This is a genomic window from Burkholderia sp. AU6039 (assembly GCF_002223365.1).
Classification (GTDB): Bacteria; Pseudomonadota; Gammaproteobacteria; order Burkholderiales; family Burkholderiaceae; genus Burkholderia.
This window is the reverse complement of sequence record NZ_NKFK01000001.1, coordinates 55474-170816: the sequence shown is the minus strand read 5'-3', so window position 1 is coordinate 170816 and position 115343 is coordinate 55474. Positions and strand designations below refer to the sequence as shown.

General features: G+C 67.1%; 99 protein-coding genes, 1 tRNA gene and 2 riboswitches (1 of these 102 running past the window's edge). Of the genes, 43 read left to right on the top strand and 57 right to left on the bottom strand.

Translation table 11 applies throughout. The annotated features are described in order from the left end of the window. The 9 genes from CFB39_RS00795 to CFB39_RS00755 form a co-directional block, all read left to right on the top strand. Positions 1-1653, top strand: partial view of a phage tail protein gene (locus CFB39_RS00795; RefSeq protein ID WP_089471919.1) — the 3' portion only. The gene continues 978 nt to the left of window position 1, outside the view; only the last 1653 of its 2631 coding nucleotides appear in the window; its start codon lies off the left edge, out of view; the stop codon is at positions 1651-1653. Positions 1654-1668: 15 nt separating this feature from the next. Beyond that, the gene (locus CFB39_RS00790; protein ID WP_089471918.1) at positions 1669-2343 is read left to right on the top strand and encodes a tail fiber assembly protein; all 675 of its coding nucleotides are present in this window, start codon (positions 1669-1671) and stop codon (positions 2341-2343) included. Between the two features lie 60 nt (positions 2344-2403). Then, a complete protein-coding gene (locus CFB39_RS00785) occupies positions 2404-3576 on the top strand; it encodes a phage tail sheath protein (RefSeq protein WP_089471917.1) in 1173 nt (390 codons plus the stop codon). Positions 3577-3604: 28 nt separating this feature from the next. Beyond that, positions 3605-4114: a phage major tail tube protein gene (locus CFB39_RS00780; RefSeq protein ID WP_048251463.1), complete on the top strand. Its 510-nt coding sequence runs from the start codon at positions 3605-3607 to the stop codon at positions 4112-4114. Between the two features lie 73 nt (positions 4115-4187). Next, the gene (locus tag CFB39_RS00775) at positions 4188-4559 is read left to right on the top strand and encodes a phage tail assembly protein (protein WP_089471916.1); all 372 of its coding nucleotides are present in this window, start codon (positions 4188-4190) and stop codon (positions 4557-4559) included. Between the two features lie 8 nt (positions 4560-4567). Further along, positions 4568-4681 (top strand): GpE family phage tail protein, encoded by a 114-nt coding sequence (locus CFB39_RS00770; protein WP_006484104.1) that lies wholly within the window; start codon positions 4568-4570, stop codon positions 4679-4681. Positions 4682-4696: 15 nt separating this feature from the next. Continuing rightward, on the top strand, positions 4697-7258 hold the full coding sequence (locus CFB39_RS00765) for a phage tail tape measure protein (RefSeq protein WP_089471915.1): 2562 nt from the start codon (positions 4697-4699) through the stop codon (positions 7256-7258). 24 nt (positions 7259-7282) lie between these two features. Then, positions 7283-7714: a phage tail protein gene (locus CFB39_RS00760; protein WP_069246823.1), complete on the top strand. Its 432-nt coding sequence runs from the start codon at positions 7283-7285 to the stop codon at positions 7712-7714. Then, positions 7711-8781, top strand: coding sequence for a phage late control D family protein (locus CFB39_RS00755; RefSeq protein WP_089471914.1), 1071 nt, complete (start codon positions 7711-7713; stop codon positions 8779-8781). Before CFB39_RS00760 ends, CFB39_RS00755 begins: the two co-directional genes overlap by 4 nt. Positions 8782-8954: 173 nt before the next feature. Here CFB39_RS00755 and CFB39_RS00750 read toward each other — a convergent pair whose 3' ends face one another. Together CFB39_RS00750 and CFB39_RS00740 are read right to left on the bottom strand one after the other, a co-directional pair. After that, a complete protein-coding gene (locus tag CFB39_RS00750) occupies positions 8955-9251 on the bottom strand; it encodes a hypothetical protein (protein WP_089430434.1) in 297 nt (98 codons plus the stop codon). Positions 9252-9566: 315 nt separating this feature from the next. Further along, positions 9567-9986, bottom strand: a complete 420-nt coding sequence (locus CFB39_RS00740; RefSeq protein WP_069249199.1) for an XRE family transcriptional regulator — start codon at positions 9984-9986, stop codon at positions 9567-9569. Between the two features lie 162 nt (positions 9987-10148). Here CFB39_RS00740 and CFB39_RS00735 point away from each other — a divergent pair, with 162 nt between their 5' ends. The 7 genes from CFB39_RS00735 (at position 10149) to CFB39_RS00705 (ending at position 15859) form a co-directional block, all read left to right on the top strand. Then, complete coding sequence (locus tag CFB39_RS00735) at positions 10149-10364, top strand: hypothetical protein (RefSeq protein WP_089471912.1); 216 nt, start codon at positions 10149-10151, stop codon at positions 10362-10364. 180 nt (positions 10365-10544) lie between these two features. Then, the gene (locus tag CFB39_RS00730; protein ID WP_048251455.1) at positions 10545-10793 is read left to right on the top strand and encodes an ogr/Delta-like zinc finger family protein; all 249 of its coding nucleotides are present in this window, start codon (positions 10545-10547) and stop codon (positions 10791-10793) included. A 189-nt stretch (positions 10794-10982) separates the two neighbouring features. Next, positions 10983-11249, top strand: a complete 267-nt coding sequence (locus CFB39_RS00725; protein WP_089471911.1) for a hypothetical protein — start codon at positions 10983-10985, stop codon at positions 11247-11249. 7 nt (positions 11250-11256) lie between these two features. Further along, positions 11257-14049, top strand: coding sequence for a toprim domain-containing protein (locus CFB39_RS00720; RefSeq protein WP_089471910.1), 2793 nt, complete (start codon positions 11257-11259; stop codon positions 14047-14049). Then, positions 14046-14417 carry a hypothetical protein gene (locus tag CFB39_RS00715; protein WP_089471909.1) on the top strand — a complete coding sequence of 124 codons (372 nt, stop codon included), beginning with the start codon at positions 14046-14048 and terminating at the stop codon, positions 14415-14417. Before CFB39_RS00720 ends, CFB39_RS00715 begins: the two co-directional genes overlap by 4 nt. Before the next feature lie 186 nt (positions 14418-14603). After that, positions 14604-14876, top strand: a complete 273-nt coding sequence (locus tag CFB39_RS40670) for a DNA-binding protein (RefSeq protein WP_254610222.1) — start codon at positions 14604-14606, stop codon at positions 14874-14876. Then, positions 14789-15859 (top strand): site-specific integrase, encoded by a 1071-nt coding sequence (locus CFB39_RS00705; protein WP_244115267.1) that lies wholly within the window; start codon positions 14789-14791, stop codon positions 15857-15859. The genes CFB39_RS40670 and CFB39_RS00705 overlap by 88 nt, the downstream gene beginning before the upstream one ends. Before the next feature lie 15 nt (positions 15860-15874). On the opposite strand, the gene CFB39_RS00700 is transcribed toward CFB39_RS00705, so the two are convergent. After that, a tRNA-Arg gene (locus CFB39_RS00700) sits at positions 15875-15950 on the bottom strand. Positions 15951-16201: 251 nt separating this feature from the next. On the opposite strand from CFB39_RS00700, the gene CFB39_RS00695 reads away from it, so the two are divergent. Next, positions 16202-17092 (top strand): cytochrome c5 family protein, encoded by an 891-nt coding sequence (locus CFB39_RS00695; RefSeq protein WP_089471908.1) that lies wholly within the window; start codon positions 16202-16204, stop codon positions 17090-17092. Between the two features lie 112 nt (positions 17093-17204). Here the strand turns inward: CFB39_RS00695 and CFB39_RS00690 are convergent, their stop codons facing one another. Further along, positions 17205-19292 (bottom strand): UvrD-helicase domain-containing protein, encoded by a 2088-nt coding sequence (locus tag CFB39_RS00690; RefSeq protein ID WP_046547468.1) that lies wholly within the window; start codon positions 19290-19292, stop codon positions 17205-17207. A gap of 287 nt (positions 19293-19579) precedes the next feature. Between CFB39_RS00690 and CFB39_RS00685 the strand changes: the two genes are divergently transcribed. The 8 genes from CFB39_RS00685 to CFB39_RS00650 all read left to right on the top strand — a co-directional run bounded on the left by CFB39_RS00685 (position 19580) and on the right by CFB39_RS00650 (position 29957). After that, positions 19580-20287, top strand: a complete 708-nt coding sequence (locus CFB39_RS00685; protein ID WP_089471907.1) for an SGNH/GDSL hydrolase family protein — start codon at positions 19580-19582, stop codon at positions 20285-20287. 237 nt (positions 20288-20524) lie between these two features. Next, complete coding sequence (locus tag CFB39_RS00680; protein ID WP_089438954.1) at positions 20525-21577, top strand: oxidoreductase; 1053 nt, start codon at positions 20525-20527, stop codon at positions 21575-21577. Positions 21578-21735: 158 nt separating this feature from the next. After that, complete coding sequence (locus CFB39_RS00675) at positions 21736-22098, top strand: hypothetical protein (RefSeq protein WP_011350564.1); 363 nt, start codon at positions 21736-21738, stop codon at positions 22096-22098. Between the two features lie 112 nt (positions 22099-22210). Continuing rightward, positions 22211-22312: riboswitch (glycine riboswitch) on the top strand. A 33-nt stretch (positions 22313-22345) separates the two neighbouring features. Further along, positions 22346-22479, top strand: a riboswitch (glycine riboswitch). Positions 22480-22563: 84 nt separating this feature from the next. Beyond that, complete coding sequence (gene gcvT, locus CFB39_RS00670; protein ID WP_089471906.1) at positions 22564-23682, top strand: glycine cleavage system aminomethyltransferase GcvT; 1119 nt, start codon at positions 22564-22566, stop codon at positions 23680-23682. Between the two features lie 117 nt (positions 23683-23799). Next, a complete protein-coding gene (gene gcvH / locus CFB39_RS00665; RefSeq protein WP_089430428.1) occupies positions 23800-24180 on the top strand; it encodes a glycine cleavage system protein GcvH in 381 nt (126 codons plus the stop codon). Positions 24181-24323: 143 nt separating this feature from the next. Beyond that, the gene (gene gcvP, locus CFB39_RS00660) at positions 24324-27251 is read left to right on the top strand and encodes an aminomethyl-transferring glycine dehydrogenase (RefSeq protein ID WP_089471905.1); all 2928 of its coding nucleotides are present in this window, start codon (positions 24324-24326) and stop codon (positions 27249-27251) included. A gap of 150 nt (positions 27252-27401) precedes the next feature. Continuing rightward, on the top strand, positions 27402-28538 hold the full coding sequence (locus CFB39_RS00655; RefSeq protein ID WP_089471904.1) for an alginate lyase family protein: 1137 nt from the start codon (positions 27402-27404) through the stop codon (positions 28536-28538). A 30-nt stretch (positions 28539-28568) separates the two neighbouring features. Next, a complete protein-coding gene (locus CFB39_RS00650) occupies positions 28569-29957 on the top strand; it encodes an L-serine ammonia-lyase (RefSeq protein WP_089424185.1) in 1389 nt (462 codons plus the stop codon). Positions 29958-29967: 10 nt separating this feature from the next. On the opposite strand, the gene CFB39_RS00645 is transcribed toward CFB39_RS00650, so the two are convergent. Both CFB39_RS00645 and CFB39_RS00640 read right to left on the bottom strand, forming a co-directional pair. Further along, positions 29968-30252, bottom strand: coding sequence for a type II toxin-antitoxin system RelE/ParE family toxin (locus CFB39_RS00645; RefSeq protein WP_089471903.1), 285 nt, complete (start codon positions 30250-30252; stop codon positions 29968-29970). Beyond that, positions 30249-30710: a hypothetical protein gene (locus tag CFB39_RS00640; RefSeq protein ID WP_089430424.1), complete on the bottom strand. Its 462-nt coding sequence runs from the start codon at positions 30708-30710 to the stop codon at positions 30249-30251. The genes CFB39_RS00645 and CFB39_RS00640 overlap by 4 nt, the downstream gene beginning before the upstream one ends. A 325-nt stretch (positions 30711-31035) precedes the next feature. On the opposite strand from CFB39_RS00640, the gene CFB39_RS00635 reads away from it, so the two are divergent. Both CFB39_RS00635 and CFB39_RS00630 read left to right on the top strand, forming a co-directional pair. Next, on the top strand, positions 31036-32739 hold the full coding sequence (locus tag CFB39_RS00635; protein WP_089471902.1) for a thiamine pyrophosphate-binding protein: 1704 nt from the start codon (positions 31036-31038) through the stop codon (positions 32737-32739). Next, positions 32736-33833: an ADP-heptose--LPS heptosyltransferase gene (locus CFB39_RS00630; protein WP_089471901.1), complete on the top strand. Its 1098-nt coding sequence runs from the start codon at positions 32736-32738 to the stop codon at positions 33831-33833. Before CFB39_RS00635 ends, CFB39_RS00630 begins: the two co-directional genes overlap by 4 nt. Before the next feature lie 141 nt (positions 33834-33974). Here the strand turns inward: CFB39_RS00630 and CFB39_RS00625 are convergent, their stop codons facing one another. The 3 genes from CFB39_RS00625 to CFB39_RS00615 all read right to left on the bottom strand — a co-directional run bounded on the left by CFB39_RS00625 (position 33975) and on the right by CFB39_RS00615 (position 37623). Beyond that, positions 33975-35009 (bottom strand): helix-turn-helix domain-containing protein, encoded by a 1035-nt coding sequence (locus tag CFB39_RS00625; RefSeq protein WP_089471900.1) that lies wholly within the window; start codon positions 35007-35009, stop codon positions 33975-33977. Positions 35010-35225: 216 nt separating this feature from the next. Further along, complete coding sequence (locus CFB39_RS00620) at positions 35226-35780, bottom strand: hypothetical protein (RefSeq protein ID WP_089471899.1); 555 nt, start codon at positions 35778-35780, stop codon at positions 35226-35228. A 316-nt stretch (positions 35781-36096) separates the two neighbouring features. Beyond that, a complete protein-coding gene (locus CFB39_RS00615) occupies positions 36097-37623 on the bottom strand; it encodes an aldehyde dehydrogenase family protein (RefSeq protein ID WP_089424179.1) in 1527 nt (508 codons plus the stop codon). Between the two features lie 322 nt (positions 37624-37945). Here CFB39_RS00615 and CFB39_RS00610 point away from each other — a divergent pair, with 322 nt between their 5' ends. Beyond that, a complete protein-coding gene (locus CFB39_RS00610) occupies positions 37946-38374 on the top strand; it encodes a pyridoxamine 5'-phosphate oxidase family protein (RefSeq protein ID WP_089471898.1) in 429 nt (142 codons plus the stop codon). 87 nt (positions 38375-38461) lie between these two features. Here CFB39_RS00610 and CFB39_RS00605 read toward each other — a convergent pair whose 3' ends face one another. Further along, a complete protein-coding gene (locus CFB39_RS00605) occupies positions 38462-40075 on the bottom strand; it encodes an MFS transporter (protein WP_089471897.1) in 1614 nt (537 codons plus the stop codon). A gap of 154 nt (positions 40076-40229) precedes the next feature. Here CFB39_RS00605 and CFB39_RS00600 point away from each other — a divergent pair, with 154 nt between their 5' ends. After that, on the top strand, positions 40230-41114 hold the full coding sequence (locus CFB39_RS00600) for a LysR family transcriptional regulator (RefSeq protein ID WP_089471896.1): 885 nt from the start codon (positions 40230-40232) through the stop codon (positions 41112-41114). A 788-nt stretch (positions 41115-41902) separates the two neighbouring features. Here the strand turns inward: CFB39_RS00600 and eutC are convergent. The 4 genes from eutC to CFB39_RS00580 form a co-directional block, all read right to left on the bottom strand. Next, positions 41903-42697 (bottom strand): ethanolamine ammonia-lyase subunit EutC, encoded by a 795-nt coding sequence (eutC, locus tag CFB39_RS00595; RefSeq protein WP_089471895.1) that lies wholly within the window; start codon positions 42695-42697, stop codon positions 41903-41905. Continuing rightward, the gene (locus tag CFB39_RS00590; protein WP_089471894.1) at positions 42694-44091 is read right to left on the bottom strand and encodes an ethanolamine ammonia-lyase subunit EutB; all 1398 of its coding nucleotides are present in this window, start codon (positions 44089-44091) and stop codon (positions 42694-42696) included. The genes eutC and CFB39_RS00590 overlap by 4 nt, the downstream gene beginning before the upstream one ends. A gap of 89 nt (positions 44092-44180) precedes the next feature. Further along, positions 44181-45593: an ethanolamine permease gene (eat, locus tag CFB39_RS00585; RefSeq protein WP_089430418.1), complete on the bottom strand. Its 1413-nt coding sequence runs from the start codon at positions 45591-45593 to the stop codon at positions 44181-44183. 324 nt (positions 45594-45917) lie between these two features. Then, the gene (locus CFB39_RS00580; RefSeq protein ID WP_089471893.1) at positions 45918-47381 is read right to left on the bottom strand and encodes a mechanosensitive ion channel; all 1464 of its coding nucleotides are present in this window, start codon (positions 47379-47381) and stop codon (positions 45918-45920) included. Positions 47382-47657: 276 nt separating this feature from the next. On the opposite strand from CFB39_RS00580, the gene CFB39_RS00575 reads away from it, so the two are divergent. Next, positions 47658-48536, top strand: coding sequence for a GyrI-like domain-containing protein (locus CFB39_RS00575; RefSeq protein WP_089471892.1), 879 nt, complete (start codon positions 47658-47660; stop codon positions 48534-48536). An 85-nt stretch (positions 48537-48621) separates the two neighbouring features. Here the strand turns inward: CFB39_RS00575 and CFB39_RS00570 are convergent, their stop codons facing one another. Together CFB39_RS00570 and CFB39_RS00565 are read right to left on the bottom strand one after the other, a co-directional pair. After that, positions 48622-48993, bottom strand: a complete 372-nt coding sequence (locus CFB39_RS00570; protein ID WP_089471891.1) for a zinc ribbon domain-containing protein — start codon at positions 48991-48993, stop codon at positions 48622-48624. 10 nt (positions 48994-49003) lie between these two features. Next, a complete protein-coding gene (locus CFB39_RS00565) occupies positions 49004-51112 on the bottom strand; it encodes a heavy metal translocating P-type ATPase (RefSeq protein ID WP_256991344.1) in 2109 nt (702 codons plus the stop codon). A gap of 27 nt (positions 51113-51139) precedes the next feature. Between CFB39_RS00565 and CFB39_RS41220 the strand changes: the two genes are divergently transcribed. The 3 genes from CFB39_RS41220 (at position 51140) to CFB39_RS00555 (ending at position 52808) form a co-directional block, all read left to right on the top strand. After that, positions 51140-51676 carry a hypothetical protein gene (locus CFB39_RS41220; protein WP_256991343.1) on the top strand — a complete coding sequence of 179 codons (537 nt, stop codon included), beginning with the start codon at positions 51140-51142 and terminating at the stop codon, positions 51674-51676. A 59-nt stretch (positions 51677-51735) separates the two neighbouring features. Then, positions 51736-52167 (top strand): Cd(II)/Pb(II)-responsive transcriptional regulator, encoded by a 432-nt coding sequence (cadR, locus tag CFB39_RS00560; protein ID WP_011350541.1) that lies wholly within the window; start codon positions 51736-51738, stop codon positions 52165-52167. A gap of 68 nt (positions 52168-52235) precedes the next feature. Then, positions 52236-52808 (top strand): PadR family transcriptional regulator, encoded by a 573-nt coding sequence (locus CFB39_RS00555; RefSeq protein WP_089424169.1) that lies wholly within the window; start codon positions 52236-52238, stop codon positions 52806-52808. A gap of 45 nt (positions 52809-52853) precedes the next feature. Here CFB39_RS00555 and CFB39_RS00550 read toward each other — a convergent pair whose 3' ends face one another. From CFB39_RS00550 to CFB39_RS00535, 4 genes are all read right to left on the bottom strand, one after another. Beyond that, a complete protein-coding gene (locus tag CFB39_RS00550; RefSeq protein ID WP_089471889.1) occupies positions 52854-54284 on the bottom strand; it encodes an FAD-binding oxidoreductase in 1431 nt (476 codons plus the stop codon). 15 nt (positions 54285-54299) lie between these two features. Then, entirely contained in the window at positions 54300-55088 is a 789-nt protein-coding gene (locus CFB39_RS00545; protein ID WP_089430414.1) for an ABC transporter substrate-binding protein, read from the bottom strand. Between the two features lie 57 nt (positions 55089-55145). Continuing rightward, entirely contained in the window at positions 55146-56300 is a 1155-nt protein-coding gene (locus CFB39_RS00540) for a pyridoxal phosphate-dependent aminotransferase (RefSeq protein ID WP_089471888.1), read from the bottom strand. A 210-nt stretch (positions 56301-56510) separates the two neighbouring features. Further along, positions 56511-57179, bottom strand: a complete 669-nt coding sequence (locus CFB39_RS00535; protein WP_089471887.1) for a TetR/AcrR family transcriptional regulator — start codon at positions 57177-57179, stop codon at positions 56511-56513. 120 nt (positions 57180-57299) lie between these two features. Here CFB39_RS00535 and CFB39_RS00530 point away from each other — a divergent pair, with 120 nt between their 5' ends. The 3 genes from CFB39_RS00530 (at position 57300) to CFB39_RS00520 (ending at position 61153) form a co-directional block, all read left to right on the top strand. After that, positions 57300-58952, top strand: coding sequence for an acyl-CoA dehydrogenase family protein (locus CFB39_RS00530; RefSeq protein WP_089471886.1), 1653 nt, complete (start codon positions 57300-57302; stop codon positions 58950-58952). A gap of 59 nt (positions 58953-59011) precedes the next feature. Then, complete coding sequence (locus CFB39_RS00525; protein ID WP_089471885.1) at positions 59012-60523, top strand: class I adenylate-forming enzyme family protein; 1512 nt, start codon at positions 59012-59014, stop codon at positions 60521-60523. A gap of 219 nt (positions 60524-60742) precedes the next feature. Next, the gene (locus tag CFB39_RS00520) at positions 60743-61153 is read left to right on the top strand and encodes a hypothetical protein (RefSeq protein ID WP_089471884.1); all 411 of its coding nucleotides are present in this window, start codon (positions 60743-60745) and stop codon (positions 61151-61153) included. 186 nt (positions 61154-61339) lie between these two features. Here the strand turns inward: CFB39_RS00520 and CFB39_RS00515 are convergent, their stop codons facing one another. The 4 genes from CFB39_RS00515 to hemE form a co-directional block, all read right to left on the bottom strand. Further along, positions 61340-62479, bottom strand: a complete 1140-nt coding sequence (locus tag CFB39_RS00515) for a branched-chain amino acid ABC transporter substrate-binding protein (protein WP_089424158.1) — start codon at positions 62477-62479, stop codon at positions 61340-61342. A gap of 84 nt (positions 62480-62563) precedes the next feature. Next, the gene (gene putA / locus CFB39_RS00510) at positions 62564-66496 is read right to left on the bottom strand and encodes a trifunctional transcriptional regulator/proline dehydrogenase/L-glutamate gamma-semialdehyde dehydrogenase (RefSeq protein WP_089471883.1); all 3933 of its coding nucleotides are present in this window, start codon (positions 66494-66496) and stop codon (positions 62564-62566) included. 385 nt (positions 66497-66881) lie between these two features. Then, entirely contained in the window at positions 66882-69143 is a 2262-nt protein-coding gene (locus tag CFB39_RS00505) for a primosomal protein N' (RefSeq protein ID WP_089471882.1), read from the bottom strand. Positions 69144-69597: 454 nt separating this feature from the next. Continuing rightward, complete coding sequence (gene hemE / locus CFB39_RS00500; RefSeq protein WP_279608683.1) at positions 69598-70692, bottom strand: uroporphyrinogen decarboxylase; 1095 nt, start codon at positions 70690-70692, stop codon at positions 69598-69600. 149 nt (positions 70693-70841) lie between these two features. On the opposite strand from hemE, the gene CFB39_RS00495 reads away from it, so the two are divergent. Then, positions 70842-71642, top strand: coding sequence for a transporter substrate-binding domain-containing protein (locus tag CFB39_RS00495; protein WP_089471880.1), 801 nt, complete (start codon positions 70842-70844; stop codon positions 71640-71642). Between the two features lie 722 nt (positions 71643-72364). Here CFB39_RS00495 and CFB39_RS00485 read toward each other — a convergent pair. The 25 genes from CFB39_RS00485 to CFB39_RS00360 form a co-directional block, all read right to left on the bottom strand. Beyond that, on the bottom strand, positions 72365-74092 hold the full coding sequence (locus tag CFB39_RS00485; protein ID WP_089471879.1) for an AMP-binding protein: 1728 nt from the start codon (positions 74090-74092) through the stop codon (positions 72365-72367). 253 nt (positions 74093-74345) lie between these two features. Further along, positions 74346-74771 (bottom strand): F0F1 ATP synthase subunit epsilon, encoded by a 426-nt coding sequence (locus tag CFB39_RS00480; RefSeq protein ID WP_006477288.1) that lies wholly within the window; start codon positions 74769-74771, stop codon positions 74346-74348. A 151-nt stretch (positions 74772-74922) separates the two neighbouring features. Then, positions 74923-76317 carry a F0F1 ATP synthase subunit beta gene (gene atpD, locus CFB39_RS00475; RefSeq protein WP_039322510.1) on the bottom strand — a complete coding sequence of 465 codons (1395 nt, stop codon included), beginning with the start codon at positions 76315-76317 and terminating at the stop codon, positions 74923-74925. Between the two features lie 66 nt (positions 76318-76383). Next, complete coding sequence (gene atpG, locus CFB39_RS00470) at positions 76384-77259, bottom strand: F0F1 ATP synthase subunit gamma (protein WP_039351431.1); 876 nt, start codon at positions 77257-77259, stop codon at positions 76384-76386. A gap of 69 nt (positions 77260-77328) precedes the next feature. Further along, positions 77329-78870 carry a F0F1 ATP synthase subunit alpha gene (gene atpA, locus CFB39_RS00465; RefSeq protein ID WP_021160444.1) on the bottom strand — a complete coding sequence of 514 codons (1542 nt, stop codon included), beginning with the start codon at positions 78868-78870 and terminating at the stop codon, positions 77329-77331. Between the two features lie 44 nt (positions 78871-78914). Continuing rightward, on the bottom strand, positions 78915-79454 hold the full coding sequence (locus CFB39_RS00460) for a F0F1 ATP synthase subunit delta (protein WP_089471878.1): 540 nt from the start codon (positions 79452-79454) through the stop codon (positions 78915-78917). A 2-nt stretch (positions 79455-79456) separates the two neighbouring features. Next, positions 79457-79927: a F0F1 ATP synthase subunit B gene (locus tag CFB39_RS00455; RefSeq protein WP_039351436.1), complete on the bottom strand. Its 471-nt coding sequence runs from the start codon at positions 79925-79927 to the stop codon at positions 79457-79459. 129 nt (positions 79928-80056) lie between these two features. Then, complete coding sequence (atpE, locus tag CFB39_RS00450) at positions 80057-80326, bottom strand: F0F1 ATP synthase subunit C (protein WP_006482730.1); 270 nt, start codon at positions 80324-80326, stop codon at positions 80057-80059. Positions 80327-80401: 75 nt separating this feature from the next. Then, positions 80402-81253, bottom strand: a complete 852-nt coding sequence (gene atpB / locus CFB39_RS00445; protein ID WP_039351439.1) for a F0F1 ATP synthase subunit A — start codon at positions 81251-81253, stop codon at positions 80402-80404. 109 nt (positions 81254-81362) lie between these two features. Continuing rightward, positions 81363-81887 (bottom strand): ATP synthase subunit I, encoded by a 525-nt coding sequence (locus CFB39_RS00440; RefSeq protein WP_089424151.1) that lies wholly within the window; start codon positions 81885-81887, stop codon positions 81363-81365. A gap of 568 nt (positions 81888-82455) precedes the next feature. Beyond that, complete coding sequence (locus tag CFB39_RS00435) at positions 82456-83586, bottom strand: SLC13 family permease (protein ID WP_089471877.1); 1131 nt, start codon at positions 83584-83586, stop codon at positions 82456-82458. Positions 83587-83596: 10 nt separating this feature from the next. Further along, on the bottom strand, positions 83597-84490 hold the full coding sequence (locus CFB39_RS00430; RefSeq protein WP_027788713.1) for a ParB/RepB/Spo0J family partition protein: 894 nt from the start codon (positions 84488-84490) through the stop codon (positions 83597-83599). Positions 84491-84521: 31 nt separating this feature from the next. Continuing rightward, the gene (locus tag CFB39_RS00425; RefSeq protein ID WP_089424149.1) at positions 84522-85301 is read right to left on the bottom strand and encodes a ParA family protein; all 780 of its coding nucleotides are present in this window, start codon (positions 85299-85301) and stop codon (positions 84522-84524) included. A gap of 56 nt (positions 85302-85357) precedes the next feature. Next, positions 85358-86044 carry a 16S rRNA (guanine(527)-N(7))-methyltransferase RsmG gene (gene rsmG, locus CFB39_RS00420; protein ID WP_089424148.1) on the bottom strand — a complete coding sequence of 229 codons (687 nt, stop codon included), beginning with the start codon at positions 86042-86044 and terminating at the stop codon, positions 85358-85360. Continuing rightward, a complete protein-coding gene (gene mnmG, locus CFB39_RS00415; RefSeq protein ID WP_089471876.1) occupies positions 86041-88011 on the bottom strand; it encodes a tRNA uridine-5-carboxymethylaminomethyl(34) synthesis enzyme MnmG in 1971 nt (656 codons plus the stop codon). The genes rsmG and mnmG overlap by 4 nt, the downstream gene beginning before the upstream one ends. 590 nt (positions 88012-88601) lie before the next feature. Beyond that, on the bottom strand, positions 88602-89357 hold the full coding sequence (locus tag CFB39_RS00410; protein ID WP_089471875.1) for an ABC transporter ATP-binding protein: 756 nt from the start codon (positions 89355-89357) through the stop codon (positions 88602-88604). Beyond that, positions 89357-91141, bottom strand: coding sequence for an ATP-binding cassette domain-containing protein (locus CFB39_RS00405; RefSeq protein WP_089471874.1), 1785 nt, complete (start codon positions 91139-91141; stop codon positions 89357-89359). Before CFB39_RS00405 ends, CFB39_RS00410 begins: the two co-directional genes overlap by 1 nt. 4 nt (positions 91142-91145) lie before the next feature. Continuing rightward, the gene (locus tag CFB39_RS00400; protein WP_089471873.1) at positions 91146-92201 is read right to left on the bottom strand and encodes a branched-chain amino acid ABC transporter permease; all 1056 of its coding nucleotides are present in this window, start codon (positions 92199-92201) and stop codon (positions 91146-91148) included. Between the two features lie 205 nt (positions 92202-92406). Further along, positions 92407-93564, bottom strand: a complete 1158-nt coding sequence (locus tag CFB39_RS00395) for an ABC transporter substrate-binding protein (RefSeq protein WP_089471872.1) — start codon at positions 93562-93564, stop codon at positions 92407-92409. A 1126-nt stretch (positions 93565-94690) separates the two neighbouring features. Then, a complete protein-coding gene (locus CFB39_RS00385; RefSeq protein WP_175237700.1) occupies positions 94691-95665 on the bottom strand; it encodes a branched-chain amino acid ABC transporter permease in 975 nt (324 codons plus the stop codon). Beyond that, positions 95665-96549 (bottom strand): branched-chain amino acid ABC transporter permease, encoded by an 885-nt coding sequence (locus CFB39_RS00380; protein ID WP_089424140.1) that lies wholly within the window; start codon positions 96547-96549, stop codon positions 95665-95667. Before CFB39_RS00380 ends, CFB39_RS00385 begins: the two co-directional genes overlap by 1 nt. A 128-nt stretch (positions 96550-96677) precedes the next feature. Continuing rightward, complete coding sequence (locus CFB39_RS00375; RefSeq protein ID WP_089424139.1) at positions 96678-97877, bottom strand: ABC transporter substrate-binding protein; 1200 nt, start codon at positions 97875-97877, stop codon at positions 96678-96680. A 77-nt stretch (positions 97878-97954) separates the two neighbouring features. Then, the gene (locus tag CFB39_RS00370; RefSeq protein WP_039351472.1) at positions 97955-98710 is read right to left on the bottom strand and encodes an ABC transporter ATP-binding protein; all 756 of its coding nucleotides are present in this window, start codon (positions 98708-98710) and stop codon (positions 97955-97957) included. Further along, the gene (locus CFB39_RS00365; protein ID WP_021160426.1) at positions 98707-99486 is read right to left on the bottom strand and encodes an ABC transporter ATP-binding protein; all 780 of its coding nucleotides are present in this window, start codon (positions 99484-99486) and stop codon (positions 98707-98709) included. Before CFB39_RS00365 ends, CFB39_RS00370 begins: the two co-directional genes overlap by 4 nt. A 469-nt stretch (positions 99487-99955) precedes the next feature. Further along, complete coding sequence (locus tag CFB39_RS00360; RefSeq protein WP_089471869.1) at positions 99956-101641, bottom strand: GMC family oxidoreductase; 1686 nt, start codon at positions 101639-101641, stop codon at positions 99956-99958. A 169-nt stretch (positions 101642-101810) separates the two neighbouring features. Here CFB39_RS00360 and CFB39_RS00355 point away from each other — a divergent pair, with 169 nt between their 5' ends. Next, positions 101811-102710 (top strand): LysR family transcriptional regulator, encoded by a 900-nt coding sequence (locus CFB39_RS00355; protein WP_089471868.1) that lies wholly within the window; start codon positions 101811-101813, stop codon positions 102708-102710. 236 nt (positions 102711-102946) lie between these two features. Further along, positions 102947-103480: a class IV adenylate cyclase gene (locus CFB39_RS00350; protein WP_069246759.1), complete on the top strand. Its 534-nt coding sequence runs from the start codon at positions 102947-102949 to the stop codon at positions 103478-103480. A 66-nt stretch (positions 103481-103546) separates the two neighbouring features. Here the strand turns inward: CFB39_RS00350 and CFB39_RS00345 are convergent, their stop codons facing one another. Next, entirely contained in the window at positions 103547-104032 is a 486-nt protein-coding gene (locus CFB39_RS00345; protein ID WP_006408082.1) for an Lrp/AsnC family transcriptional regulator, read from the bottom strand. A gap of 139 nt (positions 104033-104171) precedes the next feature. Here CFB39_RS00345 and phhA point away from each other — a divergent pair, with 139 nt between their 5' ends. Then, entirely contained in the window at positions 104172-105065 is an 894-nt protein-coding gene (phhA, locus tag CFB39_RS00340) for a phenylalanine 4-monooxygenase (RefSeq protein ID WP_089471996.1), read from the top strand. A 189-nt stretch (positions 105066-105254) separates the two neighbouring features. Then, on the top strand, positions 105255-105563 hold the full coding sequence (locus CFB39_RS00335; protein WP_089424290.1) for a 4a-hydroxytetrahydrobiopterin dehydratase: 309 nt from the start codon (positions 105255-105257) through the stop codon (positions 105561-105563). 92 nt (positions 105564-105655) lie between these two features. Here the strand turns inward: CFB39_RS00335 and CFB39_RS00330 are convergent, their stop codons facing one another. Further along, positions 105656-105886: a DUF3717 domain-containing protein gene (locus tag CFB39_RS00330; RefSeq protein WP_039351485.1), complete on the bottom strand. Its 231-nt coding sequence runs from the start codon at positions 105884-105886 to the stop codon at positions 105656-105658. Positions 105887-106008: 122 nt separating this feature from the next. On the opposite strand from CFB39_RS00330, the gene CFB39_RS00325 reads away from it, so the two are divergent. Both CFB39_RS00325 and CFB39_RS00320 read left to right on the top strand, forming a co-directional pair. Then, positions 106009-106701 (top strand): response regulator transcription factor, encoded by a 693-nt coding sequence (locus tag CFB39_RS00325; protein ID WP_006401494.1) that lies wholly within the window; start codon positions 106009-106011, stop codon positions 106699-106701. Positions 106702-106819: 118 nt separating this feature from the next. Next, on the top strand, positions 106820-108304 hold the full coding sequence (locus CFB39_RS00320; RefSeq protein ID WP_089424135.1) for a sensor histidine kinase: 1485 nt from the start codon (positions 106820-106822) through the stop codon (positions 108302-108304). A 142-nt stretch (positions 108305-108446) separates the two neighbouring features. On the opposite strand, the gene CFB39_RS00315 is transcribed toward CFB39_RS00320, so the two are convergent. The 6 genes from CFB39_RS00315 to CFB39_RS00290 form a co-directional block, all read right to left on the bottom strand. Continuing rightward, positions 108447-108977 carry an SET domain-containing protein gene (locus CFB39_RS00315; RefSeq protein WP_089444736.1) on the bottom strand — a complete coding sequence of 177 codons (531 nt, stop codon included), beginning with the start codon at positions 108975-108977 and terminating at the stop codon, positions 108447-108449. A 180-nt stretch (positions 108978-109157) separates the two neighbouring features. Continuing rightward, positions 109158-110270: an NADH:flavin oxidoreductase/NADH oxidase gene (locus CFB39_RS00310; RefSeq protein ID WP_089471867.1), complete on the bottom strand. Its 1113-nt coding sequence runs from the start codon at positions 110268-110270 to the stop codon at positions 109158-109160. Positions 110271-110485: 215 nt separating this feature from the next. Further along, complete coding sequence (locus tag CFB39_RS00305; RefSeq protein WP_089471995.1) at positions 110486-111196, bottom strand: glutamine amidotransferase; 711 nt, start codon at positions 111194-111196, stop codon at positions 110486-110488. A 28-nt stretch (positions 111197-111224) separates the two neighbouring features. Continuing rightward, positions 111225-111863, bottom strand: coding sequence for a MarR family winged helix-turn-helix transcriptional regulator (locus tag CFB39_RS00300; protein WP_027788730.1), 639 nt, complete (start codon positions 111861-111863; stop codon positions 111225-111227). Between the two features lie 508 nt (positions 111864-112371). After that, entirely contained in the window at positions 112372-113487 is a 1116-nt protein-coding gene (locus CFB39_RS00295) for a YbdK family carboxylate-amine ligase (RefSeq protein WP_006490006.1), read from the bottom strand. A gap of 14 nt (positions 113488-113501) precedes the next feature. After that, positions 113502-114716 carry a cation:proton antiporter gene (locus CFB39_RS00290; RefSeq protein ID WP_089424132.1) on the bottom strand — a complete coding sequence of 405 codons (1215 nt, stop codon included), beginning with the start codon at positions 114714-114716 and terminating at the stop codon, positions 113502-113504. Positions 114717-115343: the final 627 nt, after the last annotated feature.

Here is a 115343-nt window from a genome sequence, read left to right as displayed (position 1 = left end):
AACGCGAGCCCGCTTGTACTCAACTCGACCACGGATGCGTCGAATGCCGGTGTGACCGGCGGCAGCGTCGGGATCAATTTCCAGGTCCTGGGCGAGACCAAGGCCTCCATCAGCCAGAACGGCAACGTATTGATCGGTCAGCCGAAGGACGCCGGCACGCACTTGCTGCAGGTCGGCGGAAACGCCACTTTCAAGGGCAGCTTAACCTCCCGCGAAATGGACGCCAACGGTGCGCATTTCCGCGCGATCTCCAACGACTACGGTGCCTTGCTGCGCAACGACGGCACGAACATGTATCTGCTGTCGACGAACAAGGGCACCCCGGAAGGGCAGTGGAACGATTTCCGCCCGTTCGCATGGAATCTCGCGACCGGCCTCGTCACGATCGACGGCCAGGGCGCCGGTACGACGATCGGCGGCAATGCAAACGTCCGCGGCGAGCTTTCGGTTGGTACCAGTCAGGCTCAAGGCTCGATTCGTGTCGGTCCTGTCGACGGCTTCCTCTATTCGAACAGCGATGGCTATGGCTGGTGGACGCCGACAAAAGGCGCATTCCAGTATTACATCGCCGATCGCACTTTCCGCATTGACGGTAACCCCGTGTGGCACTCGGCCAACCTCACACCGCTCGACCGCATGAAGGGCGGCACGATGTCGGGGGATCTCTGGTTCGATCCGGGCAAGCGGATTTTCCTGTCGGAAGGCAGCGCGAAAGCACCGTCCCTCACGTTCATCAACGACGGCGCGCCGGACACGGGCCTATACCACATCAACGACGGCTCGTTCGGCGTGACGTGCAACTCGATCCCGCAGGTTTCGTTCACGCCGGGCGGCACCGTCTTCCAGACCCCCGTGCAAGGCCCGACACCCGCAACGGGCGATCGCTCGAAGGCGCTCGCCACGACCGAATGGGTGCTGGCCGCCCTCTCGACGGCGACGGTCGGCCAGATCGTATTCGAGCCGCGCACGCTGCCGCGCGCCGGGTTCCTGAAAGCGAACGGCGTCCTCGTCAATCGTGCCGACTACCCCGCTCTTTGGACCTATGCGCAGGCCAGCGGCACGCTCGTCTCGGACGACGAATGGCGCAACGGACGCTGGGGCTGCTTCTCCACTGGCGACGGATCGACGACGTTCCGCCTCCCGGAGCTGCGCGGCGAGTTCATCCGGTGCTGGGACGACGCCCGCAGTATCGACAAAGATCGCACGATCGGCTCCTGGCAGGACAGCACGAACCGATTGCACGGCCACGGCGCGAGCGCGAGCGAAGTCGGGGATCACGTGCACTCGGCATGGACCGACGCGCAGGGCTGGCACGGTCACGGCGTCAACGATCCCGGGCATAGCCACGGCGTCAACGACCCAGGGCACTCGCACGGTACGGACGTGCCCCACGGCGGTGGCGGGGGAAATCAACGCTCAGTAGTTGGCCCCTTTGGTATTGACGGCTTCTACAACACATACGGCTCGGGAACAGGAATTTGGCTGAGCGGCTCCGGAACCGGAATTGGCATCAACGGCGACGGCAACCACGGCCACAACGTCGGTATCGGCGGCGCCGGCCGCCACAGCCACGCCATCACCGTCAACGGTGACGGCGGCAACGAAGCGCGGCCGCGCAACGTCGCGCTACTCGCCATGATCCGCGCCTACTAACCTGGATAACGAAACATGCTGATCCATCACTACAGCCAATCAAACGGCGAATACCTGAGCAGCGGCCAGCCCGACGCCGATCCGCGCAACCCCGAACGCTGGCTCGTGCCGTCATGGGCGACGTTCGACGAGCCGCCGGCGCGCACGCCGACGACCTGGCCGTTCTACCGCGACAACGCGTGGACGCTGCTGCCGGACTTCCGCGGCCGCCTCTGCTATCGCACCGACACGGGCGAACCGGTCGAAATCGCGACTGCCGGCAAGACGCCTGACGAACTCGGCCTCACGACCGAACCGCAACCGTCGCCGCGCCATGCGTGGATCAACGGCGCGTGGACCGTTCCGGCTGCGCTGCTCGAGCGCGAGAAACGCGACGCCGCGATGGCCGAGTTCGAGCGACGACTCGAAGCCGCGCGCAAGGCGAACGCCGGCAAGGCCGATGCCTACGCCGCGGGCCTGCTCGACGACGAAGGCGTCTATTACTTCAAGGCCTGGTCGGCCTACCAGATGGCACTCGTTTCGGTCGTCCAGGCCGACACGTTCCCCGATGCGGTGACGTGGCCGACTACGCCGGCGCCATACGTACCGCCTCCGCCTTCGCAACCGGAACCGCAGCCGGAACCGGAATCGAAGCCCCAGCCCGACGAACCCAGCGCACCTGCAGCTCCGGTCGCGGACCCCGCGGCCTGATCCGCACGGGATTTCTCCCGTTCTCTTTCATCTGATCTGCACACACAGGAGCCACACACCATGCCGCAGGATTACCACCACGGCGTACGCGTCATCGAAATCAACGAGGGCTCGCGCCCGATCCGCACCGTGTCGACGGCCGTCGTCGGCATCGTCTGCACCGCGTCCGACGCCGATGCCACCGCCTTCCCGCTCGACACGCCCGTCCTGCTGACCAACGTCGTCGCCGCGCTCGGCAAGGCCGGCACCAAGGGCACGCTGCGCCGCACGCTCGACGCGATCGGCCGACAGACCAAGCCCGTCACGATCGTCGTGCGCGTCGCGGAAGGCAAGGACGCCGCCGAGACGGCGACCAACGTGATCGGCACCGTCACCGCCGACGGCAAGTACACCGGCATGAAGGCACTGCTCGGCGCGCAGGCGCGCTTCGGCGTGAAGCCGCGCATCCTCGCGACGCCGGGCCTCGACACGCAACCCGTCGCCGCGGCGCTCGCGTCGATCGCGCAGTCGCTGCGCGCGTTCGCCTACGTGTCGGCCAACGGCTGCAAGACGAAGGAAGAAGCCGTCACGTATCGCAAGCAGTTCAGCCAGCGCGAACTGATGGTCGTCTGGCCGGACTTCCTCGCGTGGGACGACACGACCAGCAAGACGATCGTCGTGCCGGCCACCGCGTACGCGGCCGGCCTGCGCGCGAAGATCGACAACGACACGGGCTGGCACAAGACGCTGTCGAACGTCGGCGTGAACGGCGTCACCGGCATCAGCGCCGACGTGTCGTGGGACCTGCAGGATCCGGCGACGGACGCGGGCTTCCTCAACGAGCAGGACGTGACGACGCTCGTGAACCGCAACGGCTTCCGCTTCTGGGGTTCGCGCACGTGCTCGGACGATCCGCTGTTCGCGTTCGAGAACTACACGCGCACCGCGCAGGTCATCGCCGATTCGATCGCCGAAGCGCAGATGGCCATCATCGACGGCCCGCTCAACCCGTCGCTGCCGCGCGACATCATCGAAACGATCAACGCCAAGTTCCGCGAATGGATCTCGCAGGGCTACCTGATCGGCGGCTCGGCCTGGTACGACCCGGAGCCGAACACGACCGACGTGCTGAAGTCCGGCAAGGCGTATCTCGACTACGAATACACGCCGGTTCCGCCGCTCGAAAACCTGATGCTGCGCCAGCGCATCACCGACCGTTACCTCGCCGATTTCGCCGCGCGCGTCAGCGCGTAACGACCGGCCTCACCAGGAGTCAAACACGATGGGTATGCCTCGCAAACTCAAGGGATTCAACCTGTTCCAGAACGGCGAGAACTTCGTCGGCCAGGTTGTCGAAGTCACGCTGCCGAAGCTCACGCGCAAGATGGAGGACTACCAGGGCGGCGGCATGAGCGGCCCGATCAAGGTCGACTTCGGGCAGGAAGGGATCCAGCTCGAATGGACCTGCGGCGGCTTCATGCGCTCCGTGCTCGGCCAATACGCGATCACCAAGCACGACGGCGTGCTGCTGCGCTTCGCCGGCGGCTACCAGTCCGAGGATTCGACCAACGTCGACGCGATCGAGATCGTGATCCGCGGCCGCCACAGCGAAATCGACCCGGGCACCGCGAAGTCGAAGGAAGACACCGCGTTCAAGGTCACGACCGTCGCCAGCTACTACAAGCTGTCCGTGAACGGCCAGGACGTGATCGAGATCGACTTCGTCAACATGATCGAGAAGGTCAACGGCAACGACCTGTTCGCGGCGCTGCGCAACGCGATCGGCCTGTAATCCGCCGCCCGGCCGGTCACCCGGCCGGGCCCTTCCTCGCCCTTCCCCCCGCTTGATCACCGACAGGACCACCATGAATCCGATGCAACCCGACCCGGCCGCGAACGACTTGCAGGCCGATGCGTCCACCGTCGCCGCGCCCGACCAGGACGATCCGGCCACCCACACGCTCGACACGCCGCTCGTGCGCGGCAACCAGACGATCACGTCGATCACGCTGCGCAAGCCGAAATCGGGCGAACTGCGCGGCGTATCGCTGTCCGACCTTGTCAGCCTCGACGTCGTCGCGCTGTCGAAGGTGCTGCCGCGCATCAGCTCGCCGATGCTGACCGAAGCCGACGTCGCCGGCCTCGACCCCGCCGACCTCGTGCAGCTGGGAGGCATCTTCGCCGGTTTTTTGATGCCGAAGGCCGTGAAATCCCGACTGGCCTCCCAGACCGCGTAGAAGACCCGATGGCGGACATCGCGACGGTGTTCGGCTGGACACCGCCCGTGATGGATGCCTTCAGCCTGGCCGAGCTGATGGACTGGCGCGAGCGCGCACGAGTACGCGCCGGCGCCCAATGAGCGAAACGATCGACGATGGACAACACCACGAAACTGCGCGTCATGTTCGACATGGTCGACAACATGACGAAGCCCCTGCAAATGATGCTGACCGGCAACAAGGGGCTGGCCGATTCGCTGCGGGCCACCCGCCGCGAGCTGGATGACATGGCGAAGACGCAGAAGCGCATCGGCGAGTTTCGCGAGATGCGCAAGGGCCTCGCCAATACGGCATCGGAGCTCTCGGCGGCACGCGCACGCGTCGACACGCTCGCCCAGTCGCTGCGCGCGACCCGCTCGCCGTCGCAACAGATGATCAGCGACTTCAACAAGGCGCAACGCGCGGCCGAGAACCTGGCGTCCGCGCACCACTACCAGGCCGGTCGCGTACAAGCCATGCGCACGCAGCTCGCCGGCGCGGGTATCGACACGCGCAACCTGTCGCGGGACGAGCGCAACCTCCGCGCGACGATGGCGTCGCGTGCGTCGATGATCGACGCGGGGGTGCGCGGGTACGACACCCGGCGCCAGCAGCAGGCCGACGCCCGGCGCGCCAGGATCGACGCACTGCGCGGCGTCGGCGAGAAGTGGGCGAAGCGCGGCGAGACGGTCAAGGGCGTCGGCAAGAACATGCTCGGCATGCTGTCCGATCCGCTCGACGCCGCGAAGCAGGCCGAAAGCGAAACGCTGCGCATGCGTGCGGCGGGTGCGTCGGCCGACGCGGTGAAGTTCGCGCGCGCGCAGCAGGCCCCGGGGCTGTCGACCATCGACAACCTGGCGCTGATGCGCGAATCGCTGACCGAGTTCGGCGGCGACGAACAGCATGCGCGGGTCGCGCTGCCGCTGCTGTCCTCGATGAAATTCGCGAACGAGGCGCTGTACGGCAAGGAAGATGCGAAGAAGAGCGTCGACCAGTTCATGAGCATGCTGAAGGTGATCGACCTGCGCGGCGGCACGAAGAGCGAAGCGGCGTTCGGCGCCGAAGCGAACATCGTGCAGAAGATGCAGACCGCGACCGGCGGCAAGGTCAGCGGCGACGAGTGGAACAACTTCGCCGAATCGGGCGGCAACGCGGCCAAGAAGTTGCGCACCGACGCGTTCTATTACCAGATGCAGCCGCTCATCGAAAAGCTGGGCGGCAAGTCGGCCGGCGCAGGCCTGGCCGCCCTGTCCGGCAGCGCGCTCGAGGGCAAGGCGTCCGCACTCGCCGCGCAACGGCTGGCGGCGCTCGGCCTCGTCGATCCGAAAGGGCTCACGCACCGGAAGAACGGTGCGATCGCCGGGCTCAAGCCGGGCGCGCTGGCGGGCAGCGACATGCTGCAGGCGTCGCCGTTCGAATGGCTCGAAAAGGTGCTGCTGCCGAAGCTCGCCGCCAAGGGCATCACGAGCCCCGACAAGGTCAAGGCCGAGCTGGCGAAACTGTTCCCCGACAAGGCCGCGGGGAACCTGCTCACCACGATGTATGACCAGCGCGAGCAGATCCACGACACCGAGCGGCAGAGCGCCGCCGCCGACGGCGTCACCGGCATGCGGGCGAAAGCCGCGGATTCGACCGCGGGCCGCGAGCTCGTCGTCCTCGCTCAGTTGCGCGACCTGAAGCTCGAGATCGGCGAGAAGATCACGCCGATGTACAACACGGCACTGGACGTCACGGCCACCGTGCTCGAGAAGATCGTCAAGTTCGTGCGCGAACACGGCACGGCCACCCGCATCCTCGCCACGACTTTCGCCGGGCTGGGCGGCGTACTCACGGTCGTCGGCACGCTGGCGAGCGTCTTCGGCAACGTGCTCGGATCGGTGAACGTGCTCCGCTTCGCGACGTCGATGGTCAGCGCGTTCAGGCTCGTCGGGCAGGCGTTCATGGTGCTTGGCCGGCTCGCGCTGGCGAATCCGGTGATCGCCGTGATCAGCCTGATTGCAGCGGCCGCCATCTACGTCTGGCAGAACTGGGACACGCTCGGCCCGAAGTTCATCGCGCTGTGGGAAACCATCAAGGGCGCGTTCGGCGCGGCCGGCGACTGGATCACCGCGAAATGGGACGCCACCGTCGAGTGGGTGAAGACCGCGATCGGCGGCATCGGCGACTGGTTCGGCGACATCGGCACGCGCTTCCAGGAAATCGGCGCCAGCCTGGTGTCGGGGCTCGTCGACGGCATCAAGAGCCGCTTCGTCGCGGTGAAGGAGACGGTCGGCGGCCTGGGCAGTTCGATGCGCGACTGGGCCAAGGAAAAACTCGGCATAAAGGCTTCGACCGCGCCCGACGACGCCACGGCCGGCGCCCCGTCGCTCATGGCCCGCACCGCCGCCGCCCTCACGACCACCGCCGCGCTGGTCGGTCCGCCCGCGTTCGCCGCGAGCCCCGCGATCGCCGCCGCCGCCCCGCTCGAGCGCTACAACCTGTCGCTCGACTACCGCGCGCCGCTCACGGCACCGGCCGTCGCTGCCGCCAGCGCCGCGCCCGCGAGCGGCCCCGTCACCATCAACATCGCACCGCCGCCCTGCGCCGATGCGGCCGAGATCGCCCGCATGGTGCGCGCCGAGCTCGAACGGGCCGAACGCGCGAAGGCGTCGCGCGCCGGCTCGCGCCTGTCCGATTGATCGTTCGTTGAAGGAAACCCGCCCATGATGATGTCGCTCGACCAGTTCGTTTTCAGCCTGGCGACCACGCCGTACCAGGAGCTCCAGCGCCAGCGCAACTGGAAGCACCGCACCAGCTCGCGCATCGGCGTGCGCGATGCGAGCCAGTTCACCGGCGCCGGCGACGACACGATCACCCTGTCCGGCATCGTCGCCCCCGACAACGGCATCGGCGAGATCGCGTCGATCGAGGCGCTCGCCCGGATGGGCGACGCCGGCGATGCCTACGTGCTCGTCGACGGGAACGGCAACGTGTACGGCGCGTACGTGATCGACAGCCTCAACGAGACGGCCACGTATCACACGAAGGAAGGCATCGCGCGCAAGATCGCGTTCACGCTGACGCTCAAGCGCGTGGACGACGGCGTGCTGGCCGAACCGCAGCAGGACGACGAAAGCGGAGCGGACGAGCAATGAGCACGCTGGAACGCAAGCCGGGCGATGCGCAGGCCCGCGCGGGCCGCGTGCAGCCGCAGGCCGACTATCGGATCACGCTCGACGGCCGCGACCTGTCGCGCCTGATCGCGCCCAACCTCATCAGCCTGTCGCTGTCGGAGTCGCGCGCGGACGAGGCCGACATGCTCGACCTGGTGCTCGACGACGCGCGCGGCACGTTCGCGATTCCGAAGCGCGGCGCGAGCATCAAGCTGTCGATCGGCTGGGTCGGCGAGCCGCTCGTCGACAAGGGCGCGTTCACGGTCGACGAAGTCGAGCACGGCGGCGCACCGGACGTCATCACGATCCGCGCGCGCTCGGCATCGATGACGAAGGGCATGCACGAGCGCCGCGAGAAAAGCTGGCACCGGCAGACGATCGGCGCGATCGTGCGCACCATCGCGACGCGCCACGGGCTCACGGCCGCCGTCGACGCCACGCTCGCCGCGACGCGGATCGACCATGTCGACCAGACGCAGGAATCCGACATGTCGTTCCTGACGCGCCTCGCCAGGCGCTACGACGCGGTGATGACCGTGAAGGACAAGCGCCTGCTGTTCACGCCGATCGGCAGCGGCAAGACCGTCAGCGGCAAGCCGCTCGACGTGCTGGCCCTCACCCGCGCGAGCGGCGACCAGCATCGCTACCACATCGCGCAGCGCGACGATTACACGTCGGTGCGCGCGCACTATCACTCGAACGGCAGCGCGCGGCGGCTGTCGGTGGTCGTCGGCGACGCAAAAGGCAAGAACGTCAAGGTGCTGCCCGAGGATTACGCGACGGAAGCCGAGGCCCGGGCGGCCGCGCAAGCCGACTATGCGCGCACGCAGCGCGGCCAGTCGACGCTGAGCTACACGCTCGCACTGGGCCGGCCCGAACTGTTTCCCGAAATGCCCGTCACCGTGACGGGGTTCAAGCCGGAAATCGACGAGACGCCGTGGCTCGTGAAGAAGGCGACGCATACGATCGGCGACGGCGGGTTCACGACCGCGCTCGAGCTCGAGGTACGCGATGCGCCTAAGCAGTCGGGCCGAACCGGCAAGCGCTGACGGGTGAAGTAACGGCCAGGGCCGCGATGCCCGGCACGCGATCGCGTGCCGGCGATCGCGGTGGCGAACTCAGGATCCCGGTGGGCGGGGCGAGGCAATGCGCGGGGTGCGCGGCTCGGATTCGATGCAGCGGCCGGAGCGAATGCCGGCCGGCGGGAAGGCGTGGTGGCGGTTCAGCTCGATTGCTGACGCCCGCCGAGCGTCATGCGCGTGTCCCGCGCGTCGCCGCATTGCTGCAACGTGGCACGCGCATCGCGCAAATTGGCCATCGCCTGCAGCGCGGCCTCGAGCACCTGCCCGACCGACAGCATCGCGCTGTCGATCTTTGCGTGCGCGTCGGCCCGTTCGTCTTCGGTCAGGTCCGGACGATATCGCGGCGGGCCCATCGTCGATCCGCGCGGGTCCGCGCGATGGTCGGCGCGCGCCGACGCGCCGATCGTCCCGATGTCGTGCTTCCTGTTGGTGTCCATTTTTCCGGTCTCCGCAAACTCAGTCATCCACCGGGGGCCGCCTGACACGACGGGTCGCCTCGGAACGCCCCGCCGCCAGCTCACCGGCTTTCAGAATGCTAAACCAATACTGTATGGATATACAGTGATTCGTCCGATTTTATCCGATGCGCGTGCGCGGCGCGCTCGGCGCACCGCAGTGGAATCGGGGAAACGGAAAGGTGATGGGCCGCCCGCGCCGCCGCATGCGCTGCGGGCCCGGATCGGGCAGCGCGTGGCCGCATGCGGCGCGCTGCCGGCATGCGCGGCAGCGCGTGCGCCGGGCCGCGCGGCCGCTCATTTCTTCGGTTGCTTCGCCGCGCGCTCGGACTTCAGCCGTTCGACCTCGGCCATCGCCCGTTCGACGTTTTCCGCCGTGCGCTGATCGAGTGCCGCACGGCGATTCTCCGGCAAGCGCTTCGCGCGTCGCGCCGGCGCCGCCTGCACCATCGCGCCCGTGCTGATGCAACTGGCGAGAAACGCGTGCAGCGATGCCTTGCCTGCGTCGTTGAGCTGCCGGTACATCGCCAGCACGTCGGCTTCGTCCGCGTCGCGGCCGCCGGCCTCCGACGCCGGTTCGCCTGCGGCGGACCGTTCGCCGGTCAACACGTAGCCGATATCGACACCGATCTCGCGAACGGCCAGCAGATAGGACGCGTCGGGAGAGCGCTCATCCGACTCGTACGCCGACTGCGAGCGCCTCGCGACACCGCCCACGGTCGCAAACTCATCCTGGCTGAGCCCGATCCGCAAGCGCTCGTCCCGCAAGCGACTCCCGATTTGTGTCATAAATTACCCATTAACAATTGACGCGCTGTTTTTTGCTCATTACACTGGCCTTACCGTAACGCAAGACTATCTCGACAAAGTATACCGACCATGACTACTCCCCAAGGCCCGCGCCGTTCGCCGCGCGGCACGATGTCGGACAAACCCGTCTATGTCGGGCTGACGCCGGTCGAGCGCGGCGAGCTCGAGCAGCTCGCCGCGCAGCGCAACCGCTCGATCTCCAGCATGGCACGCGAACTGATCCGCATCGGCGCGAGCCACCTGCGCGCGATCGCGGCGCCGCGCTCGCGCCCCACCGGCCGTTGAACCGGGCGCTCTCATGTTCCGCACCGTCGAACGCGCCCGACCGTCCGTGCCCGCAACGTCGATTGTGAACTGCGCGCGCGCCCGCAACCATCCGCCGATCGGCCAGCGATGCAGCCGGATCGCCCGCGCAGCCCACCGTCCGACCGGCCATGCGCAGACTCTCGCCCGGAGCACGCCCCCATGCGAATCCTGAACCGTTGCCCGCACTGCCGCACCCGCGCCACCGCGCGCAGCAGCCGCGAAATGTCGCTGACGTTCCGCGAAATCACGTTCCAGTGCGCGAATCCGGAGTGCGGCCACACGTACGTCGTCAACATGGAATTCGCCCGCACGCTGTCGCCGTCCGCCGTCCCGAACCTCGCGTTGCAGCTGCCGCTTTCGCCGCACGTCCGCGAACGCCTGGCCGCGCAACTCGAGCTGCCGGTCTGACGCCCTAACCCCTCGTTCCCGCGTTTCCCTCGCATCGTGCCTGAACGGCGCGAGGGATCGCCTTTGCCATTGAAAAGGACACCTCATGATCCCGATCCAAGCGGGCCGCGCCGTTCGATGCCCCGCCAGCGCGGCGCTGGTCCGTCACCCCGCGCAATGCGTACGGGTCTATCACCAGGAGGCGCGCCCATGAACCGCTACGCCACCGAACCCGCACCGCACGACGCCGCGCTGCGCGCCACGATCGCGGCGGCCGCCGACACGCTGAGCTTCGACGCCCCGCCGGACAGCCCCGAGCGGCAACGCACGCTCGGCCGCTTCGTGGCGGCGCTCGCCGATCGCCTCGCGCTCGGTTTCCCGCAATCCGCCGCCGCGCTGCGCGCGCTCGCCCATTCACCGGCCACGACGGGCCATCCCGCATCGCCCGCATCACCGCAACCCGAACGGCAGCAATGACGAAGATATGGCCTCGATCGACGAACTGAAACGACACATCGACCTGCATGACCTCGCCGGCCGCCTCGGCCTGAAGCGCGGCCGCGGCGGCGACCGCGCGCTCTATCACTCGCCGCAGCACGCGGACCGGAGCCCGTCGCTGTCGATCTATGCGAATCACCCGAAGTACGGCACCGGCTGGCGCGATCACAGCGCCGACGCCGGCGGCTCGTGCATCGACCTCGTGATCCACGCGCGCGGCGGCACGGTGGCCGACGCCGTCCGCTATCTCCACGACGCGTATGGCCTCCCGTCCGAGCGCCCGGCGCCCGCCGAGCGCCGCGAGAAATCCACTGTCGAATACATCGCCGACCGCTGCACGGCCGAGCGCGATCGCGTGCGCGACTACCTCGGCGGCCGCGGCATTTCCGCCGCGGCGCTCGACGCGGCGTTCGCGGCGCGCACGCTCGGCTTCAATTCGTGGACGAGCCCGAAGATCGCCGCCGGCGACGTCGGCCACGGCGGCCCCGCCGCCGCGTTCGTGGTGCGCGCGCCGGGCGATGCGCGCGTCGTCGCGGTCGACATGCGCTACGTCGACCCCGCGCTCAACGGCGGCGTCAAGACGCAGACCCAGGGCGACAAGGCCGGCTACGGCTGGACCGCCGATGCACGCCGGCTCGAGCGCGCGAAACGCGTGATCATCGTCGAAAGCGCGATCAACGCGCTGTCGATCGACACCTGCGCGCTGCCCGGCACGGCCGCGCTGGCGCTGCGCGGCCTCGCGAACGTCGAGCGCATCGACTTCGCGTTCCTGCGCGGCAAGCAGGTCACGATCTGCCTGGACAACGACGAGCCGTTCGCGGAAGGCCACCCGCGCGCCGGGCAGCGCCCCGGCCCCGAGGCCACGTGGGCGCTCCATGAACGGCTGACCGCGCTCGACATCAGCGCGGTGCTGGTCGACCAGTCGGACTGGCTGGCGGATCTGGCGGACGGCGACGCCAAGCGCACGCCGATCAACGACGTGAACGACTACCTGCAGCTGCGCGGCCCGGCCGACCTCGCACGCGCGCTCGACCAGCTCGAGCCGTGGCTCGTCGCCGGCCTGCCGGGCGACGCCTCGCGCCGCGGCCGGCCGCGCATCTTCCTGCCGGCGCACGATTTCGCGCAGTACTGGCGGTTTCGCGTGCGGCCCGACTTCACGAACTACATCACCAAGATGGATCGCAACGAGGAATCCGGCGTCGAGACGCCCGTGATGACCGACCTGTGCGGCTTCCGCATCGCCGGCATCAGCCGCGTGGCCGTCGCGAGCGCGACGTCGACGATGACGGGCGACGCCGACCAGGCGCCCACCGTCTACTTCGCCGTGTCGGTGCAGGCGCCGCGGCACGGTGCGCAGCTGATCCGCCGCGTGATGCTCGACGACCAGCTGCACAACGTCGACCAGTGGAGCAAGTTCGGCCCGATCTGGGCGCCGGCGCCGTTCAAGCGGATGGTGAACATCCTCGAGCGCGGCGCCGACCTCGGCGCGCGCCGGGCCGCGAACTTCGTCGGGCTCGCGTGGCGCGACGGGCGGCTGATCGTCAACGAAGGCCCCGACTGCTACTTCACCGAAGCGGACAAGCAGTGCCCGTATCACAACCTCACGTTCCCGGGCGGCCCGGTGAGCGACGCACGCCGCGTGATCGCCGCCTACCAGACGACGTTCCGGCAGAACGCCGCGACGATCCCGCTCGTGTGGGCGCTCGGCGGCCACCTGAAGGCGCTGCTCGGCTTCTGGCCGCATCTGACGGTCCAGGCGAACAAGGGCGCGGGCAAGTCGACGCTCATCAAGCGGCTCGAGCGCTCGCTCGCGTTCACGATGTTCTCGGGGCAGTCGCTGCAGACCGAATTCCGCCTGCTGACCAGCATCAGTCACACGAGCCACCCGGTCGGCTGGGAAGAGCTGTCGGCGCGGCGGCAGGACGTGATCGACAAGGCGGTCGGGCTGCTGCAGGAGAACTACCAGTACACGGTGACGCGACGCGGCACCGACATGACCGAATACCTGCTGTGCGCGCCGGTGATGCTCGCCGGCGAGGACGTGCCGGTGCGCAGCCTGCTCGGCAAGCTCGTGCGCACGACGCTGACCGGCAAGCGCGGGCCGCTGCTGCCCGACGACCTGCCGCGTTTCCCGGTCCGCCAATGGCTCGAGTTCCTGACCGGCCTCGACCGGCGCACCACGCTCGACCAGTACGCGACGCTGCGCGACCAGGCGCTCGCCGGCTGCCGCGCGAGCGGCGAGGACGACGGCGCGCGGCGCATGGCCGGCAACTACGCGGCGATCGGGCTCGCATGGCGCTACCTGTGCGAATTCGCCGGCATGGACCCGAGCGAAGGCGAGTTCCCGCGCGACCTGATCGCCGAGATGAACGGCCATGTCGCCGAAACCAGCGCCGACCGCGAGCCGTGGGTCTGGATCATGGAAACGGTGCTGTCGGAAATCGACGGCGGCAACTACAAGCATCCGTACACGTTCGACACCGTCGACGGCGAATTCTGCCTGCTGCTGCGCACCGGGCACGTGATGGATCACCTCGCGCACACGAGCGCGCTGCGCGACAAGTGGAACGGCCTGCCGGTGAAGTCCGACCGCGTGTTCAAGGCGCAGCTCAAGCACGCCGGCGTCGTGGTCGGCGAGAAGGAGGTCGAGCGCCGCATCTACATGCGCCGCGTGCCGTACCTGACGCCGGTGTCGCTCGAGCGTCTGGCCGCATTCGGCCTGCACGTGTCGGTGCGGGAGGATCTGGCGACCGACGCGCTGCAAGGCGGCCGAGCATGAGCCGCGCCCTGTCCAGCCAACCACCGCACGGCGGAACCCGCCGGGAGTGGGCAAGCAGTGCACGCGAGTCGTGGTTGTCGCGGGTGACGGCTCGCAAGTCCTTGATTCCTGAGGAAACTGCCGCCCTGCCTCACGCCGGGTTCGCCACGTGTCATGCCGCTTTTGCCATGAGTCCGGCCGGCGCGCCGGCGGCGGTCCCTTCTTCTTTCTCTCTCTTCAACTCATTGAAGAAAAAGAAGAAAGAGAACCAGGAAGCCACGGCGACGAGCCGCCATCGCGCGCCACGAGTCGGCGCCGCATTGCCATCGGTCGCCGGCGATGCAGCGATTTCGCGCCATGGGTTCCACGCGCTCGCCACGCCTGAATGATGGCAACCGATGGCCAACAAAACGCTTGAACATCAACGTGTTATGCACTCTTCACACGCGAACCATCCTTCCACGAGTTGCGCTGCGTGCCCGCCCGGCGCGCGGCCTGCCGACAGCGCGCATCCGGCCACCGTCGACCTGGCCGGCGCCGCTGCGCTGCTCGGCGCCCATCCCGAGACGGTGCGCCTGAAGGCCCGGGCCGGCGCGCTGCCCGGCCGCAAGGTCGGCAAGCGCTGGATCTTTTCCGTCGCCGCCCTGCAGCGCTACCTCGCCGGCGAATGGCTCCCGCCCGTCGCCCATCACGATCAGCAAGAGGAAACCCGCCCATGTCGCTCTACAAGCGCAAGACCAGCCCGAACTGGCAATACAAGCTGTACCCCCCTGGCGGCGGACCGCCGGTACAGGGAAGCACTGGCACCCGCGACAAAGCGCAGGCCCAGGAATTCCACGACCGGCTGAAGGTCGACCTGTGGAACCAGGCGCGGCTCGGCACGAAGCCGCGCCATTCGTGGAACGACGCGGTCGTGCGCTACGTCGGCGAACGCGCGGGCCTCGCCAGCCTGGAAACGTCGAAGATTCACCTGCGCTGGCTCGACCGGCACCTGTCCGGCGTCGCGCTCGCCGATATCGACCGCAACCGCGTCGACGCGATCGCGCTCGCGAAGCGCCAGGAGCCGCGCACGGTGCGCACCCGGCACGGCATCGTCGAGACCGACCGGGCCGTCAGCGACGGCACCGTGCGTCGCGTGATCGGCGTGCTGAAGTCGGTGTTGAATGCGGCGGTCGAATGGGAATGGCTGGAGCGCGCGCCGGTCACGAAACGCGCGAAGATCGTCTCGAAACGCATCCGCTGGCTGACCCCGGCCGAAGCGGAGCGGCTGCTCGCCGAACTGCCCGCGCATCTCGCCGACATGGCGCGTTTCAGTCTGGAGACCGGCCTGCGCCGCGCCAACGTGACGGGGCTGCGGTGGTCGCAAGTCGACCTCGCGCGGCGCGTCGCGTGGATCCACCCGGACCAGGCGAAGGCACGCAAGGCCATCACGGTGCCGCTTTCGGAAACCGCGATCGCGGTACTGCGCCGCCAGCATGCGAACCCGCGGGCGCCGGAGTGCGCGGACAGCGTGTTCACCTATCGCGGCAGGCCGGTCTACCAGACGGCGACGGCCGCCTGGGCCAAGGCGCTGCAGCGTGCCGGCCTAAGCGATTTCCGCTGGCACGACCTGCGTCATACGTGGGCGAGCTGGCACGTGCAGCGCGGCACGCCGCTGCAGGTGCTCAAGGAGCTGGGCGGATGGGAGACGATGGAAATGGTGCAGCGGTACGCGCACCTGTCGGCCGACCACCTCGCGCAATGGGTCACGCCGCTGACGGCCGAGCCCGTGCCGGTGCCAGCTGCAATTCAGCTGCAACGAGACAGTGCGACGAACGGAGAAAACCGCTGAGAACCTGACTAGGCTTGGCGCGCCCGGCTGGGATCGAACCAGCAACCCCTGCCTTCGGAGGGCAGTACTCTATCCATTGAGCTACGGGCGCCTGTGACAGTGAAGCGACCCCAATATACAGGCCGCCCACGATTGGCAAGACGGCAAGGATACCCGGTTTCCCATGACGCGTCCACCTTGCCCGACGAATCCCCGCCGGGCCGGGCCGCGTGCGGGTAAACACGCGCCATCGCACCGCTCGCCGTGATGTAAACGTTCCGTCTATAATCGACCGGGCTTCATTGGACTGCCATTTGCCGTTGCACCGCGCTCACAATTCCTAATCATGGAGACGAGGCAAGCATGAGCGAAGCACCCCACGAATCTCCCGTCAAAACCCCCGGGCAGCTGATTGCCGTCATCATCGCGTCGTTCGCGATTCCGATCATCCTGATCGTCCTGTTCGCCAACTATGCGAACCATGCGTTCCGTGCCGGCGCCGGCACGGACGCGCTATCCGACGAACAGGTCGCCGCACGTGTCGCCCCGCTCGCGAAGGTCGACGTGAAGGACGCCAACGCGCCCCGCACGTACAAGACCGGCGAGGAAGTCTACAAGGCCGTCTGCGTGACCTGCCACGGCACGGGCGCCGCCGGCGCGCCGAAGTTCGGCAACAAGGACGACTGGGCGCCGCGCATCTCGCAAGGCTTCGACACGTTGCTGAAGACGGCGCTGGCCGGCAAGGGCGCGATGCCGCCGCGCGGCGGCACGAGCCCCGACGACGTCAGCGACTATGAAATCGCCCGTGCGATCGTCTACATGGCGAACAACGACGGCGCGAACTTCCCCGAACCGGCCGCGCCGGCCGCCAACGCGGCGCAACCGGCCAGCGGCGCCGCAGCCGCGTCGGGCACGGCGGACGCCGCCAGCGCGCAAATCGCCGCGGCCCAGGCGGCGATCGCCGCGCTCCCGAAGGCCGGCGAAGCGCCCGCGGCAGCGGCCGCCCCGGCCGGCGCCGACGCCGGCAAGGCGCTGTACACGTCGACCTGCCAGGCCTGCCACGCGGCGGGCGTGCTCGGCGCGCCGAAGTTCGGCAGCAAGGAAGACTGGGCGCCGCGCCTGAAGGACTCGATGGACACGGTCTACAACTACGCGCTGCACGGCAAGGGCGCGATGCCGCCGAAGGGCGGGTCGAACGCGTCGGACGCCGACGTGAAGGCCGCCGTCGACTACATGGTCAACGCGTCGAAGTAACCCCACCCGGCCGTCAGTAAAAACCCCCCGCGACGCACACGCATCGCGGGGGTTTTGTTTTTGCGGGCGAACCACTGGAGCGCCGGAGCGCCATGCGCCCGCCGCCGCCGCGTCACTTCTGCAGCAACGCCTTCAGGCTTGCGAGCCGGTCCTTCGGCGACATCGGCGCCTCTTCCGGCGTCGGCGGCGGCGCGTCGTCGAGCCCCATCTCCGGGATGAAGCGCGACGGTTCGCACACGACCGTCTCGCGCGCCCGCTTGCGCTTCTTGCACCAGTTCAGGTGCAGGCTGCGCTGCGCGCGCGTGATCGCGACGTACATCAGCCGGCGCTCCTCCTCGATCCGCTCGTTGTCGATCGGGCCGTCGTCCTCGGAGCCGCCGCGGTGCGGCATGATGCCTTCCTCGACGCCAACCAGGAACACGTGCGGATACTCGAGCCCCTTCGACGCATGGACCGTCGACAGCCGAACCGCGTCCGGATCCTCGTCCTTGCCCTCGAGCATCGACATCAGCGCGACGGTCTGGATCAGGCCGAGCAGGTTCTTGCCGGTATCGGCGAGCCCGTCCGCGTTGTGGAAACCTTCCGCCTCGCCGTCGACCGCTTCCGTCTCGGGCTTGGTGCCCTTGCGCTTCAGCCATTCGAGGAATTCGAGCACGTTCTGCCACTTCGACTGCGCCTGCCGTTCGTCGAACGCGTCGTACAGGTACGCCTCGTAGTGGATCGCCTCCATCATGTCGTCGAGCACGGCGGTGGCGGGATCCTTGTCCGCACGCTCGGTCAGGCGCTGGATGAAGTCGCAGAACATCCGCAGTGGCTCGACCTGGCGCGCGGACAGCCGCGCCTCGATCCCGCCCATGTACACGGCCTCGAACAGCGACACCTTCGCCTGGCCCGCGAACGAGCCGAGCGCTTCGAGCGTCGTGTTGCCGATCCCGCGGCGCGGCGTGGTGACCGCGCGGATGAACGCGGGATCGTCGTCGGCGTTCGCGATCAGCCGCAGGTACGCGCACAGATCCTTGATCTCGGCCTTGTCGAAGAACGACTGGCCGCCCGACAGCACGTACGGAATCCGCTCGCGGCGCAGCACCTGCTCGAAGATCCGCGCCTGGAAGTTGCCGCGATACAGGATCGCGTAGTCGCGAAACTGCGCGCGCCGCTCGAACTTGTGCGCGGACAGCCGGAACACGACCGATTCGGCTTCATGCTCCTCGTCGTTGCACGGCGTGACGGTGATCGAATCGCCCATCCCGTGCTCGGACCACAGCTTCTTCTCGAACAGTTTCGGGTTGTTCGCGATCACGTTGTTCGCGGCGGTGAGGATGCGCACCGTCGACCGGTAATTCTGCTCGAGCTTGACCAGGTGCAGCTTCGGGAAATCCTTGCCGAGCTGCGCGAGGTTCTCGAGCGTCGCGCCGCGCCAGCCGTAGATCGCCTGGTCGTCGTCGCCCACCGCCGTGAACGCCGCGCGCGGGCCGGCGAGCAGCTTCAGCAGCTCGTACTGGCACGCGTTGGTGTCCTGGTATTCGTCGATCAGCAGGTAGCGCAGCTTGTTCTGCCAGCGGTCGCGCACTTGCTCGTTCTTCGCGAACAGTTCGGCGGGCAGGCGGATCAGGTCGTCGAAGTCGACCGCCTGGTACGCATGCAGCGTCGCGACGTAGTTGCGGTAGACCAGCGCGGCCTGGTGCTCGTCCTCGTTGGCCGCGATCGTCATCGCTTCCTCGGGCATGATCAGGCCGTTCTTCCACAGCGAGATGGTGCTCTGGATCTTGCGGATCAGGCCCTTGTCGGTCGTGCCGATCTGCTCCTGGATCATCCCGAAGCAGTCGTCCGAATCCATGATCGAGAACTGCGGCTTCAGGCCGACGTGCTCGGCCTCCTGGCGCAGGATCTGCACGCCCAGCGAGTGGAACGTGCAGACGGTGAGCTGGTTGACGGGCACCTTGCGGCCTTCCTTGCCGGGCGTGGTGAGCGTCTTGCCCTCGAGCAGCTTCGACACGCGCTCGCGCATTTCGGCGGCCGCCTTGTTCGTGAACGTGACGGCGGCGATGTGGCGCGGCTCGAAGCCTTTCGCTTCGATCAGGTGCGCGATCTTCTGCGTGATCACGCGGGTCTTGCCGCTGCCCGCGCCGGCGAGCACGAGACAGGGACCGTCGAGGTAGCGCACCGCTTCGTTCTGGGCGGGATTCAGGCCTGCGGACATGATGGCGGATGGTGTTGCGGTTGACGGCGGAACGCCGGGAGGATGCCGTGCGCGGCGGGCTAGCGAAGCAGGCGGACACGCGGGCAGGACGCGCATGTTAACACGTCGGCGGCGCGCTTTTCGGGAGCGCCGCCGGGCGGGGCTGCGCGAGCCGACCGGCCGGGCATCCCCTGTCCGTTCGGCCAATCCGGCCCCTTTCGCGCACCGATCGGCCACAATATGGCCACTTCGGCGCCGCCCCCGGGCCGGCCCGTTTGCGTCACCTTTACCGCCACCGGATCGACATCATGGGATACCCGTTCGCCACCGCCGCCCTCGGCCCGCTGCTGTTCGCGCAGGGGCGCTACGTGCGCCGCGTCACGCCGCGGCTGCCCGAGGCCGCCGGCCCGCGCGACGGCGTGGCGGGCGACGGCCCGCCGCTGCGCGTGCTGGTGGTCGGCGATTCGGCCGCCGCGGGCGTCGGCGTCGCGACGCAGCGCGACGCGCTGTCCGGGCAACTGGCGAGCGCGCTCGCGGCCACCCATCGCGTGAGGTGGAAACTGCTCGCGCGCACCGGCCTGACCACGCGGGAGCTGGTCGACTGGCTCGCCGCCGAGCCGGCCGAGCCGTTCGACGTGGCCGTCACGTCGCTCGGCGTCAACGACGTGACGGGCGGCGTGCCGCCGGCCCGCTGGCTGGCGCAGCAGGCCGAGCTCGTCCGGTTGCTCGCCGCGCGCTTCCGGGTCGGGCACGCGATCCTGTCGGCGGTGCCGCCGATGGAGCGCTTTCCGGCGCTGCCGCAGCCGCTCGCGTGGTATCTCGGGCTGCGCGCGAAGCGGCTCAACACGGCGCTCGCCGGGTGGGCCGCCACGCAGCCGCACTGCACGTTCCTGCGCGTCGAGCTGCCGCTCGAGCGCCACCTGATGGCCACCGACGGCTTCCACCCCGGCGCAACCGCCTGCGCGGTGTGGGCCGCGCAGGTCGCCGCCGCCGTGCTGCGGCGGACAACCGTATGACGCCGGGCGGCGCCCCGGCGGCAGCCGTTCATTGCACGGGCGTAGGCGGGCAAACCCCGCTCGCGCGGCTCCCCGGCCCGCGCAAAATGCCGGCTTTCCTTGCGCAAGCGCCGCATCGCATCGCGCATTTCGCCCGAACGCGCCGGTGCAAGCGGCGGCGCCGTGCCAAAATAGCCGGTCGTCTTCGCGCCGTCCCGGCGCGCCATCCTTTAGTTTCCTTCGCAGCCAGGAATTGCCATGTCGTCATTGCTCAGGATTGGTTTGATGGGTTTCGGTTTCGCCGGCGCGACGTTCCACGCGCCCGTGATCGCCACGAGCGGCCGCACTGAAGTCGCCGCGATCGCGACGGGTCAGCCCGATCGCGCGCAGGCGGCGTATCCGGGCGCGCGCGTCGTCCCCGATCTCGACACGCTGCTCGGCCTCGACGACATCGAGTGCGTGGTGATCGCCACGCCGAACGACACGCACTTCGCGCTCGCGCGCCAGGTGCTCGAAGCGGGCCGCCACGTAGTCGTCGACAAGCCCGTCACGCTCACCGCCGACGAGGCGCTCGCGCTCGCGCGGCTCGCGAACGCGCGCAGCCGGCTGTTCGCGCCGTTCCACAACCGCCGCTGGGACGGCGATTTCCTCACCGTGCGCGACATCGTCAAATCGGGCGAGCTCGGCCGCATCACCCGTTTCGAGTCGCACTTCGACCGCTTCCGCCCGACGCCGCGCACGCGCTGGCGCGAGGAGCCGGCTCGCGGCGGCGGCCTGCTGCTCGACCTCGGCCCGCACCTGATCGACCAGGCGCTCGCGCTGTTCGGCCTGCCGGAAACGGTGAGCGCGACCGTCAAGACGCGCCGCGACAACGGCACGGCGCCCGATTTCGTGCACCTGCAGCTCGGCTATCCGGACAAGGACGTCGCGCTGCATGCGAGCGCGCTGTCGGCGATCGAACCCGCGCGCTTCACGCTGCACGGCACGCGCGGCAGCTACCAGAAGTTCGGGCTCGACACGCAGGAAGACCAGCTCAAGGCCGGCCTCACCGCCGACGACGTCGAATTCGGCGGCGGCAACCCGCCCGGCCTGCTGCGCGTGCTCGACGGCGAAGTCGAGGTCGAGCGCCCGGTGCCGACGCTCGATGGCCAGTACGCGGAGTTCTACCGCGCGCTCGCCGCGTCGATCCGCGACGGCGCGCCGTTCCCCGTCACCGCGCAGGACGCCGTCGACGTGATGACGATCATCGAGCTCGCCGCGCAGAGCGAGCACGACGGCCGCCGGCTGCCGTTCGTGCGCCGCACGATCTGACACCGCGCGCCGGCCGGTGGCGGCCGGCCGGCGCCGGTGCAGCGGGATCAGCCGGAACATTCGGTTACAAATGCCGGGGGAACGAAAGTCAGCGGCAGACTGGTCTGATGCGTTTCTCGAAAAAGTCGATCCGACACCAATCCGTCAGGAGAATGTTGATGCAACGGTTGATTCGCGCAGCAGCGTGCTGCGTCCTGGTTTCCTCGCTTGCGGCCTGTATCGTGCAGCCGCAGCAGCCGGTCCGCCCGGCGCCCCCGCCGCGGCCGAATCCGCAGGTCGTCGCGAACGAGCGGATGCAGCAGATCCAGGGCCGGATCGACAATCTGCACCGCCGCATCGATGCGCGCGTGAACGGCGGCTACTACCCGCCGCCGTACGGCGCGCAGCTTCATCATCGCCTCGACGTGATCCGCCAGGAATCGAACGACATGTCCGCGCAGCACAGCGGCGGCCTGTCCGGCGACGAGCAGCGCGTGCTGAACCAGGAACTCGACACGGCCGCGCGCGCGATCGGCGAGTAACGCACCGGCGCCCGCCGGAGCGGAAAAAGCGGCGGCACCGTTGCCGCCGCTTGTCGCGAAGCGACATTCTTTTGCTCAAATTGACAAGGCCCACCCGCTCGCGTACAGTCGCCCGCACGCGTCGGGAGAGCGTGTAACCGGGCTGTTTCAGCCGGTTGCGCCGCCGAAGGGGCACACCCGCAAACTCTCAGGCAAAAGGACCGACCGCGTCGGGGAATCCCGTCCGCGCATTGCGCGGGCCACACTCTCCCCGCACTCTGGAGAGCGGCAGTAGCCCGCAGCGCATCCGCTGCGCGGGCAAGCTGCCCACCGAAGGGGCGCGCGTTCGCCAGGCCAGGCCGGCAGCGCAATCTCTCAGGTATCGAGGACAGAGGGGCATGTACCGGATCGCTCGCAGGCCATCGGCCGCGGTGGTCGGCACATGGCCGTTCTGATCCGCGCGCAAGCGCCTTGCCTGAGGCCTCGATGACTGCACTGAATCACACCCCGCTCAACGCCGCGCACCGCGCGCTCAATGCCCGCATGGTCGATTTCGGCGGCTGGGACATGCCCGTCAACTACGGCTCGCAGATCGAAGAACATGAAGCCGTGCGCACCGACGCCGGCATGTTCGACGTGTCGCACATGTGCGTCGTCGATTTCACCGGCAGCCGCGTGCGCGCGTTCTTCGAGCATGCGATCGCGAACAACGTCGGCAAGCTCAAGACGCCCGGCAAGGCCCTCTACTCGTGCCTGCTCAATCCGCAGGGCGGCGTCATCGACGACCTGATCGTCTACTACTTCACCGAAGAATTCTTCCGCGTCGTCGTCAACGCCGGCACGGCCGAGAAAGACATCGCGTGGTTCAACCAGCTGAACGAGCAAGGCGGCTTCGGCGTCACGATCACGCCGCGCCGCGATTTCGCGATCATCGCCGTTCAGGGCCCGAACGCCCGCGAAAAGACCTGGACGACCGTGCCCGCCGCGCGCGCCGCCACCAGCGAACTGAAGCCGTTCAACGCCGCGCAGGTCGCCGGCACGCCGTTCGGCGACCTCACCGTCGCGCGCACCGGCTACACCGGTGAAGACGGTTTCGAAGTGATCGTCCCGGCCGTGCACGTCGAAGCGCTGTGGAACGCGCTGCAGCAAAACGGCGTGCGCCCGTGCGGGCTCGGCGCGCGCGACACGCTGCGCCTCGAGGCCGGCATGAACCTGTACGGCCAGGACATGGACGACACCGTGTCGCCGCTCGACGCGGGCCTCGCGTGGACGGTCGATCTCTCCGCGCCGCGCGACTTCGTCGGCCGCGCCGCACTGGAAGCCAACGGCACCCGCGCCGCGTTCGTCGGCCTGATCCTGCAGAAGGAAAACGGCAACGCCGGCGGCGTGCTGCGCGCGCACCAGAAGGTCGTCACGCCGCACGGCGAAGGCGAGATCACGAGCGGCACGTTCTCGCCGTCGATGCAGGAATCGATCGCGTTCGCGCGCGTGCCGGCGGCCGTCCAGATCGGCGACCTCGTCCAGGTGCAAATTCGCGACAAGAATCTTCCCGCGCGCGTGGTAAAACTGCCGTTCGTGCGCAACGGCAAGGTCCTCGCTGCGTAACGGCCGGGAGGCCCGCCTCCCGGGAAGCCGGGAGATGGCGCCCGGCGCAACACCACACCCGGCGCGCCCCGGCGGCGCGCCAGCAAAACGAACACACCCTTTTACCAGGAGCATCCGATGAGCAACGTCCCGGCCGATCTGAAATACACCGACGAACACGAATGGATCCGCACCGAGGCGGACGGCACGCTGACGGTCGGCATCACCGATCACGCGCAGAGCACGCTCGGCGACATCGTCTTCCTCGAACTGCCGCAAGTCGGCAAGTCGGTGACGGCGGGCGACGCCGTCGGCGTCGTCGAATCGGTGAAGGCCGCATCCGACATCTACTCGCCGGTATCCGGCGAGGTCGTCGCGATCAACGAAGATGCCGCCAATTCGCCGGAAGAAGTGAACAGCGACGCGTACGGCGTGTGGCTGTTCAAGATCAAGCTCGCGGCCGGCGCGTCGACCGACAAGCTGATCGACGCTGACGCGTACAGCAAGCTGATCGACTAATTTCCCTGAATCGCGCGGGACGGGTCAGCCACCCTGCCCCGCGCGGAACCCGGGCCGGCGTCAAGGCGCCGCCCCGGGTCGACCGCAAAGCATGGGGCCCGAGTCGGCGCTGCAGCGCTCGCCCGGGCCGACCAAGGAACGCCATGAAGCTCGAACACCCGGACCGCCTGATGAACCGCACGCCCCTCTCGCTCGCCGCGCTCGAAACGCACGACGCGTTCGCCGAACGCCACATCGGCCCCGACGCCGCCAGCCAGCAGGCCATGCTCGACACGCTCGGCTTCCCGTCGCGCGCCGCCCTGATCGACGCCGTGATCCCGGCCTCGATCCGCCGCGCCGAAACGCTGCCGCTCGGCCCGTTCGCGCAGCCGAAGAGCGAGGCCGAAGCCCTCGCCGCGCTGCGGGTTCTCGCGGACAAGAACCAGGTGTTCCGCTCGTATATCGGTCAGGGTTACCACGACACGCACACGCCGGCCGTCATCCTGCGCAACGTGCTCGAAAACCCGGCGTGGTACACGGCCTACACGCCGTACCAGCCCGAAATTTCCCAGGGTCGCCTCGAGGCGCTCCTGAACTTCCAGCAGATGGTCGCCGACCTGACCGGCCTCGCGATCTCGAACGCGTCGCTGCTCGACGAAGCCACCGCCGCCGCCGAAGCGATGACGCTGCTGCAGCGCACCGGCAAGCCGGCGTCGAACGTGTTCTACGTCGCCGACGACGTGCTGCCGCAAACGCTCGAAGTAATCCGCACGCGCGCGCTGCCGGTCGGCATCGAGGTCAAGACCGGCCCGGCCGCCGACGCCGCGCAAGCGAATGCGTTCGGCGTACTGCTGCAGTACCCGGGCGTGAACGGCGACGTGCGCGACTACCGCGCGCTCACCGAAGCGATCCACGCGGCCGGCGGCCACGTGGTCGTCGCGGCCGACCTGCTCGCGCTGACCGTGCTCACGCCGCCGGGCGACTGGGGCGCGGACGTCGCGATCGGCAACACGCAGCGCTTCGGCGTGCCGATGGGCTTCGGCGGCCCGCACGCCGCGTATCTCGCGGTGCGTGACGAATTCAAGCGCCAGATGCCGGGCCGCCTCGTCGGCGTGACGGTCGACGCGCAGGGCAAGCCCGCGCTGCGCCTCGCGCTGCAGACGCGCGAACAGCACATCCGCCGCGAGAAGGCGACGTCGAACGTGTGTACCGCGCAGGCGCTGCTCGCGATCATGGCCAGCATGTACGCGGTCTACCACGGCCCGCACGGCCTGAAGACGATCGCGCTGCGCGTGAACCGCATCGCGGCGCTGCTCGCCGCGGGCGTGAAGCAGCTCGGCTTCGCGACCGTCAACGACACGTTCTTCGACACGCTGACGATCGACACCGGCGCGCGCACCGCGCAGGTCCACGAATTCGCGAAGGCGAAGCGCATCAACCTGCGCCGCGTGAGCGACACGCAAGTCGGCGTATCGGTCGACGAAACGACGACGCGTGACGACCTCGCCGATCTCCTCGCCGTGTTCGCGCAAGCCGCGGGCGGCACCGCACCGGCCGTCGACGCGCTGGACGCGGGCCTCGCCGGCGTCCCCGCGCTGCCGGCCGGCCTCGAGCGCACGAGCGCGTACCTGACGCACCACGTATTCAACCGCCACCATTCCGAAACCGAAATGCTGCGCTACCTGCGCAGCCTGTCGGACAAGGATCTCGCGCTCGACCGCTCGATGATCCCGCTCGGCTCGTGCACGATGAAGCTGAACGCGACCTCGGAAATGCTGCCCGTCACGTGGCCCGAGTTCGGCCGGATCCACCCGTTCGCGCCGGCCGACCAGACCGTCGGCTACCGCGAGATGATCGACCAGCTCGAGCAGATGCTCGTGGCGGCCACCGGCTACGCGGCCGTGTCGCTGCAGCCGAACGCGGGCTCGCAGGGCGAGTACGCGGGCCTGCTGATCATTCACGCTTACCACGCATCGCGCGGCGAAGCCCATCGCGACGTGTGCCTGATCCCGGCGTCCGCCCACGGCACGAACCCGGCATCCGCGCACATGGCCGGCATGAAGGTCGTGGTCGTTGCATGCGACGCGCAGGGCAACGTCGACATCGCCGATCTGAAGGCGAAGGCCGACGCGCACGCGAAGGACCTCGCGGCAATCATGATCACGTACCCGTCGACGCACGGCGTGTTCGAGCAGAACGTCCGCGAGATCTGCGAGATCGTCCATGCGCACGGCGGCCAGGTGTACGTCGACGGCGCGAACATGAACGCGATGGTCGGCCTGACCGCGCCGGGCCAGTTCGGCGGCGACGTGTCGCACCTGAACCTGCACAAGACCTTCTGCATCCCGCACGGCGGTGGCGGCCCGGGCGTCGGTCCGGTCGCGGTCGGCGCGCACCTCGCGAAGTTCCTGCCGAATCAGCGTTCGACCGGCTACACGCGTGAGGAAGACGGCATCGGCGCGGTATCGGCCGCGCCGTACGGCTCGGCGTCGATCCTGCCGATCTCGTGGATGTACATCGCGATGATGGGCGCGAAGAACCTGACCGCCGCGACGGAAACCGCGATCCTCAACGCGAACTACATCGCGAAGCGCCTCGCGCCGCACTACCCGGTGCTGTATTCGGGCCCGGGCGGGCTGGTCGCGCACGAGTGCATTCTCGACCTGCGTCCGATCAAGGAATCGAGCGGCATCACCGTCGACGACGTCGCGAAGCGCCTGATGGACTACGGCTTCCACGCGCCGACGATGAGCTTCCCGGTGCCGGGCACGCTGATGGTCGAGCCGACCGAATCGGAATCGCAGGAAGAACTCGACCGCTTCATCGCCGCGATGATCGCGATCCGCGACGAAATCCGCGCCGTCGAGGAAGGCCGCGCCGACCGCGAGGACAACCCGCTGCGTCACGCACCGCACACCGCGGCCGTCGTCACCGCGAACGAATGGCCGCACGCGTACTCGCGCGAGCAGGCTGCGTACCCGGTGGCGTCGCTGGGCACGAACAAGTACTGGCCGCCGGTCGGCCGCGCGGACAACGTCTACGGCGACCGCAACCTGTTCTGCTCGTGCGTGCCGATGTCGGAATACGCATAACGCACGCCAGGCCGGGAGCCGCCCGATGGTGACCGCACCGCACGCAACCCGGAGTTGCGTGCGGTTTTTTGTTCGCCGCTCGAACCGGTTCACGTTCGTCCGCCAATCCGGCTAACATCACACGCGATCCAGCCAAAGAAGGAGTTCCGCATGGTGCGTCCGATGTTTCCGGGCCATGGTGCAATGCAAGGGCGGCCGCGCGCGCGCCGCGTCGTGCCGATGCTCGTCGCGTCGCTGTCGTTTGCCGCCGCCGGCCTCGGCACGTCCGGCAGCGCGCGCGCGGCGATGAATTTCTGCGCGGCGCCGGCACTGCAGGCGAGCGAGACGACACAGGCCGAGCCGGGCATCCAGGCGCTGATCCGCAGCGTCGACGCGCGCATCGGCGAGCAGCCGAAGGCGATGGCGCGCGTGCACACCGAGGGCACGCTGCCGCATGAAGGCATCTACGACCAGAGTGCCGCCGCGCTGAAGGATCTCGACCTGATGCGCGATGCCGCGCTCGCGTGGCGCGTGACGAACGCGCCGCGCTACCTGCAGCTCGTCGACCGCTTCCTGTCCGCGTGGGTCGCGACCTACCAGCCGAGCTTCAACCCGATCGACGAGACGCGCTTCGAAAGCCTGATCGTCGCGTACGACATGACCGCGAGCGCGCTGCCGGTGAAGACCCGCAACGCGACGGCCGCGTTCATCGCGAAGCTCGGCGCCGGCTACGTCGCGCAGATCGACGCGCAGAAGCGTCCGCTCACGGGCACCTGGCGCAACAACTGGCAGAGCCACCGGATCAAGCTGATCGCGCTGTCCGCGTTCACGCTCGGCGACCGCAAGATGATGAACGCCGCGCAGCGGCTGTTCGTCGAGCATCTCGCCGACAACATCGGCCCGGACGGCAAGACCTGGGATTTCGAGGAACGCGATGCGCTGCATTACGCGGTCTACGACCTGCAGCCGCTGGTGACGGCCGCGCTCGCCGCGCGCCGCTTCAACCGCAACTGGCTGCGCGAACGGGGCGCGAACGGCGCGACGCTCGCGGCCGCGCTCGACTGGCTCGTGCCGTACGCGCTCGGCGAAAAAACGCACGAGGAATTCGTGAATTCGCCGGTGCCGTTCGATGCGAAGCGCCGCGAGGCCGGCCTGCCGGGCTACACGGGGCAGTGGGACCCGAAAAACGCCACCGAACTCTTTCATCTGGCCGCGCGGCTCGACGGGCGCTACGCCCGCGTCGCGCAGCAGCTCTCCCCAACGCCGCCCGCATGGCTCGCCGCGTGCCTGCCATTGCAGGCGCGCTAGCATTATTCTTAAAGCAAGGCAGAAATCACTATGGCAGTCAGCGTCTTTGACCTCTTCAAGATCGGCATCGGTCCGTCCAGCTCGCATACGGTCGGGCCGATGCGCGCGGCGCTGATGTTCGTCCAGGGACTCGAGCGTGACGGGCAACTCGCGGCGACGGCCCACGTGAAGGTCGAGCTGTACGGCTCACTCGGCGCAACCGGCAAGGGCCACGGCACCGATCGCGGCGTGATGCTCGGCCTGCTCGGCGACGCGCCCGACACCGTCGATCCCGACACGATCGACGCGCGGCTGGAAGACATCCGACAATCGAAGCAGCTCGCGCTGCTCGGCACGCATCCGGTGCCGTTCGTGCTGAAGGAGAACATCGCGTTCTACCGTCAGGCGCTGCCCGAGCACCCGAACGGGATGAAACTGCGCGCGTCCGACGCGAGCGGCAACGTGCTGGTCGAGCGCACCTACCTGTCGGTCGGCGGCGGCTTCGTCGTGACGGCCGGCGCACCGAACACGAAGGTGCTGAGCGCGGCCGAGCAGATGACCCACCCGTTCCGCACCGGCGCCGAGCTGCTCGCGCTGACCGAGTCGACCGGCAAGTCGATCGCGCAGCTGATGTGGGAAAACGAGCGCGCATGGCACACCGAGGAAGAGACGCGCGACGGCCTGCTGAAGATCTGGGCCGTGATGCAGTCGTGCGTGTCGCGCGGCTGCGGGATCGGCAACCCGGAAGCCGACGGCAACCTGCCCGGCCCGTTCCAGGTCAAGCGCCGCGCGCCGCAGCTGTACCGCACGCTGACGGGCAGCCCCGAGCGCGCGCTGCAGGATCCGCTGTCGATGATCGACTGGATCAACCTGTACGCGATCGCGGTCAACGAGGAAAACGCGGCCGGCGGCCGCGTCGTCACCGCGCCGACCAACGGCGCGGCCGGCATCATCCCGGCCGTGCTGCACTACTACACGCGCTTCACGCCCGGCGCGAACGAACAGGGCGTGATCGACTTCCTGCTGACGGCCGCCGCGATCGGTATTCTTTACAAGCTGAATGCGTCGATCTCCGGCGCGGAAGTCGGTTGCCAGGGCGAAGTGGGCGTCGCGTGCTCGATGGCGGCCGGCGCGCTCGCGGCCGTGCTCGGCGGCACGCCGCAGCAGGTCGAGAACGCGGCCGAGATCGGGATGGAACACAACCTCGGCCTCACCTGCGACCCGGTCGGCGGGATGGTGCAGATCCCGTGCATCGAGCGCAACGCGATGGCGTCGGTGAAGGCGGTCAACGCGGCACGCATGGCGCTGCGCGGCGACGGCTCGCACTACGTGTCGCTCGACTCCGTGATCAAGACGATGCGCGAGACGGGTGCCGACATGAAGACGAAGTACAAGGAAACGTCACGCGGCGGGCTGGCGGTGAATATCGTCGAGTGCTGAGCGCGGCGCGTCACGGCCACTGCCGGCGCGCATGCAGTACACGGAGAATCTCCACGATGCCGCCGGCTGGCCGAATGCGATACACCAGTACATAATTCGGCGCGATCACCAGTTCGCGCGTGTCCGGCACGCGCCCCAGTCGATACAGCTCCGCGCGCGCCGGCAGCGACGCGGCCTTTGCCTCCAGCAGTTCGTCCAGTTCCAGCGCGGCCAGTGGATTGTCCTGACCGATATAGTCGAGGATCGCAACACGATCCTCGTACGCCTTCGGATGCCAGTGCAGTGCGAGGGTCAAGAAGCATCACCCTGCTTGCCGGCAATCCTCCGACGCAGCGCATCACGACGTGCCTCAAACCCGGCCCTGACTTCTGCGTCGGGAATCGAGGGGCGCGGGTCGTCCAGCGCCTGCTGCACCTGCTCGCGAAACCAGCGATCGTGAGCGGCCGCTTCGTGGGCCACTTTCAGCGCCTCGGCACGATCGGGCCGGGTCGTCCGGCCGGGCGCCTCCGGGTCGAAGCCGGCCGCATCGACATCGAACCGGCTGATGCCGATGTCGCGCAAAAAGCCGACCAGCGTTTCAAAGCGACGGAACACGCGCACATCGCCGCGTTTGGCCGACAGGAAGCGTTCGTTCGCACCACAGCGGGCCGACAGCGCCCAGCCGTTGCCGCAGCCGACCACTCGCGCCGCACGTACGGCGCCCGCTTCGACGAGCTGGGTGAGCGTCTTCTGGTCGATCGTCTCGGTTGTCATGCCGTTCCTTGATTTCGTCAGTCGTTTCGACGCAAATTTTACTATTGAATGAGTTCCCATTTTATTGTTAATTGGGCGACATATTCGCGGAGGGTGAAACGGAAATTTGGCTGGATCCTTGTTGCCCCTACTTTCCATCATCGGGCTATCGCCCACAAGCCGGCCTTTTGGCCATCGCGCACCACCGGCGATCCAGCATGCCTTCCCTTCTCCACGGCCGTCCGATCTATTCCCCCTCGTTCCGACACTTTTCAGCAGCCGGCGTACCGGCGCCCCGCCAACCGGCGTAAGCTGTACGTCCCGCTACCCAGGGAGACGGCAGCCCATGTCGCATTCCAAGGATCTCGAGCAGCCCGCCACCACCGGCGCGCGACTGCTCGTCGATGCGTTGCTCGCCAATCACGTCGAACGCGTGTTCTGCGTGCCGGGCGAGAGTTTCCTCGCCGTACTCGATGCGCTGGCGGACGACACCGTGCGCATCCAGACGGTCGTCTGCCGCCACGAGGCGGCCGCCGCGAACATGGCCGAGGCCGTCGGCAAGCTCACCGGCCGCCCCGGCATCGCGTTCGTCACACGCGGCCCCGGCGCGACCCATGCGTCGATCGGCGTGCACACCGCGTTCCAGGATTCGACGCCGATGATCCTGTTCGTCGGCCAGTGCGCACGCGAGCACCTCGACCGCGAAGCCTTCCAGGAAATCGACTACCGGCGGATGTTCGGCCAGATGGCGAAATGGGTCGCGCAGATCGACGACCCGCGTCGTATCCCCGAATACCTGAGCCATGCGTTCCACGTCGCGACGTCCGGCCGCCCCGGCCCGGTCGTGCTCGCGCTGCCGGAAGACGTGCTGTCCGAAGCGTGCGCGCCGCAGCCGGTCGTGCCGGCTGCAAAACGCGTCGCGGCCGCGCCGTCGGCCGCGCAGCTCGACGAGCTGCGCGAGCGGCTCGCGCGCGCCGAGCGGCCGTTCGCGATCGTCGGCGGCAGCGGCTGGACACCCGACGCGTGCGCGAACCTGCGCACCTTCGTCGAGCGCTGGCAGCTGCCGGTGGCCTGTGCGTTCCGCTACCAGGACACGATCGACAACGCGCACCCGAATTACGCCGGCGACGTCGGGCTCGGGATCAACCCCGCGCTCGCGAAGCGCATCCGCGACGCCGACCTGCTGCTCGTGATCGGGCCACGCCTCGGCGAAGCGACGACCGGCGGCTACACGCTGCTCGACATCCCGAAGACGCGCCAGACGCTGATCCACGTACATCAGGGCGCGGACGAGCTTGGCCGCGTGTATGCGGCCGACCTGCCGATCGTGTCGGGCATGCCCGAAATCGCCGCGCCGCTCGCCGCGCTCGAGCCGCCCGAACACCCCGCATGGGCCGGCACCGCTGCCGACGCGCATCGCGCGTATCGCGAATGGCATGCGCCGCTGCCGATGCCCGGCGACGTCCAGCTCGGCGACGTGATGGTGCAACTGCGCGAGCGCCTGCCGCATGACGCGATCCTCACCAACGGCGCCGGCAACTATGCGATCTGGCTGCATCGCCACTTCGCGTACCGGCACTTCCGCTCGCAGCTCGCGCCGACCAGCGGCGCGATGGGCTACGGCGTGCCGGCCGCGCTTGCCGCGAAGTCGCTGTACCCGTCACGCGCCGTCGTCGCGCTCGCGGGCGACGGCTGCTTCATGATGGCCGGCAACGAGCTCGCAACTGCGATGCAGTACGGGCTGAACATCGTCGTGATCGTCGTCAACAACGGGCATTTCGGCACGATCCGCATGCATCAGGAGCGTAACTACCCGGGGCGCGTGCATGGCACGGGGCTCACGAATCCCGATTTCGCCGCGTATGCGCGTGCGTTCGGCGCACATGGCGAGACCGTCGAGCGCACCGCCGATTTCGCGCCCGCGCTCGAGCGCGCACTGACCTGCGGGCTGCCCGCGCTGATCGAGATCCGCATCCCGCAGGACGCCAGCACGCCGGCCGCGACACTCGAGCAGATCCGCGAACAGGGCCGCCGCGCACGCGGTGGGTGACGGTGGACACGCACGCCGCGCCACACGCCGTCGCGCTGTCGCACGACGCCGCGCTCACGTACCCCGGCACGCTGCTCGCGCCGGACGGCACGCTCGTCGCGCCTTACGACCTGGAGCACGGCGGCGCGCGTGCTGTCGGCCACGTGCCGGCCGCGCCCGCACGTGGCCTGCTGCACGCCGCGCACCAGCCGTTCAGGCTCGACTACGACCGTGCACGGCACGTACACGTGATCAACGGGATGGGTGTCACGCTCGGCGATTCGGTGATCGGGCTCACGGCACTCGCCGCGTTGCGCGCCGCGCACCCGGGCCTGCACTTCACGCTGTATCGACCGGCCTGCGCGCCGGGTTATGTCGAGGCGCTGTATGCGCTCGCTGCCGACAGCGTCGCGCCGTCGCGCGCACTGCCGTACCCCGCCGGCGCGCTGCCGGCGGACGCGCCGTGCATCGACGTCGGCAATCACCTGTACTGGCCCGCGTTCGCGCGGCTGCCGATGATCGACTTCTTCCTCGACGCGCTCGGCGTGGAGCCCGCGTCGGTGCCGGCGTCGGCCAAGCGCAACCGCTGGCTCGCGCAGTTGCCGCTGCCTGCGTTGCCTGCGCAATGGCAACGCCCGTACGTGCTGTTCTGCGCGACCGCGAGCACCGCGTTGCGCAGCGTGCCGCCGGCACTGCAGGCGACGATCGTCGAGCAGCTCGTGCAGCGCTACGGGTTGCCGGTAGCCGGGTTCTGGCCCGTCGCGCATCCCGCCTATGTCGACGTGAGCGCCGATGCGGCCGGCGGTACGGCCCGGTTCATGGCATGGATCAAGGGTGCCAGCGTGCTGTTCGCGCCCGACACGGCAGCGCTGCATCTCGCCGACGGTTTCGACGTGCCGACGCTCGCGTGCTTCACGACGATCGGGCCGACGCTGCGCGTGCGCGACTATCCGCATTGCGTGCCGGTCGCGCTCGACGTGCCCGCTGAATTGCGCGGGATGCATCGCAGCGAACGGCCGGCCGATCTCGCGGCGGTCGAGGCCGCCTATCGCGCGATCGACTGGGATGCGCTGGCGTGGCCCGCGCCGCGCGAAACGGCGGCTACGGCCGAATAGGGAAACCGGGAGCGGCGGCCGGTTGCGAGGCTGAAAGCGTCGCTGCGTGGACGTGTCGCCTGAGCCTGAGCCTGAGCCGGTGCCTGAGCAGGTGTCGAAGGCGGCGTCTAAACCAGAACCACTTCGACTACCGCCCCGCGCTCACCCCACCGCCACCATCACCGCGCGCTCGCGCAGCGTCTCCGACGGCCGCTTGCCGAACAGCCGCCGGTAATCCGTCGCGAACTGGCTGAGATGCCAGAAGCCCCACGCCTCCGCCACGTCCTGCACCGAGCCGGCCGCACGGCCGCACAGGTCGCGCCGCGCGCCGTTCAGCCGCAACGTGCGCAGATAGGTCGCGGGCGCCATGCCGAGCACGTCCTGGAAGCAGTACTGCAGCGTGCGCCGGCTCACGTGCAACTGCTCGCACAGCTCGGGCACGCCGACCGGGCGCGTGCGGTGCGCGAGCACGTAGTCGCGCGCCTGTTCGACGATCCAGCGGCGCATCGACGGCGCACGGCCCGAATCGTCGTCGGCCGGCTGCGCGCACACGTCGAACAGCGCGGCCAGCACCTCGGCCTGCAGGTCGTCGCGCTGCGCATCGGCCAGCGGGCCGGCCATCGCCATCGCGCCGTCGAGCCGTCGGCCGAGCAGCGCGCAAAGGCGCGCGAGCCGCGCATCGCCAACCTGCATCACGCGCTGCGTGAACAGCCGCTCGTCGAGCGCACAGTGCTCGACCTCTTCCGCGTAGCGGCGCAGCACGTCGCCGCGCACGACGACACCGTAGATCGAGAACTGCGCGGGCGTCACCAGTTCGAATTCGACGTTGCCGGGCCGGAACGCGAGCGCACCCGGCCCGATGCGGCACGCATCGACGCGCGCGGTGCCGTCGCTCACGAGCGGAATGCCGAACCAGTACGCGTCGCCGCGCACCTCGCATGCCTGGCGCAGCAGGTGGCTCGTCGATTCGCGAAACAGCTTCATCGTGTCGAGCGGCAGCTCGGTCAATGTGCCAACGAAGCGGCCGGCCGCGAGCTGGTCGTAGGTCTGCCGCCAGCCGATCAGGTTGCGCGCCTGCTCGTCGGCGTCATGCGCGACGCTGACGACCGCCTGCCCGGCCAGCGCGTCGTCGCCCTGCGCGTTGCGCCGCGTGTCTTCGGCCGTCGGTTCTTCGCTGCACGCCACGTATTGGTCCATCGTGTCCTCCCTCACCTGCCCGGAACCACACCTGCCACGCAAGTCCCGTGCCGAACAGCGCACGACCCGCGCAAAGTCCGTCATTCGACGCTGCGCGGCACGGACGCGCCATGCGGGCATGCCCGAACGCCTTGTCGCACGCACCCCGTCGGTGCGGCACGCGCCGCGCCGGCGCATCCGGTACGCGCCGCCCGCCCGGCCATGCGCGACGGCCGGCTAGCCACCGTTCGCGGGCCGCAACCGCACGACGCGCGTGCCGCAATTGCCGTACGCCTGCGCGACCGCCAGCTCGACGATCGCGCTGCCGGCCGGCCAGGGCGCCGCGTCCGCCTCGGACAGATCCGTCCGCAGCGTCGCGCGCCCGTTGATCCGGTAACGGATACCGCGCACGAAGTCGACGAACAGCAAACCGACGCCGCTGCCGTTACACCGCGCCGCGTCAATCCGGCCACCGTCGCTCTCGCCGTACACCGGCAACACGAAGCGCAGCGTCTTCGTATCGATCACGCGCACGACCGGCAGCAGGTCGCCGTTCGCGTCGCGCCGGCTCTGCACGATGTCGCAGGTCACGCCCGCCTGCCCGCCGCACGCCGTGCCGACGAACATGAATGGCTGCGTCTCGATGAACTGGCGCACGCCCATGCTCAGCCGCGTCGTCACGACGTCGCTCATCCGCTCGGCCTCGTCGGCGACGCCGAAACGGTGTTGCGCGTCGAGTTCACCCGCGTGGAACACGGGATGGCGCGGATAGGATCGGGGCGGTTCTGACATGGAGTTTTACGTCCGGCGCGCCGGCTCGACTTGCCGCCGCGAGCAAACGACCATCGGTATCGTTTCCGGCGAAGACCGCGACAATCCGCGGCCGGAACCAGATTGCAAATGCGAATGGGCGGAAACGGTCAATCTCCGGATCGCCGGTCGGTCGCGCGGCACGCATCCGCGCACCGGTCGTCGGCCAGGCAGCCACCGCCGCCCGGCGCGATACGCGTTCGACGACCCTCCGGTATCCGAAGCTTTACCGCTCGAGACAGCGCCCCGACCGGCCGACGCATACCACCGCCGGCCGGCCAGGACGCCCGCGCACGGATCAGAAGAACCCGAGCGCCTCGGCCTGATAGCTCACCAGCAGGCACTTCGTCTGCTGATAGTTCGACAGCGCCATCTTGTGCGTCTCGCGGCCGATCCCCGACTGCTTGTAGCCACCGAACGCCGCATGCGCGGGATACAGGTGGTAGCAGTTGGTCCATACGCGGCCGGCTTCGACCTCGCGGCCCATCCGGTACGCGCGCGTGCCGTTGCGCGTCCACACGCCCGCGCCGAGCCCGTAGAACGTGTCGTTCGCGAGTTCGATCGCGTCCTGCTCGTCCTTGAACGTCATCACCGACGCGACCGGCCCGAAGATCTCTTCCTGGAACACGCGCATCTTGTTGTTGCCGAGCAGCATCGTCGGCTTCACGTAGTAGCCCGTGCCGAGTTCCGCCGCCGGCGCCGTGCGCTCGCCGCCGGTCAGGCATTGCGCGCCTTCGCCGCGACCGATGTCGATGTACGACAGGATCTTGTCGAGCTGCTGCTGCGAGGCCTGCGCGCCGATCATCGTCTGCAGGTCGAGCGGATGGCCGGCCTTGATGCGCTCGACCCGCGCGACCGCCTTCTCGATGAACTTCTCGTAGATCGATTCCTGGATCAGGATCCGCGACGGGCACGTGCACACTTCGCCCTGGTTCAGCGCGAACATCGCGAGCCCTTCGAGCGCCTTGTCGAGGAACGCGTCGTCCTGGTCGAGCACGTCGGCGAAGAAGATGTTCGGGCTCTTGCCGCCCAGTTCGACCGTCGACGGGATCAGGCTGTCGGCCGCCGCGCGCAGGATGTGCTTGCCGACCGGCGTCGAGCCGGTGAACGCGATCTTCGCGATGCGCTTGCTGGTCGCGAGCGCTTCGCCCGCTTCCTTGCCGAAGCCGTTCACGATGTTGATCGTGCCGGCCGGGAACAGGTCGCCGATCAGCTCCATCAGCACCAGCACCGACGCGGGCGTCTGCTCGGCCGGCTTCATCACCACGCAGCAGCCGGCCGCGAGCGCCGGCGCGAGCTTCCATGCGGCCATCAGCAGCGGGAAGTTCCACGGGATGATCTGGCCGACGACGCCGAGCGGCTCGTGGAAGTGGTACGCGACGGTGTTGTCGTCGATTTCGGAGATGCCGCCTTCCTGCGCGCGGATGCAGCCCGCGAAATAGCGGAAGTGGTCGATCGCGAGCGGCAGGTCGGCCGCCATCGTCTCGCGCAGCGGCTTGCCGTTGTCGATGGTCTCGGCCACGGCCAGCAGCTTCAGGTTCTTTTCCATCCGGTCGGCGGCGGCGAGCAGCAGGTTCGCGCGCTCGGCGACCGACGTCTTGCCCCACTTGCGGCGTGCGGCATGCGCGGCGTCGAGCGCGAGCTCGATGTCGTCGGCGCCCGAGCGCGGTATGCGACAGAACGGCTGGCCGTTGATCGGCGACACGTTCTCGAAGTACTCACCTTTCACCGGCGGAACCCACTTGCCGCCGATGTAGTTGTCGTATTGCTGACGGTACGGGTATTCGACGTCGAGGCCCAGTTGCTTCAGGTCAAACGGGTTCATACATGTCTCCTGTTCATCGTGCTTGTGTGAGTACAGCGCCGGTTGGAATTGCGCTGCCCTCGTTTACGCAACATGCGTGCCAAACAGGACGGAAGCACGGCAACCACGGCCGGCCCGCGTGCGCACCGTGCCGTGTTCACCGACGCAGCATGGCGGGTGTGCCGATTCTGAACAGCCTGGTTGCGCAGCACGCCGGGACGGTGTTCGAAATCTCCACAGTGCGCAGGCGCACCCGCGCGCGGAGGCAGGCCGTGCCGCGTGGCATGTCGCTTGCGTGCGCCGTTCGCATTCCCATGCAGCGGCGTGTGCGCCGACCGACACCATGAACGACCGCGGCCCCCTGACCGACGACGCCATCGCGTTCATCCGCGAGCAGGCGTTCCTGATCGTCGCGACCGCCGACGCGGCCGGCAACAGCGACTGCTCGTACCGCGGCCGCCAGCCGCGCGCGGACGGCTCGTTCGAGCCGCTCGTCGACCTGCCCGACCGCCGCACGCTCGTGCTGCCCGACTTCGCGGGCAACCACCTGTTCAACACGATCGGCAACCTGCTGGTGAATCCGGCCATCGCGCTGCTGTTCGTCGACTTCGTGCGGCAGACGACCTGGCTCGTGCAGGGCCGCGCGACGATCGACGAGGAGGCGGGAAGCCGTGCGCATCTGTGGCCCGATGCGCGGCGTTATGTGGTGGTTGAAGTGGCGCATGCGCAGGCCCGGGCGGATGCGACGCTGCCGCCGCTGGTGCTGGCTTGAGGGGCAAGGCGGATCGTCAGCGTGCGAATGCGGCGATGATCGCTCCGGCCGCCGTGGCCGGACCGTCCGTGCGCGACGACGCGAGGCTCAACGCGCGTGCGTCTCCGCACAAGCCGGTTCGATCCGGTTGCGCACCGGCACGTCGGCATGCACGTGCTCGTCGGTGTCGTCATCCGTTTCAGTCGCCGCCGGTCGCCCACCCAGAAACGCAAACACCACTCCCGCACACAGCACCGTCACGACCGCCAGCCCGATCAACAACCGATCGAACGCATGCGTGTAGCTCGCGAGCAGCGCCGCATGCCCGACTCCCGGCAACGCAACCGCCGCACCCGCGAGATCACCGGTTGCGAGCCACGCCGCCGCACGCAGCGTCGCTTCAGGCGTGCCGGCAGCGCCCGCCGCCTGCATCAGCCCCGTCCGCGCGAGCCCAGCCAGCACCGCACCGACGATCGCGAGCGCGATCCCTTCGCCAGCCACGCGCGTCGTGCTGAAGATTCCCGTCGCCATCCCGGCGCGCTCCTTCGGCACGACGCTCACCGACAGCCCGTCCATCAGCCCCCACGGCATCCCGGCCCCGACGCCGATCACGATCATCGGCGCGATCGCCGCGGCCCCCGCGCCGCCGCGCAGCGCGATGCCCAGCCACACGAGCCCGGCTGCCGCGATCAGGAGCCCGAACCCCGAGATCACGCCGGCCGACAGCCAGCGCGTGAGCGTCGCCGCGATGGACGGCACGATCAGCATCGGCGCGGAAATCGCGAGCATCAGCCAGCCGGCATCAATCTCGCTGAAGCCGTCGATACCGATGAAGCGCAGCGGCAGCACGACGAGCAGCACGATATAGCAGCAGCAGGTCGACACCGGCAGCACCTGCACGCCGACGAAGCGCGCGATCCGGAACAGCGACAGGTCAAGCATCGGCCGCGCGACGCGCGTCTCGATCGCGACGAACGCGCCCGCGCCGAGCGCCGCGCCTGCCAGCAGCGCGATCACCAGCGGGCTCGACCAGCCGCGCGCGGGCGCCTCGATCACGCCGAACGTGAACAGCGTCAGCGCGGTGGTGAACGCGGCCGTGCCGGGCCAGTCGAGCCCCGTCGCATGCGGGTCGCGCGACTCGTGCATGCGCGGCAGCCCGAATACGAGCGACAGCCCGCCGGCCACCGCGCCCGTCACGAAGATCGCGCGCCAGCCGTATTGCCCGATCAGCGCGCCGGCGAGCACCGGCCCGAACGCGAGCCCGATGCCGAAGGTCGTGCCGAGCAGGCTGAATGCGCGCGTGCGCGCCGCGCCGTCGAACTCCTGCGCGAGCGCGGCCGTGCCGCCCGCGAGCGCCGCGGCCGCCGCGAGCCCTTGCGCGGCGCGCAGCAGGTCGACCGCGAGCATCGACGGCGCGAACGCAAGCGCGCCCGACATCAGCGTGAAGCCGCCGACGCCGATCGCGAACAGGCGCTTGCGGCCGAACTGGTCGGCCAGCGCGCCGGCCGCCATCAGGAAACTGCCGAACGCGAGCATGAACGCGTTGGTGATCCAGTTCATCGCGACCGTCCCGCCGTGCAGGTCGCGGCCGATCGCGGGCGTCGCGACGGCGCCGCCCGAAAACGACAGCGGCAGCGCGACGGCGGCCAGGCAGACGGCGGCCAGCACCCATGCGCGCCGGCGTGCCGACGGGTCCGAAGCGGCTGAAAAAGGGTGATCCATCATCGCTCCTCGAAAAGCCGGCGCGGATGCGCCGCCAGAGCGACAGAAGATAAATCCGATTCAATCCACGAAAAACCACGCAAAACTCCGCATATAACGGACTAAAATTCCGCAATTCACTCGGCCACGTGCGTCGACGCACGCCTTCGATTCGATGGACAACCTGACCGGCATCGTCGCCTTCGTCCGCACCGCCGAAGCATTGAGCTTCGTCGCGGCGGGCCGCGCGCTCGGCATCTCGGCGTCGGCGGTCGGCAAGACGATCGCGAAACTCGAGCAGTCGCTTGGCGTGCGGCTGTTCAACCGCACGACGCGGCGCGTCACGCTCACCGAAGAGGGGCGGCATTTCTACGAACGCTGCCAGCGGATCCTCGAGGATTTCCGCGACGCGGAAGCGACCGTGACGGCCTCCGCGCAGCGCCCGCGCGGCAGGCTGCGCGTGAGCCTGCCGGTGATCGGCTACCGGTTCCTGCTGCCGGTGCTGCCCGAATTCCGGCAGCGCTACCCGGACGTCGAACTCGATCTCGATTTCAACGACCGGATGGTGGATGTCGTCGAAGGCGGCTTCGACGCGGTGATCCGCAGCGGCCCGCTGTCGGATTCGAGCCTGATGTCGCGGCGGCTCGGCCCGTTCGCGTTCGTGCTGTGCGCGACGCCCGCGTATCTCGCGCAGGCCGGCACGCCGCGCGCACCGCGCGATCTCGAAGCGCACGAATGCGTGCGCTACTGCTTCCCGACCACCGGCAAGCTGCAGGACTGGGCGCTCGCGGCCGACGACGGCACGCCGCTGAAGCTGCGCACCGCGCTGACCTGCAACAACATGGAGGCGCTGCGCGGCACCGTGCTCGCGGGGCTCGGCATCGGCTACATGCCCGACTTCCTCGCGCGCGATGCGCTTGAGCAGGGCACGCTCGTCACCGTGCTCGACGACTACCGGATCGCGCCGGGGCAATTCTCGATCGTGTGGCCGTCGAGCCGGCAGTTGTCACCGAAGCTGCGTGTGTTCGTCGATTTTCTGTGCGAGCGGTTGTTCAGGTAGCAGGTCCGGTCGTAACTCAAGGCCCCGCGCATTCGCAAAATCAGGACAGCTGCCATTGTGAATATGATTGATCTATACGCCATACACGAGCAAAAAGCTTCGGATGGCATCTTAACGATTCATCCCGCTCGATGGCTATACGCCGGGCGACAATTCGGGCAGGGCGGTGTATTCGATCTTCTTTCCCAAGGAACACAGGAAATTAGAGTTGGTGACCACCTTGTCGAGCACTTTAGGCAACTTCGAGATGCAGGGTTAGACAGCAAAGTACGTCACAAACATGGCTACTACTTCGCCACATCAGAGATCGCCGAGCGGTACCTCAAATACGTTCCGCGAAACCGCGGGCTCGAATGCGCCGTACGTGACGTGTTATCGGTACGAAACCCGGCTGGGCAAACCGAAGTTCATACCCGAGTTGGCTACATCGACTTGTTACTGCCTACAGCCGTCGTAGAAGTAAAAAGCTTGGCAAATTGGAAGCACGCCCTTGGGCAGGTGCTAGCGTACTCAAGTTACTACCCGAATCGACGCAAGGTAATCCATCTCTATACTCCAGGCGTCGGTCGCCCTGAGCTTACCGAGCAACTGAAGATTTGCGCCACATTTAATGTGGATATCACGTGTCAAAACCTTCTTCCTAGTGAACTTGGTCCTATGTCGAGACTTGGCCAGGAGTTTGATGCTCGAGGCACTGGACAGACATGAAGGGCAATTTCATGGAGGGTCATTCGCACAAGCCAAGCAATTCGATCAGGGCCTGATATCGGCGACCTAGTTCGGCGTCGTCACGCATCGCCGATCCGCTCCGCCTCCGCCTGCGGCAGCAACGCATCGCTGTCGTCCTTCAGCCCGACACCCGTCAGCCCGAGCCGGCGCGCGTGCGTCATCAGGTAATGCAGCTTGTGCGCGGCCCCCGCGTACGGCAGCCCTTCAGGCCGCACGTTCGAGATGCAGTTGCGCAATGCATCGTGGCAGCCGACCTTCGGCGCCCAAGTCAGGTACACGCCGAGGCTGTCCGGCGAGCTGAGCCCCGGCCGTTCGCCGATCAGCATCGCGACCACCTTCGCGCGCAGCAATTCGCCGATCTCGTCGCCGAGCGCGACGCGCGCCTGCGTCGCGACCACCACCGGGCCGATCCGCCAGCCATCGGCATCGAGCCGCGGCCGCACGGCCTGCAGCAACGGCAGCGCCTGCTTCGCGGCCGCAAACGCCGACAGCCCGTCGCCGACCACGAACACGACGTCGGGCCCGTCGCCCGTCACCGCGTCGCCGTGCGCCGCCAGCAGCGCGCGCCCTTCATCCGACAGCTTGCGGCCGAGGTCGGGCCGGCGCAGGTAATGCTGGCGATCGGGCGCGGCACTCTGCACGCCGAGCGTCGCGAAGCCGGCTGCCTCGATCTCCCGCCGCAGCGCGTCCACGTCGAGCGGCTGGTGCACCGCGTCGCGCGCCTGCGCATGCGACAGGTTGAACGCAAGCAGCGGCGCGGTCGGCAGGCTGTTGCCCGCGCGGCCGAGCGCGATCCGCGCGTTGGTGAACGACTTCAGCTGCGCCCACGGGTTCTTTTCGACGGCGTCGCTCATGCCGAAATCCCCATCCAGTCGTTCGCGCCCGCGAGCAGCGGCACGCGCGACGTCGCCGCACGCAACGCGCCGTGCGCGTCGGCGATCTCCATCGTCTCCAGCCACTCCTCGAATTCCGGCGCGCGGCGCAGGCCCAGCACCTCGCGCACGTACAGCTGGTCGTGGAACGACGTGCTCTGGTAGTTCAGCATCACGTCGTCCGCGCCCGGAATTCCCATGATGAAGTTGATGCCGGCCGCACCGAGCAGCGTCAGCAGCGTATCCATGTCGTCCGAGTCGGCTTCCGCGTGGTTCGTGTAGCAGATGTCGCAGCCCATCGGCACGCCGAGCAGCTTCCCGCAGAAGTGATCCTCGAGCCCAGCACGGATGATCTGCTTGCCGTCGTACAGGTATTCCGGCCCGATGAAGCCGACCACCGTGTTCACGAGGAACGGCTCGAACTTGCGCGCCACCGCATACGCGCGCACTTCGCAGGTCTGCTGATCGACGCCGAAGTGCGCGTTCGCCGACAGCGCACTGCCTTGCCCCGTCTCGAAGTACATCAGGTTGTTGCCGACCGTGCCGCGCTTGAGCGACAACGCGGCCTCGCGCGCCTCGCCGAGCAGCGCGAGCGAGATCCCGAAGCTCGCGTTCGCCTTCTCGGTGCCCGCGATCGACTGGAACACGAGATCGACCGGCGCGCCCTTCTCGACCGCCGCGATCGTGTTGGTCACGTGGGTGAGCACGCACGACTGCGTCGGCACGCCGTAGCGTTCGCGGAAGCCGTCGATCATCGCGAGCAGCTTCACGATCGCCGCGAGGCTGTCGGTGGCCGGGTTGATGCCGATCATCGCGTCGCCGCAGCCGTACATCAGCCCGTCGAGCATCGACGCGGCGATGCCCTTCACGTCGTCGGTCGGGTGGTTCGGCTGCAGCCGCACCGACATCCGGCCCGGCAGCCCGACCGTGTTGCGAAAGCGCGTGACCACGCGGCGCTTCCGCGCTGCCGCGATCAGGTCCTGGTTGCGCATCAGCTTCGACACCGCCGCGACCATCTCGGGCGTGAGGCCCGGCGCGATCCGTTCGAGCGCCGCGCCGTCGGCGGCCGGCGACAGCAGCCAGTTGCGGAACTCGCCGACGGTGAGGTGCGAGATTTCCGCGAAGGCCGCCGCATCGTGATCGTCGACGATGAGGCGCGTGACCTCGTCGTCTTCATACGGGATCACCGCTTCGTTCAGGAATGCCTTCAGCGGCACGCCCGCGAGCGCGATCTTCGCGGCGACGCGTTCCTCCTCGCTCGCCGCCGCGACACCGGCGAGCTGGTCGCCGGAACGCAGCGGGCTCGCCTTCGCGAGCAGCGTCTTCAGGTCCGCGAAACGGTACGTGCGCGAACCGATCGTCTCCGTATAGGACATCTGCGAATCTCCTTGCCAAAAGCCGACGGCGCGCCCGTTCGACGGGGCGCGCCGGATGCCGTCAGGAACGGCCGTTCACCTGCACCTGCTCACTCCTCCAGCAGCACGTCGCCCGGCGCACTCGCACGCTGCGAACGTGTCGCGAGGAAGTACGCGTAGCCGAACGCGAGGAAGCCGAGGAACACCAGCGCGACCAGCCCGTTGAAGTACACCATCGTACCGAGACAGACGAGCGCGGCCAGGATCGCGAACGCCGGGAAGATCGGGTACAGCGGCGCGCGGAACGGCCGCGCCATGTTCGGCTGCGAGCGGCGCAGCTTGAACAGCGACGCCATGCTCACGATATACATCACGATCGCACCGAATACCGACATCGTCACGATATTCGCAGTCAGCGTCTGCCCGCCGAACTGGATCAGCTCGTCGCTGTAGATCGCCGCGATCCCGACCACGCCGCCCGCGAGAATCGCGCGATGGGGCGTCTTGAAGCGCGGATGCACCTTCCCGAGCCATTCGGGCAGGTAGCCTTCGCGGGCCAGCGCGAAGATCTGGCGCGAATAGCCGAGGATGATCCCGTGGAACGACGCGACCAGCCCGAACAGCCCGAGCCACACGAGCATGTGCATCCAGCCGCTGTTCGCGCCGACGATGTACTTCATCGCCTGCGGCAGCGGGTCGTTGATGTTCGCGAGCTTGGTCCAGTCGCCCGCGCCGCCGGCGAACACCATCACGCCGATCGCCAGTGCGACGAGGGTCAGGATCCCGGCCACGTACGCGATCGGGATCGAGCGCTTCGGGTTCTTCGCCTCCTCGGCGGCCATCGCGACGCCTTCGATCGCGAGGAAGAACCAGATCGCGAACGGGATCGCCGCGAACATCCCGTGGAACGCGCCCACGCTGAAATGATCGGCGCCCGACCAGCCGCCCTTCATGAAGTTGCTCCACGCAAAGCCCGGCGACACGACGCCCATGAACACCAGCAGCTCGAAGATCGCGAGCAGCGTGACGACCAGCTCGAAGGTCGCCGCGATCTGCACGCCGACGATGTTCAGCGCCATGAACACGAGATACGCGCCCATTGCCGCATGCTTGGGCTCGAGGCCCGGGAACTGCACGTGCAGGTACGCGCCGATCGCGAGTGCGATCGCGGGCGGTGCAAACACGAACTCGACGAGTGTCGCCGCACCGGCGAGATAGCCGCCGGTCGGGCCGAACGCCCGGCGCGCATACGCGAACGGGCCGCCCGCATGCGGGATCGACGTCGTCAGCTCGGTGAAACTGAAAATGAAGGTGGTGTACATCGCCGCGACGAACAACGCGGTGACGACGAAGCCCAGCGTGCCGGCGCTTGCCCAGCCGTAGCTCCAGCCGAAGTACTCGCCGGAAATCACGAGGCCGACCGCGATGCCCCACAGTTGCCAGGTCCCGAGCGTCTGCTGCAGCGCGGGCTGGCCGGACGACTTGGCGCCGGCGGCGGGCCGGCCATTCGACTCTGCTTTCATCGGACTCTCTCCTCAAAGGCGCCGTGCCTGTCGGCCTGCGCGACTGAGAATCGATGCTAGAGAGTCATTAAACGACGTGTTATCGAAATTCGGCAAAGATCGCGGCTGACATTTCGCTTGCGGAAATGCAGACCCGGAACGGCTGACGAAGCCGACACGCCGCAGGCGGCACCGCGGCAGCCTTCGCCGAACGCCGACAGCCGGGCGCTGGCGGCGCCGCCCGAGCGGACGCTGTCGCGTGACGTTCCCGCCCGGCCGGATACATACGCGGCTGCAACACCGTCCGGCCATGCAGCGCGGACGGACGGAGGCGCGACGGTGGCGTTACTGGCCGCCGCCGCGCTGGTTGAACCAGCGGTCGAGCAGCTTGCCGGCCGCTTCGCGGCCGCCGAGGCCGAACGACAGCGCCACCGCCACCGCGATCGCGCCGAGCACGAGGCCAAAGGCGAGCTGGACGATCTCGTTCGCGATGCCCATCGCGCGCAGCCCCATCGCGAACACGAGGCCCAGGATCGCGAATTGCGCGATGCGCGCGAACAGCACGCTGTGCTCGCGGTCGGCCTGCTCGATCACACGGCGCGCGAGGCCCGCGAGCCACACGCCGATCACGAGGATCACGCCGCCCATCAGCACGTGGCCGCCGAATTCGATGAACAGCGTGACGACGTCGCGCACCTGCGAGAAGCCGAGCCGGTTCGCGGCTTCGACCGACGCGAACAGCATCGCGAAAAACACGATCAGCCGCGCGACCAGCACCGACGGCTGCAGGATCCCCGAAAACACACGCTCGACGCCGAGCACGGCCGGCAGCCCGTCGGCGCCCGCGGCTTCCAGCAGCTTCTGCGCGAGCGACGCGACGAAGCGCGCGAAGTAGAACGTCACCAGCACGATCACGATCGCCGCGACGATGTCCGGCACCGCGCCGAGGAACTGGTTCAGCATGTTGGTGGCCGGCACCGAGATCGCGTCGATCTTCAGCGCGTCGAGCGCGGAGATCAGCGTCGGCACGAACACGAACACGTAGACGATCGTGCCGACCAGGCTCGACACGCGCACCGGCGTCGGGCTGTCGAGGCGCTGCGTGAGGCGGTCGGCGCCGGCGGCGACGAGCAGGTTCGTCACGAGGCCGCGCAGCACGCGCGCGACGATCCAGCCGACGATGCCGATCACCGCGGCCGCGAAAATGTTCGGCACGATCGCGAGCAGCTTGTCGACCATCCCCTGCACCGGCGACAGCAGCCCCGACAGCGCGAACGACGCGAGGATCGCCGGCAGGAACATCAGGATCACGAGCCAGAACAGCACGTCGCCGAGATAGCCGGTCATCGGCTGCATGCCGGCGCCTTCGGACAGCTTGTCGTCGATCTTGCTCGCCTTCAGCGCGCGGTTCGCGAGGCTGCGCAGCAGCGACGCGATGAGCCACGCGATCAGCGTCAGCGCCGCGCCGCCGATCAGGTTCGGCAGGTAGTTGACGATGTGGGTGACGAGCAGCGAGAACGGGTTGGACACCGCATACAGGTTGAGCACGTTGAAGATGCCCACCGCGGTGACGAGCAGCACGAGCCAGAACAGGCCGCCCGCGATGATGCGCTCGACGCAGGCACCCTGGCCGGTACTTTCGTTGATCCGCTGATCGACCTTCAGCGCGCTGAGCAGGCGCATCGCGCCGGCCCGCACCACGACGGCGATCAGCCAGCCGATCACCAGGATGCCGATCGCGCCGGCGATCTTTGGCAGATACCCCCCTAGCGTGGTCTGCAGCGACGTGATGAAGCTGGAAGCATCCATTTCTTCTTCTCCCGAAAACGTGGTGTTGCGATTGAACATCGACGAACTACCTGCGTACTTCGAAAAACGTGCTGCCCCGACGGAGCAACTTACCCGAGAAAAATGACGCGATCACCCGATTTCACCGTCTTTAACTTTAGTTCTAGTTCTCGGAGGGGCAAGACCCCATTTCGTCAAAATAAAAAGGGCGCGATTGGTCGGCCTCCTACGCATTTCCGCAAGATTTATCAAATCGGGCCGTGCTACCGTGACGTCGGTTCCTGCCCTGACACGCCGATGACCATCGAAACGAAACCCGACCCGCCCGCCTGGCTTCGCTATGCGGCGAGCGTGGCGCGCGTGCACGAGTACATCCGCGCACACCTCGACGGCCCGCTCGACCTGAACCGGCTCGCCGAAGTCGCGTGCCTGTCGCCGTACCACTGGCAGCGCGTCTATCGCGCGCTGTACGGCGAGTCGATCGTGCTGACGGTGCGGCGGATGCGGATCGTGCGCGCGTCCGAGGATCTCGTGTGCACGGCGCGGCCGATCGACGAAATCGCGCGGCGCGCGGGCTACGGTTCGACGCACGCGTTCGCGCGGGCGTTTCGCGACGCATACGGCGTGCCGCCCGTGCAGCACCGACGCACGGGCAGCCACCGGCCCATCTATCCGTTACAGCGAGGAGAGGAAGACATGTTCAAGCATGAAGTCGAGATCCGGCGGCTGCCGGAATTACACGGCTATGCGGTGGCGCACACCGGGTCGTACCTGAAGGTCGGCGACGCGTTCGCCCGGATCGGTGCGTGGGCTGGTCCGCGCGGGCTGATCGGCCCGGGCGCGAAGATGATCGGGATTTTTTACGACGATCCGGACACGACGCCCGAAGCGCAGTTGCGCGCGAAAGCGTGCTTCATGCCGGCCGACGGCGCGCCGGACATCGAACCCGCGCCGCCGGTGGAGCGTGCGACGGTCGCAGGCGGCGAATATGCGGTGCTGCTGCATACGGGGCCGTATGCAGACCTGAAGACGGCCTACCAGTGGCTCTACGGCGACTGGCTGCGCCACTCGGGCCGCGAAGCCGCCGACGCGCCGCCGTTCGAGCTGTACCTCAATACGCCGATGGATGCCGCGCCGGCCGACCTGCGCACCGAGATCTACCTGCCGCTGCGCTGATCGGAAGGCGTGCGCGGCGGCCCTGAAACGAAGCGCGCCGGCTGGCGTTCACACGCCGCCGGCGCGAATGCGCGGATCAACCGGCTTACGCAGCCTGCGTCCCGCACCCGGGGCAGAACCGCGCGTCGTCCGCCAGCGCCGAGTGGCAGCGGCTGCAGGACTTGCCGCGTTGCGCGGCACCGCACTGCGCGCAGAAGCGCGCATCCGCCGCATTGAGCGCGCCGCAGCCCGCGCAGGCAAGCTGGCTCAACGGCACGTTGCCGCCGGCCTGCCCGCTTCGACTGTCGGCCGGCGCCTGCCAGCCCCAGCCGTGGCGATCGCGGCCGCGCGCATCGTGGCCGTCGTGCCCGTCCCGGCGCTGCCCGCCGTGATGCCCGCCACCGTGGCCGCTATTGTTGCCGTGCCCGCCGCCATGGCCACCGCCGTGGCCGCCCAGGATTCGTTTCAGAAAGCTCATCGCCCGCTCCTCAACGCTTGGCCTGCGCACCGCCGAACGCCCCCGAGGACGACAGCAGCCGCAAACCGTTGGCCACGACGATCAGGCTTGCACCCGCGTCGGCGAAGACCGCCATCCACATCGTGCCCAGCCCCGCGACCGTGAGGCCGAGGAACACGATCTTCACGCCGAGCGCGAAGCCGATGTTCTGCACCAGTACACGATGCGTCGCACGCGACAGCCGCACGAACGCGGGGATCTTGCGCAGGTCGTCGTCCATCAGCGCGACGTCGGCCGTCTCGATCGCCGTGTCGGTGCCCATCGCGCCCATCGCGAAGCCGATGTCGGCGCGCGCGAGCGCCGGCGCGTCGTTGATCCCGTCGCCGACCATCCCGACCGCGCCCGCGCCGCCGGCCGACAGCTCCTCGACTGCCGCGAGCTTGTCTTCCGGCAGCTGGTTGCCGCGTGCGTCGTCGATGCCGGCCTGCTGCGCGATCGCCTGCGCGGTATGCGGGTTGTCGCCGGTCAGCATCGCGGTGCGGATGCCGAGCGCATGCAGATCCGCGATCGCTTCACGGCTCGTGTCCTTGATCGTGTCGGCCACCGCGAAGATGCCGAGCACGCGCGCTTCGTCGACCAGCACCACGACGCTCTTGCCCTGCCGCTCGAGCGCATCGAGCTTCGCTTCGAGGGCCGTCGAGCAGCGCTCGAGTTCCTCGACGAGCCGGTGGTTGCCGAGCCAGTAGCGCGTGCCGTCGATCGTGCCGCGCACGCCGCGCCCGACGATCGCTTCGAAGTCCTGTACATCGGCGAATGCCGTCGTGCCCGCGTCGCGCGCCGCGGCTGCGATCGCCTGCGACACCGGGTGATCGGAGCGCGCCGCGAGGCTCGCGCCGAGGTGCCGCACGCGTGCCTCGTCGGCGTCGGTCGCGTGCAGGTCGAAGTCGGTCTGCACCGGCTTGCCGTGCGTGATCGTGCCGGTCTTGTCGAGCGCGAGCCACGCGAGCTTGCGCCCTTCTTCCAGGTACACGCCTCCCTTCACGAGAATCCCGCGTCGCGCGGCGGCCGCGAGCCCCGAGACGATCGTCACCGGCGTCGAGATCACCAGCGCGCACGGGCACGCGATCACGAGCAGCACCAGCGCGCGGTAGATCCAGTCGTGCCACGCACCGCCCATCACGAGCGGCGGCGCCACCGCGACCAGCAGCGCGACCGCGAACACGATCGGCGTGTAGACGCGTGCGAACTGGTCGACGAAGCGCTGCGTCGGCGCCTTCGCGCCTTGCGCTTCCTCAACCGCGTGGATGATCCGCGCGAGCGTCGAGTTGGCCGCGACGGCCGTCACGCGATAGTCGAACGAACCCGATTCGTTGATCGTGCCCGCATACACGGCGTCGCCGGTCGTCTTTTCGACGGGCAGGCTCTCGCCGGTGATCGGCGCCTGGTTCACCGTCGAGCGGCCCGCGACGACTTCGCCGTCCAGCCCGATCCGCTCGCCCGGCTTCACGCGCACGACTGCACCGAGCGCCACCTGCGCGGCCTCGATCGTGCGCCACGACCCGTCGGCGTCCTGCACGGTCGCGGTGTCCGGCGCGAGCTGCATCAGGCCCTGGATCGCATTGCGTGCACGGTCGAGCGACTTCGCTTCGATCAGCTCGGCGATCGTGAACAGCACCATCACCATCGCGGCTTCCGGCCACTGGCCGATCGCCATCGCGCCCGTCACCGCGATGCTCATCAGCGCGTTGATGTTCAGGTTGCCGTTGCGGATCGCGATCCAGCCCTTCTTGTACGTGGTGAGCCCGCACGCGAGCACCGCCGCCAGCGCAAGCGCCGCCGCGAGCCATACGGGCAGGCCCGCCCAGGTCGCGCCCTCGGATGCGATCGCGGCGACACCGGCGAGCGCCAGCGGCCACCACGGCTTCGGGGGGGCGTCAGCGACGCGCGCGGCCGGTGCGCCGGGCGCTGCCGCCTCGGGCGTCATCCCGAGCGAGCGGATCGCGCTTTCGATCGCCGACTGGGCGTCCGGCACGTGCTCGACCGTCAGCATCCGCTGCATCAGGTTGAACTCGAGCGCCGACACTTCGCTCATCCCGCCGAGCTTCTTGCGGATCAGCGTTTCCTCGGTCGGGCAGTCCATCTGCATGATCCGGAATGCGGAGCGCACGTGACCCGACGCGGTCGCCTGCGCGACCGGCAGCGGCGCGAGCGTCAGCGCGGCAGGCGCGCAGCAGTCACCGGCCGCGTGGTCGTGGTCGTGGTCGTGGTCGTGGTCGTGGTCGTGGTCGTGGTCGTGGTCGTGACCGGCATGATCGTGTGCGGCGCTGCCGTGTGCACAGGCGGTGCCATGGACATGGCCGTCGCCGTGCTCGTGCGCAGGGTCATGCCCCTGGTCGTGGTCGTGTTCCTTGCCGCTGCCGTGGCTGCAACCGGCGCCGTGGGCGTGGCCCTCTTCACGACCGGCGTGATCGTGATCGTGATCATGTTCGTGATCGTGGTCGTGGCTGTGGGCCTGCGACTGCGCGCCACGCGCTGCGGCGACCTCACCATGCGCGTGCTCGCCGGCCGCCGGCGCCGCGTCGGCGACGGTGGCCGTATCCGTATCGTGCGCGTCGGCGCAGCACGGGGCGGCGCCGCCGGCATGACGGTGTCGTGGGTCGTGGGTACGCTGGGCGTCGGTCATGACAACCTCCTCAATGGCTAACGGTGTAGAGTTAACACCCTGAAGCCACTACAAGGTCAACCCTTACACGGGAGAAAGGCATGAAGATCGGCGAACTGGCCAAAGCGGCCCGCTGCACACCCGAGACGATCCGTTTCTACGAGAAAGAGGGTCTGATGCCGGATGCGGAGCGCACCGACTCGAACTACCGCAACTACACCGACGTGCACGTCGAGCGGCTGCGCTTCATCCGCAACTGCCGCGCGCTCGACATGGCGCACGACGAAATCCGCGCGCTGCTGCAGCTCACCGACACGCCGGCCGACCCCTGCGACTCGATCAACTCACTGCTCGACGAACACATCGGGCACGTCGATGCGCGCCTCGCGGAACTCACGCACCTGCGCGACCAGCTCACCGAATTGCGCCGCCAGTGCGTCGGCGAACATTCGGTCGAAGATTGCGGCATCGTGCATGGTCTCGCGACGATGGAAACCGTCGCCCCGGCCGCGAAGCGCTCGCACCTCGGCTGAAACCCTTGTGAAGTATGATAGTCTGGTTGAGAATAGTTATACCCTTACTAGATATTGAATGACTATTCATGTCCACCAGTCGCCCGTCCCCGCTCGCGCTGGCCGTCCTCGCGACGCTCACCGAAACGCCGATGCATCCCTACGGGATGCTGCAGCAACTGAAGGCGCGCGGATACGACGAAGTCGTCAACGTGCGCCAGCGCACCAGCCTCTACCAGACGATCGACCGGCTGCTGCGCGACGGGCTGATCGCCGTGCACGACACCGAGCGCGACGGCGCGTTTCCGGAGCGCACGCTGTATGCGCTGACCGAGGCCGGGCACACGGCCGGGCAGGCGTGGCTGCATGCGCTGCTCGCGGAACCCGCGCGTGAATTCCCGGCGTTCGGCGCCGGTCTCGCGTTCCTGCCGCTGCTCGACGCCGAAGACGCCCGCCACCAGCTCGAGCTTCGAATCACACGGCTCGACGCGGAGCGCGAACGCCTCGAAACGCTGCGCGCCACCGCGCAGGCCGACCAGGTGCCGCGCCTGTTCCTGCTGCAGAACGAGCATGCGCTCGTGCTGCTCAATGCCGAACTCGACTGGGCGCGCAGCGTCGTCGAGCACCTGAAGATCGGTGCGCTGCGCTGGGTGGACGGCTGACGCGTCACGCAGGCCGACTCCCGCCGGCAACGTGCATCGCCCCGATCAAAGCACCTTGCCGGGATTCAGGATGCCGAGCGGATCCAGCGCGGCCTTCAGGCGTCGCATCAATCCGATTTCCGCGTCGCTGCGCGTATGCGCGAGATAGGGGCGCTTGAGCACGCCGATCCCGTGCTCGGCCGACACCGAGCCGCCCATGTCGCGCACCACCGCGTACACGCCGTGATCGAGCGCATCGAGGTCCGTGTCGGTCATCCCGGCCAGCGACACGCCGATATGTACGTTGCCGTCGCCGACATGGCCGAAGAACAGGCACGTGACGTCCGGCCAGCGCGCCCGCAACGCCGCCTCGCAGCGCTCGGCGAACGCGCCGAGTTCTCCCGTCGGCAGGCTCACGTCGAAGTTGACGAGCTGCGGCAGCGCGTCGATCGCGAGTCCTTCGCGCAGCGTCCACAAGTCGCGCGCCTGCCGCTCCGACGTCGCGAGCACCGCATCCTCCACGAGCCCTGCGTCGAACCCCGCCCCGAGACCGGCTTCCAGCGCCTGGCGCGCGTCGCCGCCCGGCGCGCTCGTCGCGCATTCGATCAGGATCGCGAAGCCATCGTCGCCGACGAACGGCGCCGAGACACCCGGCGTATGACGCGCGACGTAGTCGTAGAACGCCGGCCACATCGCCTCGAAACTGACGACCTCCGGCAACATGCGCACGCGGTTCCACAGCGCGACCACCGCGTCGTAGTCGCGCACGCGGCAAAGCGCCGTGGCCGGCGCGGCCAGCAGCGGATGCAGCCGCAGCACCGCGCGCGTGACGACGCCGAGCGTCCCTTCGCTGCCGATGAACAGCTGCTTGAGGTCGTAGCCCGCATTGTTCTTCAGCATCCGGTTCATCGACGACACGACCGTGCCGTCCGCGAGCACCGCCTCGAGCCCGAGCACCTGCTCGCGCATCATCCCGTAGCGGATCGCGCGCGTGCCGCCCGCGTTGGTCGCGAGCATGCCGCCGATCTGGCATGAGCCGCGCGCACCGAGATCGACGCCGAACGTGAAACCCGCCGCTTCCGCGGCTTCCTGCACCGTCTGCAGCGGCGTTCCGGCACGTACCGTCATCGTGCCGGCCGCCGCGTCGAGCGCCTCGATGCCCGCGAAGCGCTCCATCGACAGCACCACCTCGCCGCCGAGCGCGACCGCGCCGCGCGCGAGTCCCGTCAAACCGCCCTGCGGCACGACCGGCTGGCCGAGCCGCGCGCACAGCGCGAGCGTGCGCGACACGTCGTCGACACTGCGCGGTCGCACCAGCGCACGCGGCCGCGCGCCGGCCGGCTCGTTGTACGCGGTGAAGTAACGCGGATCGATGTCCGCCGAGCGCGTAACGAGCGCATCGCCCAGTTCGGCGACGAGCACGGCTTCGACCGCATCACCCGACAACGATCCGCCGCCCTGTTCGCCACCCGCGGCGGCCGTGTTCCGGTTCTGCATCGCGCGCGGCTCCGCTTACTTCGCCGAGATGTCGATATCGCCGAAATACTTCAGGCCGAGCGACTTCACCGTGCCGTCCGCCTTCAGCTTGTCGATCGCCGCATCGAGTTTCGCCTTCAGCGCGCTGTCGCCTTTACGCAGCCCGAATGCGATGCCATTGCCGAGAATCTTGTCGTCGCGCACGGGCTGGCCGACGAACGAGAAGCCCTTGCCGTCCGGACGCGACAGGAAGCCGCGCTGGCCGGACGGTGCGAGCACGAGCGTCGCGTCGAGACGGCCGGCCACGAGGTCCGCGTACGCCTGGTTCTGGTCCTGGTACGCGACGACCGCGACGCCCGCCGGCTCCCAGTGCGCCTTCGCGAAGGTTTCCTGGATCGACGCCTGCAGCACGCCGACGCGCTTGCCCTTCAGCGATTCCGGCGTCGGCAGCAGGCCGCTGCCGGTGCGGGCGATCAGCTGGGTCGGCACGCGATAGATGATCGTCGTGAAGTCGATCGCCTGGCGCCGCTGCTCGGTCGCGTTCATCGCCGAGTTGATTGCGTCGAACTTGCGGCCCTGCAGCGCGGGAATCAGGCCGTCGAACGACGTCTCGACCCATTTGCACGACAGCTTCGCCGTCTGGCAGACGGCATTGCCGACGTCGATGTCGAAGCCCTGCAGGTCGCCGTTCGGCGCTTTCGATTCGAACGGCGGGTATTGCGCCTCCAGGCCGAAGCGCAGCGTCTGCGCATCGGCGAGCGCCGCGCCCGAGCCGATGGCGCACGCAAGTGCGAACGCGAGTTTCAGGGTGGCCGTGTGCTTCATCGTGATCTCCTGTGTCTGGTCGGTGCGACGCTCCCGTCGCCGGTTTCCGTACGGGCTTTACAGCGAACGCAGCCGCCGCGCGCCTTCGACCAGCGTCGCGTCGTCCTTCGAAAAACTGAGCCGGATCACGCCGGCGTCGGTGCCGTCGGTATAGAACGCCGACAGCGGAATCGTCGCGACGCGTGCATCGCGGATCAGGCGCAGCACGAAATCGCTGTCGCTTTCGTCCGAGAAGTGCCGGAAGCGCGCGAGCATGAAGAACGAGCCTTCGCTCGGCAGCAGCTCGAAACGCGAATCGGCCAGCTCGCGCGCGAGCAGGTCGCGCTTGGCCTGGTAGAACGCCGACAGGCCGAGATAGCTGTCCGGCCGCGCGAGGATTTCCGCGAACGCGACCTGCATCGGCGTGTCGGCCGCGAACACCATGAACTGGTGCACCTTGCGGATCTCGTCCATCAGCTCGGCCGGCGCGAGGCAATAGCCGACCCGCCAGCCGGTTACGTGGAACGACTTGCCGAACGACGACACGATCACGCTGCGCTCGGCCAGCTCGCGATGGCGCGCCATGCTCTGATGCTGCGCGCCGTCGAACACGACGTGCTCGTAGACCTCGTCGGACAGGATCACGATGCCGGTATCGCGCGTGAGCTGCGCGAGCCGTTCGAGATCGTCGGCGGAAAATACGGTCGCGGTCGGGTTGTGCGGCGTGTTGACGATGATCATCCGCGTGCGCGGGTTGATCGCCGCGGCGACTTCGTCCCAGTTCACGCGGAAATGCTCGGGCGACAGCTTGATCGCCACCGGCGTCGCGCCCTGCAGCCGCACGATCGGCGCATAGCTGTCGAACGACGGCTCGAAGTAGATCACCTCGTCGCCCGGATGCACGAGCGCGCTGATCGCCGCGTAGAGCCCTTCGCTCGCGCTGGCGATCACCGTGATTTCCGTGACCGGGTCGTAGTGTGGGCCGTACAGCGCCTCGGTCTTTTCGGCGAGCCGCTCGCGCAGCGCCATGACGCCGGCCATCGGCGCGTACTGGTTGTGGCCGTCGCGCATCGCGCGCGCAACGCCTTCGACGAGCGCCGGATCGGGCGCGAAATTCGGCGCCCCCTGCGACAGGTTCAACGCATCGTGCCGGGCAGCCAGTTGGCCGATCACCGTGAAGATCGTCGTCCCGACGTCGGGCAGTTTCGAACGGGGCGCGGTCGCGCTTCGCATGACTCCTCCTTCTGATGTCCTTCGGGCGGCCGCGCGCGACACGCGCGGCCTGCATCTGTCGCACGATTTAGCCCGAGCCAATATCGGTGGACAATCGAAAGTTCGTCATGGCGGCCATGCATTTTTCTCATGGCCCGTGGGAAGAGGTACACAGCGGCAAGGCTAGCCTGCCGGGGCGACATGCGAATCAGGCATTTCCCCTAGGGCCCGTTACCGGCCGGCCGCCGCCAGGTAGGCGAGCAGCACGGCCCGCAGTTCGTCGCGCAGCGCGGCGATGTCGAACGCGGGCCCGAGCGTCAGCAACGCCTGCGAAAGCCCGCCGTAGCAGATCGTGTGCGCCATCCGCGCGAGCCCGTCGAGCCGCGCGACGGGTGGCGGATCGGCCGCGTGCGCGAGCGCGTCGCGCCACAGCGCGACATACGCGTCGTAATGCCGACGGTAGGCGGTGAGCGGCGACACCTGCCGTTCCAGCGCGAAGAGCGCGCCCCACAGCGCCGCGTCGGCGCCGATCGCCTCGACCTGCAGGTCGACGAGCGCGGCGGCCAGTTCGGCCCGCGGCGCGCCGTGCAGTCGCGCGATGGCGTCGCGCAGCCGGTCGGCCAACGCCAGCACGTGTCGGTGGATGCAGAGCGCCGCGAGGCTCTGCTTGTCGCCGAAGTATTCGTAGAAGGTGCCGATGCTCACGCCCGCGACGGCCGCGATCTCGCGGATCGTCGCCTTCGCGTAGCCGCGTTCGAGCAAAAGCTGAACGAACGCCTGCTGCAGCGCGTCGGAACTCGCCTGCGCGCGCGACTGGCGCGGCCGGCGGCGCAAGGCGGGCGCGGGTTGCGCCGCCGGCTGGCCGGGCGGCGCCGGAACCTGAACATGTCGCGGCGGCATATTTGCTACTCTGGAAATCAGCAGGGAATGCGTTTTACCGGGGGCCGGAGCCGGCGCCGAAGCGTCATCCGTGCGGCATGACGCCGGCCGCCCGCGCAGCATGAGACCGGAGACACCTCGATGACCGAATCGACTCACGCCGTCACGAACCAGTTCGACGAACTGGTCGACTATAACCTCTTCGCGACGGACATCGCGCTGCGCGACGCGCTCACCCGCGCGGGCGCCGACTGGGCCGTGCCGCAGCTCGACGCCTACGGCGCGCGGCTCGGCAGCGCCGACACCGCGCGCCTCGCCGACGAAGCGAACCACCACACGCCGGAACTGCACACCTTCGACCGGCGCGGCCGGCGCGTCGACCGCGTCGACTTCCACCCGGCGTGGCATACGCTGCTCGGCCAGTACCGCCACGAAGGCTTCGTGTCGCTCGCGTTCCGCGACACGCGTCGCGGCCGCTGGGCCGCGACCGCGGCCGGCTTCTACCTGCATGGCCAGATCGAGGCCGGCACGCTGTGCCCGGCGACGATGACGCAGGCCGCGATTCCCGTGCTGCAGAAGGAGCCCGCGCTGTGGGACTTGCTGCGCGACAAGCTCTACAGCAACGACTACGATCCGCGCGACGTGCCGGTCGCCGACAAGCGCTCGATCTGGTTCGGCATGGGCATGACCGAGAAACAGGGCGGCTCCGACGTGCGCGCGAACACGACGCTTGCGACCGCCGTCGGCGCGGGCGGCCGCGGCGGCGAATACCGGCTGCGCGGCCACAAGTGGTTTTTCTCGGCGCCGATGTGCGACGCGCACCTCGTCGTCGCGCGCACCGAAGCCGGCAGCCCGTCGTGCTTCTACGTGCCGCGCTGGCGGCCGGATGGCACGAAGAACGCGGTCGAGATCCAGCGGCTGAAGGACAAGGTCGGCAACCGCAGCAACTCGAGCAGCGAGATCGAGCTGAACGACGCGTGGGGCATCATGCTCGGCGACGAAGGCCGCGGCATTCCGACCATCATCGAGATGGCCACCACCACGCGGCTGAACTGCGTGCTCGGCAGCGCGGCGATGCTGCGTCAGGGCGTCGTGCAGGCGATCGCGTACACGCGCCAGCGCCATGCGTTCGGCCGCGCGCTCGCCGAGCAGCCGCTGATGCGCACCGTGCTCGCCGATCTCGCGCTCGAGAGCGAAGCCGCGCTGTCGCTGTCGATGCGACTCGCCGACGCGTTCGAGCGCGACGACTCGCCGCGCGAACGCGCATGGAAGCGGATCGTCACGCCCGCGGCGAAATTCTGGGTGTGCAAGCGCGCGGTCGAGCTGACCGGCGAGGTGATGGAAGTGTTCGGCGGCAACGGCTACGTCGACGACGGCCCGATCGCGCGGCTGTTCCGCGAGGCGCCCGTCAACTCGATCTGGGAAGGCTCGGGCAACGTGATGTGCCTCGACGTGCTGCGCGCGATATCGCGCGAACCCGACGCGGCCGCCGCGCTGTTCGCCGAACTCGCCGACCTCGGTGCGGGCGAACCGCGCATCCGCACGGCGCTCGATGCGCTGCGCGCGATGCTCGCGGCGCCGGCCGACACGCTCGAGGCGTCGGGCCGCGTGTTCGCGCAGCGGCTCGCGGTGGTCGCGCAGGCGTGCCTGCTGCGCCGCGATGCGCCGGCGGCCGTGGCCGACGCATTCGTCGCGACGCGGCTCGCCGCGCCCGACTGGGGCCGCATCGCGGGCGGCTTCGATCCGCACGCGATCGACGTCGCCGCGCTGCTGCAGCGCGCGTACCCGGCCTGATGCCCTTTGGATAGCTTGGTAAGGCCCAGTTCGCCTTCGTTCGCCCGCCCGGAGTCACGATGAACCTCGTCGCCGCCCTCGACCGCGCCGCCCGTGCGACGCCCGACCAGCCGTTCCTCGTCAGCGAATCCGCGACGATCACCTATGCCGCCGCGCGCGAGCGCTCGCACCGCGCGGCAGCCGTGCTGAGCGCGCTCGGCGTCGCGGCCGGCGACCGCGTCGCCGCGATGTGCTTCAACACGCCGTCTTTCGTCGACTTGATGTTCGGCGCGTGGCGGCTCGGCGCGACGTTCGTGCCGGTCAACCACAAGCTGCAGGCGCCGGAAGTCGACTACGTGCTCGAACACAGCCGCAGCAAGGCGCTGCTGTTCGACGTCGCGCTCGCGCCGGTGGTCGAACGCCTCGTGCATCCCGCGCGGCGGCTCGTGACCGAAGGCGAACTCGACGGCGTGCCGTGCTTCGACACGCTGTGCGCGACGATGGACGGCCTCGCGGGCATCGAGCCCGCCGACGGCGACATCGCGCAGATCCTCTATACGTCCGGCACGACCGGCCACCCGAAAGGCTGCGTGCACAGCCACCGCACCGTGACGCTCGCGGCGATGCAGGCGGCGCTCGCGACCGGCATTGGCCGCCACGAGCGCACGCTGATGGCGATGCCGATCTGGCATTCGTCGCCGCTCAACAACTGGTTCGGCGGCACGCTGTACGCGGGCGGCACCGTCGTGCTGCTGCGCGAATACCATCCGCTGCGCTTCCTGCAGGCCATCGAGCGCGAGCGCGTGACGCTGTATTTCGGCGCGCCGGTGTCGTACCTGCTGCCGCTCGACACGATCGACGGCTTCGCGGCGTTCGACCTGTCGAGCGTGCGCGCGTGGCTGTACGGCGGCGGCCCGATCGGCCCCGCGCAGGCCGAACGTCTCACGCGTGCGTATCGCAGCAACGCGTTCTTCCAGGTGTACGGCATGACCGAAGCGGGGCCGGCCGGCACGACGCTATATCCGGACGAGCAGATCGCGAAGGCCGGTTCGATCGGCCGCACCGGCGGCCCGGGCGTCGACCTGCGCGTCGTGCGGATGGACGGCCTCGACGCGCAGCCGGGCGAGACCGGCGAGATCTGGCTGAAGACCGACAGCATGATGCTCGGCTATCTCGACGATGCGGCCGCGACGCGCGCCGCGTTCGCGCCGGACGGCTGGTATCGCACCGGCGACATCGCACGGATCGATCAGGATGGCTACCTGTTCATCGTCGACCGACTGAAGGACATGATCGTGACGGGCGGCGAGAACGTCTATTCGAAGGAAGTGGAGGACGTGCTCGGCGCGCATCCGGACATCGCCGAGGCGGCCGTCGTCGGCGTCCCGCATCCCGACTGGGGCGAGACGGTCGTCGCGCACGTGGTGCTGCGCGCGGGCAGCGTGCCCGACGCGGATGCACTGCGCGCGTTCTGCGGCGAGCGGCTGGCCGCTTACAAGATCCCGCGCGAATTCACGTTCGCGCAGGCGCTGCCGCGCACGCCGACGGGCAAGCTGCAGAAGTTCCTGCTGCGGGTGCGGCGCGGAGACTAAGTACCTAGGATTGAGTCAGCGCATTTACAACCCGCGCACTCATACTCTCGCTGCATAAGAAATTACGGACAGCGAATCATACTTGTCCGATTGATCAACGGTTCTTATCTGGAATAGCGTCTCGGGGCAGGACATTCCGTTTACCGAGACAGGGCTGCTGTTGAGCAACGGCGACCAGCAATCAACAATGCCCGCAGCATTGCAGGATACGTCACTTACATGCCTAAATTTATTATTAGCCTGTTCCTGATCACTTCCAGCCCGACATTTGCATGCATCGCCAGCGAAAATTTCGATATCTACTTCTTGCCAAATAGCTCGCACATATCGAACTCCGAAATCGCCCGCATTGAGAAATGGGCAATCGATCAAAAAATCAATTATGCGAATCACCTAACCCAAGAGACAACACTGATCAGCGGCCATGCCGAGGAAAGTGAACCGGGAGCACTGGCCCTTGCGCAATCGAGATTGCAAACCGCGTATGCGCTGTTGGAGGAATTAGGTTTTTTACGCGGGACCATCAAGAAGAGCGCCCGCGTTTATTCGCATGGCGACGTGGACAATGGACGGCGTGTGGAAATTTCCTTCCTGCCCGATTGCCCTAACAAGTGCTGCGACGGCGAGTAACGTCATACTGCCGGCGATCACGGCGATGCGATATCGACGTATGCATGCGGCGACCCTGCCTGCAAGATCCTATGCCCTGTCGGCCGCGTCCCACCAAAGAAAAAGCCACCGGACCCGGTGGCTTTTTTCGCATGAGGCGCGCGTGACGACGCGTTGCAACGCCGCCCGCACGTCACATCAGGCTGCTTACTTCCCGCCGATGCTCTTCAGCGGCTTCCACTCGCCCTTCTCGACCTTGTACATCGTAATGCCGCCATTCTTCAGGTCGCCCTTCGCGTCATACGCGACGTGCGTCGACGTCACGCCGGCCATGTCGGTCTTCGCGAGCAGCGGCAGGTACTTCGCCGGATCGGTCGAATCGGCCTTCTTCATCGCGTTGAACAGCGCCATCGCGCCGTCGTACGCGTACGGCGAGTACGTCTGCACGTCTTCGCCGAAGCGCTTCTTGTACTTGTCGGCGTACGTCTTGCCGCCCGGCATTTCTTCCAGCGGGAGGCCAGCCAGCGAAGCGATCGTGCCGTCGGCCGCGTTGCCCGCGATCTTCAGGAACGTCGGCGTCTTCACCATTTCTCCGCTCATCAGCGGAGCGGTGATGCCGAGCGCCTTCATCTGCTTGACCATCGGTGCCGCCTGCGAATCCGCGCCGCCGTAGTAGACGAGATCCGGCTTCGCCGCCTTCAGCTTGGTCAGGATCGCCTTGAAGTCGACCGCCTTGTCGTTCGTGAATTCACGGTCGACGATCGATGCGCCGCCGGCCTTCGCGGCCTTCTCGAACTGGTCGGCGAGACCCTGGCCGTAGGCCGTGCGGTCGTCGACGATCGCGATCTTCTTCATGCCCAGATCCTTCGACGCGAACGTGCCGGCCACCGAGCCCTGCTGCGTGTCGGACGTCATCATGCGGAAGGTCGTCTTGTAGCCCTGCTGCGTGTATTCCGGTGCGGTCGCCATCGCGATCTGCGGAATGCCCGCGTTCGCGTAGATGCGCGAAGCCGGAATCGTCGTGCCCGAATTGAAGTGGCCGAGCATGCCCTTGATGCCGTCGTCGACGAGCTTCTGCGCGACCGTCGTGCCGGTGCGCGGGTCAGCCTGGTCGTCCTGCGTGTCGAGCACGAACTTCACCGGCTTGCCGCCGATCTTCGGGCTCGTCGCGTTGAAATCCTCGATCGCGAGCGCGATCCCGTTCTGCATATCCTTGCCGTAGTGCGCCTGCGCGCCCGTCATCGGCCCTGCGTAACCGATCTTCACGTCATCCGCATGGGCCGTCCCCGCCAGCGACATGACCGCGACGAACGTCGCGCCTGCCAGCTTTTTCATCGTGTGTTGCATAGCATCTCCTTGGTACCAGGGTAAATGGAGCGGCTTCGGGATCGCCTTGCCGCTTCCTATGTTTGATCCGAACGGCAAGGATGATCAGCCGATCGTCATCAAATTCGCATTGCCACCCGCCGCGGCCGTGTTCACGCTCACCGAGCGCTCCGTCAGCAGCCGTTCCAGCGCGTAATCTTCCGCATCGCCGTTCTCGAACGCGCCCACCGACACGCCCTGCACCGACACGATCGGGCCCGGCCGCTGCGCGACGTCCTTCACGAGCGTCTGCAGTTCGTCGCTGTCGCCTTCGAACAGCACGGCGTCGAACGGCGCGTCGGCCTGCTTGCGCACGGTCGCATGCGCCTTCAGCGATGCCGGCAGCGCGGCCACCAGCGCCTCGCCGGCCGCACCCGCGAACAGCGCGCGGTTACCGGTCGCCAGCACCGCCGCGAACTGCGCGCGCGCACCGCCCGGCGTCGCCGCGACACACAACACCGTGCCGCGCGGGCCGAGTGTATACGTGTTTCGCTCGCCCGTCGGACCGGTCAGCACCGCGGTCGCACCGGCCGGCACCTGGGCCAGATAGCCGTCGCAACGCGCGGCCAGCGCCGGCTCGCGCTGCTCGATCAGCCAGTCGCGCAGCGTCGTGAGCGCCGCCGCCGGGTTGCCGCGTGCGTCGCCTTCCACCGCGCCGTCCGCGATCAGCGTCTGCGCGAGCGAACGCGGCAGGCCCGACGGCCGCGTCGCGAGCAGGCGCTGCAGGTATAGCGCGCCGCCGGCCTTCGGGCCCGTGCCCGACAGCCCTTCGCCGCCGAACGGCTGCACGCCGACCACCGCGCCGATCACGTTGCGGTTCACGTAGATGTTGCCGACGTGCGCATTCGAGATCACGTGTGCGATCGTCTCGTCGATCCGCGTGTGGATGCCGAGCGTCAGGCCGTAGCCGGTCGCGCGGATCTGCTCCAGCAGCTTGTCGAGCTGGCTGCGGCGGTAACGCACCACGTGCAGTACCGGGCCGAACACCTCGCGCTTCAACTCGTCGATGCTGCCGATCTCGATCAGCGTCGGCGGCACGAACGTGCCGTGCGCGCAGGCATCGGGCATCGGCAGCTGCGTGACGCCATGGCCCTTGTCCTTCATCGCCGCGACGTGCGTGTCGATCGTCTGCTTCGCTTCGGCGTCGATCACTGGGCCGACGTCGGTCGACAGCCGGTCGGGATTGCCGAGCGCCAGCTCGTGCATCGCGCCCTTGAGCATCGTCAGCGTGCGGTCCGCAACATCGTCCTGCAGACACAGAACGCGCAGCGCCGAACACCGTTGACCGGCCGAGTCGAACGACGACTGCATCACGTCCGCGACGACCTGTTCCGCGAGCGCCGACGAGTCGACGATCATCGCGTTCTGGCCGCCCGTTTCGGCGATCAGCGGAATCGGCTTGCCGTCCGGGTCGAGACGCGCGGACAGCGTCTTGTTGATCAGGCGCGCGACTTCGGTCGAGCCGGTGAACATCACCGCACGCGTACGCGCGTCGGCCACCAGCGCCGCGCCGACGGTTTCGCCCGTGCCCGGCAGCAGCTGCACCGCACCGGCCGGCACGCCGGCCTCGCGCAACAGGCGCACGGCCTGCGCGGCGATCAGCGGCGTCTGCTCGGCTGGCTTCGCGAGCACCGTGTTGCCGGCGGCGAGTGCCGCGGCGACCTGGCCCATGAAGATCGCGAGCGGGAAGTTCCACGGGCTGATACAGACCACGGGGCCCAGCGGGCGGTGCGTGTCGTTCGAGAATTCGTCGCGGATCTGCGCGGCGTAGTAGCGCAGGAAGTCGACCGCCTCACGAATCTCGGCGATCGCGTTCGGCAGCGACTTGCCGGCTTCGCGCACGATCAGGCCCATCAGCGTGTGCATCTGCGCTTCGAGCAGGTCGGCCGCGCGCACCAGGCAATCGGCACGCGCATCGACCGGCGTCGCCTGCCAGATCGGCGCGGCGGCCACCGCGTGCGCGAGCGCCGCGCTCACGTGTTCGGCCGTCGCTTCGCTGACCGTGCCGACCAGGTCGCGCTGGTCGGCCGGGTTGCGCACGTCGCGGGCCGGCGCGTCGGCGAGCGTGTCGTCGGCGAGCATCGGCGCCGCGCGCCACGGGAAATGCGCACTCGCGAGCAGTGCGGACGACAGCGACGCGAGACGGTGTTCGTTCGACAGGTCGAGGCCCATCGAATTCGGACGCTCGTCGCCGTACAGGTTGCGCGGCAGCGGGATCTTCGCGTGCGGCGCGCCGAGCGGCACGACCTTCGATGCCTCGTCGACCGGATCGGCGACCAGCTCCTTCACCGACACGGTCTTATCCGCGATGCGGTTCACGAACGACGTGTTCGCGCCGTTCTCGAGCAGGCGACGCACCAGGTAGGCGAGCAGCGTCTCGTGCGTGCCGACCGGCGCGTACACGCGGCACGGGCGGTTCAGCTTGTCGCGGCCGGTGACTTCCTCGTACAGCGGCTCGCCCATCCCGTGCAGGCACTGGAATTCGTACTGGCCCGGGTAGTAGTTCTGGCCCGCGAGCTGGTAGATCGCGGCCAGCGTGTACGCGTTGTGCGTCGCGAACTGCGGGTACACGGCGTCCGGCGCCGCGAGCAGCTTCTTCGCGCACGCGAGGTACGACACGTCGGTGTAGATCTTGCGCGTGTAGACCGGATAGCCTTCGAGGCCGTCGACCTGCGCCCGCTTGATCTCGGTATCCCAGTACGCGCCCTTCACGAGGCGGATCATCAGGCGGTGACGGCTGCGGCGCGCGAGATCGATCAGGTAGTCGATCACGAACGGGCAGCGCTTCTGGTAGCCCTGCACGACGAAGCCGATGCCGTTCCAGCCCGCGAGATCCGGATCGAAGCACAGCGCCTCGAGCAGGTCGAGCGACAGTTCGAGGCGGTCGGCCTCTTCGGCGTCGATGTTCAGGCCGATGTCGTAGCGGCGGGCGAGCAGCGCGAGCGCGCGCACGCGCGGCAGCAGCTCGCTCATCGTGCGGTCCTGCTGCGAGCGCGAGTAGCGCGCGTGCAGCGCCGACAGCTTGATCGAGATGCCCGGGCCTTCGTAGATGCCGCGGCCGCCGGCCGCCTTGCCGATCGCGTGGATCGCCTGTTCGTACGACGCGTAGTAGCGTTGCGCGTCCTCTTCGGTCGTCGCCGCTTCGCCGAGCATGTCGTACGAGTAGCGGAAGCCGCGCGCTTCGTACTTGCGGCTGTTCGCCAGTGCTTCGGAAATCGTCTCGCCGGTGACGAACTGCTCGCCCATCAGGCGCATCGCCATGTCGACGCCCTTGCGGATCAGCGGCTCGCCGCCGCGGCCGATCAGGCGCGTCAGCGCCGACGACAGCCCGGCTTCGCTGTTGGTCGTCACGAGCTTGCCGGTGATCATCAGCCCCCAGGTCGCCGCGTTCACGAACAGCGACGGCGCGTGGCCGACGTGCGAGCGCCAGTCGCCCTTGCTGATCTTGTCGCGGATCAGCGCATCGCGGGTCGCGCGATCGGGAATGCGCAGCAGCGCTTCGGCGAGGCACATCAGCGCGACGCCTTCCTGGCTCGACAGCGAGAATTCGTGGATCAGCCCTTCGACACCGCCGCCCGAGCTCTTCTCGCGCAGCGCCTCGACGAGCTTCGTCGCGAGCGCCTGCACGTCCGCCTGCAGGTTCGCGGGCAGGCGCGCCTGGCCGAGCAGGAACGGCACGCATTCCGGCTCGGGGCGGCGGTACGCCGCCGTGATCGCCGCGCGCAGCACCGATTGCGGTTGCACGTTCTGCGCGAACTCGAGGAACGGATGCGGCGAGTTGTCGTCGTCGCCGTCCGTGGATTGACCGTCGGCGAGCTCCGTCACGCCGCTGTGGCCCGACAGCTCGGGCGGCAACTGGCCGTGCTCGATCCGCTCGAGATACGCGAAGATCGCCTGCTTGATCAGCCAGTGGGGAGTACGCTCGAGACGCGCGGCGGCGTCCTTGAGGCGCGAGCGGAGAAGGTCGTCGACTTTGACGCCGAGAGTCGTGCTTGCCATGGTGGGTTCGTGCGCCGGTGCGAGCCCGGCAATGTGGTGTGAGAGGATGCGCGAAATCCTACGGCACGCAATAAAAAGGTGCAACCAAATTACGAGACAGGTTGCACCCATAGGTTACTCAATATAATCAGCCACTTATGCGGTTGCAACCTAGGAGTTGCCCGTGGTCGGAGGATCGGTGTTTTCCCTGAGCGGGTCGGTTTGACAGGCGTGCGCAACCGTCCGCACGTGTCGCGGCGGACGAAAACGGGTTGCACTGGGTGCGACGGAAGGTGTGAGACGCCTAGGCGCGGCCGGGCGGCAAGAGACGATTCAGGGGCACCCGGCCCGGTGGCCGGGGGTGCAACGCAGCGGCACGCAGCACGACGGCCGCACGGCGCGCCGCTCAGATATCCAGCGGATCGACCTCGACGCTCCACCGCAGCACGCCTTTCAACGCGCGCAGCTCCGGCTGCCATGCGCGCAGTGCATGCTGCAGCGCCGCCCGCGATGCGCTTTCGAGCAGCAACTGCGCGCGATGCACGTTCGCGACCTTGACGATCGTCATCGGCACCGCGTCGTAGACGGTCACGCGATCGGCGCCCGGCAGCCCCGGCAACGCGGCCGCGGCTTGCAGCAGGAACGCGAGCGCGGCGTCCAGCGTGCGCCCTTCGGCGCGCAGCAGCGCCTGGTAGACGAACGGCGGCAGGTGCGCGTCGCGGCGCTCGCCGAGCGTCGAATTCGCGAAGCCGACGTAGTCCTGCCGCCCGAGTGCGTGGTACAGCGCGTGACGCGGGTAACGCGTCTGCACGAGCACTTCGCCCGGCAACCCGGCACGGCCCGCACGGCCGCTCACCTGCATCAGCTGCGCGAACAGCCGTTCGCTCGCGCGGAAGTCGTGCGAGAACAGAGCGGTATCGGCATTGAGCACGCCGACGAGCGACACGCGCTGGAAGTCGTGCCCCTTCGCGATCATCTGCGTGCCGACGAGGATGTCGACCTCACCCGCGTGCACATCGGAAAAGAGCGCCTGTGCGCTGCCCTTGCGGCGCGTGCTGTCCGCGTCGATCCGCAACACGCGCGCGCCGGGCACGGCTTCGGCGAGCGCTTCCTCGATGCGTTGGGTGCCGCGCCCGAGCGGCGCGATGTCGACGTTCCCGCACTCGGGGCACGACCGCGGAATGCGCGATTCCCAGCCGCAGTGATGGCAGCGCAACGCGTGCTCGGGCTTGTGCAGCACGACGTACGCGCTGCAGCGCGGGCAGCCGGCGACCCAGCCGCAGGCGTCGCACGCGAGCTGCGGTGCATAACCGCGCCGGTTCAGGAACACGAGGCTCTGTTCGCCGCGCTCGAGCCGCGCCTTCAGCGCCGCGACGAGCGGCCCGGACAGCCCGCCCATCGACGCGCGGCCGCGCCGCCGCTCCTCTTCGAGATCGATCAGCCGCACGGTCGGCAGCGTCGCGTCGGCCACCGCGCGGCGCGACAGCGTGAGCCGCGTGTAACGGCCCTGCTCGGCCTGCCACCAGCTTTCGAGCGACGGCGTCGCCGAGCCGAGCACGACCGTGATGCCGAGCTGCTTCGCCCGCCATACGGCAAGATCGCGCGCCGAATAGCGCAGCCCTTCCTGCTGCTTGTACGCGGGCTCGTGCTCTTCATCGACGACGATCAGCGCGAGCGTCGGCATCGACGCGAGCACCGCGAGGCGCGTGCCGAGCACGATCCGCGCGCGGCCCGTATGCGCGGCGAGCCAGTTGCGCGCACGCTCGCCCTCGGCGAGCCCGCTGTGCAGCGTGACGATCGCATCGTCGGCGAGCGCCCCCGCGAAGCGCGCGCGAAACGCGGCCTCGAACTGCGGCGTCAGGTTGATTTCGGGAACGAGCACGAGCGCCTGCGCATCCGGCCGCGCATCGAGCAGCGACGCGAGCGCATGCAGATAGACCTCGGTCTTGCCGCTGCCCGTCACGCCGTGCAGCAGGAACGGCGCGAAGCCCTGCGCGGCGCGGATCGCGTCGAGCGCCTCGGCCTGCTGGTCCGTGAGCGCCGGCGGCACAGTTCGTCCACCGGCTGCCAACAGGTTATCCACAGCTTTGGGCACAGGCGCATCGGCCCAGCCGATCTCCTCGACGTCGACCCAGCCGCGCGCCGCCCAGTCGTCGAGCGTCGCCGCCGCCTTCGGGTGCAGTGCACGCGCCTCGGGCAGCGCCAGCGAGCCGCTGTCGACCAGCGCCTGCGCGAGCCGACGCAACGCGGCGCCGCGCGCGGGCAATGCATCGGGCAGCGCCGCGCGGCCCGCTTCCGTCGGCCGGTAACGCACCTCGGGCGCGAGCAGCCGCCCCCAGCGCCCGGCATCGCGCAGCGCCTGCGGCAGCGCCGGCAGCGCGACCTCGCCACGCCCGCGCTGGTAGTAATCCGCAGCGAACGACACGAGCGCGAGCCAGTCCGGCGACAACGGCGGCAGGTCGGTGCAGATCGCGTCGATCGCGCGCAGCCGCGACGGCGGCACGTCGGTGTGAGTCGTCACTTCGCAGACGAGCCCGACGGCCTGCCGCTTGCCGAACGGCACCTGCACGAGCGTGCCGGGCCCGGGCGCCGGTTGCGCGTCGCAGCGGTAGTCGAACAGGGTGGCGAGCGGATGGTCGAGCGCGACGCGCAGATAGGTGCCGCTCATCCCGGCGCTCCGGCGGCGGGATGCGCCGCATGGGCATGGACGGCCGACATCCGCGCCCGCCTCGGGGCAGCGAACTTAAAGTAAAACTTCAGTTTCGGCGCTAAGTTTTGGATTCGCATTAGGAATCGCCGTATACCCTGCCCAGCCTGTGGATAACTTTGTTGAGAACTCGCCGCTCGATGGCCGCAACGCGCGCGGGGCCGCGCTTTCCGCTGATTTTCGCCGCGTGTTGCGGTGCCCCGCGGAGCCTTATGCCATAAGGCTGCTATTCAAATTACCGAACCATAGCGAGACAGATTGACCGATACAGGGCTCTACCGCGCTGCAACGTGGAAAATGTGTATAAGTCAAGTCTTGACAAGCACTGAATCGGCAACCGGTGCGGGGTTGCGCCCTGTTTAGTGCCAATAGCGAAACGCCGCCACGCTGCAGTGCAGCATGACAGCGCTTGCGTTCAGCCGGCGGCTCCGCTACGGATCGCGCGGCTGTGGCTATGTACTTCGTCGACGAGTTCGGCGACGTGATCGGGCGACGTGAATTGCGAAATACCGTGCCCGAGGTTGAATACGTGGCCCGGATGGTTGCCATAGCTGTCGAGCACCGCACGCGCCTGCTCGCGCACCGCGGCCGGCGGCGCAAACAGGATCGTCGGGTCGAGGTTGCCCTGCAGCGCGACCTTGCCCGCAACGCGCTCGCGCGCCTGGCCGAGGTTGACCGTCCAGTCGAGCCCCACCGCGTCGACGCCGGTCGCCGCGATCTCCTCGAGCCACAGCCCGCCGCCCTTCGTGAACGTGATCACCGGCACGCGCTCGCCGTCGTGCTCGCGCTTGAGCTGCGAGACCACGCGGCGGATGTAGTCCAGCGAGAAGCGCTGGTACGCACCGTCCGCCAGCGCACCGCCCCACGTGTCGAAGATCATCACGGCCTGCGCGCCCGCTTCGATCTGCGCGTTCAGGTACGCGGCCACCGCCTGCGCATTCACGTCGAGGATCCGGTGCATCAGGTCGGGGCGCGAATACGCCATCGACTTCACCGTGCGGAAATCGTCCGACCCGCCGCCTTCGACCATGTAGCACGCGAGCGTCCACGGGCTGCCCGAAAAGCCGATCAGCGGCACGCGCTGGCGGCCCTGGCCGTCGGTCAGCGCGCGACGGATCTCGCGCACGGCGCCCGTCACGTAGCCGAGCGTTTCCTCGATGTCCGGCACCGCAAGCTTCGCAACGTCGGCCTCGGTACGCACCGGATGCGCGAACTTCGGCCCTTCGCCGACCTGGAAGTCGAGGCCGAGCCCCATCGCGTCCGGAATCGTCAGGATGTCCGAGAACAGGATCGCGGCGTCGAGCGGAAAGCGCTCGAGCGGCTGCAGCGTCACTTCGGTCGCGTAGTCGGGATGCTTCGCGAGACCGAGGAAGCTGCCGGCGCGGGCGCGCGTCGCGTTGTATTCGGGCAGGTAGCGGCCGGCCTGGCGCATCAGCCAGATCGGCGTGTAGTCGGTCGGCTCGCGCAGAAGCGCACGCAGGAAGGTGTCGTTGAGCAGGGTATGGGCCACGGTAGGAGCGACGATGCGAGGGCAAAGCGGCATTTTACCGGACAGCCGCCCTCAGGCTGCGCATGCCGACGCGATGGCGGCCATATGACGCGCGCGATGGCTCCGTTATGATCGGACGCTCATATCGAACGAAACGAAGGAGGAGACCAATGAAGACACTCGCCACGCTCGCCTCGGCCGCGCTGCTTTGCTGCGCCGCCGCGCACGCGCAGACCGGCGCGCACGCCGCTGCCGCCGCACCAGGCGTCGGCTCGCGGCTCGACGACGTGCTCGCGCGCGGCACGCTGCGCGTGTGCACGACGGGCGACTACAAGCCGTATTCGTACTACCGCGCGGACGGCCGCTTCGAGGGCATCGACATCGACATGGCCGAATCGCTCGCGAAGTCGCTCGGCGTGAAGACCGATTACGTGAAGACGAGCTGGCCGAACCTGACCGGCGACTTCGTCGCGAAATGCGACATCGCGGTGGGTGGCGTGTCGACGACGCTCGAGCGCCAGAAGCGCGTGTTCTTCACGCAGCCGTACGTGGTCGACGGCAAGACGCCGATCGTGCGCTGCGCGGACGTCGACAAATACCAGACCGTCGCGCAGATCGACCGGCCGGAAACGCGCGTGATCGTGAACCCGGGCGGCACCAACGAGCGTTTCGCGAAGCAGTATTTCACGCACGCGAACCTCACCGTCTATCCGGACAACGTAACGATCTTCAAGCAGATCCTCGCCGGCAAGGCGGACGTGATGGTGACGGATGCATCCGAGACGCAGCTGCAGCAAAAGCTCAATCCGGGCCTGTGCTCGGTGCATCCGGACAAGCCGTTCCAGTTCGGCGAGAAGGCGTACATGGTGCCGCGCGGCGACGTCGCGTTCCAGCAGTACGTCGATCAGTGGCTGCATCTCGCGCTGTCGACCGGCGAATACCAGGCGATTTCGGATAAATGGCTGAAGTAAGCAGGCTCGTGCGTGGCGGCCGATAGCGGGCACCGACCGCACATCAGCCGCCTGCAAAAGTCGCGGCGCGGCGGTGGCCCCATCACCGTCGTTACACTTCGCTGCAGTGTGCCGACGCCCCGAAAATCGGCGCGAAGCCACCGAATTGGCCGAACGGCCGACTTCCGCGCCTGCCAATCACGTTTCAAAATCTTTCTGACGAATGAATCGTCATGCGCGGTATCGGCCGGATGGCGCATTTTCTCGCGTGCAAATCGGCAATTCGTCGCGCCTGATACGCATGAAAAACGCATCGTGCGCATGTGCTGAAAACGCTGCGGAAAATATGGGTAAAAATGACCTTTTTCGACCCCTCAAAAACAGCAAAAAATCCCGGAAAGCCTTATCTGGCGGGCGTTACAACCTGAAACACTTTGTTACCGCGACGGGTCATTAATTCGCCCACAATGGCCTCAACGGTTTCAACACGGATGCGGTCTCGTGTGCCAAGTGTGAGCGGACGCGAAGCGCTGCGAGCCAGTCGGTCACGTACCGAAGCCCTTCCGAGGGGCATCCCTGTTGGAGTCGTTTCCGGCCCCCCGCCGGACTCGGTTTCATCTTTGGTCTCCTCGCGCTAACCCCGTAGCGTGTGGTTTTTAGCGGGCTAATAAGCCCGCTTTTTTTCGTCCATCGAAAACGCAACGGCCCGCAGGCCGCCGCGTTTTTCCCGCCTTCATGCCGCGCTAGGCGGTCTTCTGCACGTCGAGCTTCAGCTCCTCGATCATCCGGTCGCGCATCACGAACTTCTGCACCTTGCCCGTCACCGTCATCGGCAGCTCGTCGACGAAGCGAATGTAGCGCGGGATCTTGTAGTGCGCGATCTGCCCGTTGCAGAACGCACGCACGTCGTCCTCCGTCATCTGCTCGTCCGCGCGCAGCACGATCCACGCGCACAGCTCCTCGCCGTACTTCGCATCGGGCACGCCGAATACCTGCGCGCTCTGAATCTTCGGATGCCGAAACAGGAATTCCTCGATCTCGCGCGGATAGACGTTCTCGCCGCCGCGAATCACCATGTCCTTCAGCCGGCCGACGATGTTGCAGTAGCCGTCCGCATCGAGCGTCGCGAGGTCGCCCGTATGCATCCAGCCGTCCACCAGCACCTCGCGCGTCTTCGCGTCGTCGTCCCAGTAGCCGAGCATCACCGAATAACCCTTCGTGCACAGCTCGCCCGTCGTGCCGACCGGCACGATGGCGCCGCTCGGATCGACGATCTTCACTTCCAGGTGCGGCTGGATGCGCCCCACCGTCGTCGTGCGCTTCTCGAGCGGATCGTCGGTCGAGCTCTGGAACGACACGGGGCTCGTTTCCGTCATCCCGTACGCGATCGTGATCTCCGACAGATGCATCTGCGACACGACGCGCTTCATCGTCTCGATCGGGCACGGCGAACCGGCCATGATTCCGGTGCGCAGCGTCGACAGGTCGAATTTCGCGAACTCGGGGTGATCGAGCTCGGCGATGAACATCGTCGGTACGCCGTGCAGCGCGGTGCAACGCTCGTCGGCCACCGCCGCGAGCGTCGCGACCGGGTCGAACGCTTCGCCGGGGAACACCATCGTCGCGCCCTTCGACACGCATGCGAGCACCGCGAGCACCATCCCGAAGCAGTGATACAGCGGCACCGGGATGCACAGCGTGTCCTGCTCGGTGAAACGCATCGCCATCGCGATCGAGCGCCCGTTGTTGACGACGTTGCGGTGGGTGAGCGTCGCGCCCTTCGGGCTGCCGGTCGTGCCGCTGGTGAACTGGATGTTGATCGGCTCGCCGGCCGAGAGCGTCGCGCCGATCGCATCGAGCAATGCGGGATCGACGGCCTGGCGGCCGCGCGCCATCAGGTCCGCGAAGCGGAACATGCCGGGCGGCGCGACATCGCCCATCGACACGACCGTGCGCAGGCTCGGCACGCGCGCCGCATGCAGGTCACCCGGCGTCGCGGTCGCGAGCTCCGGCGCGATGGTCTGCAGCATCTCGACGTACGCGGACGTCTTGAAGCGCTCGGCGGCGATCACGGCCTTGCAGCCGACCTTGTTGAGCGCGTATTCGAGCTCCGACAGCCGGTAGGCCGGATTGATGTTGACGAGCACCGCGCCGATCCGCGCGGTCGCGAACTGCGTGAGCAGCCATTCGCTGCGGTTCGGCGACCAGATGCCGACGCGATCGCCCTTCACGATGCCGAGCGCGGCCAGGCCCGCAGCCAGCACGTCGACCTCGTTCGCGAACTCGCGCCAGGTCCAGCGCACCTGCTGCGCGCGGAACACGACGGCCGGACGATCGGGAAAGCGCCCGGCCGTGTCGAGCAGGAACCGGCCGATCGTCGCTTCGGAGAGCGGCACATCGGTCGTGCCGCGCACATACGACAAGCCGTTTTCGGGCGCGATCAGCGCGCCCACGCCAAGGTCTGCTGCCATGAATGTCTCCGTCCTTTTTGTCTGATCGGCCTGCGCGCTTCCTGCGCCCGCCTCCGTCGCTTACTCGCGACGAATGGCCTCAACCCGGATGATGACGCGCGCGGCTGACGATACTCTGACAGCAAATCACGGCGAACGGATGAAATAGCACGACCGGACGGAATGATCCGGCCCGCAAAAATCAGACGAACACGACGGACGAAAAAAAAGCAGCCCGAAGGCTGCTTTTCTTTCGCGGGACACGCGGCGCGGCTCAGTGCCGGCTGCGAATCTTCGCCAGACGCTGGATCGCCTCGAGCTGCGCCATCGCGGTCGCGAGCTCGGATTGCGCCTTCGCGAGGTCGAGATCCGACTTCGCGTTCTGCAGCGTTTCCTCGGCACGCTTGCGTGCTTCCTCGGCTTTCGCCGCGTCGAGGTCCTTGCCGCGGATCGCGGTATCGGCGAGCACCGTCACGGCGCCCGGCTGCACTTCGAGAATGCCGCCCGCGACGAACACGAATTCGTCGTTGCCGCCCTCGACTTCGATGCGCACCGCACCCGGACGAATCCGCGTGATCAGCGGCGTGTGGCCCGGCAGAATGCCCAGCTCACCCGTTTCGCCCGGCAGCGCGACGAATTTCGCCTCGCCCGAGAAGATCTGCTCTTCCGCGCTGACGACGTCTACTTTGATGGTTGCCATATCGACTCCTGTCGATCGGAGCGGACGCTAAAACGCCCACTTCGATCCCATGCACGGCGGATTGAGCATATTGCGTGGGTGCCGTGTCCCCTATTGCCAGTGCTATAGGAGAATCAACGGCCAACGGCACCCGCTGCGTTACGCCCGACCCTTACGAGATCTTCTTGGCCTTTTCGAAGGCTTCGTCGATCGTGCCGACCATGTAGAACGCCTGTTCCGGCAGGTGGTCGCACTCGCCGTCGACGATCATCTTGAAGCCGCGGATCGTTTCCTTCAGCGGCACGTACTTGCCCGGCGAGCCCGTGAACACTTCAGCAACGTGGAACGGCTGCGACAGGAAACGCTGGATCTTACGCGCGCGCGCGACCGACAGCTTGTCTTCCGGCGACAGTTCGTCCATGCCCAGAATCGCGATGATGTCGCGCAGTTCCTTGTAGCGCTGCAGCGTCTGCTGAACGCGACGGGTGATCGAGTAGTGCTCTTCACCGATCACGTTCGGGTCGATCTGGCGCGACGTCGAGTCGAGCGGGTCGACCGCCGGGTAGATACCCAGCGAAGCGATGTCACGCGACAGAACGACGGTTGCGTCCAGGTGGCCGAAGGTCGTAGCCGGCGACGGGTCGGTCAAGTCATCCGCAGGGACGTACACGGCCTGGACCGACGTAATCGAGCCCTTCTTGGTCGACGTGATGCGCTCTTGCAGCTTGCCCATTTCTTCAGCCAGCGTCGGCTGATAGCCCACTGCCGACGGCATACGGCCGAGCAGTGCCGACACTTCGGTACCGGCCAGCGTGAAACGGTAGATGTTGTCGACGAAGAACAGCACGTCGAGGCCTTCGTCACGGAAGTGCTCGGCCATCGTCAGGCCGGTCAGCGCGACGCGCAGACGGTTGCCCGGCGGCTCGTTCATCTGGCCGTACACCAGCGCGACCTTGTCGAGAACGTTCGAGTCCTTCATTTCGTGGTAGAAGTCGTTCCCTTCACGGGTACGCTCGCCCACGCCCGCGAACACGGAGTAACCGCCGTGCTCCTTCGCGATGTTGTTGATGAGCTCCATCATGTTGACGGTCTTGCCCACGCCAGCACCGCCGAACAGGCCAACCTTGCCGCCCTTTGCGAACGGGCAGATCAGGTCGATGACCTTGATACCCGTTTCGAGCAGTTCGGTCGACGGCGACAGTTCGTCGAACGCCGGAGCCTTCTGGTGGATCGAACGCGTCACGTCGCTCTCGATCGGGCCGGCTTCGTCGATCGGACGGCCAAGCACGTCCATGATTCGGCCGAGGGTCGGCTTGCCGACCGGCACCGAGATCGGCTTTGCCGTGTTCTTCACGGTCAGGCCGCGGCGCAGGCCGTCGGATGCACCCAGACAGATGGTACGGACAACGCCGTCGCCCAGCTGCTGCTGGACTTCGAGCGTCAGTTCCGAGCCATCGAGAATGAGCGCGTCGTAGATCTTCGGCATGCTGTCGCGCGGGAATTCCACGTCGATAACGGCGCCGATGCACTGTACGATCTTGCCTTCTACCAAAGCAGCAGTACTCATCGCTTTTCCTTTAAATACCTGATTCTTTACTCGCGCAAAGGCGCAGTTGTCGTCCCGGGCGCGCGCTTAAACAGCGGCTGCGCCGCCGACGATCTCCGACAGTTCTTTCGTGATCGCGGCCTGACGGCTCTTGTTGTATACGAGCTGCAGTTCGCTGATCACCGTCTTCGCGTTGTCGGACGCGGCCTTCATCGCGACCATGCGCGCCGATTGCTCGGACGCCATGTTTTCCGCGACGGCCTGGTACACCAGCGCCTCGACGTAACGCACGAGCAGTTCGTCGACGACTGCCTGCGCGTCCGGCTCGTAGATGTAGTCCCACGACGTGGCCGGCGTACCATCATCGGCTTCGAAGTGTTCCGACGACAGCGGCAGCAGCTGCTCGATCACGGCTTCCTGCTTCATCGTGTTGACGAAGCGCGTGTAAGCGATATAAACCGCCGACAGCTTGCCTTCCGAGTACAGGTCGAGCTGCGTCTTCACGGCGCCGATCAGCTTGTCCAGGTGCGGGGTGTCGCCGAGGTGCACGACCTGCGACATCACCTTCGCGCCGAAGCGGTTCAGGAACCCGAGGCCCTTGCTACCGATCGCGGTGGCTTCGACCTTCTGGCCCTTCTCTTCCAGCTCCTTGAACTTCTGCACCGTCGCACGCAGCACGTTGGTGTTCAGACCGCCGCACAGACCCTTGTCCGTCGTGACAAGGATGATGCCGGCCGTCTGCGCGCCTTCGTTCGCCACCATGAACGGGTGGCGGTACTCCGGGTTCGCGCGGCTCATGTGCGCGGCGATGGCACGGACCTTGTCCGCATACGGACGAGCGGCGCGCATGCGTTCCTGCGCGCGGCGCATCTTCGATGCGGCCACCATCTCCATCGCCTTCGTGATCTTGCGCGTGTTCTGCACGCTCTTGATCTTGCCGCGAATTTCCTTCATTCCAGCCATAGCTTGCTCCTTGACCGAAGCGGCGCGGGCGCATCAGCACCCGCGCGGCCTCAGTGTGTCACTCGCGGATCAATAGGCACCGGACTTCTTGAAGGATTCGATCGCCGAGCGCAGTGCGCCTTCGTCGTCCTTCGAGAGATCCTTGGTGTCTTCGATGCGCTTGATGAGGTCAGCGTGGCTGGTCTTCAGGTTTTCGCGCAGACCCTTCTCGAACGACAGCACTTGCTTGACGTCGAGGTCGTCGAGGTAGCCGTTGTTTGCGGCGTACAGCGACACGGCCAGTTCCCACACCTGCAGCGGCTGGTACTGCGGCTGCTTCAGCAGTTCCGTCACGCGGCGGCCGCGCTCGAGCTGCTTGCGGGTCGCTTCGTCGAGGTCCGATGCGAACTGCGCGAATGCCGCCAGTTCACGATACTGCGCGAGGTCGGTACGGATACCGCCCGACAGCTTCTTCACGACCTTCGTCTGAGCGGCGCCACCGACTCGCGACACCGACACGCCGGCGTTGATTGCCGGGCGGATGCCTGCGTTGAACAGGTCGGTTTCCAGGAAGATCTGGCCGTCGGTAATCGAGATCACGTTCGTCGGAACGAACGCGGTCACGTCGCCAGCCTGCGTTTCGATGACCGGCAGTGCCGTCAGCGAGCCGCTCTTGCCCTTCACTTCGCCGTTCGTGAACTTCTCGACGTACTCTTCCGACACGCGAGCAGCACGCTCGAGCAGACGCGAGTGGAGATAGAACACGTCGCCCGGGTACGCTTCACGGCCCGGCGGGCGGCGCAGCAGCAGCGAGATCTGACGGTATGCCCAGGCTTGCTTGGTCAAGTCGTCATAGATGATCAGCGCGTCTTGGCCGCGGTCGCGGAAGTATTCGCCCATCGTGCAGCCGGCGTACGGTGCGAGGTACTGCATCGCTGCCGAATCCGAAGCCGAAGCGGCGACGACGATCGTGTATTCCATCGCGCCCGTTTCTTCGAGCTTGCGAACCACGTTCATGATCGACGAAGCCTTCTGGCCGATCGCGACGTAGATACAGATCAGGTCCTTGCCCTTCTGGTTGATGATCGCGTCGAGCGCCACCGCGGTCTTGCCGCACTGACGGTCGCCGATGATCAGCTCACGCTGGCCACGGCCGATCGGCACCATTGCGTCGATCGACTTGATGCCCGTCTGCACCGGCTGCGACACCGACTTACGCCAGATCACGCCCGGGGCGATCTTTTCGATCGCGTCGGTCAGCTTGGCGTTGACCGGGCCCTTGCCGTCGATCGGGTTGCCGAGCGCGTCGACCACGCGGCCGACGAGTTCCGGACCAACCGGGACTTCGAGAATGCGGCCCGTCGTCTTGACGATGTCGCCTTCCGAGATGTGTTCGTATTCGCCGAGAATCACCGCGCCGACCGAGTCGCGCTCGAGGTTCAGCGCGAGGCCGAACGTGTTGCCCGGAAACTCGAGCATTTCGCCCTGCATCACGTCCGACAGGCCGTGGATACGCACGATGCCGTCGGTCACGGAGATCACGGTGCCCTGGTTGCGAACGTCTGCGCTCGCTTCAAGGCCCTGGATCCGGCTCTTGATCAGCTCGCTGATCTCAGAGGGATTGAGTTGCATTATTCGCTCCTGATAGTCAATTCTGTTGCGTGCCGGCGTGGCGCTCAGGCGGTCAACGCAGCCTGCATCGATGCGAGGCGCGCGCGAACCGAGGTGTCGAGCACTTCGTCGCCGACCGTCACGCGCACGCCGCCAATCAGCGACGAATCGACTGCGACCGTCGGTTTCAGCTTGCGCTTGAACTTGCGTTCGAGGCCCGAGACGAGACTCTCGAGATCCGCGCCGTTCAGCGGGAACGCGCTCACGATCTCGGCGTCGGCTGCACCTTCACGTTCGTTCTTGAGCGCCTCGAACTGCTCGGCGATTTCCGGCAGCAGCGCGATGCGATGATTGTCGACCAGCATCTGCACGAAGTTCTTCGCTTCGGCGCCAGTTCCGAGCGGCGACTTCACCGCAGCAAGCAGCAACTCGGCTACTTGCGTGCGCGTCACCTTCGGGCTCGACGCGACCGACAGGACTTCCGGCAGACGCGCAACCTGGGCCAGCTCTTGCACGAGCGTGGACCAGGCGGCGATGTCACCGCCCTCGGCCACGCGGAACAGCGCTTCTGCGTAAGGGCGGGCGATGGTTGCAAGTTCGGCCATGATCAGAGCTCGGCTTTCAGTTGATTCAGCAGTTGGGCGTGGGCCGTTTGATCGACTTCGCGCTTCAGGATCTGCTCGGCGCCCTTCACGGCCAGCGTAGCGACTTCACCACGCAGCGCTTCGCGCGCCTTCACGATTTGCTGTTCTGCTTCCGCCTTCGCCTGGGCGATGATGCGGGCGGCTTCAGCCTGGGCGTTGGCCTTGATTTCCTCGGCGACCGCCTGGGCACGCTTTTCAGCGTCGGCGATGCGCTGCTGGCCGTCATTGCGGGCCTGCGCGAGTTCCTGGTCCACGCGCTTGTGCGCTGCGTCGAGTTCTGCCTTGCCCTTCTCGGCGGCGGCGAGGCCGTCGGCGATCTTCTTCGAACGTTCGTCGAGGGCGTTGATCAACGGCGGCCACACGAATTTCATCGTGAACCACGCGAGGACCAGGAACACGACCATTTGCGCAAACAGAGTTGCGTTGAGATTCACGGTGTTTCCTTATCTGCTATTCCGGAAAAATGAAACGGTAAGGCGCTCATCGAGTTGCATTCGATCAGCGCCCCAAGTCTCCGTTCCGCCCTGCGCCGGCTTGCGCCGGACGCATATTTCCGAGGAACCTTAGCCTGCGAGCTTCGACAGGAGCGGGTTCGCGAACGCGAACAGCATTGCAACACCCACGCCGATCAGGAATGCCGCGTCGATCAGACCAGCCAGCAGGAACATCTTCGTTTGCAGCGGGTTGATGAGTTCCGGCTGACGTGCGCAGGCTTCGATGTACTTACCACCCATCAGCGCGATACCGATACAGGCGCCGATTGCACCCAGGCCGATGATGATGCCGATACCGATGGCGGTCAGACCCTGGATGTTGGCGATGTAAGCTTGCATGATCACTCCTTTGTGAAAAGACTTGGAACTGAGATTTAAAAAACTAAAACGGAAACTCTTTCTTGCACGCCGCGCTTAGTGCTTGTCGTGCGCCTGGCCGAGATACACCAGCGTCAGCATCATGAAAATGAATGCCTGCAACAGAACAATCAGGATGTGGAAGATTGCCCAGACGCTACCCGCGATCACATGACCAACGAAGCCGAGGAACGTTGCGTCGCCACCGAAGCTCCACATGCTGCCGAGCAGGGCGATCAACAGGAACAACAGCTCACCCGCGTACATGTTGCCGAACAGCCGCATACCGAGGGAGACGGTCTTCGCGAGATATTCGACGATGTTGAGCGCGAGGTTCGGGATCCACAGCAGCGGGTGGGCGCCAAACGGTGCCGACAGCAGCTCATGCACAAAGCCGCCCGCGCCCTTGATCTTGATGCTGTAGTAGATCATCAGGACGAACACGCCGAGCGCGATGCCGAGCGTGCCGTTCAGGTCGGCCGTCGGGACGATGCGATGGTGGGAAATCACGTCCGACAGACCAAGCAGGCCGATCACGCGGCCCGGCAGGTCGACCGGGAGGAAGTCGAGGGAGTTCATCAGCGCGACCCACACGAACACCGTGAGTGCGAGCGGGGCGATGAAGGTACGATTGCCGTGAACGATGGCCTTCGATTGGTCTTCGACCATCTCGACGAGCATCTCGATCGCGCACTGGAAACGGCCCGGCACGCCCGACGTCGCCTTGCGGGCAGCCAGACGCAACAGGAGGATCGTCACGATGCCGCAAACGATCGACCAGAACAGCGTGTCGAGATTCCAGACGTGGATGTCGAAAATCGACGTCTGATGCGAGGTGGAGAAATTCTGCAAGTGGTGCGCAATGTACTCGGACGGATCCGGACCGCGCGTGCCTTCGCTAGCTGCCATATCGTTAATGCCACCCAAATTGTCGAAAATCGTTTTGCCCGTTCCGCAACACGCTATTGCGGGAACGGGCTGGTGCGGTTCGTTGTCGAAACCGCACGCTGCTTGTTCCTTACCGCCAGGCCAGCGCGATCCAGTACGTCTTCAGCACGACGAGGTACGTGACGAGGAACGGCACCCAGTGCACGCCGGACCAGCCGAACGCCACTGCAGTGAACATCCCGATCGTCAGAGCGAGCTTCAGGGCTTCGCCCATCACCCAGCTCATCACGGTGGCCGAGCCACCTGCCTTCAGTCGTGCCACGAATACCGCACTGGGCACCCAGCCAATCGCTCCGCCCAGAAACGCGGATTGCGCAGCGGCGCCCGGCGACTTTGAAAACAGCCACCACGCCAGCGTTGCAACCAGGGACAGAACCACTTGCGCGAATACCACCTTATAGGGGGTCACGCGCGAGGGCTTGCTCACGTTCGGGCCGAACAGCTTTTCGGCGTCTGCCCGCGTGAGCGGAACGATGTTGTTATCTTGCTGCTCGGCATCCCAGTCATCGTCGAATTCGCGCCGCTCGCCGGCCGCTGAAGCGGTGCGTTGCGTGCGCTGATCATCGTGCCTGTCGTCCGGCGCCTGACCCGCCATCGCAATCTTCCGCAAAATCCTTGAACCCGGCCCCAAGCTTTCTGAAAGCTTTCAGGGGTGCCTAGCTAACAAATCCGGGCGATTGTAAGCGATAGTTGCAAGTGATTCAAGGCTTTAGACGCGACAAAAACCTGCGTAAAACGACGCCTCATCATGTGAAAAAACGGGCGATTCGACGACGTACGATGACAGTTGTAAGGTCGCTTTTTTGCACCGGTATTTCTTGCTCGAAAAAATCCGGCGACGAGGGAATGGCGAGGAAACGATGCCCGGCGCGGGTGCCGTCAGGGCGGCACGATCACCACCCAGCGCCCACGCTGTGGCGCGACTCCGGGCTCGAGTTCAGCACGAAGCCCCGAACAGACGAAACTCTGTGATCACCCGGCCGCGCCGGATGCGCGAAATCCGGACTGATGCTGACGCAACGAATTATCCAATCAGTTGTCATGCCACCACAGTCGATCGACTGTGGAGTGCAGCACTTATCAACAGCCCCACACTAGCGCGAATGCTGTGCGCCCTCCCCGCCACCCGAATGGCACGCCTGTGCCACACGCATCCGCATCGTTCAACCGTGAACGAGCAGCCACGCGCCGACTGCCGCACTGGCGAGCGCGAACGGAATCGAGACCAGGTGGAACGGCAGCCACATGCGCGGCTCCTTCGCGAGACGCACCGCGATCAGGTTCGCCAGCGAGCCGATCGCGAAACCGAATCCGCCGACCGATACGCCGAACGCGAGCGCACGCCAGTCATGCGTGAACTCCGACAGCAGGATCGCGGCCGGCACGTTGCTGATGCCCTGCGACAGCACGGCACCGGCCGCAAAGATGCGCAGCGGTGAATCGAGATTCGCATGCGCAATCGCATCATGGATGACGGGCAGCGCAGCCGCGCTACGCAGCACGACGAACATCAGCACGAAGATCAGCAGCAGCAGCCAGTCAATCTTCAGGACTGCGTCACGTTTGGCGACGAGCAGCACGACCGCGACGGCAAGCAGGCCCGGCAGCGGATGGTGCGCATCGGCGAGCAGCACGAAGGCCGCGAACAGCACCGCCGCGATCAGCGCGTGCAGGCGTTGGACGGGAATGGCGACGACGTCGCCGGACAGGTCGAGCGGTTTGGCACGAAACGCGCACGCGGTCAGCACGAGCAGCAGCGCCATCAGCGCGATCGCGAGCGGCCCAAGCGTGACCACGAAGCGGCCGAACGACACGCCGCTCAATTGCCACAGGAAAAGATTCTGGGGATTGCCGAGCGGCGTCGCGACGGACCCCGCGTTGACGGCCAGCGCGACGACGATCACGAGCCGCCGGAACGGCAGCGGCGTCAGCGCACGCAGCGACACCATCAGCGGCACGACGACGAACAGCGCGACGTCGTTGGTGAGCCACATCGACAGCAACGCGGCGAACCCGACGAGCAGCATCGCGAGCCCGCGTTCGGAGTGCACGTGGTGCACGATGCGGTGTGCGAGCCACATCAGGCAGCCGGACAACTCGAGCGCCTTGGTCAGCATCAGCAGGCCCGCGAGCGTCGCGACCGTCTGCCAGTCGACGCGATCGGCCAACACGGAAAATGGTTGCGGACGCACCCATTGCAGCACGATCAGCCCAAGCACGAGCACCGATAGCACGGGCTCCTGCGCAAGCCACCCCAACCACCGGCGCGGCGCCGGTGCGTCCGTCTCCGTCATGCGCCGCCCTTTACTCTTCGGTTGCGACGTTGCCGCGCAGTCGCACGAGAATGCCCTCGAGCGCGTCGAGGTTGCCGAAGTCGATCGTCACCTGCCCTCGCCCGCGGCGGCCAAGCTTGATCTTCACCGTCGACGCGAGGAGGTCGGACAACTCCTCCTCGAGACGGCGCGTATCGCGACCGCCATCGTCCTTCGCGCGCGCCTTCACCGCCGGCGCTTCCTTCGTCGTGTGCGTGACGAGCTTCTCGGTCTCACGCACCGACATGCGCTTGTTGACGACCTGATGGGCGAGCGTGATCTGCGTGGCCGCATCGACCGCGAGCAGCGCGCGCGCGTGCCCCATGTCGAGATCACCGGCCAGCAGCATCGTCTGCACCGGCGAAGCCAGGTTCAGCAGGCGCAGCAGGTTCGATACCGCGCTGCGCGAACGGCCGACCGATTCGGCCGCCTGTTCGTGCGTGAAACCGAACTCGTCGAGCAGGCGCTGGATGCCGTGCGCTTCTTCAAGCGGGTTCAGATCCTCGCGCTGGATGTTCTCGATCAGCGCCATCGCCGCGGCGGCCTGATCCGATACGTCCTTCACGAGCACCGGCACTTCATCGAGACCCGCCAGGCGCGCCGCACGGAAACGGCGCTCACCCGCGATGATCTCGTATTTGTCTGATGAAATGGGCCGTACCAGGATCGGCTGCATCACGCCCTGCGCGCGAATGCTCGCCGCGAGCTCCTGCAGGCTGCCTTCGTCCATCCGCGTACGCGGCTGGTATTTGCCGGCCTGCAGCTTGCCGAGCGCGAGCGTGTTCGGTGCCCCTTCGATCTTCACCGCTTCGGTGATATCGGCACTGCCGCCGAGCAGCGCTTCGAGGCCACGTCCCAAGCCCTTCTTCTTTGGTACCGCGTTCATGTCTTTCTTCCTCGCTTCGCTCATGTCCGGATCACGACACCTCGAACGCGCGAACGCGGTCGATCATCTCGGCACCGAACTGGAGATACGCTTGCGCACCGCGCGAGCTGCGGTCGAACACGACGCCCGGCAGCCCGTAACTCGGCGCTTCCGCCAGGCGCACGTTACGCGGAATCACCGCGTCGAACACCTTGTCGCCGAAGTGCGCTTTCAGTTGATCGGAAACTTGCTGCTGCAGCGTGATGCGCGGATCGAACATCACGCGCAGCAAGCCGATGATCTTCAGGTCTCGGTTCATGTTCGCGTGAACCTGCTTGATCGTGTTGACGAGGTCCGACAACCCTTCCAGTGCGAAGTACTCGCACTGCATCGGAATCACGACGCCGTGCGCCGCGCACAGCCCGTTCAGCGTCAGCAGCGACAGCGTCGGCGGACAGTCGATCAGCACGAAGTCGTAGTCGTCGGACACGCGCTCGAGCGCAGCCTTCAGCCGGCGCTCGCGGTTGTCGATGCTGATCAGTTCGATCTCGGCACCGGACAGCTCGCGATTCGCGGGCAGCACGTCGTAGGTGACGCCGTCCGGACGGATGCGCGCATCGGTCACCGACACGCCGTCGACCAGCACCTCGTACACGGTCGCTTCGCAAGCAGCCTTGTCGATCCCGCTGCCCATCGTCGCGTTACCCTGCGGGTCGAGATCGATCAGCAGGACTCGTTGCTCCTGCGCTGCAAGGCTTGCGGCGAGATTGACCGATGTCGTCGTCTTGCCGACGCCCCCCTTCTGGTTCGCAACGCAGAAGATCTTTGCCATCGTTGGTGTGTTCCCTTTACCTTCAAACAAACGGCGCGCTACTGCGCGCCGGCCCTTCAATTCGCTTCGTCGACGGCCACTTCAATCAGATGCCGTTCGGCATCGAGCATCGGCACCGCCAGCCGTATCGTCTGCTTCACGCGGCTGCCTTCCGGCAATCGCGCAATCTCGTCGTCCGGATGCACGCCCTTCATCGCCCAGATCGATCCGCCCGGCGCGACCAGATGTCGAGCAAGTTTAACGAAGTCGGATAGATCCGCGAAAGCGCGGGATACGATCATGTCGAATTTTTCCGGCACTTCGACACCCGGCTGCAGCGATTCGACCCGACCGGTGACCACCGACAGGTTCGCGAGCTTCAGCTCCGCGCGCATCTGCGTCTGGAAGGCAGACTTCTTCTGCACGATATCGTTCAGCGTGACCTGCCAATCCGGCTCGACGATCGCCAGCACGATACCGGGCAACCCGCCGCCCGAACCGACGTCGAGCACGCGGGCCGATGCACGGCCGCGCAGATGCGGGACGATGGAAAGCGAATCGAGGATGTGCTGGATCAGCATCTGCTTCGGGTCGCGGATCGCGGTCAGGTTGTAGACCGCGTTCCACTTGCCGAGCAGCGCGACGTAGTCGAGCAGCTGGTTGAGTTGTGCATCCGTCAGGGTGAGGTCGAGCGCCGTCGTGCCTTCGACGAGCATCTGCTCCAGTACGTCCCGATTAACCGCCGGCGCGCGACGCGCCGTCATTGTTGCGTCGGGACGGCGCCGTCCCCCTGCTCCGTTGCCTCTGCGGCACTGCCATTACGGCGCCCGAGGCCGCGGCGCTTCAGGTGCACCATCAGCAGCGAGATCGCCGCCGGCGTGACACCCGAGATGCGCGATGCCTGCCCGATCGTCTCCGGCCGGAACTCGTTGAGCTTCTGGCTCACCTCGAACGACAGCCCGCGGACTTCGCGGTAATCGATACCGTCCGGCAGGCGCGTGTTCTCGTTCGCGTCGTTGCGTTCGATCTCCGAGGCCTGGCGCTCGATATAGCCCTGATACTTGATGCCGATCTCGACCTGCTCCTTGATCTGCTCGAGCATCACCGGATCGTCGGCCAGCGGCTCTGCGGGGCCGCATTCGCCGCCCTTCAGTCCACACACACCGTCGTAGCTGATACCCGGGCGGCGCAGCAGCTCGGCGAGGCTGTATTCGTGGTCGATCGCCTTGCCGAGGAGCGCGGTCGCCTCTTCCGCCGGCAACGTCTTCGGCGTGACCCACGTCGACTTCAGGCGTTCGGTTTCACGTGAAACAGCGTCGCGCTTCCGGCTGAATGCGTCCCAGCGCGCGTCGTCGACGAGCCCCAGTTCGCGGCCCATCTCGGTCAGGCGCATGTCGGCATTGTCTTCACGCAGGCTGAGGCGATACTCGGCGCGGCTCGTGAACATCCGGTACGGCTCGGCCACGCCGCGCGTCACGAGATCGTCGACCAGCACGCCGAGGTAGGCCTGGTCACGGCGCGGGCACCATGCGTCCTTCTCCTGCACGTAGCGGCCCGCATTGAGGCCAGCCAGCAGGCCCTGCGCGGCCGCTTCTTCATAGCCGGTCGTCCCGTTGATCTGGCCCGCAAAGAACAGCCCGTTGATCGCCTTCGTCTCGAGCGACGCCTTCAGCGCACGCGGATCGAAGTAGTCGTACTCGATCGCGTAGCCGGGGCGCAGGATATGCGCGTTCTCGAGGCCGCGCATCGAATGCACAAGCTCGAGCTGGACATCGAACGGCAGGCTCGTCGAGATCCCGTTCGGGTAGAACTCGTTGGTCGTCAGCCCTTCCGGCTCCAGGAAGATCTGGTGCGATTCCTTCGACGCGAACCGGTGAATCTTGTCCTCGATCGACGGGCAATAGCGCGGCCCGACGCCTTCGATCACGCCTGTATACATAGGCGAACGGTCGAGACCACCGCGAATGATGTCGTGCGTACGTTCGTTCGTGTGCGTGACCCAGCACGGCAGCTGCTGCGGATGCTGCTCCGCGCGGCCCAGGAACGAGAAGACGGGGATCGGATCGAGATCGCCCGGCTGCTCGGTCAGCTGCGAGAAATCGATCGAGCGGCCATCGATACGCGGCGGCGTACCGGTCTTCAGGCGGCCCTGCGGCAGCTTCAGCTCCTTCAGGCGCGACGACAGCGACACGGCCGCCGGATCGCCCGCGCGGCCGCCCGTATAGTTGTTCAGGCCGACGTGGATCTTGCCGTCAAGGAACGTGCCGGCGGTCAGCACGACCGCGCGGGCGCGGAAGCGGATGCCGATCTGCGTGACGGCGCCCACCACACGGTCGCCTTCGACCATCAGGTCGTCGACGGCCTGCTGGAACAGCCAGAGGTTCGGCTGGTTCTCGAGCCGGTGGCGGATCGCGGCCTTGTACAGGATACGGTCGGCCTGCGCGCGCGTCGCGCGCACGGCCGGCCCCTTCGACGAATTGAGGATCCGGAACTGGATACCGCTCTCGTCCGTCGCGGCTGCCATCGCGCCGCCCAGCGCGTCGACTTCCTTGACCAGATGGCCCTTGCCAATGCCGCCGATCGACGGATTGCAACTCATCTGCCCAAGCGTTTCGATGTTGTGGGTCAGCAGCAGTGTCTTTGCGCCCATGCGGGCGGACGCCAGCGCGGCTTCGGTGCCGGCATGACCGCCACCGACGACGATGACGTCAAATTCTGTGGGAAAAAGCATGGTGGATTCCGCACGCAGGGCTGCGCACGAACCTATCAGAGAAATGTATGGGGCGAATTATAGCGGGTTCGCTTTTCACCCGAATGCCGTCCGAATGGTAGGGTCTGTGCATTTCGACGATTTTTCGGCGTTGGAGCGATGGATCTGTGGTTCTGCGCCTCCGCCTGCGAATAATCCGACCCGCCCTCCGCACATCGTTACGCCTGTGCAGGGATCCATGTGTCGAGAAATTTCACGTGGAACATATAACCCGTTCGAGGCCTGTGTCACGCCCAATACCTAGGCGGAACACCCTGTGCCCCCTCCCTCACAGAATTTCCGTCGGTACGCTCGACACTTATCCCCTGTGACCCGGCACATCATCATTCTGTGGAACGAGTGGCAGCCAACTCCGATCGACAAACCGGATCGCCATCTGCGCTGTTGATACCTCCCTCCAACGCCACTGCACAGAGCTTTTGATTGTTCCTCCGGTACTTATCCCCTGGTTGCTAACCGCCGATGCATGGGAGTCAGACCTTCACCCAAAAACAAAAGCGGCGTGTTTCACGTGAAACACGCCGCCCCTTTCCCACCCACCGCGCCTCCGATCAAGCCGTTTTCTTCGCTAACCCGAGGTAGGTTTCGATCACACGTGGATTCTGCGCGAGTTCCGCTGCCGGCCCTTCCAGCGCAAGCTCGCCCGTCTCCAGCACATAGCCGTAGTCCGAGATCTGCAGCGCCGCCCGCGCATTCTGTTCGATCAGCAGCGTCGCCACGCCCGTACCACGCAACGCGCTGATGATATGAAAGATCTCCTTCACGATCAGCGGCGCCAGCCCGAGGCTCGGCTCGTCGAGCATCAGCAGGTCGGGCTTGCCCATCAGCGCGCGGCCAACCGCGAGCATCTGCCGCTCGCCGCCGGACAGCGTGCCGGCCGCCTGCTTGCGCCGCTCCTTAAGGCGCGGAAACAGCGCGAACACGTGATCGAGCTGGTCGAGGAAGTTCGCTTCACCTGCCAGCTTGCGTCGATACGCGCCCAGCACGAGGTTGTCTTCGACCGTCATCGTGCTGAACAGCTCACGTTTTTCCGGCACGAGGCACATCCCGCGTGCGACGCGCTGCTCGACCGGCAATGCACCGACATCGTGACCGCGATACACGACCGCGCCGGACGCATGCCCGGTCACCGGCAGCGCGCCCATGATCGCGTTCAGCAGCGTCGATTTGCCGGCCCCGTTCGGCCCGATCACGCTGACGATCTGTCCCGCACCAACCTTGATCGCCGCGCCGTGCAGCGCCTCCACCTTCCCGTACCGGACCGCCAGCCCGCGCACGTCGAGAATCGGCATCGTCGTGTCCGTCATCACTCCACCCCGCCCAGATACGCTTCGAGCACCGCCGGATCCTGCTGCACGTCCTGCGGCAGCCCTTCCGCGATCCGCGTGCCGAATTCCATCACCACCAGCCGGTCGGTGAGATTCATCACGAAATCCATGTCGTGTTCCACGAGCAACACGCTCATGCCTTCCGCCTTCAGCCGCCGCAGCAGGTCGGCGAGTTGCTGCTTCTCCTGGTAACGCAGCCCGGCGGCCGGCTCGTCGAGCAGCAGCAGCGTCGGGTCGCAGCACAGCGCCCGTGCGATTTCGAGAATCCGCTGCTGGCCCAGCGCGAGGCTGCCCGCTTCGTCGTACATGTGCTTTTCGAGCCCGACGCGGCGGATCTGCTGGGCGGCCTCGGCCAGCAACTGCGCTTCCTCGTGAGCATTGAGCCGCACGACGCTGCGCCACACGCCCGTATGGCCGCGCAGGTGCGCACCGATCGCGACGTTCTCGAGCACCGTCATCGCCGGCAACAGCTTCACGTGCTGGAACGTCCGGCCGATGCCGCGGCGGACGATCTGGCGCGATGTGAGCCCGTCGATGCGTTCGCCACGGAACGTGATCGTGCCACCCGTCGGCTTCAGCACGCCCGTCACGAGGTTGAACGTGGTCGACTTGCCGGCGCCATTCGGGCCGATCAGCCCGATGATCTGCCCCGCTTTCACGTCGAAGCTGACGTCGTTGACGGCCACGAGGCCGCCGAACTGCTTGCGCGCGTTGTCGACGACGAGCAGCGGCTCGCCGGCCGCGGGCTTCGCGCGTTGCGGCAACGGGTCGGCGTGCTCGGGTACATGCGCACGCGGCCCGCGCGGGAACAGCCTGGCGACGAACGGCCACACGCCCTGGCGGGCGTACTGCAGCAGCAGCACCATCAGCACGCCGAACACGATGATCTCGAAGTTGCCTTCCGAACCGAGCAGCTTCGGCAGCAGCGTCTGCAGGTAGTCCTGCAGCACGGTCAGGATCGCCGCGCCGAGCACGGCGCCCCACACGTGCGACACGCCGCCGACCACGGCCATGAACAGGAACTCAATCCCGTGGTTCAGCCCGAACGGCGTCGGGTTCACCGCACGCTGCAGATGTGCGTACAGGAAGCCCGAGATGGCCGCGAGCACGGCCGCATAGACGAAGATCACGACGCGCATCCACGCGGTGTTCACGCCCATCGCCTCGGCCATCACGCCGCCGCCGCGCAGCGCACGGATCGCGCGACCCGGGCGGCTGTTCAGCAGGTTCTGCACCGACACGATCGCGGCCAGCACGACGGCCCAGATCAGGAAATACAGGCTGCGGCCGCTGTCGAGCGTGATGCCGAACAGGTTCAGCGCCGGAATCCCGTTGATCCCGTCGTACTTGCCGAGCAGTTCGAGGTTGCCGAACAGGTAGAACAGCGCGAGGCCCCACGCGATCGTGCCGAGCGGCAGGAAGTGGCCGGACAGCCGCATCGTGACCGCGCCGAGCACGAGCGCGACGAGTGCCGTCAGCACGACGCCGACGATCAGCGCGAGCCACGGTGACACGCCGTAGCGCGTCGTCAGGAGCGCGGTCGCGTAGGCGCCGATGCCGACGAACGCGGCCTGCCCGAAGCTCGTCATCCCGCCGACGCCCGTGAGCAGCACGAGCCCGATCGCGACGGTCGCGTAGAGGCCGATGTAGTTCAGCAGCGTGATCCAGTATTCCGGCACCTGCAGCGCGCCGGGCAGCACCGGCAGCGCGAACAGCACCACGAGAAACACCCAGAAGGTCTTGTTGCGTACCATCGTCTTCATCGTGTCACTCCTCTTCCTCTTCCGCGTGCGGCGTGGCGAAGCTCCGCCACAGCAGCACCGGAATGATCAGCGTGAACACGATCACCTCCTTGTACGCGCTCGCCCAGAACGACGAATACGATTCGAGCACGCCGACGAGCAGCGAGCCGGCAGCCGCGAGCGGATAGCTGACGAGCCCGCCGATGATCGCGCCGACGAAACCCTTCAGGCCGATCAGGAAGCCCGAGTCGTAGTAGATCGTCGTCAGCGGGCCGACGAGGATCCCGGACAGCACGCCGAGCCCCGCCGCGAACGTGAACGCGAGCCGCCCGGCCTCGGTCGTGCCGATGCCGACGAGCCGCGCGCCGAGCCGGTTCACCGACGTCGCGCGCAGCGCCTTGCCGGCGATCGTGCGGCCGAAGTACACGTATAGCGCGCCGATCAGCACGAGCGCCGTCACGACGACCAGGATGCTCTGCACCGACACGGTCATGCTGCCGATCGACAGCGACGCATCCGAGAAGCCGTTGGTGCGCGAGCCTTCCGCGCCGAACATCACGAGCCCCAGGCCGACCATCGCGAAGTGGACGGCGACCGACACGATCAGCAGCAGCAGCAGCGTGCCTTCCGCGATCGGCTGGTAGACGAGCCGGTAGACGAACGGCCCCATCGGCACGACGATCGCGAGCGTCAGTGCGATCTGCGCGAGCATCGGCAGCGGCTGCACGGCGAAGCTGCGCGTGATCGCGAACACGGCGAGCGGCAGCAGGACGTAGCGGCTGCCGAGTGTCGCGAGCGTGCGGCCGAGCTGATGGCGCCGTTCGCGATGCCGGATCAGGCCGCCGACTTCGAGCAGGAAGCACGCGATGCCCATCACGAACAGCAGCCAGCAGGTGGCGGGGAATTTCTGCGCCTGCAACGCGGCAAGCGTCAGCGCACCGTAGGCGACGAATTCGCCCTGGGGAATGAAGATCACCCGCGTGACGGAAAACACCAGTACGAGCGCCAGCGACAGCAATGCATAAATGGCGCCGGTCGTGATGCCGTCTTGCGCGAGGATCGCTGCAATCGAGAGATCCATACGTTTCGTGTATCGAGAATGCTGCGGTGAAACGAAAGACGGGAACGGCCGGGGCGCTCGGGCCGCAAGATCGACGCGTCGGGCGCCACGCAGAGCCCCTGTGGTTCCACACGACATGGGCATGGTCGTGGCCCGTCGGGCCCGGCGCCCTGCCGACGGCATGCACGGCGCCATTCGCGCCGCGCGCGCCGGTTTCACGTGATGCTTACTCGGCCTGCAGCTTCCACTTGCCGTCGACGATCTGCACCATCACGCGCGCACGCGTGTCGAAGCCGTTGTGGTCGGTCGGTGTCATGTTGATCACGCCGTGCGACACGGGCAGGTCCTTCACGTTCTCGATCGACGCGCGCAGCGCCTCGCGGAACGCCTCGGTGCCCGGCTGGCCCTTCTTCAGCGCGTCCGGAATCGCACGCTGCAGCAGCAGCCCGGCATCCCACGCATGGCCGCCGAACGTCGCGAGCGAGCCCGCGCCGTACGCCTTCTCGTACGCGGCCTTGTAGCCGAGCGCCGGCTTCTTCACCGGGTTCGAATCGGGCAGCTGGTCGGTCACGAGCACCGGGCCGGCGGGCAGGATCTCGCCTTCGCAATCCTTGCCGCACACGCGAAGGAAGTCGTTGTTCGCGACGCCGTGTGTCTGGTACACCTTGCCCTTGTAGCCGCGCTCCTTCAGCGTCTTCGCCGGCAGCGCCGCCGGCGTGCCCGAGCCGGCGATCAGCACCGCATCCGGATTCGAGCCCATGAGCTTCAGCACCTGACCCATCACCGACGCGTCGGTGCGGTTGTAGCGCTCGTTCGATACCACCTTCAGGCCGTTCTTCGCGGCCGCCGCGTTGAACGTGTTGTACCAGCTGTCGCCGTACGCATCGGCGAAGCCGATGAAGCCGACCGTCTTCACGCCGTGTTTCGCCATGTAGCCGGCGATCGCGTCGGCCATCAACTGGTCGTTCTGCGGCACCTTGAACATCCATGCGCGTTTCGCGTCCATCGGCGAGATGATCTGGGCGCTCGCCGCGAGCGAGATCGTCGGCGTCTTGCCCTGCGACACGGGGTCGAGCATTGCCAGCGAGTTCGGCGTGACGGACGAGCCGATGATCGCGTCGACGTGATCTTCATCGATCAGCTTGCGCACGTTCTGCACCGCGCGGCTCGTGTCGGATGCGTCGTCGAGCACGATGTACTGCACGCTCTTGCCGGCGATTTCCTTCGGCAGCAGCGCGATCGTGTTCTTTTCCGGAATCCCGAGCGACGCGGCCGGCCCGGTGGCCGACAGCGTCACGCCGATCTTCACCTGCGCCGACGCCGTTGCCGCCGCGCACACGAGGCCCGCGGCGAGCACGGCCTCCATCCATCGATTCATCTTCATTTACGTTGTCTCCAAACGCTGCTCGAAAAAGCCTCGGGTCGCTCGGGCGGCTCCCGGTCCCCAAACAAGTTAATAAATTAACTATCTCGCCGTACCGCGTCTACGCTCGTTTTCCCGTGAAACACCCCGTCTTCAACGGCACCCGGACGGCACCACGCGCGGACGCACCGGCCGGCGGTCGAAACGGTCGTTCGACCGTCAGGATGCGCAGCGGCGGTGTCGTCTGGATGAAGAAAGCGGAGAAAGGCGCGATCGTGCGCGCAATCGATGCATGCACAACGATCAACGAAAGGCACGTCGATCCGGCCTGATGCGGCCAGGCCCGTGCGCGGCGCATGATCGGAAAGCCGGCCGCTCATGCGAATGCGAATGCGAATATCGACACGGATGCGCACGCAACGACCGGCGATGACGCCGGAACGCGCCTACAGGCCGCAGAGCGGCTCGGGAAGGCCGCGGCGACAGCAGCCCAACCCCACGACGAACGAACGGCACACGCCGCCCTTCCTGCCCCGATCCATCGTCCTGCGCTGCTCATCCAACCGTACTCCCTCTTCTGCATTCTGCTTGTAGGAGAACTGCCGACCGATTTTCCCGACCGCGCGGTCGGCGAAAGCCGAGTGTAACGGACGCGTTTTGCGCACGCCAACCGGGTTAGCCCGAACGGCCGGCGCACGGCTGCGCATCGTTGACGAACGAATCGTGGGAAAGCGGAAATCTGGAAAACGGGGGGACACGGCGAAGCGCGGAAGAAGCGCGGTGCGAACGCAAGCGCGGAATACGGCCACCGCGCAGGCCGCTGCACCAACAGCGCAAATCCGTGCACGCAAATGAAAAAGCGCTGTTGGATTCCGTCCAACAGCGCTTTGGGGTCCGGGCACTTTGTGCCTCGATTGTCTCCTCGTTCTCCACCTGCAAATTCGTTTCGCGGTGCATCAGAACTAGGGTGAATCTTAAAGAGGCTTAAGCACCACGACAACTTAGCATTTACCCCTATGGTGCATCGCCGCACGAAAATGGGGCACTAGTCTGCCGCACGGCGCCGGCCCGAGCCCGCTCCTGCGCCCTTCCGGAGCATGCCGGATGGTGCTTCGCATCAACGCCCGGTGACGCGCGCCGCACGCATTCAGGACGCCCTGAGCGGCTTGATCCGCGCGACCATTTCACCGACGATGCCGCGCCGGAATGCGAGCACGCATGCGATGAAGATCAGCCCGGTGACGATCGTCGCCGATTCGCCGAGCGAATGGAACCACGCGACGCCCGTCGTCGACGCGAGCCATTCGCCGATGTCGCCGAGCCGGTCTTCCAGCGCGACGATCAGCGCCGCGCCCAGCAGCGGCCCGAACAGCGTGCCCATTCCGCCGACGAGCGTCATCAGCACGACGAGGCCCGACATCGTCCAGTAGGCGTCCGACAGCGTCTCGAAGCCGAGCACGAGCACCTTCAGCGAGCCGGCCAGCCCCGCGATGCCCGCCGACAGGATGAACGCGAGCAGCTTGAAGCGGTCGGTGTCGTAGCCGAGCGAGATCGCGCGCGCTTCGTTCTCCTTGATCGCGACGAGCACCTGGCCGAACGGCGAATGCACGACCCGCACGATGAACGCGCACGCGGCGACCACCACTGCCAGCACGACGTAGTACAGCGCGACGTCGTTCGACAGGTCGAGCAGCCCGAACAGACGGCCGCGCGGCACGCCCTGCAGCCCGTCCTCGCCGTGCGTGAACGGCGCCTGCAGGTAGATGAAGTAGACCATCTGCGCGAACGCGAGCGTGATCATCGCGAAGTAGATCCCCTGCCGCCGGATCGCGAACAGCCCGACGACGAGCCCGAGCAGCGTCGCGGCAACGGTGCCGACCAGCACGCCGAGCTCCGGCGTGAAACCGAGCGTCTGCATCGAATAACCGGTCGCATAGCCGGCGGTCGCGAGGAACATCGCATGGCCGAACGACAGCAGCCCCGTATAGCCGATCAGCAGGTTGAACGCGGCCGCGAACAGCGCGAACGTGAGCACCTTCATCACGAACACCGGATACGCGCCGATGAACGGCGCGGCGAGCAGTGCGGCGAGCAGCACGCCGTAGAGCACTTTTCTCTGCATCATTTTTCCTTGCCGAAGAGGCCCGCCGGGCGGAACAGCAGCACGATCGCCATGATCACGAACACGACCGTGGCCGACGCTTCGGGGTAGAACACGCGCGTGAAGCCCTCGATCACGCCGAGCAGCAGGCCCGTGACGATCGAGCCGAGAATCGAGCCCATCCCGCCGATCACGACCACCGCGAACACGGTGATGATCATCGGCTGGCCCATCAGCGGCGACACCTGGATCACCGGCGCAGCCAGCACGCCCGCGAACGCGGCGAGCGCAACGCCGAAGCCGTAGGTGAGCGTGATCATCATCGGCACGTTCACGCCGAACGCCTCGACGAGCTTCGGGTTCTCGGTGCCCGCGCGCAGGTACGCGCCGAGGCGCGTCTTCTCGATCACGAACCACGTCGCGAGACACACCGCGAGCGACGCGACGACCACCCACGCGCGGTAGTTCGGCAGGAACATGAAGCCGAGGTTGGTGGCGCCGGACAGCTGCGACGGCACGTCGTACGGCTGGCCGGACGAGCCGTAGATCGACCGGAACACGCCTTCGACGACCAGCGTGAGCCCGAACGTGAGCAGCAGCCCGTACAGGTGATCGAGCTTGTACAGCCAGCGCAGCATCGAGCGCTCGATCAGGATCCCGAACGCACCGACCAGCAGCGGCGCGATCACGAGCATCGCCCAGTACGGCAGCCCGAAATACGACAGGCCCATCCACGCGAGCATCGCGCCCAGCATGAACAGCGCGCCGTGCGCGAAGTTGATCACGTTGAGCAGCCCGAAGATCACCGCGAGCCCGAGGCTCAGGATCGCGTAGAACGAGCCGTTGACGAGCCCGAGCAGCAACTGGCTCAGCATCGCCGGCAACGGAATGCCAAAGATTTCCATCGACTTAGCCGTCAGAATGAGTTTCGTTGCGCGCGCAACCTTCATGCAGCGCGTGCGCGGGCGGCGCAGCGGGCACATCGCTGCGGCCGCCACCGAGCGGCGCGCCCGCGCGCGCCGCTACGCCCTGCCTACTTCCACAACGCGCAGCGCGTTTCCTGCTTGGTCCCGAACGCCTGCTCGCCCGGAATCGTCGCGAGCACCTTGTAGTAATCCCACGGCTCCTTCGATTCCGCCGGCTTCTTCACTTCCATCAGGTACATGTCGTGGATCATGCTGCCGTCCGTGCGGATATAGCCCTTCGCGTAGAAGTCGTTGATCTTGATCTTCTTCAGCTCGGCCATCACCTTGTCGGAGTCGGTCGTGCCGGCGGCCTGGACCGCCTTCAGGTAGGTCGTCACCGACGAGTAGTCGGCCGCCTGCAGGCTCGACGGCATCTTCTTCATCTTGCCGAAGTAGCGCTGCGCCCACTGGCGCGACGCGGCATCGCGGTTCCAGTACCAGCTGTCGGTCAGCACCAGGCCCTGCGTCGTCTCGAGGCCGAGGCTGTGCACGTCGTCGATGAACATCAGCAGCGCGGCGAGCTTCATCGTCTTCGTGATGCCGAACTCCTTCGCGGCCTTGATCGAGTTGATCGTGTCGCCGCCCGCGTTCGCGAGGCCGAGGATCTGCGCCTTCGACGATTGCGCCTGCAGCAGGAACGACGAAAAATCCGACGCGGACAGCGGGTGACGCACCGCGCCGAGCACCTGGCCGCCGTTCGCCTTCACGACGTCCGACGTGTTCTTCTCGAGCGCCTTGCCGAATGCATAGTCGGCCGTCAGGAAGAACCACGACTTGCCGCCCTGCTTCACCACCGCCGAGCCGGTGCCCTTCGCGAGCGCCATCGTGTCGTATGCGTAGTGGACCGTGTACGGCGTGCACTGCTCGTTGGTCAGCGTGTCGGCGCCTGCGCCGATGTTGATGTAGACCTTCTTCTTCTCGGCCGCGACCTGGTTCATCGACAGCGCGGTGGCGGAGTTCGTGCCGCCGACCAGCAGGTCGAGCCCGCCGCGGTCCATCCATTCGCGCGCCTTCGATGCGGCGATGTCGGCCTTGTTCTGGTGATCCGCGTAAACAACTTCGATCGGCTTGCCGAGTACCTTGCCGCCGAAGTCGGCCACTGCCATGCGGATCGCCTCGAGGCCGCCCTGCCCGTCGATATCCGCGTAAAGCCCCGACATGTCGGTGATGAAGCCGATCTTCACGGTATCCGCCGCATGTGCGGCGCCGGCGGTGAGCGCGGCGGTCGCGAGTGCGAGACAGGCCTGTGCGAGGGTCTTCATTTTCATTGACGTCTCCTGTTGTTCTGATGCGTTGTGGTTGTTCGAGGGCCGCCACGGCTAGCGGCAAGGGAAACGGGGCGGCGTCACACCCCGAGCAGGTCGTGCAGGGTCGGCATCTTGCTCTCCAGTTCGGCCGCCTGGAAATGCTCGACGATGCTGCCGTGCTCCATCACGTAGAACCGGTCGGCGAGCGGCGCGGCGAAGCGGAAATTCTGTTCGACCATCACGATCGTGTAGCCGCGCGCCTTCAGCGCGACGATCATCCGCGCGAGCGCCTGCACGATCACCGGTGCGAGGCCTTCGGAAATCTCGTCGAGCAGCAGCAGGTTCGCGCCGGTGCGCAGGATCCGCGCGACCGCGAGCATCTGCTGCTCGCCGCCGGACAGCCGCGTGCCCTGGCTCTGCCGGCGCGACGCGAGGTTCGGGAACATCGCGTAGATCTCGTCGATCGGCATCGCGTGCTCGCGCGGCCCGATCAGCGGCGGCAGCATCAGGTTCTCCTCGCACGACAGGCTCGAGAAGATCCCGCGCTCCTCCGGGCAGTAGCCGATGCCGTAATGCGCGATGCGGTGCGTCGCGAGGCCGATCGTCTCGTTGCCCGCGACCTTGATCGACCCGCTGCGGCGGCCTGTCAGGCCCATGATCGCGCGCAGCGTCGTCGTGCGGCCCGCGCCGTTGCGGCCGAGCAGCGTGACGACTTCACCGCGATGCACCGTCAGGTCGACACCGTGCAATATGTGGGATTCCCCGTACCAGGCCTCCAGGCCCGTGATCTCCAGCGCGGGCGTACCGCTTTCGACGCCGCTCAATTCGCGTTCCTCCCGTTCGCTGTGCTTCATGCGTGCGCCCCCGCGAGCGCCGCGTCGGCGCTGCCCATGTAGGCCTCGATGACGAGCGGATTCTTCGACACTTCCGCATACGAGCCTTCGGCCAGCACCTCGCCGCGTTGCAGGACGGTGATCGTGTCGGAGATGCCCGCGATCACGTTCATGTTGTGCTCGACCATCAGGATCGTGCGCCCGCTCGCGACCTTCTTGATCAGCGCGGTCACGCGATCGACGTCCTCGTGGCCCATCCCCTGCGTGGGCTCGTCGAGCAGCATCAGTTCGGGCTCCATCGCGAGCGTGGTCGCGATCTCCAGCGCGCGCTTGCGGCCGTACGCGAGCTCGACGGTCGGCACCTGCGCGAAATCGGTGAGGCCGACCTGCGTGAGCAGGTCCATCGCGCGGTCGTCGAGCCGCTTCAGCGTGCGTTCGCTGCGCCAGAAATGGAATTCGGTGCCGAGCGCGCGCTGCAGGCCGATGCGCACGTTCTGCAGCGCGGTCAGGTGCGGAAAGACGGCCGAGATCTGGAACGAGCGGATGATGCCGCGCCGCGCGACCTGCGCGGGCCGCTCGTCGGTGATGTCGATGCCGTTGAAGACGATCTGGCCGGCCGTCGGCGTCAGGAATTTGGTGAGGAGGTTGAAGCAGGTGGTCTTGCCCGCGCCGTTCGGTCCGATCAGCGCATGGATCGCACCGCGACGCACACGCAGGTTCACGCCGTTGACGGCCGTGAAACCCCTGAATTCCTTGGTCAGTCCGCGTGTTTCCAGAATCGTGTCGCCGAGAATCATGTTCCCTTCCGTACGAAGTCAGGCGAAGCACCGGGAAGATTCGCGAGAAGCGTCCGCGAAACAGGTCAGCGGATGAGCGGGCTGCCCCGGGCGCCGTGTTACGCCTCGAGGGTGGTCTCCCGCGCCGACGCGTATGCACACTGCGCCACATTGTCTCGCCGTTGGTGCAGTGCAATCATCGGGATTTGCACTTATAGGGCTGGCCGCCCTGTCGCACGCGGCTGTGCACGGTTTTGCACGCTGTTTTTTTGACACGTGCATCATCGTGCGTTGACCATCCGCACGGCCCGGCACGCATGCAACAAAAATGCCGTGCGGCTGCACGGCTTGCATGGATCTTGCGGGACGAACCGGCGGTATTCGCTGCAATCGGCACCCTCGGCACCACTGCTGCAACAGCAGTTTGTTTCGCATATCGAATCAGCGGGCGTCATCATGACGGCCCGCTGTCGGGCGTGTCAGCGTTCCGTCACGCGGCTGTCACCGCCTGCTCCGTGCGCACCGGCGTCGCTTCGCGCGCCGCGCGGCGATCGGCACGAATCATGTCGCTCGCGCGCTCGGCGATCATCAACGTCGGCGAATTGGTGTTGCCCGATGTAATGAACGGCATCACCGATGCATCGACGATTCGCAGCCCGGCGATGCCGCGTACGCGCAGCCGGCTGTCGACCACCGCGCGCTCATCGTCGGCACGCCCCATCCGGCAGGTGCCGACCGGATGGAAGATCGTCGTGCCGACGGCGCCGGCCGCCTCGATCAGCTCGGCTTCGCTTCGATACTGCAGGCCCGGCAGGATTTCCTCGGGTCGATAGCGCGCGAGCGCCGGCGCGGACGCGATCCGGCGCGTGAGCCGCAGCGCGTTCGCGGCGACGTGGCGATCGTGATCGGTCGACAGATAGTTCGGTGCGATCGCGGGCGCCGCGCCCGGATCGGCGCTCGCGATATGCACGCTGCCGCGCGACGTCGGCCGCAGATGGCACACGGACGCCGTAAACGCGTTGAAGCTGTGCAGCGGCTCGCCGAAGCGCTCGAGCGACAACGGCTGCACGTGGTATTCGAGATCGGGGCGCGTGAGCGCGGGATCGTCGGGATCGGATTTTGCGAACGCGCCGAGCTGCGACGGCGCCATCGACATCGGCCCGCGCTGCAGCAACGCATATTCGGCGCCGATCATCAGCTTGCCCCACCAGTGCGCGGACAGCGTGTTGAGCGTGCGCACGCCTTCGACGCGAAACGCCATCCGCAATTGCAGGTGATCCTGCAGGTTTTCGCCGACGCCCGGCAGATCCTGCACGACGTCGATGCCGAGCGCCTGCAGCCGCCGGCCATCGCCGACACCCGACAGTTCGAGCAGCTGCGGCGAATTCACCGCGCCGGACGTCAGCAGCACCTCCGAACGCGCCCGCGCGACGTAATCCGTGCCGCCGCCGTGGTATTCGACGCCGACCGCGCGCCGCCCGTCGAAGATCACGCGCTGCGCCTGCGCGCCGGTGATCACGGTCAGGTTCGGGCGCGCCATCGCGGGCCGCAGGAACGCCTTCGACGTATTCCAGCGCACGCCGCGCTTCTGGTTCACCTCGAAATAGCCGACCCCGGCATTGTCGCCGCGGTTGAAATCGTCGGTTGCCGGGATGCCTGTCTGCTGCGCGGCCTGCGCGAACGATTCGAGGATTTCCCAGCGCAGCCGCTGCTTCTCGACACGCCAGTAGCCGCCCGCGCCGTGCGCGTCGCTCGCGCCCGCATGGTGATCCTCGCTGCGCTTGAAGATCGGCAGCACGCTGTCCCACGACCAGCCGGCGTCACCGGTTTCCTGCGCCCAGCTGTCGTAATCCTCGCGCTGGCCACGCATGTAGATCATCCCGTTGATCGACGAGCAGCCGCCGAGCACCCGGCCGCGCGGATACGACAACGCCCGCCCGTTGAGCGCGGCTTCGGGTTGTGTCTTGTACAGCCAGTCGGTGCGCGGATTGCCGATGCAATACAGATAGCCGACCGGGATGTGGATCCAGTGATAGTCGTCCTTGCCTCCCGCTTCGAGCAGCAGCACGTGGATGTCGGGATCCTCGGTCAGGCGGTTCGCGAGCACGCAGCCCGCAGTGCCCGCGCCGACGATCACGTAATCGAATTCGCCTTCTAGCGTGCGTTGGGTAGTCACGGTTTGTCTCCTGTCACGCGGGGCAACGCCGCGCGTCATTTTCAGCATAGTGCGTCGCGAGCCGCGCTTGCGGGCCCGCGCCACGACCGATGAAGCGTACTCCGGCCGCCGGCCGCCGATCCAATGAGTTATGCTGAACTGCGTTATAAGCAGCGCTCATATCACGACGATGGATCTCACCCTGCTCCGCGCGTTCGCGACGGTCGCGCGCGAAGGCAACCTGACACGCGCCGCCGTGCAGCTGCACCTGACGCAGCCGGCGGTCAGCCTGCAGATCAAGCATCTGCAGGAAACGCTCGGCGTCACGTTGTTTACGCGCACATCGCGCGGCCTCGCGCTCACGCGCGACGGCCAGACGCTGCTGCCGCATGCGGAACGCGCGCTCGCCGCGGCCGCCGACGTGCAGCGCGCCGCCGCTGCGCTGCGGCACGAGGTGCGCGGCCGGCTGCGGATCGGCACGATCCTCGACCCGGGCTTCCTGCGGCTTGGCGGCTTCCTGCGCGCGCTCGTCGAAACCCATCCGCAGATCGAGACGGCGCTGCGGCACGGGATGTCGGGCTGGGTGATCGAACAGGTGCGCACGCAGGCGCTCGACGTCGGCTACTACATCGGCCGGCCTGGCGAAGACGATCCGCTCGACGGCGCACTGTTCCATACCGTCACGCTCACGCATTTCCAGTACCGCGTGCTCGCGCCGGCCGGCTGGAAGGAGCGCGTGCAGCGCGCCCACGACTGGCGCGCGCTTGCCGCGCTGCCGTGGATCTGGACGCCGCCGGCGTCCGCGCACCACCGGTTGCTGTCGCGACGCTTCGCGGAGGCCGGCGCGCAGCCGCTCAAGGTGGCCGAGGTCGACCAGGAGCAGTCGATGCTCGACCTCGTCAAATCGGGGATCGGGTTGACGCTCGCGCGCGACTCGACCGCGCTGGCCGAAGCGCATGCGCATGCGCTGACGATCGTCGAGCCCGTGACGGTGCCCACCGAACTGACGTTCGTGATGCTCGCCGAGCGGCGCGACGAACCGGCGATCGCGGCCGCGCTGCGGCTGATCGAAGCGCAGTGGGCGATATGAGGGCTGCTGATAGCGCGGGGGCTGGCCGCGCACCGGGCGCCAACGCCTGACACGCCGCCGGTCGGCAGCCGGCGACCGTGCGGGCCCTCACGCGCGCGGGAACGGGGAAATCACGGGAGCCGAACCTCCCGGCCGCGGCGTGTCGCCGCGTCCCGCCGGTCGTCACGCCACCTTCGCGGGCTTTTTGCTAGATTGTGCGTTCGCACACCGCGAGACCCCGATTGAAGGAGACCCGCATGGCCCGCAACATCGAGATCAAAGCCCGCGCCCGCGAATTCGACCAACTGCGCGAACAGGCGGCCAGGCTCGCGACCGAAGCGCCGCTGTTCTATCGCCAGCAGGATTTCTTCTATGACGTGCCGCGCGGCCGGCTCAAGCTGCGCCGCTTCGAGGATGGCACGCCGGCCGAACTGATCTTCTACCAGCGCGACGACCGCGACGGCCCGAAGGCGTCGTACTACACGCGCAGCCCGGTGACGAACCCCGACGCGATGCACGCGCTGCTCGCCACCGCGCTGACCACACGCGGCATCGTGACGAAGGAACGGCACGTGTACCTCGCAGGCCGCACGCGCATCCACCTCGACCGCGTCGACGGTCTCGGCGATTTCATCGAACTGGAAGTCGTGCTCGGCCCCGATGACGACGAAGCCGGCGGCGAAGCCGAAGCGCACGACGTGTTCGCGAAGCTCGGCGTGTCGCAGGACGACCTCGTCGCCGTCGCGTATGTCGACCTGCTGAACGCCGACACGCCGCACGAAGCGGCCTGATCCGGCCCTGCCCCAAGGCGGCGCAACCCGCGCCGCCTTCACCCTTGCCGCCGCGCGGTGGCCGCGTCAGGCGGCGCCGGGCGCCAGATGCGCCAGCGGCAGCGCGCCGTTGCGCTTGAAGGTCGTCAGCACGATGTTCGAGCGCACGCTGTCGACACCCGGCACGCGCATCAGCTTCTTCATCACGAACTGCGACAGCGCGTTCAGGTCGGGCGCGACGATCCGCAGCAGGTAGTCGGCATCGCCCACCACCGCATGGCATTCGAGTACCTCGGGCAGCACGTCGATCTGCTGCTGGAACTGCTCGATGATCGAGTCGCCGTGGTGCTTGAGCTTGAGGCTCGTGAACGCGGTGACGCCGAGCCCGAGTTTTTCGGGGCGCAACATCACGCGGTAGCCTTCGATCACGCCGGCCGCCTCGAGCCGCTGCAGCCGCCGGCCGATCTGCGACGGCGACAGCGGCACCTCCTCGCCGAGCTGCTGATGCGTCGCGCGGCCGAAGCGCTGCAGCACGTCCAGCAGCGCGAGATCGAAGTGATCGAGTTCCAGCATGAGCATTCTCCGCATTGATTCGTTATTTAATGCGCGATTATCGCATCATCAAGCGAATCAACGCCAACTATGCGCCCATTCCGCGCGCAGCCCGCTCTACACTTGCATGGTTCCCAACCGCCACGTGCAGAGCCAGATCATGTCCACCGTCGTCACCGCGAAACTGCAGGAGCAGTTCGATGCGGGCCTCGAAACCCGCGCCGATTTCACCATCGACCAGCCGCTCGCGCGTTACGGCCAGGTCGACCACGCGGTGTGGAAGCAGCTCTATGCACGCCAGTCGGCGCTGCTGCGCGGGCGCGCCTGCGACGCGTTCGTCGCGGGGCTCGGGAAGATCGACCTGCCGGCCGATCGCGTGCCGTCGTTCGCCGACGTGAACCGCCAGTTGAAGCCGGCAACGGGCTGGCAGATCGTCGCGGTGCCGGGCCTCGTGCCCGACCGCGTGTTCTTCGAGCATCTCGCGAACCGGCGCTTCCCCGTCACCTGGTGGATGCGCCGTCCCGACCAGCTCGACTACCTGCAGGAACCCGACTGCTTCCACGACCTGTTCGGCCACGTGCCGCTGCTGATCGATCCGGTGTTCGCCGACTACATGCAGGCGTACGGCCGCACCGCGCTCGCGGTCGCCGACGATGAAGCGGCGCTGGCGCGCCTCGCGCGGCTCTACTGGTATACGGTGGAATTCGGGCTGATCCGCGATGCGCGCGGCACGAGCGGGCTGTCGATCTATGGCGCCGGGATCGTGTCGAGCAAGGGCGAAAGCCTGTACAGCCTCGAAAGCGCGGCGCCGAACCGGCTCGGCTTCGACCTCGAGCGCGTGATGCGCACGAAGTACCGGATCGACACGTTCCAGAAGACCTACTTCGTGATCGACGATTTCGCGCAGCTGTTCGCGCTCGCCGACGTCGACGGCCGTGCACTGGCCGACCGGCTGGCGGCGCTGCCCGAATTCGCTGCCGGCGCGGTGCTCGAGACCGATCGCGTGCTGCATCGCGGCACGGGCGACGGCTGGCCTGACGACGCGGACGCGTGACGCTCGAGGGGGCCGGAACCAGCCTCTGCCGGCCTCCCGATCGCCTTCCCCGGATACCCGTCGCCGGTCGCCCGTCCCCGGATGCCCGTCGCCGGATGGCCGTCCCACAACTATGAAACAATGACCGATGCCGGCTTCGCCGCGCGGCGCAGCCGCGCGCGGGCGCCGTTACCGACCGAGAGGTGCAAGATGATCCACAAGCTCACATCAGAAGAACGCAAGACCCGGCTCGAAGGCCTGCCGCTCTGGACGGCCGTACCGGGCCGCGATGCGATCCAGCGCAGCCTGCGCTTCGCCGATTTCAACGAAGCATTCGGCTTCATGACGCGCGTCGCGATCAAGGCGCAGGAAATGAACCACCATCCGGAATGGTTCAACGTGTACAACCGCGTCGACATCACGCTGTCGACCCACGATGCCGACGGCCTGACCGATCGCGACATCGAACTGGCGCTGTTCATCGACCGTGCCGGCGCGCACGCGCAACCGGCCGCCTGAGGCATTCCTCTACCGCCGCGCGTCTTTCGATGCGCGGCGCGTCAACTTTTCATTTCGATGAACGTTTTCTAGGATGTAGTCAGCGAAAGCCTTCAGCTTTCCAAGCCATCCTTAAGGCGCACGTAAGTCTCGTACGCATTCCGTGCCTTGGGGTCCAATCCTTCCAGTTGTAGCGCGCTTTCGCGCTGTACAATCAGCAGCGCATACGGCTTGGAGAGCGCGCTGGCCTCTTCGCAGAGTTTGAGTTCGTCGCCGCTCGACGGCGAGCGGGCGCGCCAGAAATTGATCGCGGCTTCTAGGTCGTTGATCGAAATATCGGACATGTTTGGATTTAATCGTTCGCTGGCCGCCATGCTTGATGTCAGGTGTTGCGGCGCCCCTGTGGAAACGGCGTCGTGCTGTCCGCGTGCCTGAACCGCCAACCCATTGTACTTGAGCGAACTTCATGCGACTCCTTCTGATCGAAGACGACCGCCCCATCGCACGCGGTATCCAGAGCAGCCTCGAGCAGGCTGGCTTCACCGTCGACATGGTGCATGACGGCATCTTTGCCGAACAGGCGCTGGCACAGAACCGCCACGAACTCGTGATCCTCGACCTCGGCCTGCCGGGCATCGACGGGATGACGCTGCTCACGCGCTTCCGCCAGACCAACCGCCACACGCCCGTCATCGTGCTGACCGCACGCGACGAGCTGAACGACCGGATCCAGGGCCTGAACTCCGGCGCCGACGACTACATGCTCAAGCCGTTCGAGCCGGCCGAGCTCGAAGCGCGCATCCGCGCAGTGATGCGCCGCAGCGGCCCGCACAGCGACATGCCGCGTCCGGAAGTGTCGCTCGGCGGCGTCCGCCTGTCGGGCGTCGACCGCCGCATCTTCAACGACGACAAGCCGCTCGAACTGTCGCCGCGCGAATTCGCGGTGCTCGAGATGCTGCTGCTGCGTCACGGCCGCGTCGTCAGCAAGGCCCAGCTGCAGGATCACCTCACGCACTTCGGCGGCGATCTCGGCGACACCGCGATCGAAGTCTACGTCCACCGCGTGCGCAAGAAACTCGAGCAGTGCCGTGTCGAAATCGTCACGGTGCGCGGCTTCGGCTACCTGCTGCAGGAAATCCGCCAGACGGCGAGCGTCTGAGCGGCACCGCACGCCGGGCGGCCGCGTGCCGCCCGCGTGTGCGCGCTGCTCCGCGTCGCCGCCCGGCGCACGACCGCGCCGCTCCTCGTGAGCGGCGCTTATCCATTTGCCCGTCGAAATGTCTCCTGATCCGGCTGTGACCACCAGCCTGCGCCGCTCGCTGCTTCGGCGCCTCGCCGCCCCGCTGTCGATGCTCGCGCTGATGAGCGGCCTGATCGCCTACTGGCTCGCGTGGCAATACACGCAGCACGTGATCGACCGCTCGCTCGCCGATCTCGCGACCGCCATCTCCAAACAGATCCAGATCGCCGGCCCCGACGCGCCGTTCACGGTGCCGCCGCTCGCGCAGGCGATGTTCTCCGATCCCGCCGAAGCACTGATCTACCGGATCAGCGACGGCGAACAGGAACTCGCCGGCGATCCGAAGCTGCCGCTGCAGGGGATCAACGTGCGCCGCATGCATCACGCGTACGTGTTCGAGGCCGAATACGACAACCGCGCGGTGCGGGTGGCGCAGGTGCGCGTCGACGACGTCGAAGGCGGCAAGCCGATGGTCGTCGAGGTCGCGCAGCCGGTGCGGCACCGCTACCGGATCGCGGCCGAATTCCTCGTCGCGATCATGATGCCGCTGCTGCTGCTGCTGCTCGCGGGCTGGGGCATCGTGTGGCGCGTCGTGAACCAGCAGCTCGGCCCGCTCACGCACCTGGCCGATTCGCTGAACCGGCAGACCCACACGTCGCTGGAACCCGTCGACGAAACCGAGGTGCCGCTGGAAATCCGGCCGCTGACGAGTGCGATGAACGCGCTGCTCGGCCGCCTGAAGACCGCGCTCGACGCGCAGCGCAAGTTCATCGCCGATGCCGCGCACCAGTTGCGCACGCCGCTCACGGCCGTGAAGCTGCACGCGGAGCAGGCAGCCGTCGCGCGCGACCCGCACCAGACCTTCGCCGCGGTGCGCGAACTGCGCGCGGCTGCCGACCGCGCGGTGCGGCTGTCCAACCAGTTGCTGTCACTCGCCCGGGCGGAGCCAGGCGAACAGGCCGCGCGATTCGTCGACGTCGACCTCGCGGCGATGGCGTTCGAGACGGGTGCCGAGTGGGTGCCGCGCGCGCTTGCGTCGCACGTCGACCTTGGCTTCCAGCGCACCGACGATCCGGGTGACGACGAGAAGCTGGTCGTGCGCGGCAACCCCGTGCTGCTGCGCGAGGTGATCGCGAACCTGCTCGACAATGCGCTGAAGTACGTGCCGCTCGCGCGGCCGGACGGCGCACGGATCACGGTGAACGTCGCGCGCGGCGCGCTCGAGGACGGCCAGCCGGCCGCCGAGATCGTCGTCGAGGACAACGGCCCCGGCGTGCCCGCCAACCAGCAGGCCGACCTGTTCAAGCGCTTCTTCCGCGGCGACGCGCAAAGCGGCAACGGCGTCGAGACGGGCGCCGGGCTCGGCCTCGCGATCGTGCACGACATCATCGCGATGCACGGCGGCACCGTCTCGTACGAAGATGCATCGGAAGGCGGCTCGCGCTTCGTGGTGAGGGTGCCGCTGGTTGCGCACACCGAGAAGCCGGCCAGCGAAACACCGGCCGCCGCGTCGACGCACTAAGGAACTGAGGCACTGAGGGACTCGCGGCGGGCGACCGCTGATCGGGCCGCGCGCCGGATGAGGAGGCGGAAAGCACGGCTGCACGATGCGGCAGCCATCCGCTGAAACGACAGCGGCAGCGCACGATGCGCCGCCGCCTGCGTCACTTCTTGCTTTTCTTGTCCTTCGACCGGGACTCGGACTTGCCGTCCTTCTTGTCCTTCTTCTTTTTCTTCTTGCCGCCCTCGTCGGACGTCGCGAGCAGCGTGCCGCGGCACGACGCCGCGCCGCAATGACACGCGTACTCGCGCTTGAGCGCCTTCGTCAGCTTCGCGTCGATCACGAGGCCGTAGTCGTAGAACAGTTCCTCTTCCGGCCCGATGTCGCGCAGCGCGTGGATGTACACGCGGCCTTTGACTTCCTCGGCTTCGCAGTTCGGCGCGCACGAGTGATTGATCCAGCGCGCGCTGTTGCCGTCGATCTTGCCGTCGATCACCCCGCCCTCGTCCAGTGCGAAGTAGAACGTATGGTTCGGTTCGCTCGGGTCGTGCGGGTGGCGGCGCAGCGCCTCCTTCCACGAAATTCGTTCGCCCTTGTATTCCACTACGCGCTCGCCGGCCTTGATCGGCGCCACGGCGAACACGCCCTTGCCGTGCACTCCCGAGCGGCGCACCGCGATCCTGCGTGAACTCATCGAACGAATCCTTGTGAAGACGACTTGAATGGAAGACGGCCGTGGTCACGGCCTGGCGTCGCGCAAAACGAAAACGCGGCACCGGTGGGTGCCGCGTCGGGGCATGCGGCGAATCACCCGCATCCTACACGTTCACGATTGCTTCGTTCAACATCACACGCAATATTGCGCGCGCGGTGCTCAACGCTGGCCGAATGCGATGTCGCCGAACAACGCCTTGTGCTCGCGCGGCTGCGAGCGCCAGTATTGCGGCGGCGCCGTCACCTGCGCGCCGAGCTCGGCCGCCGCATGCCACGGCCAGCGCGGGTCGTACAGCATCGCACGCGCCATCGCGACGAAATCGGCATCGCCGGCCTCGATGAGCCGGTTCGCATGCGCGGGCTCGTTGATCAGGCCGACGGCGATCGTCGGCATGCCGACCGCGCGCTTCACCGCCTGCGCGAACGGCACCTGGTAGCCGGGCGACAGCGGAATCTTCTGCAGCGGCGACACGCCGCCGGACGACACGTCGATCCAGTCGCAGCCGCGGCGCTTCAGTTCGTGCGCAAACGCGATCGTATCGTCGAGTTCCCAGCCGCCTTCGACCCAGTCGGTCGCGGACACGCGCACACCGACCGGCCGGTCTTCCGGAAACGCCGCGCGCACGATCTCGAAGATCTCGAGCGGAAAGCGCATGCGGTTTTCGAGCGAGCCGCCGTATTCGTCCGTGCGCTGGTTCGCGAGCGGCGACAGGAACTGGTGCAGCAGGTAGCCGTGGGCCGCGTGCACCTCGATCGCGTCGATGCCGAGCCGTGCAGCCCGCTTCGCCGACGCCGCGAACGCTTCGCGGATCCGGTTCAGGCCCGCGGCATCCAGTGCGAGCGGCGGCGTCTCGCCATCCTTGTGCGGCACGGCCGACGGCGCGTGCGGCAACCAGCCGCCGTCGGCGACGGACACGAGCTGACCGCCCTGCCACGGCACGTTGCTCGACGCCTTGCGCCCCGCATGCGACAACTGCATCGCGATGCGGACCGGCGAATGCTTGCGGATCGCGGCCAGCACCGGCTTCAACGCGGCTTCGGTCGCGTCGTCCCAGAGGCCGAGGTCGCCATGCGTGATACGCCCGTCGGGTTCCACCGCGGTCGCCTCGATGCAGAGCAGCCCCGCGCCCGACAGCGCGAGATGGCCGAGGTGAATCATGTGCCAGTCGGTCGCTTCACCGCCTTCGGCTGAATACTGGCACATCGGGGAGATCACGATCCGGTTCGGAAGGGTCACGCCACGCAGCGTGAACGGGGAAAACAGCGCAGTCATGGAAGCCGCTCGCCAGGAAGGGAAAGAGCGAACGAGCGTAGCACGCAGGCGGCCAGCGTGCAGATGGCGCGTCCGGCAGTAAGCGGATGGTCAGGTACGGCGCGCGGCAGGTGGCCGGCAATGGAGAAAAGGCCGCGCATACGGCGATGCGCCGGCCTGCAACGCATGCGGGCCGGGCATCCTGTTCGCGGCCAGCGGCGGCGCCGCTGGCGGCGTCAGAGTCCGACGCTGTCGAGCCACTCCGCGAACATGCGTCGCGCGGCCGCCTCGAGCGCGGGGCCGTGCTGCGCGGTATCGGCGCGCAACTGGCACGCGTCGATGCCCGGCGTCGCCGCGATTTCGCCGGCGTTCGCGATCAGCCACGGTTCGAAACGGTCGGTGCGGATTTCCGGATGGCATTGCAGCGCCAGCACGTGCTGGCCCCACGCGAACGCCTGGTGACGGCACGCCGGGGTCGAGGCAAGATGAATCGCCCCGCCCGGCAGGTCGAACGTGTCGCCATGCCAGTGCAGCATCGACGTCGCCGCACCATCGAGATGGCGCAGCGGCGATGCGCGACCGGCATCGGTGAGCGTCAGCGGCGTCCAGCCGAGTTCGTGCTGGGCAGCCGGATAGACGCGCGCCCCGAGCGCCCGGGCGATGAACTGCGAACCGAGACAGATCCCGAGGATCGGCAACCCGGCGTCGATGCGCTTGCGCACGAGCGCCGCGAGCGGCGCGATCGTCGGATACTGCGCATCGTCGTACACGCTGAGCGGCCCGCCGAGCACGACGAGCAGCGACGGCTCGAGCACGTCGAGCACCTCGACCCGCGACGACCCGACGTCGACGTAGCGCACCCGCCGGCCTCGTTCGCCGAGCACCTGCTCGAAGCTCCCGAGATCCTCGAAATGCACGTGGCGGATCGCCACGACTTCAGCGTTCATCATCGGCCTCCCGGTCGATCGACGGACGTCAGCCGGCGAAAATCTTCCAGGTCTTCTTCTGCGTCGCCGCGTCGGCCTCTTCCTGCACCGAGCAGTCGAGACGCAGATCGCTGTCGGACATCGAGATGTCGAGCGCCGCGCAATGATGCACGGTCTTCTTCGACAGCTTGCCCGGCTGGAAGTGAGCGCACGTCAAGCACATGCGCTGCGGCGGCGTCGCACCGGCCACCTGCAGTTCGCGCAGCGTCTTCAGCAGCGCGCGATACAGTGCGCCCTGCTCGTCCGCACCGAGCTTGCCGACCGCTTTCGTCAGGAATTCAGGCCATTGCAGCGCCTTCTTCGCAGCCGTCCGGCCACGGGCCGACAGGCGCACGGCCAGTGCGCGGCCGTCGTCCAGCGCACGGCGCTTCTCGACGAGACCCTTCGTTTCGAGCGTGCTCACCGCATCGCTCGTGGTCGCCGCGGTCAGCTGCGTCTCGCGCGCGATCTCGCCGAGCCGCATCGGGCCCTTGCGCTGCAGCAGCAGCACGAGAATCTCGCCCTGCGTCGGCGTGAGGCCCGCGCCTTCCGCCCAATCCCATGCCTGGCTTCGCATGGCCGTACTCAACCGCAGCAGGCTGTGGGTCACACGTCCCGAAGCCTGATTCCCGTAAACGCCTTCGCTCATAGTCTTTTCGCTTTGCCGCCGCCCGGTTTGCCGAGCGGCCGTAGTGTGGAGATCGAATGTCTATCTCAAAACAGACATGCTCTTGCGAGTATGTCAGCACGGCCGTCGCGAGGGCACACGCGGCGGTCGCGTTCGCGGCGACCGGTAAGACACTCGACGTTCCGGTGTCCGCAAAGCCGACATTCTAAGCGAGAGCGGAAAATCGCACAGCTAAGTTATCCCCTTCATTCTGTGGAAAATCACTGGATAACCAAGATTTTTCGTTGTGCCAGCAATGTCGAACGACCGCCAAACGGTGCGCAAGGGCATTTTCCTGTTCGGATCGGCCATCGGGCCAACCGCAATGATCCACCGGGTTATCCCGTGCACAGATCGTTGACTTTGCAGCGGAATATCCGGTTATCCACAGATTTTCGGGACAACCGGCAACGATTTCGGCGGCAATCGGGGCCGCCGGCCGTTCAGTGAATCGCGACTCGGTCGACCCCGTAATCTGCAAAACATTTTTTCACTCGCGCCAACGTAAGCACTGCTGGCGGACCGTCTCATTGAGCGATTTTTCCTGTTTGAAAACGGTTCTCAACCACGATGCGTCGTTCACGCGCGCCTTCGCGAGCGCGCCGATCTCGTCGAGCGCCGCGCGCGAACCGAGCGCGGCCGCATGCGGCGCGATCCGGTCGAGCGTGTCGAGGATGTCTTCGGCGATCGTGCGGCGCTCACCCGTCTGAGGATTCACGCAGGTGCCCTCGAGCCCGAAGCGGCACGCCTCGAAACGGTTGAACGTGTAGACGAGGTAGTCGTCCTCGGACAGCTTCAGCGGCCGGTCGGTCAGCAGGTAGCGCGCGAGCGTCTGGATGTAGCAGGCGATCGCCGCCGCGCGGTCGACCGACAGCGGCGTGTCCATCACGCGCACCTCGATCGTCCCGTAGCCGGGCTTCGGCCGGATGTCCCAGTAGAAGTCCTTCATCGAGTTGACGACGCCGGTGTTCACCATCTTCGTGAAGTACTCCTCGAAGCTGTCCCAGGTCAGCACGAACGGCGCGCGGCCCGACAGCGGGAACGCGAACACCGAATTCAGGCGTGCCGAATGGAAGCCGGTGTCGACGTTCTGCACGAACGGCGACGACGCGGACAGCGCGATGAAGTGCGGAATGAAGCGCGACATCGAGTGCAGCAGGAACAACGCGCTGTCGGGATCGGGGCAGCCGATGTGCACGTGCTGGCCGAACACGGTGAACTGCTTCGCGAGATAGCCGTACAGCTCGGAGATGTACTGGAAGCGCGGCGCATCGTAGATCTGCCGGTCGCTCCATTGCTGGAACGCATGCGTGCCGCCGCCGGCCAGCCCGACGTTGAGCTGGTCGGCCGCCTTCACGAGCACGTCGCGGATCGCGTGCAGCTCGCTCACCGCCTGCTCGTGCGAATGGCAGATGCCGGTCGACAGCTCGATCATGCTCTCGGTGATTTCCGGCGTGATGTTGCCCGGGAAGGTCTCGCCCTGGATCAGGCGCATCAGGTCGGAGGCCGCTTTGGTCAGGTCGTAGTTGTGCGTGTTGACGACCTGGATCTCCAGTTCGACGCCGAACGTAAACGGCTCGGAATTGACGAAGGTTTCGAGTGCCATGGCAGGTTCCGGAATCAGTTGCCGTCGCTGCGTTCACCGACCGCCGACAGGCAGCGGTACACGATGAACGGGCTGACGAGCTGCAGGATCACGATCGTGCACATCACGATCGCGCGCAGGTGCGGGTCGAAATTCGGATAGAGCTGGTAGGTGTCGTCGACGAGCAGGTACGACAGCGCGGACATCGGCGTGAGCGCGATGCCGAGCGCGACGCCCTGCTTCATGCCGATGCCGCTCGGCTTCGCGAACGCGACGACGCCGGCCAGCTTCGCAACGAGCCGCGTGACGATCAGCACGATCGCGAGCAGCCCGCCGAGTGCGATGTCGCCCCACGTGAACGACGTGAGCGTGAGCACGAACAGGGTCACCGTCAGCAGCCAGCCGGCCGTGCCGAAGTGCTCGGGCCACAGTTGCGGGCGCGCCTCGAGGTTCTTCACGATGATGCCGGCGAGCAGCAGCGTGAGCAGCGTCGACAGCTTCAGCGCCTGGGCGACGGCGATCGCGAGCATCACGAGCCCGAACAACGCGACGAACGAATGCTCGTCGCGCATCGTCGCGGTCATGTGGCGGAACAGATAGTTGCACGAACGCGCGACGACATACGCGACGATGAACGAACCCGCGAGCAGGTAGAGCGGCTGCAGGATCGTCGCGAACACGTTGCCGTACGCTTCCTGGTGGAGCCAGCTCGTCACGAGCTTGGTCAGCACGATCGCATAGACGCTGTTGAGCGCGGTGAGCGTGATGAGGCGTTGCGACACCTGCCCTTCCGCGCGCAGTTCGGTCTTCAGCTGGATCACCATCGACGGCGACGTCGCGATCGCGATCGCCGACAGCACCAGCGCGACCATCCCCGACACCCCGAGCGCGAGCATCACGAACAGCACCAGCACGAACGTCAGCGTGGCTTCGGCGAGGCTCGACGCGACGAGCCATGGATTGCGCCGGATCCAGCGCAGGTCGAGACGGCTGCCGAGCTCGAACAGCAAGAGGCCGAGCGCGACGTCGATCAGCAACCGCGAAGTTTCGTCGGTGCTTGCATCGATCACGCCGAAGCCGAACGACCCGGCGATGAGACCGATCACCGCATAGCCGGTGATGCGAGGCAGACGCCATGCGCGATAGCAAAGCTCGCCACACAGGCCGGCCGCGAACAACGCGAGCCCGGCCCAGAACACGGCATCCGGCGTAAGCGGCCAGTTGGGCAGGAATGAGAACGCCGACTTCATCGTGGTGACTTCTCCTTTGGAAGCGACCGCCAGCGACACGGGGTCAAGCGTCAGAAATGGATGCGCGCCGGCTGGGTATCGCCCCGAATGTGATTGTTGTGTCGACGACGGCGGGACATGGGATCCGCCTTTTCCACCACAGGGCGGAAAGTCGTTCAGGTTGCCGATCTGGATTGTCGGCCTGGTGTGTGAACGGACTGCGCAGTCTCGATGATTCAGATTCGAAATCGTGCCGACCGTTCCATTGAAGCATGTCCGGCGCCTGGCCGGATGAACGCGAAGGAAACCGATTGTGCCACAGCTTTTTCGGTCTGGAACCCATTGAATCGACTCGCGGCGCTGTGCGGCACCGCAGGTCTTTGGTTTCAAAGGTTTACTTGTATATATACGTAGTAGAAGTTAACAAAGGACGCACAGTTCTGTGGATAACTTCGGTTTACGTCGACAGATCAAGGCGTTGCAGAACCCATAACCCGTTGCACAGACTGTTCGTGCACAGAGGTTTGGGTTGAGCAACTTTCGGGCCGCCTCACAGCTGTGCCGAGTTGCCCAGTTTACGTCCACTGTGATTACACACGAAGTGCGCGTGGATTTCGCGCGGTTATCCACAGCGTCGAGTGGATAACC

Excerpts from the sequence above, each read along its gene's own strand:
- CFB39_RS00790 (WP_089471918.1), top strand. The coding sequence starts at position 1,669 with ATGCTGATCCATCACTACAGCCAATCAAACGGCGAATACCTGAGCAGC.
- CFB39_RS00785 (WP_089471917.1), top strand. The coding sequence starts at position 2,404 with ATGCCGCAGGATTACCACCACGGCGTACGCGTCATCGAAATCAACGAG.
- CFB39_RS00780 (WP_048251463.1), top strand. The coding sequence starts at position 3,605 with ATGGGTATGCCTCGCAAACTCAAGGGATTCAACCTGTTCCAGAACGGC.
- CFB39_RS00775 (WP_089471916.1), top strand. The coding sequence starts at position 4,188 with ATGAATCCGATGCAACCCGACCCGGCCGCGAACGACTTGCAGGCCGAT.
- CFB39_RS00770 (WP_006484104.1), top strand. The coding sequence starts at position 4,568 with ATGGCGGACATCGCGACGGTGTTCGGCTGGACACCGCCCGTGATGGAT.
- CFB39_RS00765 (WP_089471915.1), top strand. The coding sequence starts at position 4,697 with ATGGACAACACCACGAAACTGCGCGTCATGTTCGACATGGTCGACAAC.
- CFB39_RS00760 (WP_069246823.1), top strand. The coding sequence starts at position 7,283 with ATGATGATGTCGCTCGACCAGTTCGTTTTCAGCCTGGCGACCACGCCG.
- CFB39_RS00755 (WP_089471914.1), top strand. The coding sequence starts at position 7,711 with ATGAGCACGCTGGAACGCAAGCCGGGCGATGCGCAGGCCCGCGCGGGC.
- CFB39_RS00750 (WP_089430434.1), bottom strand. The coding sequence starts at position 9,251 with ATGGACACCAACAGGAAGCACGACATCGGGACGATCGGCGCGTCGGCG.
- CFB39_RS00735 (WP_089471912.1), top strand. The coding sequence starts at position 10,149 with ATGACTACTCCCCAAGGCCCGCGCCGTTCGCCGCGCGGCACGATGTCG.
- CFB39_RS00730 (WP_048251455.1), top strand. The coding sequence starts at position 10,545 with ATGCGAATCCTGAACCGTTGCCCGCACTGCCGCACCCGCGCCACCGCG.
- CFB39_RS00725 (WP_089471911.1), top strand. The coding sequence starts at position 10,983 with ATGAACCGCTACGCCACCGAACCCGCACCGCACGACGCCGCGCTGCGC.
- CFB39_RS00720 (WP_089471910.1), top strand. The coding sequence starts at position 11,257 with ATGGCCTCGATCGACGAACTGAAACGACACATCGACCTGCATGACCTC.
- CFB39_RS00715 (WP_089471909.1), top strand. The coding sequence starts at position 14,046 with ATGAGCCGCGCCCTGTCCAGCCAACCACCGCACGGCGGAACCCGCCGG.
- CFB39_RS00695 (WP_089471908.1), top strand. The coding sequence starts at position 16,202 with ATGAGCGAAGCACCCCACGAATCTCCCGTCAAAACCCCCGGGCAGCTG.
- CFB39_RS00690 (WP_046547468.1), bottom strand. The coding sequence starts at position 19,292 with ATGTCCGCAGGCCTGAATCCCGCCCAGAACGAAGCGGTGCGCTACCTC.
- CFB39_RS00685 (WP_089471907.1), top strand. The coding sequence starts at position 19,580 with ATGGGATACCCGTTCGCCACCGCCGCCCTCGGCCCGCTGCTGTTCGCG.
- CFB39_RS00680 (WP_089438954.1), top strand. The coding sequence starts at position 20,525 with ATGTCGTCATTGCTCAGGATTGGTTTGATGGGTTTCGGTTTCGCCGGC.
- CFB39_RS00675 (WP_011350564.1), top strand. The coding sequence starts at position 21,736 with ATGCAACGGTTGATTCGCGCAGCAGCGTGCTGCGTCCTGGTTTCCTCG.
- gcvT (WP_089471906.1), top strand. The coding sequence starts at position 22,564 with ATGACTGCACTGAATCACACCCCGCTCAACGCCGCGCACCGCGCGCTC.
- gcvH (WP_089430428.1), top strand. The coding sequence starts at position 23,800 with ATGAGCAACGTCCCGGCCGATCTGAAATACACCGACGAACACGAATGG.
- gcvP (WP_089471905.1), top strand. The coding sequence starts at position 24,324 with ATGAAGCTCGAACACCCGGACCGCCTGATGAACCGCACGCCCCTCTCG.
- CFB39_RS00655 (WP_089471904.1), top strand. The coding sequence starts at position 27,402 with ATGGTGCGTCCGATGTTTCCGGGCCATGGTGCAATGCAAGGGCGGCCG.
- CFB39_RS00650 (WP_089424185.1), top strand. The coding sequence starts at position 28,569 with ATGGCAGTCAGCGTCTTTGACCTCTTCAAGATCGGCATCGGTCCGTCC.
- CFB39_RS00640 (WP_089430424.1), bottom strand. The coding sequence starts at position 30,710 with ATGACAACCGAGACGATCGACCAGAAGACGCTCACCCAGCTCGTCGAA.
- CFB39_RS00635 (WP_089471902.1), top strand. The coding sequence starts at position 31,036 with ATGTCGCATTCCAAGGATCTCGAGCAGCCCGCCACCACCGGCGCGCGA.
- CFB39_RS00625 (WP_089471900.1), bottom strand. The coding sequence starts at position 35,009 with ATGGACCAATACGTGGCGTGCAGCGAAGAACCGACGGCCGAAGACACG.
- CFB39_RS00620 (WP_089471899.1), bottom strand. The coding sequence starts at position 35,780 with ATGTCAGAACCGCCCCGATCCTATCCGCGCCATCCCGTGTTCCACGCG.
- CFB39_RS00615 (WP_089424179.1), bottom strand. The coding sequence starts at position 37,623 with ATGAACCCGTTTGACCTGAAGCAACTGGGCCTCGACGTCGAATACCCG.
- CFB39_RS00610 (WP_089471898.1), top strand. The coding sequence starts at position 37,946 with ATGAACGACCGCGGCCCCCTGACCGACGACGCCATCGCGTTCATCCGC.
- CFB39_RS00605 (WP_089471897.1), bottom strand. The coding sequence starts at position 40,075 with ATGGATCACCCTTTTTCAGCCGCTTCGGACCCGTCGGCACGCCGGCGC.
- CFB39_RS00600 (WP_089471896.1), top strand. The coding sequence starts at position 40,230 with ATGGACAACCTGACCGGCATCGTCGCCTTCGTCCGCACCGCCGAAGCA.
- eutC (WP_089471895.1), bottom strand. The coding sequence starts at position 42,697 with ATGAGCGACGCCGTCGAAAAGAACCCGTGGGCGCAGCTGAAGTCGTTC.
- CFB39_RS00590 (WP_089471894.1), bottom strand. The coding sequence starts at position 44,091 with ATGTCCTATACGGAGACGATCGGTTCGCGCACGTACCGTTTCGCGGAC.
- eat (WP_089430418.1), bottom strand. The coding sequence starts at position 45,593 with ATGAAAGCAGAGTCGAATGGCCGGCCCGCCGCCGGCGCCAAGTCGTCC.
- CFB39_RS00580 (WP_089471893.1), bottom strand. The coding sequence starts at position 47,381 with ATGGATGCTTCCAGCTTCATCACGTCGCTGCAGACCACGCTAGGGGGG.
- CFB39_RS00575 (WP_089471892.1), top strand. The coding sequence starts at position 47,658 with ATGACCATCGAAACGAAACCCGACCCGCCCGCCTGGCTTCGCTATGCG.
- CFB39_RS00570 (WP_089471891.1), bottom strand. The coding sequence starts at position 48,993 with ATGAGCTTTCTGAAACGAATCCTGGGCGGCCACGGCGGTGGCCATGGC.
- CFB39_RS00565 (WP_256991344.1), bottom strand. The coding sequence starts at position 51,112 with ATGGACTGCCCGACCGAGGAAACGCTGATCCGCAAGAAGCTCGGCGGG.
- cadR (WP_011350541.1), top strand. The coding sequence starts at position 51,736 with ATGAAGATCGGCGAACTGGCCAAAGCGGCCCGCTGCACACCCGAGACG.
- CFB39_RS00555 (WP_089424169.1), top strand. The coding sequence starts at position 52,236 with ATGTCCACCAGTCGCCCGTCCCCGCTCGCGCTGGCCGTCCTCGCGACG.
- CFB39_RS00550 (WP_089471889.1), bottom strand. The coding sequence starts at position 54,284 with ATGCAGAACCGGAACACGGCCGCCGCGGGTGGCGAACAGGGCGGCGGA.
- CFB39_RS00545 (WP_089430414.1), bottom strand. The coding sequence starts at position 55,088 with ATGAAGCACACGGCCACCCTGAAACTCGCGTTCGCACTTGCGTGCGCC.
- CFB39_RS00540 (WP_089471888.1), bottom strand. The coding sequence starts at position 56,300 with ATGCGAAGCGCGACCGCGCCCCGTTCGAAACTGCCCGACGTCGGGACG.
- CFB39_RS00535 (WP_089471887.1), bottom strand. The coding sequence starts at position 57,179 with ATGCCGCCGCGACATGTTCAGGTTCCGGCGCCGCCCGGCCAGCCGGCG.
- CFB39_RS00530 (WP_089471886.1), top strand. The coding sequence starts at position 57,300 with ATGACCGAATCGACTCACGCCGTCACGAACCAGTTCGACGAACTGGTC.
- CFB39_RS00525 (WP_089471885.1), top strand. The coding sequence starts at position 59,012 with ATGAACCTCGTCGCCGCCCTCGACCGCGCCGCCCGTGCGACGCCCGAC.
- CFB39_RS00520 (WP_089471884.1), top strand. The coding sequence starts at position 60,743 with ATGCCTAAATTTATTATTAGCCTGTTCCTGATCACTTCCAGCCCGACA.
- CFB39_RS00515 (WP_089424158.1), bottom strand. The coding sequence starts at position 62,479 with ATGCAACACACGATGAAAAAGCTGGCAGGCGCGACGTTCGTCGCGGTC.
- putA (WP_089471883.1), bottom strand. The coding sequence starts at position 66,496 with ATGGCAAGCACGACTCTCGGCGTCAAAGTCGACGACCTTCTCCGCTCG.
- CFB39_RS00505 (WP_089471882.1), bottom strand. The coding sequence starts at position 69,143 with ATGAGCGGCACCTATCTGCGCGTCGCGCTCGACCATCCGCTCGCCACC.
- CFB39_RS00495 (WP_089471880.1), top strand. The coding sequence starts at position 70,842 with ATGAAGACACTCGCCACGCTCGCCTCGGCCGCGCTGCTTTGCTGCGCC.
- CFB39_RS00485 (WP_089471879.1), bottom strand. The coding sequence starts at position 74,092 with ATGGCAGCAGACCTTGGCGTGGGCGCGCTGATCGCGCCCGAAAACGGC.
- CFB39_RS00480 (WP_006477288.1), bottom strand. The coding sequence starts at position 74,771 with ATGGCAACCATCAAAGTAGACGTCGTCAGCGCGGAAGAGCAGATCTTC.
- atpD (WP_039322510.1), bottom strand. The coding sequence starts at position 76,317 with ATGAGTACTGCTGCTTTGGTAGAAGGCAAGATCGTACAGTGCATCGGC.
- atpG (WP_039351431.1), bottom strand. The coding sequence starts at position 77,259 with ATGGCTGGAATGAAGGAAATTCGCGGCAAGATCAAGAGCGTGCAGAAC.
- atpA (WP_021160444.1), bottom strand. The coding sequence starts at position 78,870 with ATGCAACTCAATCCCTCTGAGATCAGCGAGCTGATCAAGAGCCGGATC.
- CFB39_RS00460 (WP_089471878.1), bottom strand. The coding sequence starts at position 79,454 with ATGGCCGAACTTGCAACCATCGCCCGCCCTTACGCAGAAGCGCTGTTC.
- atpE (WP_006482730.1), bottom strand. The coding sequence starts at position 80,326 with ATGCAAGCTTACATCGCCAACATCCAGGGTCTGACCGCCATCGGTATC.
- atpB (WP_039351439.1), bottom strand. The coding sequence starts at position 81,253 with ATGGCAGCTAGCGAAGGCACGCGCGGTCCGGATCCGTCCGAGTACATT.
- CFB39_RS00440 (WP_089424151.1), bottom strand. The coding sequence starts at position 81,887 with ATGGCGGGTCAGGCGCCGGACGACAGGCACGATGATCAGCGCACGCAA.
- CFB39_RS00435 (WP_089471877.1), bottom strand. The coding sequence starts at position 83,586 with ATGACGGAGACGGACGCACCGGCGCCGCGCCGGTGGTTGGGGTGGCTT.
- CFB39_RS00430 (WP_027788713.1), bottom strand. The coding sequence starts at position 84,490 with ATGAACGCGGTACCAAAGAAGAAGGGCTTGGGACGTGGCCTCGAAGCG.
- CFB39_RS00425 (WP_089424149.1), bottom strand. The coding sequence starts at position 85,301 with ATGGCAAAGATCTTCTGCGTTGCGAACCAGAAGGGGGGCGTCGGCAAG.
- rsmG (WP_089424148.1), bottom strand. The coding sequence starts at position 86,044 with ATGACGGCGCGTCGCGCGCCGGCGGTTAATCGGGACGTACTGGAGCAG.
- mnmG (WP_089471876.1), bottom strand. The coding sequence starts at position 88,011 with ATGCTTTTTCCCACAGAATTTGACGTCATCGTCGTCGGTGGCGGTCAT.
- CFB39_RS00410 (WP_089471875.1), bottom strand. The coding sequence starts at position 89,357 with ATGACGGACACGACGATGCCGATTCTCGACGTGCGCGGGCTGGCGGTC.
- CFB39_RS00405 (WP_089471874.1), bottom strand. The coding sequence starts at position 91,141 with ATGAAGACGATGGTACGCAACAAGACCTTCTGGGTGTTTCTCGTGGTG.
- CFB39_RS00400 (WP_089471873.1), bottom strand. The coding sequence starts at position 92,201 with ATGGATCTCTCGATTGCAGCGATCCTCGCGCAAGACGGCATCACGACC.
- CFB39_RS00395 (WP_089471872.1), bottom strand. The coding sequence starts at position 93,564 with ATGAAGATGAATCGATGGATGGAGGCCGTGCTCGCCGCGGGCCTCGTG.
- CFB39_RS00385 (WP_175237700.1), bottom strand. The coding sequence starts at position 95,665 with ATGCAGAGAAAAGTGCTCTACGGCGTGCTGCTCGCCGCACTGCTCGCC.
- CFB39_RS00380 (WP_089424140.1), bottom strand. The coding sequence starts at position 96,549 with ATGGAAATCTTTGGCATTCCGTTGCCGGCGATGCTGAGCCAGTTGCTG.
- CFB39_RS00375 (WP_089424139.1), bottom strand. The coding sequence starts at position 97,877 with ATGAAAATGAAGACCCTCGCACAGGCCTGTCTCGCACTCGCGACCGCC.
- CFB39_RS00370 (WP_039351472.1), bottom strand. The coding sequence starts at position 98,710 with ATGAAGCACAGCGAACGGGAGGAACGCGAATTGAGCGGCGTCGAAAGC.
- CFB39_RS00365 (WP_021160426.1), bottom strand. The coding sequence starts at position 99,486 with ATGATTCTCGGCGACACGATTCTGGAAACACGCGGACTGACCAAGGAA.
- CFB39_RS00355 (WP_089471868.1), top strand. The coding sequence starts at position 101,811 with ATGGATCTCACCCTGCTCCGCGCGTTCGCGACGGTCGCGCGCGAAGGC.
- CFB39_RS00350 (WP_069246759.1), top strand. The coding sequence starts at position 102,947 with ATGGCCCGCAACATCGAGATCAAAGCCCGCGCCCGCGAATTCGACCAA.
- CFB39_RS00345 (WP_006408082.1), bottom strand. The coding sequence starts at position 104,032 with ATGCTGGAACTCGATCACTTCGATCTCGCGCTGCTGGACGTGCTGCAG.
- phhA (WP_089471996.1), top strand. The coding sequence starts at position 104,172 with ATGTCCACCGTCGTCACCGCGAAACTGCAGGAGCAGTTCGATGCGGGC.
- CFB39_RS00335 (WP_089424290.1), top strand. The coding sequence starts at position 105,255 with ATGATCCACAAGCTCACATCAGAAGAACGCAAGACCCGGCTCGAAGGC.
- CFB39_RS00330 (WP_039351485.1), bottom strand. The coding sequence starts at position 105,886 with ATGTCCGATATTTCGATCAACGACCTAGAAGCCGCGATCAATTTCTGG.
- CFB39_RS00325 (WP_006401494.1), top strand. The coding sequence starts at position 106,009 with ATGCGACTCCTTCTGATCGAAGACGACCGCCCCATCGCACGCGGTATC.
- CFB39_RS00320 (WP_089424135.1), top strand. The coding sequence starts at position 106,820 with ATGTCTCCTGATCCGGCTGTGACCACCAGCCTGCGCCGCTCGCTGCTT.
- CFB39_RS00315 (WP_089444736.1), bottom strand. The coding sequence starts at position 108,977 with ATGAGTTCACGCAGGATCGCGGTGCGCCGCTCGGGAGTGCACGGCAAG.
- CFB39_RS00310 (WP_089471867.1), bottom strand. The coding sequence starts at position 110,270 with ATGACTGCGCTGTTTTCCCCGTTCACGCTGCGTGGCGTGACCCTTCCG.
- CFB39_RS00305 (WP_089471995.1), bottom strand. The coding sequence starts at position 111,196 with ATGAACGCTGAAGTCGTGGCGATCCGCCACGTGCATTTCGAGGATCTC.
- CFB39_RS00300 (WP_027788730.1), bottom strand. The coding sequence starts at position 111,863 with ATGAGCGAAGGCGTTTACGGGAATCAGGCTTCGGGACGTGTGACCCAC.
- CFB39_RS00295 (WP_006490006.1), bottom strand. The coding sequence starts at position 113,487 with ATGGCACTCGAAACCTTCGTCAATTCCGAGCCGTTTACGTTCGGCGTC.
- CFB39_RS00290 (WP_089424132.1), bottom strand. The coding sequence starts at position 114,716 with ATGAAGTCGGCGTTCTCATTCCTGCCCAACTGGCCGCTTACGCCGGAT.